This is a genomic window from Balneolaceae bacterium, assembly GCA_034521495.1.
In the GTDB taxonomy this organism is placed as follows: domain Bacteria; phylum Bacteroidota; class Rhodothermia; order Balneolales; family Balneolaceae; genus Rhodohalobacter.
Genome location: JAXHMK010000009.1, coordinates 1 through 115,343 on the forward strand (window position 1 = coordinate 1; position 115,343 = coordinate 115,343).

Annotated in this window: 102 protein-coding genes and 1 pseudogene; 52 read left to right on the forward strand and 51 right to left on the reverse strand. The window is 43.5% G+C overall.

Going from position 1 to position 115,343, the window contains the following annotated elements:
* Positions 1-1,902 (reverse strand): family 10 glycosylhydrolase (locus tag U5K72_04935; GenBank protein ID MDZ7718148.1); only part of this gene is annotated, 1,902 nt, incomplete at its 3' end.
* Between the two features lie 405 nt (positions 1,903-2,307).
* Here U5K72_04935 and U5K72_04940 point away from each other — a divergent pair.
* On the forward strand, positions 2,308-2,763 hold the full coding sequence (locus tag U5K72_04940; protein MDZ7718149.1) for a hypothetical protein: 456 nt from the start codon (positions 2,308-2,310) through the stop codon (positions 2,761-2,763).
* A 264-nt stretch (positions 2,764-3,027) separates the two neighbouring features.
* Here the strand turns inward: U5K72_04940 and U5K72_04945 are convergent, their stop codons facing one another.
* Positions 3,028-5,259, reverse strand: a complete 2,232-nt coding sequence (locus U5K72_04945; GenBank protein MDZ7718150.1) for a T9SS type A sorting domain-containing protein — start codon at positions 5,257-5,259, stop codon at positions 3,028-3,030.
* Positions 5,183-6,070, reverse strand: a complete 888-nt coding sequence (locus tag U5K72_04950; GenBank protein MDZ7718151.1) for a hypothetical protein — start codon at positions 6,068-6,070, stop codon at positions 5,183-5,185. The genes U5K72_04945 and U5K72_04950 overlap by 77 nt, the downstream gene beginning before the upstream one ends.
* A gap of 411 nt (positions 6,071-6,481) precedes the next feature.
* On the opposite strand from U5K72_04950, the pseudogene U5K72_04955 reads away from it, so the two are divergent.
* Positions 6,482-6,673, forward strand: a pseudogene (locus tag U5K72_04955) (flavodoxin reductase).
* 24 nt (positions 6,674-6,697) lie between these two features.
* Positions 6,698-7,057 (forward strand): hypothetical protein, encoded by a 360-nt coding sequence (locus tag U5K72_04960; protein ID MDZ7718152.1) that lies wholly within the window; start codon positions 6,698-6,700, stop codon positions 7,055-7,057.
* A 327-nt stretch (positions 7,058-7,384) separates the two neighbouring features.
* On the opposite strand, the gene U5K72_04965 is transcribed toward U5K72_04960, so the two are convergent.
* The 4 genes from U5K72_04965 to U5K72_04980 form a co-directional block, all read right to left on the reverse strand.
* Positions 7,385-7,801 (reverse strand): TonB-dependent receptor plug domain-containing protein, encoded by a 417-nt coding sequence (locus U5K72_04965; GenBank protein ID MDZ7718153.1) that lies wholly within the window; start codon positions 7,799-7,801, stop codon positions 7,385-7,387.
* 118 nt (positions 7,802-7,919) lie between these two features.
* The gene (locus U5K72_04970) at positions 7,920-8,156 is read right to left on the reverse strand and encodes a hypothetical protein (GenBank protein ID MDZ7718154.1); all 237 of its coding nucleotides are present in this window, start codon (positions 8,154-8,156) and stop codon (positions 7,920-7,922) included.
* 68 nt (positions 8,157-8,224) lie between these two features.
* A complete protein-coding gene (locus U5K72_04975; GenBank protein MDZ7718155.1) occupies positions 8,225-9,625 on the reverse strand; it encodes a S8 family serine peptidase in 1,401 nt (466 codons plus the stop codon).
* A gap of 337 nt (positions 9,626-9,962) precedes the next feature.
* A complete protein-coding gene (locus U5K72_04980; protein MDZ7718156.1) occupies positions 9,963-10,700 on the reverse strand; it encodes an NYN domain-containing protein in 738 nt (245 codons plus the stop codon).
* Positions 10,701-10,862: 162 nt separating this feature from the next.
* Between U5K72_04980 and U5K72_04985 the strand changes: the two genes are divergently transcribed.
* Positions 10,863-11,033 (forward strand): hypothetical protein, encoded by a 171-nt coding sequence (locus U5K72_04985; GenBank protein ID MDZ7718157.1) that lies wholly within the window; start codon positions 10,863-10,865, stop codon positions 11,031-11,033.
* 1 nt (position 11,034) lies between these two features.
* Here the strand turns inward: U5K72_04985 and U5K72_04990 are convergent, their stop codons facing one another.
* On the reverse strand, positions 11,035-11,838 hold the full coding sequence (locus U5K72_04990; protein ID MDZ7718158.1) for an alpha/beta hydrolase: 804 nt from the start codon (positions 11,836-11,838) through the stop codon (positions 11,035-11,037).
* Positions 11,839-11,969: 131 nt separating this feature from the next.
* Between U5K72_04990 and U5K72_04995 the strand changes: the two genes are divergently transcribed.
* The 5 genes from U5K72_04995 (at position 11,970) to U5K72_05015 (ending at position 15,585) form a co-directional block, all read left to right on the forward strand.
* Complete coding sequence (locus U5K72_04995) at positions 11,970-12,494, forward strand: helix-hairpin-helix domain-containing protein (GenBank protein ID MDZ7718159.1); 525 nt, start codon at positions 11,970-11,972, stop codon at positions 12,492-12,494.
* 104 nt (positions 12,495-12,598) lie between these two features.
* Positions 12,599-14,146: a response regulator gene (locus U5K72_05000; GenBank protein ID MDZ7718160.1), complete on the forward strand. Its 1,548-nt coding sequence runs from the start codon at positions 12,599-12,601 to the stop codon at positions 14,144-14,146.
* Between the two features lie 4 nt (positions 14,147-14,150).
* Positions 14,151-14,573 (forward strand): tRNA (adenosine(37)-N6)-threonylcarbamoyltransferase complex ATPase subunit type 1 TsaE, encoded by a 423-nt coding sequence (tsaE, locus tag U5K72_05005; GenBank protein MDZ7718161.1) that lies wholly within the window; start codon positions 14,151-14,153, stop codon positions 14,571-14,573.
* Entirely contained in the window at positions 14,573-14,857 is a 285-nt protein-coding gene (locus U5K72_05010; GenBank protein ID MDZ7718162.1) for a hypothetical protein, read from the forward strand. The genes tsaE and U5K72_05010 overlap by 1 nt, the downstream gene beginning before the upstream one ends.
* 305 nt (positions 14,858-15,162) lie before the next feature.
* On the forward strand, positions 15,163-15,585 hold the full coding sequence (locus U5K72_05015; GenBank protein ID MDZ7718163.1) for a PIN domain-containing protein: 423 nt from the start codon (positions 15,163-15,165) through the stop codon (positions 15,583-15,585).
* A 149-nt stretch (positions 15,586-15,734) separates the two neighbouring features.
* On the opposite strand, the gene U5K72_05020 is transcribed toward U5K72_05015, so the two are convergent.
* Together U5K72_05020 and U5K72_05025 are read right to left on the reverse strand one after the other, a co-directional pair.
* A complete protein-coding gene (locus U5K72_05020) occupies positions 15,735-17,135 on the reverse strand; it encodes a sodium:solute symporter family protein (GenBank protein ID MDZ7718164.1) in 1,401 nt (466 codons plus the stop codon).
* Positions 17,136-17,146: 11 nt separating this feature from the next.
* Positions 17,147-17,761, reverse strand: a complete 615-nt coding sequence (locus U5K72_05025) for a thiamine diphosphokinase (GenBank protein MDZ7718165.1) — start codon at positions 17,759-17,761, stop codon at positions 17,147-17,149.
* A gap of 259 nt (positions 17,762-18,020) precedes the next feature.
* On the opposite strand from U5K72_05025, the gene U5K72_05030 reads away from it, so the two are divergent.
* The 12 genes from U5K72_05030 (at position 18,021) to U5K72_05085 (ending at position 28,897) form a co-directional block, all read left to right on the forward strand.
* Entirely contained in the window at positions 18,021-19,013 is a 993-nt protein-coding gene (locus U5K72_05030; GenBank protein ID MDZ7718166.1) for a bifunctional oligoribonuclease/PAP phosphatase NrnA, read from the forward strand.
* The gene (locus U5K72_05035) at positions 18,991-20,199 is read left to right on the forward strand and encodes a trypsin-like peptidase domain-containing protein (GenBank protein MDZ7718167.1); all 1,209 of its coding nucleotides are present in this window, start codon (positions 18,991-18,993) and stop codon (positions 20,197-20,199) included. The genes U5K72_05030 and U5K72_05035 overlap by 23 nt, the downstream gene beginning before the upstream one ends.
* 576 nt (positions 20,200-20,775) lie before the next feature.
* The gene (locus tag U5K72_05040) at positions 20,776-21,834 is read left to right on the forward strand and encodes an RluA family pseudouridine synthase (GenBank protein ID MDZ7718168.1); all 1,059 of its coding nucleotides are present in this window, start codon (positions 20,776-20,778) and stop codon (positions 21,832-21,834) included.
* Entirely contained in the window at positions 21,827-22,162 is a 336-nt protein-coding gene (gldC, locus tag U5K72_05045; GenBank protein ID MDZ7718169.1) for a gliding motility protein GldC, read from the forward strand. The genes U5K72_05040 and gldC overlap by 8 nt, the downstream gene beginning before the upstream one ends.
* Positions 22,163-22,589: 427 nt before the next feature.
* A complete protein-coding gene (locus tag U5K72_05050; protein ID MDZ7718170.1) occupies positions 22,590-23,552 on the forward strand; it encodes an acetyl-CoA carboxylase carboxyltransferase subunit alpha in 963 nt (320 codons plus the stop codon).
* A gap of 9 nt (positions 23,553-23,561) precedes the next feature.
* Positions 23,562-23,996 (forward strand): thioesterase family protein, encoded by a 435-nt coding sequence (locus tag U5K72_05055; protein MDZ7718171.1) that lies wholly within the window; start codon positions 23,562-23,564, stop codon positions 23,994-23,996.
* Between the two features lie 6 nt (positions 23,997-24,002).
* Complete coding sequence (locus U5K72_05060; GenBank protein ID MDZ7718172.1) at positions 24,003-24,455, forward strand: DUF2085 domain-containing protein; 453 nt, start codon at positions 24,003-24,005, stop codon at positions 24,453-24,455.
* Positions 24,452-25,030: a DUF4199 domain-containing protein gene (locus U5K72_05065; protein MDZ7718173.1), complete on the forward strand. Its 579-nt coding sequence runs from the start codon at positions 24,452-24,454 to the stop codon at positions 25,028-25,030. Before U5K72_05060 ends, U5K72_05065 begins: the two co-directional genes overlap by 4 nt.
* Before the next feature lie 9 nt (positions 25,031-25,039).
* A complete protein-coding gene (locus U5K72_05070) occupies positions 25,040-25,966 on the forward strand; it encodes a type II CAAX endopeptidase family protein (protein ID MDZ7718174.1) in 927 nt (308 codons plus the stop codon).
* An 11-nt stretch (positions 25,967-25,977) separates the two neighbouring features.
* Entirely contained in the window at positions 25,978-26,259 is a 282-nt protein-coding gene (locus U5K72_05075) for a hypothetical protein (GenBank protein ID MDZ7718175.1), read from the forward strand.
* Entirely contained in the window at positions 26,256-27,056 is an 801-nt protein-coding gene (locus U5K72_05080) for a phosphatidate cytidylyltransferase (GenBank protein ID MDZ7718176.1), read from the forward strand. Before U5K72_05075 ends, U5K72_05080 begins: the two co-directional genes overlap by 4 nt.
* Before the next feature lie 935 nt (positions 27,057-27,991).
* Positions 27,992-28,897 carry a TIGR01777 family oxidoreductase gene (locus U5K72_05085; GenBank protein ID MDZ7718177.1) on the forward strand — a complete coding sequence of 302 codons (906 nt, stop codon included), beginning with the start codon at positions 27,992-27,994 and terminating at the stop codon, positions 28,895-28,897.
* Between the two features lie 3 nt (positions 28,898-28,900).
* Here the strand turns inward: U5K72_05085 and U5K72_05090 are convergent, their stop codons facing one another.
* Positions 28,901-31,444: a hypothetical protein gene (locus tag U5K72_05090; GenBank protein MDZ7718178.1), complete on the reverse strand. Its 2,544-nt coding sequence runs from the start codon at positions 31,442-31,444 to the stop codon at positions 28,901-28,903.
* Positions 31,445-31,671: 227 nt separating this feature from the next.
* Between U5K72_05090 and U5K72_05095 the strand changes: the two genes are divergently transcribed.
* The 21 genes from U5K72_05095 (at position 31,672) to U5K72_05195 (ending at position 57,823) form a co-directional block, all read left to right on the forward strand.
* Positions 31,672-33,780, forward strand: coding sequence for a VWA domain-containing protein (locus U5K72_05095; GenBank protein MDZ7718179.1), 2,109 nt, complete (start codon positions 31,672-31,674; stop codon positions 33,778-33,780).
* The gene (locus tag U5K72_05100; protein ID MDZ7718180.1) at positions 33,777-34,364 is read left to right on the forward strand and encodes a hypothetical protein; all 588 of its coding nucleotides are present in this window, start codon (positions 33,777-33,779) and stop codon (positions 34,362-34,364) included. Before U5K72_05095 ends, U5K72_05100 begins: the two co-directional genes overlap by 4 nt.
* Positions 34,365-34,391: 27 nt before the next feature.
* Complete coding sequence (hflX, locus tag U5K72_05105; GenBank protein MDZ7718181.1) at positions 34,392-35,663, forward strand: GTPase HflX; 1,272 nt, start codon at positions 34,392-34,394, stop codon at positions 35,661-35,663.
* 11 nt (positions 35,664-35,674) lie between these two features.
* The gene (locus tag U5K72_05110; protein MDZ7718182.1) at positions 35,675-36,343 is read left to right on the forward strand and encodes a CBS domain-containing protein; all 669 of its coding nucleotides are present in this window, start codon (positions 35,675-35,677) and stop codon (positions 36,341-36,343) included.
* A 97-nt stretch (positions 36,344-36,440) separates the two neighbouring features.
* Positions 36,441-39,428, forward strand: a complete 2,988-nt coding sequence (locus U5K72_05115; GenBank protein ID MDZ7718183.1) for a tetratricopeptide repeat protein — start codon at positions 36,441-36,443, stop codon at positions 39,426-39,428.
* A gap of 3 nt (positions 39,429-39,431) precedes the next feature.
* Positions 39,432-40,727 (forward strand): 3-phosphoshikimate 1-carboxyvinyltransferase, encoded by a 1,296-nt coding sequence (aroA, locus tag U5K72_05120; GenBank protein MDZ7718184.1) that lies wholly within the window; start codon positions 39,432-39,434, stop codon positions 40,725-40,727.
* A gap of 112 nt (positions 40,728-40,839) precedes the next feature.
* Positions 40,840-41,271: an Hsp20/alpha crystallin family protein gene (locus U5K72_05125; protein MDZ7718185.1), complete on the forward strand. Its 432-nt coding sequence runs from the start codon at positions 40,840-40,842 to the stop codon at positions 41,269-41,271.
* 45 nt (positions 41,272-41,316) lie between these two features.
* Positions 41,317-43,269, forward strand: coding sequence for a molecular chaperone DnaK (gene dnaK, locus U5K72_05130; protein MDZ7718186.1), 1,953 nt, complete (start codon positions 41,317-41,319; stop codon positions 43,267-43,269).
* A gap of 123 nt (positions 43,270-43,392) precedes the next feature.
* On the forward strand, positions 43,393-44,970 hold the full coding sequence (gene nadB / locus U5K72_05135) for an L-aspartate oxidase (protein MDZ7718187.1): 1,578 nt from the start codon (positions 43,393-43,395) through the stop codon (positions 44,968-44,970).
* Entirely contained in the window at positions 44,967-45,821 is an 855-nt protein-coding gene (gene nadC, locus U5K72_05140; protein ID MDZ7718188.1) for a carboxylating nicotinate-nucleotide diphosphorylase, read from the forward strand. Before nadB ends, nadC begins: the two co-directional genes overlap by 4 nt.
* Before the next feature lie 285 nt (positions 45,822-46,106).
* Positions 46,107-47,066, forward strand: coding sequence for a quinolinate synthase NadA (gene nadA, locus U5K72_05145; protein ID MDZ7718189.1), 960 nt, complete (start codon positions 46,107-46,109; stop codon positions 47,064-47,066).
* Between the two features lie 206 nt (positions 47,067-47,272).
* Positions 47,273-48,259 carry a tRNA (adenosine(37)-N6)-threonylcarbamoyltransferase complex transferase subunit TsaD gene (tsaD, locus tag U5K72_05150; GenBank protein MDZ7718190.1) on the forward strand — a complete coding sequence of 329 codons (987 nt, stop codon included), beginning with the start codon at positions 47,273-47,275 and terminating at the stop codon, positions 48,257-48,259.
* 309 nt (positions 48,260-48,568) lie between these two features.
* Positions 48,569-50,818, forward strand: coding sequence for a bifunctional (p)ppGpp synthetase/guanosine-3',5'-bis(diphosphate) 3'-pyrophosphohydrolase (locus U5K72_05155; GenBank protein MDZ7718191.1), 2,250 nt, complete (start codon positions 48,569-48,571; stop codon positions 50,816-50,818).
* A 148-nt stretch (positions 50,819-50,966) separates the two neighbouring features.
* On the forward strand, positions 50,967-51,290 hold the full coding sequence (locus tag U5K72_05160) for an HU family DNA-binding protein (GenBank protein MDZ7718192.1): 324 nt from the start codon (positions 50,967-50,969) through the stop codon (positions 51,288-51,290).
* Positions 51,291-51,722 (forward strand): Holliday junction resolvase RuvX, encoded by a 432-nt coding sequence (gene ruvX, locus U5K72_05165; protein ID MDZ7718193.1) that lies wholly within the window; start codon positions 51,291-51,293, stop codon positions 51,720-51,722.
* A 2-nt stretch (positions 51,723-51,724) separates the two neighbouring features.
* On the forward strand, positions 51,725-52,285 hold the full coding sequence (gene def / locus U5K72_05170; GenBank protein ID MDZ7718194.1) for a peptide deformylase: 561 nt from the start codon (positions 51,725-51,727) through the stop codon (positions 52,283-52,285).
* Between the two features lie 8 nt (positions 52,286-52,293).
* Complete coding sequence (gene fmt / locus U5K72_05175) at positions 52,294-53,007, forward strand: methionyl-tRNA formyltransferase (GenBank protein ID MDZ7718195.1); 714 nt, start codon at positions 52,294-52,296, stop codon at positions 53,005-53,007.
* A gap of 16 nt (positions 53,008-53,023) precedes the next feature.
* On the forward strand, positions 53,024-53,218 hold the full coding sequence (locus tag U5K72_05180) for a hypothetical protein (protein MDZ7718196.1): 195 nt from the start codon (positions 53,024-53,026) through the stop codon (positions 53,216-53,218).
* 155 nt (positions 53,219-53,373) lie between these two features.
* A complete protein-coding gene (locus tag U5K72_05185) occupies positions 53,374-54,069 on the forward strand; it encodes an ankyrin repeat domain-containing protein (GenBank protein ID MDZ7718197.1) in 696 nt (231 codons plus the stop codon).
* A 167-nt stretch (positions 54,070-54,236) separates the two neighbouring features.
* On the forward strand, positions 54,237-55,235 hold the full coding sequence (gap, locus tag U5K72_05190) for a type I glyceraldehyde-3-phosphate dehydrogenase (GenBank protein ID MDZ7718198.1): 999 nt from the start codon (positions 54,237-54,239) through the stop codon (positions 55,233-55,235).
* Between the two features lie 89 nt (positions 55,236-55,324).
* On the forward strand, positions 55,325-57,823 hold the full coding sequence (locus tag U5K72_05195; protein MDZ7718199.1) for a heavy metal translocating P-type ATPase: 2,499 nt from the start codon (positions 55,325-55,327) through the stop codon (positions 57,821-57,823).
* 101 nt (positions 57,824-57,924) lie between these two features.
* Here U5K72_05195 and U5K72_05200 read toward each other — a convergent pair whose 3' ends face one another.
* The 17 genes from U5K72_05200 to ilvB all read right to left on the reverse strand — a co-directional run bounded on the left by U5K72_05200 (position 57,925) and on the right by ilvB (position 75,110).
* Positions 57,925-58,068: a hypothetical protein gene (locus U5K72_05200; GenBank protein ID MDZ7718200.1), complete on the reverse strand. Its 144-nt coding sequence runs from the start codon at positions 58,066-58,068 to the stop codon at positions 57,925-57,927.
* 481 nt (positions 58,069-58,549) lie between these two features.
* Positions 58,550-58,909: a DUF4260 domain-containing protein gene (locus U5K72_05205; GenBank protein ID MDZ7718201.1), complete on the reverse strand. Its 360-nt coding sequence runs from the start codon at positions 58,907-58,909 to the stop codon at positions 58,550-58,552.
* Between the two features lie 97 nt (positions 58,910-59,006).
* Positions 59,007-60,299, reverse strand: a complete 1,293-nt coding sequence (locus U5K72_05210; protein ID MDZ7718202.1) for a serine hydrolase domain-containing protein — start codon at positions 60,297-60,299, stop codon at positions 59,007-59,009.
* An 85-nt stretch (positions 60,300-60,384) separates the two neighbouring features.
* Positions 60,385-60,558, reverse strand: a complete 174-nt coding sequence (locus U5K72_05215; protein ID MDZ7718203.1) for a hypothetical protein — start codon at positions 60,556-60,558, stop codon at positions 60,385-60,387.
* Positions 60,559-60,849: 291 nt separating this feature from the next.
* On the reverse strand, positions 60,850-61,062 hold the full coding sequence (locus U5K72_05220) for a hypothetical protein (protein MDZ7718204.1): 213 nt from the start codon (positions 61,060-61,062) through the stop codon (positions 60,850-60,852).
* 47 nt (positions 61,063-61,109) lie between these two features.
* Positions 61,110-62,282: an aminotransferase class I/II-fold pyridoxal phosphate-dependent enzyme gene (locus tag U5K72_05225; protein ID MDZ7718205.1), complete on the reverse strand. Its 1,173-nt coding sequence runs from the start codon at positions 62,280-62,282 to the stop codon at positions 61,110-61,112.
* Between the two features lie 124 nt (positions 62,283-62,406).
* Positions 62,407-62,823 carry an OsmC family protein gene (locus U5K72_05230; protein MDZ7718206.1) on the reverse strand — a complete coding sequence of 139 codons (417 nt, stop codon included), beginning with the start codon at positions 62,821-62,823 and terminating at the stop codon, positions 62,407-62,409.
* Positions 62,824-63,158: 335 nt separating this feature from the next.
* Positions 63,159-64,205, reverse strand: coding sequence for an arsenosugar biosynthesis radical SAM (seleno)protein ArsS (gene arsS, locus U5K72_05235; protein ID MDZ7718207.1), 1,047 nt, complete (start codon positions 64,203-64,205; stop codon positions 63,159-63,161).
* A gap of 78 nt (positions 64,206-64,283) precedes the next feature.
* The gene (locus tag U5K72_05240) at positions 64,284-64,619 is read right to left on the reverse strand and encodes an arsenosugar biosynthesis-associated peroxidase-like protein (GenBank protein MDZ7718208.1); all 336 of its coding nucleotides are present in this window, start codon (positions 64,617-64,619) and stop codon (positions 64,284-64,286) included.
* Positions 64,620-65,156: 537 nt separating this feature from the next.
* Positions 65,157-66,251: a 3-isopropylmalate dehydrogenase gene (leuB, locus tag U5K72_05245; protein MDZ7718209.1), complete on the reverse strand. Its 1,095-nt coding sequence runs from the start codon at positions 66,249-66,251 to the stop codon at positions 65,157-65,159.
* Positions 66,248-66,826: a hypothetical protein gene (locus U5K72_05250; protein MDZ7718210.1), complete on the reverse strand. Its 579-nt coding sequence runs from the start codon at positions 66,824-66,826 to the stop codon at positions 66,248-66,250. The genes leuB and U5K72_05250 overlap by 4 nt, the downstream gene beginning before the upstream one ends.
* Positions 66,827-67,015: 189 nt before the next feature.
* Positions 67,016-68,323: a 3-isopropylmalate dehydratase large subunit gene (locus U5K72_05255; GenBank protein ID MDZ7718211.1), complete on the reverse strand. Its 1,308-nt coding sequence runs from the start codon at positions 68,321-68,323 to the stop codon at positions 67,016-67,018.
* 183 nt (positions 68,324-68,506) lie between these two features.
* Entirely contained in the window at positions 68,507-69,700 is a 1,194-nt protein-coding gene (locus U5K72_05260; protein MDZ7718212.1) for a 2-isopropylmalate synthase, read from the reverse strand.
* A gap of 159 nt (positions 69,701-69,859) precedes the next feature.
* A complete protein-coding gene (gene cimA, locus U5K72_05265; protein ID MDZ7718213.1) occupies positions 69,860-71,452 on the reverse strand; it encodes a citramalate synthase in 1,593 nt (530 codons plus the stop codon).
* A 154-nt stretch (positions 71,453-71,606) separates the two neighbouring features.
* Positions 71,607-72,602 (reverse strand): ketol-acid reductoisomerase, encoded by a 996-nt coding sequence (ilvC, locus tag U5K72_05270; protein MDZ7718214.1) that lies wholly within the window; start codon positions 72,600-72,602, stop codon positions 71,607-71,609.
* A gap of 193 nt (positions 72,603-72,795) precedes the next feature.
* Positions 72,796-73,323 carry an acetolactate synthase small subunit gene (gene ilvN / locus U5K72_05275; GenBank protein MDZ7718215.1) on the reverse strand — a complete coding sequence of 176 codons (528 nt, stop codon included), beginning with the start codon at positions 73,321-73,323 and terminating at the stop codon, positions 72,796-72,798.
* On the reverse strand, positions 73,323-75,110 hold the full coding sequence (gene ilvB, locus U5K72_05280) for a biosynthetic-type acetolactate synthase large subunit (GenBank protein ID MDZ7718216.1): 1,788 nt from the start codon (positions 75,108-75,110) through the stop codon (positions 73,323-73,325). The genes ilvN and ilvB overlap by 1 nt, the downstream gene beginning before the upstream one ends.
* Positions 75,111-75,623: 513 nt before the next feature.
* Here ilvB and ilvD point away from each other — a divergent pair.
* The 5 genes from ilvD to U5K72_05305 all read left to right on the forward strand — a co-directional run bounded on the left by ilvD (position 75,624) and on the right by U5K72_05305 (position 82,469).
* A complete protein-coding gene (gene ilvD, locus U5K72_05285; GenBank protein ID MDZ7718217.1) occupies positions 75,624-77,300 on the forward strand; it encodes a dihydroxy-acid dehydratase in 1,677 nt (558 codons plus the stop codon).
* Positions 77,301-77,786: 486 nt separating this feature from the next.
* Complete coding sequence (locus U5K72_05290) at positions 77,787-78,230, forward strand: DoxX family protein (GenBank protein ID MDZ7718218.1); 444 nt, start codon at positions 77,787-77,789, stop codon at positions 78,228-78,230.
* Between the two features lie 489 nt (positions 78,231-78,719).
* Positions 78,720-79,772: a hypothetical protein gene (locus U5K72_05295; GenBank protein ID MDZ7718219.1), complete on the forward strand. Its 1,053-nt coding sequence runs from the start codon at positions 78,720-78,722 to the stop codon at positions 79,770-79,772.
* Between the two features lie 430 nt (positions 79,773-80,202).
* Entirely contained in the window at positions 80,203-81,252 is a 1,050-nt protein-coding gene (locus tag U5K72_05300; protein ID MDZ7718220.1) for a cobalamin-dependent protein, read from the forward strand.
* Entirely contained in the window at positions 81,249-82,469 is a 1,221-nt protein-coding gene (locus tag U5K72_05305) for a HAMP domain-containing sensor histidine kinase (protein ID MDZ7718221.1), read from the forward strand. The genes U5K72_05300 and U5K72_05305 overlap by 4 nt, the downstream gene beginning before the upstream one ends.
* Positions 82,470-82,918: 449 nt before the next feature.
* Here U5K72_05305 and U5K72_05310 read toward each other — a convergent pair whose 3' ends face one another.
* From U5K72_05310 to U5K72_05320, 3 genes are all read right to left on the reverse strand, one after another.
* Positions 82,919-83,305: a hypothetical protein gene (locus tag U5K72_05310; protein ID MDZ7718222.1), complete on the reverse strand. Its 387-nt coding sequence runs from the start codon at positions 83,303-83,305 to the stop codon at positions 82,919-82,921.
* A 46-nt stretch (positions 83,306-83,351) separates the two neighbouring features.
* Positions 83,352-84,071, reverse strand: a complete 720-nt coding sequence (locus U5K72_05315; GenBank protein MDZ7718223.1) for a hypothetical protein — start codon at positions 84,069-84,071, stop codon at positions 83,352-83,354.
* A gap of 973 nt (positions 84,072-85,044) precedes the next feature.
* Entirely contained in the window at positions 85,045-86,082 is a 1,038-nt protein-coding gene (locus U5K72_05320; GenBank protein ID MDZ7718224.1) for a hypothetical protein, read from the reverse strand.
* Between the two features lie 293 nt (positions 86,083-86,375).
* On the opposite strand from U5K72_05320, the gene U5K72_05325 reads away from it, so the two are divergent.
* Positions 86,376-88,532 (forward strand): tetratricopeptide repeat protein, encoded by a 2,157-nt coding sequence (locus U5K72_05325; GenBank protein MDZ7718225.1) that lies wholly within the window; start codon positions 86,376-86,378, stop codon positions 88,530-88,532.
* A 561-nt stretch (positions 88,533-89,093) separates the two neighbouring features.
* Here the strand turns inward: U5K72_05325 and U5K72_05330 are convergent.
* Both U5K72_05330 and U5K72_05335 read right to left on the reverse strand, forming a co-directional pair.
* Positions 89,094-90,485 (reverse strand): FAD-binding oxidoreductase, encoded by a 1,392-nt coding sequence (locus tag U5K72_05330; GenBank protein ID MDZ7718226.1) that lies wholly within the window; start codon positions 90,483-90,485, stop codon positions 89,094-89,096.
* 94 nt (positions 90,486-90,579) lie between these two features.
* Positions 90,580-90,762 (reverse strand): hypothetical protein, encoded by a 183-nt coding sequence (locus tag U5K72_05335; GenBank protein ID MDZ7718227.1) that lies wholly within the window; start codon positions 90,760-90,762, stop codon positions 90,580-90,582.
* Between the two features lie 397 nt (positions 90,763-91,159).
* Between U5K72_05335 and U5K72_05340 the strand changes: the two genes are divergently transcribed.
* Together U5K72_05340 and U5K72_05345 are read left to right on the forward strand one after the other, a co-directional pair.
* Positions 91,160-92,989: a glycoside hydrolase family 2 TIM barrel-domain containing protein gene (locus U5K72_05340; protein MDZ7718228.1), complete on the forward strand. Its 1,830-nt coding sequence runs from the start codon at positions 91,160-91,162 to the stop codon at positions 92,987-92,989.
* Between the two features lie 654 nt (positions 92,990-93,643).
* Complete coding sequence (locus tag U5K72_05345) at positions 93,644-95,242, forward strand: AbgT family transporter (protein MDZ7718229.1); 1,599 nt, start codon at positions 93,644-93,646, stop codon at positions 95,240-95,242.
* A 228-nt stretch (positions 95,243-95,470) separates the two neighbouring features.
* On the opposite strand, the gene U5K72_05350 is transcribed toward U5K72_05345, so the two are convergent.
* Together U5K72_05350 and U5K72_05355 are read right to left on the reverse strand one after the other, a co-directional pair.
* The gene (locus U5K72_05350; GenBank protein ID MDZ7718230.1) at positions 95,471-96,025 is read right to left on the reverse strand and encodes a transposase; all 555 of its coding nucleotides are present in this window, start codon (positions 96,023-96,025) and stop codon (positions 95,471-95,473) included.
* Between the two features lie 311 nt (positions 96,026-96,336).
* The gene (locus U5K72_05355; protein ID MDZ7718231.1) at positions 96,337-96,735 is read right to left on the reverse strand and encodes a hypothetical protein; all 399 of its coding nucleotides are present in this window, start codon (positions 96,733-96,735) and stop codon (positions 96,337-96,339) included.
* A 172-nt stretch (positions 96,736-96,907) separates the two neighbouring features.
* Between U5K72_05355 and U5K72_05360 the strand changes: the two genes are divergently transcribed.
* Positions 96,908-97,078: a hypothetical protein gene (locus U5K72_05360; GenBank protein MDZ7718232.1), complete on the forward strand. Its 171-nt coding sequence runs from the start codon at positions 96,908-96,910 to the stop codon at positions 97,076-97,078.
* A 100-nt stretch (positions 97,079-97,178) separates the two neighbouring features.
* Here the strand turns inward: U5K72_05360 and U5K72_05365 are convergent, their stop codons facing one another.
* The 8 genes from U5K72_05365 to hisF all read right to left on the reverse strand — a co-directional run bounded on the left by U5K72_05365 (position 97,179) and on the right by hisF (position 104,724).
* Positions 97,179-97,385 carry a hypothetical protein gene (locus tag U5K72_05365; protein MDZ7718233.1) on the reverse strand — a complete coding sequence of 69 codons (207 nt, stop codon included), beginning with the start codon at positions 97,383-97,385 and terminating at the stop codon, positions 97,179-97,181.
* Positions 97,372-97,827, reverse strand: coding sequence for a hypothetical protein (locus tag U5K72_05370; GenBank protein MDZ7718234.1), 456 nt, complete (start codon positions 97,825-97,827; stop codon positions 97,372-97,374). The genes U5K72_05365 and U5K72_05370 overlap by 14 nt, the downstream gene beginning before the upstream one ends.
* Positions 97,828-98,070: 243 nt before the next feature.
* Positions 98,071-98,901, reverse strand: a complete 831-nt coding sequence (locus tag U5K72_05375; GenBank protein ID MDZ7718235.1) for a hypothetical protein — start codon at positions 98,899-98,901, stop codon at positions 98,071-98,073.
* A complete protein-coding gene (locus U5K72_05380; protein ID MDZ7718236.1) occupies positions 98,885-99,529 on the reverse strand; it encodes a hypothetical protein in 645 nt (214 codons plus the stop codon). The genes U5K72_05375 and U5K72_05380 overlap by 17 nt, the downstream gene beginning before the upstream one ends.
* Positions 99,530-99,685: 156 nt before the next feature.
* Positions 99,686-100,165 carry a hypothetical protein gene (locus U5K72_05385; protein ID MDZ7718237.1) on the reverse strand — a complete coding sequence of 160 codons (480 nt, stop codon included), beginning with the start codon at positions 100,163-100,165 and terminating at the stop codon, positions 99,686-99,688.
* A 223-nt stretch (positions 100,166-100,388) separates the two neighbouring features.
* The gene (locus U5K72_05390) at positions 100,389-103,466 is read right to left on the reverse strand and encodes a basic secretory protein-like protein (GenBank protein ID MDZ7718238.1); all 3,078 of its coding nucleotides are present in this window, start codon (positions 103,464-103,466) and stop codon (positions 100,389-100,391) included.
* Positions 103,467-103,647: 181 nt separating this feature from the next.
* Positions 103,648-103,947: a phosphoribosyl-ATP diphosphatase gene (gene hisE / locus U5K72_05395; GenBank protein ID MDZ7718239.1), complete on the reverse strand. Its 300-nt coding sequence runs from the start codon at positions 103,945-103,947 to the stop codon at positions 103,648-103,650.
* Positions 103,948-103,956: 9 nt separating this feature from the next.
* Positions 103,957-104,724, reverse strand: a complete 768-nt coding sequence (hisF, locus tag U5K72_05400; protein MDZ7718240.1) for an imidazole glycerol phosphate synthase subunit HisF — start codon at positions 104,722-104,724, stop codon at positions 103,957-103,959.
* Positions 104,725-105,114: 390 nt separating this feature from the next.
* Here hisF and U5K72_05405 point away from each other — a divergent pair, with 390 nt between their 5' ends.
* Positions 105,115-106,374 (forward strand): serpin family protein, encoded by a 1,260-nt coding sequence (locus tag U5K72_05405; GenBank protein MDZ7718241.1) that lies wholly within the window; start codon positions 105,115-105,117, stop codon positions 106,372-106,374.
* Positions 106,375-106,668: 294 nt separating this feature from the next.
* On the opposite strand, the gene hisA is transcribed toward U5K72_05405, so the two are convergent.
* The 8 genes from hisA to U5K72_05445 all read right to left on the reverse strand — a co-directional run bounded on the left by hisA (position 106,669) and on the right by U5K72_05445 (position 115,189).
* Positions 106,669-107,379 (reverse strand): 1-(5-phosphoribosyl)-5-[(5-phosphoribosylamino)methylideneamino]imidazole-4-carboxamide isomerase, encoded by a 711-nt coding sequence (gene hisA / locus U5K72_05410; protein MDZ7718242.1) that lies wholly within the window; start codon positions 107,377-107,379, stop codon positions 106,669-106,671.
* Positions 107,380-107,501: 122 nt separating this feature from the next.
* The gene (hisH, locus tag U5K72_05415) at positions 107,502-108,092 is read right to left on the reverse strand and encodes an imidazole glycerol phosphate synthase subunit HisH (protein MDZ7718243.1); all 591 of its coding nucleotides are present in this window, start codon (positions 108,090-108,092) and stop codon (positions 107,502-107,504) included.
* Positions 108,093-108,419: 327 nt separating this feature from the next.
* A complete protein-coding gene (gene hisB / locus U5K72_05420; protein ID MDZ7718244.1) occupies positions 108,420-109,307 on the reverse strand; it encodes an imidazoleglycerol-phosphate dehydratase HisB in 888 nt (295 codons plus the stop codon).
* Positions 109,304-110,377 carry a histidinol-phosphate transaminase gene (hisC, locus tag U5K72_05425; GenBank protein ID MDZ7718245.1) on the reverse strand — a complete coding sequence of 358 codons (1,074 nt, stop codon included), beginning with the start codon at positions 110,375-110,377 and terminating at the stop codon, positions 109,304-109,306. The genes hisB and hisC overlap by 4 nt, the downstream gene beginning before the upstream one ends.
* A 122-nt stretch (positions 110,378-110,499) precedes the next feature.
* Positions 110,500-111,792, reverse strand: a complete 1,293-nt coding sequence (hisD, locus tag U5K72_05430) for a histidinol dehydrogenase (protein ID MDZ7718246.1) — start codon at positions 111,790-111,792, stop codon at positions 110,500-110,502.
* Positions 111,793-111,865: 73 nt separating this feature from the next.
* Positions 111,866-112,744: an ATP phosphoribosyltransferase gene (gene hisG / locus U5K72_05435; GenBank protein ID MDZ7718247.1), complete on the reverse strand. Its 879-nt coding sequence runs from the start codon at positions 112,742-112,744 to the stop codon at positions 111,866-111,868.
* Positions 112,745-113,069: 325 nt separating this feature from the next.
* Complete coding sequence (locus U5K72_05440) at positions 113,070-113,885, reverse strand: DUF4382 domain-containing protein (GenBank protein MDZ7718248.1); 816 nt, start codon at positions 113,883-113,885, stop codon at positions 113,070-113,072.
* Between the two features lie 95 nt (positions 113,886-113,980).
* Positions 113,981-115,189, reverse strand: coding sequence for a hypothetical protein (locus U5K72_05445; GenBank protein MDZ7718249.1), 1,209 nt, complete (start codon positions 115,187-115,189; stop codon positions 113,981-113,983).
* Positions 115,190-115,343 lie beyond the last annotated feature (154 nt).

The following is a 115,343-nucleotide window of genomic DNA, read 5'->3' on the forward strand; positions in this document are numbered from 1 at the left end:
CATGCCGCTGTCGAAATTTGTATCGATCAGACCAACATGATAACCGTACCAGTTCATCGCTTCGCCAGGCTGAAGAAAAAACTGCTCAGATACACCATTTCGATAGAGCTGAACGGTAACCCTTTCGTTGATCTCCGTACTATCTTTCTTCTCAGAAGAGATACCCATGAAGTGCCCGGGATATGGAGTTGATTTCAACATTCGTGAAAAGACAAGGCTGAAGTCACGGAATTGAAGTGTATCTCCGTGCATCAGGTTTCTGCGCACGGCATTGGCATCATACCCTAACGGTTCATGCTCAGCCCAATCCTCTCGTTTTATTACATTTTCAGGAAGCCTGGCAGAATCCCTTATGGCTGATTCAATAACTTCTGTTTTGATCGGCTCAGAAAGCTCACCCTCTACTCCCGCACGATTTACCCCGGAAACGACAATATCGGACGGACGCTTCATCCCTTCTCCTCCAAAAAAATCGATCTCACGATGAAAAGCGGGATAGTATTCCACTTCCCATTGCCCATTTAATTTTGTTCTCACAAGCCACCATTGAATATCATCTCCATTTTGTGGTTGAAGAGTTAGCGACCAGTAAGAGTTAAAATCGTGAAATGTAACCGCCGGTGCATCCGGAACAGTTGTTGAGATCCAGGGGGATGCAGGAATCAGTGATGGATATGCATTCGGCCCGGCGGCAAGAATTTGGTTGAAATCATCGGGGTTTTCCATGAACGTTTTCATGCTGAAGTGAACGGCACCGGTTACATTCGGAAATGCCCGTGATGTATATAATTGGCCGGTGATTTCATTCGCCGGCCATGATGATAAAATTCGGCTAGTAAACAGTCCCGGCCAGATATGCCGGTTGTAATCGTTCTGCTCCACCCACCAATCCAGCATGATGGGAAACGGCTGCCCAACCTGATCCAGACGATAATAGATCTGAGGTGTAAAATAATCCACCCAGCCCTCCTTCAGCCAGAGCCGGGCATCGGCATAGAGTTCATTGTAAGCATCGAATCCGGTAGTATACTCAGGATAACCCGGCCGCCAGATTCCAAACGGACTGATCCCAAATTTTACGTGAGGTTTTACTTGTTTGATCTCTTCAGACAGTTCTCTCATCAATGTATCCACATTACTTCGCCGCCAGTCTTTCCGGGAGAGTGTGGTACCCTTTTCAACGGCTCTTTGCCAGCTTTCGGTATCCGGAAAATCGGCTCCATCAGCGTAGGAGGGATAGGGATAGAAATAATCGTCAAAATGCACGCCGTCGATATCATAGCGCTCAACCACATCTAAAATGACATCGATTGTATGCTGACGAACCTCAGGAATGCCGGGATCGAGCCAAAGATAATCGCCATATTCATGAACCCAATCGGGTTGAATTTTGCTGATATGATCGGGCGAAATTTCTGATTTATCTGAAGGATGGCCGGCACGATAGGGATTGAACCAGGCGTGTAATTCCATTCCCCGTTTATGAGCTTCTGTTACAGCAAACTCAAGCGGATCATATGCAGGCAATGGCGGTTGTCCCATTTTCCCGGTCAGGTAGTACGACCAGGGTTCATGGGGTGAGGGGTAGAGAGCATCAGCCGCAGGACGAACCTGGAAAATGATGGCGTTGAAATTCAATGCAGCAGCACGATCCAGGATGTCAATCATCTCTTCTTTCTGTCTGTCCACGGGCAGGCCGGGCTCAGAAGGCCAGTCGATATTTGCAACAGTAGCCACCCAAATGGCCCGAAATTCACGGTTTGGTTTGAGACCGTCAACCTGCTGAACCGATGGTTTTTCAATCTCTGGTGGTTGTTGTTCCTCAACGATAGATTCGGTGGACCGACAACTTAGTATAGTCAGCCATAGAATTGGTAACAGAAGAAATAAACGAATCTTCAAAAGCCCTGATATCATTTGATGAAGTTTTTATTGGGTTGAAATATCAAAAATTATTGACCAAATGATAAGGTTTTTTTGCGAACGGAGTAACCACGGGGATAAATATTCATAATCAAAAATATCTCTGCGCCATTTCAGATGATTCTATCAGAAAAGGGAAGGTTCAAGAATTAGCGGGGGCAGCAGGATTGTTCTCTCAATATTCGTGGATCAAATAGAAACGTATTGCATAAAGATCCAATCATTTTAAAAATGAAGTTTCCAACAAATATGTGTGACAGAACTGATAATAATATTTCGCATTAGTTATTAGAGATAGGATGGAGATGATTGATTTAGATATTCAAAAACTTTTCTACTCCAACCTTTTTAATGCCAGAGAGACTTAGAAAAAGGAATTAAATTATGAGATCTAATTATTTGCGAATTCTTACCATAACAATTTTTCTGCTAACACTAATAGTGACATCATGCAAGGATTCAACCAGTTCTGAAAGTTCATTCATCGAAATTACTGACAGTTCATATTCTGTTGTTCAATTAAATGGATGCGACATTGATTCGGGTGCTTCAGCCACACGGTTTCAATTTGTATTGAACTTTGATTCAAGTTCAGGAGTAGATATTAGTGGAATTGAGTTCGACATTTTATTTGAAAGCGGTACGGAAGGTGAAAATATTTTTGAAGATGACTTTGAAGTCGTTGGACAATCACTTGAATTTGACTTCTGCTTTAGATTTGGAAGTTCTTCATCATGGATTGAAATCTATCCATCTATTCTGGCTAATAATGAGGAGTTAGTAAGTAATGAAATTACGATCAGGATAGAGAGGCCGGAGGATGCCAATAAAAATTCATAATAGATTGATTTTGATTATTCATCAAGATGATCAAATAACTGATTTTTAAATCACATTCGGGATTCTCGGCCTATCTTTTGACTTAAATGTGGTTAAACCAATTACTTTTTCCTTATTTCCAAGTCAGCTGTAGCAGACGGTAATAGATACCTTTTCCATTATCTAAGGCCTTTTTGTAATCTTACTTTCCGAAATCTATCAGATGTAATCTAAAGTGCCACAAACCGCTAAACAGTTACAATAAATTCCAATAAGGAGAGTCCATTATTTGATCACACTTACCCTGACACTTTTTTGATAGGCAGACCCAGCTTCAGGCGTGACAGTTAACCGCAGAATGTATATTCCCGACGATAAACCACCAGAATTCCATTCTTTAGTAAAGGTACCAGCAGACTGCGAATCGCTAAGGATCAATTTAATTTTACGACCCAGGAGATCAAAAAGTTGAAGGGTTACATCGGCCTCTTCTGCAAGTTGATATCGTACATTCCCGGCCTCCCGCATAGGGTTTGGAAAGGGGTTATACAGCTTGAACTCGTCTGGTGTAGCCGATTGGTCGAAGTAGATCCATTCGGTGTAATTAGATGGTGCTGAAGTCAACGAGTCAGAGTTCACGGCTTTTACAAACCAGCGCTGGTCAAATTCACCGGACGGCAGATTGGTAATCGAGGCGTCCGCGTAGCTGTTGGTTTCTGATGTGCCAATTAATTCAACGGGTTGTTCGGATTGATCGGAGCGGGCCCTCAACTGTTTCCAGATTTCATAAAAAGCGATATCCCCCCCGGGCTCATTCCAGCTTAAAACAGCTGCGGGTCCTGCAGCTCGTTCTTCTATAGAAACGGAGAGATTTTTGGGCGCATCAGGTGCGGTACTGGATTGCAGATGTACCGTATAATCAGAATCCTGCATCCAGCTATCACCATCCATTCTGAATCTTGAAAACCCGATGGTTTGATTTGCCAGGAGGGCAATTTCAATTTCACTTAGTGGTCCGGATTGAATGTTTAGTGAGCGATTATTTTCAGTTGTATCAGCCGCAAAAACGAACAGGTCGATCGTTTCCGGGTCAACTCGGTATGTGATATAACTCAAATCTCCTGAATTTGATACAAATTCAGGCTCAGAAGATGGTGTGTCTTCAAGAATATTCAGAATACTTGCCGTTGTAAATCGGTTGGATTCCTGGTCGCTGAGATATGATTTTCTTATTACTGGATATGGCATTTTTTCTCCATCAACCCGATTTTGAGCTTCCTGTATCTGAACTGTTTCAATCTCCTCATCATAATTTCCGAAAAGAGGAACTGTATACAAAAAAAGTCGATGGGAAGGACTTGTAAATGGCTGAGCTGAAAAATCCCAAAGGAACCAACCGTTTTCAGTATCAGATTGATCGCTGTTGCCGTAGTATCGCATCACAAAGTCATTACGACCCGAAACGGCTGCAATATCATTGATGTCGATCAGGTAGGGGTTCTCTCCCTTCACAAATATAATGGAACGGTTGTAGGTAGAAGAAGAACCCGAAGGAGAGTCAAAATTCAATTCAACCTGACCAGATATCAGTTCCACATTTTGAGCCGGATTTTGATAATCAATGTCCGCTTCATTGTGAACGCTTACTTTCCTTGTCTCGGTAATGGAAGCAAATGGACTTTCAAGCCCGCCCTCATTCTGGTAGGTTACAAAATCGAACGTAGTTTCGATATCGGATGCATCATACTGCATGGTATTCGTGTAGAGGTATCCGTTCCAAGTGCTGTTGGTTTGAGGATTCCCACTGTCGTAACCTCCATCCGTGAGAAATGAAAATTCATCCAAATAGTAGAGCAATTGCAGTTGATCGGGTTGTTCGTGACCTTCGCCGCTGGTGATTGATTTCCCTTTTTCGCCCACCAGCGCAAGATAGTGCTGTTGGTTTGATGTATCCGTATGCCGAATGATGAATTGCTGATCTTCGGGGTTTGTAAGAGATTCAATGTCAGAACTACTGCTATTGTTGATTGGAATTGCCGCTTCAACCAGGTAAAACTGGTCTTCATTTTCTGTTTCACTATGGTGTTCGGAGAGATTATCAAAAATTGTTGTAAACATTCTGCCAACTTGTTCGTCTCCATACTCGCCGCTCCAACGTAGTAAATTGGCGGCTTGGATGGGCCGCTTGTTGCTGTCATCAAGTGCTGGCAGGGAACCATCAGGGGTTGAAAGATCGGCCAGCCATCGGACGGGATTCAGAAACCAATCATTAAAAAAGGGATCGAACGACTCATCAAGATCTTCATTAATACGAATAGCGTGCCAGAAGATGATGGCGTCCTTCAATACAAAATCCAAATAGAACGGGCCTTCCGCCCAAAACCGGCTGCCGTTTGCGGTTTGATACATCCAATATCGTCCCCTCTGGTCATCTGATGGCTCACTGGCTTTTCTTCGGGCAGTTGAAATATAATCGTCCAGGGTGTCCCAGCTCTTCCTGTGTTGCAGTTTGGGCACTCATGGATGCATAAGCGAGGGCAAAATATCCCTTCATAGGGCGATTCCCGGCTTCAAGATGATCCTCCGTTACTGTAAAAAGGCCGCCCACACCATACTCTCTTTTTAAACCATTATTAAAAAGAATATCAATATCAGCCCTGAAGCGATTCATCAAATCTGTTTTTTCCTGTTCTGTAAGGAGCGAAGAATCATCCAGTCCATAATGTTGGTACGCATTTTCTGTGGCCAAGTAGAGATCCAGCGCTCGTGCCATATTATTAAAGGAGCGGATAGCATTCAGGTAGTCATCAAACGGTTGATCTCCCGGTAATTTTCGAACCAATTTATCATTTGATGTTAGAGAATTAATGGCATTCGTCAATTTATCAATCACCATTGAGTGCTCGCCTATAGTAAGGCCGTAAGTATTCTTAGACTGCTCAGAATCGATCCCGTTTTGTTCTAATACGAGAGATGCCAGCGTTTCGAAAGCCAGGTATTGCAATATATTGGTGGTGTATTCAATCTGGCCCACATCAGGATTCAAAGAGATTGGGTCTTTCGCCTTCTCCAGAATCTGCGATACTGACAGATAAGCTGAACTATTTTTTGAATCCATCGCCTCGTTTAAAATCTGCTGTAGTCCCAGTCCGCGTTCCCCCTCATTCGAAAAGCCTGAAATAGAAAGCCCCGGGCGCATCGAAATAACTGATGCGTCATTCAGAAATCGATTGTTGGACTTATTTTCCGGAACATCAGTAATAATTTGTCCCATAGCTGTTGGAGTAAAATAAAGTAGAAGCAAACAGCCTAAATAGATCTTTTTCATCCGATAAATTTTTTAGTGATGTTCATTCAGAATATATGAATTCAACAGAATGATGATAGAAGGCTTTGCAAAACTCTGACCGTCATCCTGAACTTGATTCAGGATCTCCAGATACTGGCTATAAAGGCGAATGGAGAATCTGAATTGAGTTCAGATTGACCAATAACCACGGTTTTGCAAAGCCCTCTGATAGATAATTCTAATTAATGATTGATTCTAAATTTATTTTAAGAAACAGGTTCTATCAGATGTGGAACGATTTATCAATGCTGTGGTTTTTTAAATGCGAACAATGAGTTTAAATAATAGACAAAAATGAGTTATACAGTAGAAATAACATCCATCGAGCAAGTAACACACGACGTTAAATAATTCACATTTGAAAAACCGGATGGCTACTCCTTTACACCCGGCCAGGCAACGGAGGTTTCCATCAATAAAGAGGGATGGAAAGATGAAAAACGACCGTTTACATTTACCTCATTGAATGAAGATCCAGAGCTGGAGTTTGTTATCAAGATCTATGAAGATCACGATGGTGTAACTAATCAAATCGGTAAACTGGAAGTTGGTGACGAATTTATTATTGATGACCCGTGGGGAACCATCCAGTATAATGGCCCCGGTGTGTTTTTGGCTGGCGGAGCCGGTGTAACACCGTTTATTGCCATATTCAGAGATCTGCACAAAAAAGGGAAGTTGAAAGGAAACCGTTTGATTTTTTCCAACAAGAGCTCCAATGATGTAATCCTCCAGGAGGAGTTCGAAGAGATGCTCGGTAATGATTTTATATCCGTTCTGACTGATAAAGATGCAGAGGACCATACATTCCTGGATGGTTTTATTGACAAAGATTTCTTGGCCGAACAGATTGATGATTTTGACCAGCCGTTTTACGTTTGTGGTCCTATGGCTTTCAATGAAAATATGATGAAATATCTGAAAGAGTTAGGCGCCAATCCGGATAGTCTCGTATTTGAAGAGTAATTGTTTGATCATCGTATTCCACTGGATTTGAAATAAGTGCATTATTTCCAAAAACAGATCTCAATGTAGATTTGTCCATCGGCAAAGATCCGAATAGATCGGCATCATCTGTCGGTTTTATGATCTGCAACTATTGCCGATAGAGCAGAAACAACATCCCCATCCAAAAGAGCCGGGATCTCTGAAGTAGATTTAGGAAAGCAATCAATAAGCTCACTCGCGGTGTGATTGTAGCGTACTGCACTGCCAAAAAGGGTACTTTGTATGACAAAATTCCTGGATGAATCATCCTGACACTGTAGTTAATTGGCGCAAACCAGATAGTTATCAGCCTCTGCTGGTGATCTCTATAACTCCGTTCCTTCCCTCATGCCCATACAACATAGTGGCTTTCGATAATTTGATCACACGAACAGCCTTGACATTTTGCATATTTAGCATCGTATAAATATTTGAAAAACTTCTGCCGGCTCGAACACCATCAATTACAAATAAAGGACGCGTATCTGATTGCAGGAAAGTAGATGATGAGCCGCGAATGGAGATCGTTGCCGCACGCCCCGATCCCTGAACTCTCACGCCACTCAGCCGGCGCAGGTAGATATCGAGTCCAAGATTAGGATTGTCAACCATAATTTCGGTTCCGGCTTGCTGAGAGTTGTTGGAAGAATATGAACCAGTACTGGCACAGCCTGTAAAGAGAAGCAAAACTGTAATGGAAAGGAGAGGGATGAAGTATTTCATGATCTTAATATTAATATCTCATATATATGTATAGTAATACTGTATTTGCCTTCTCGCAAGTGATGCTACAATTGAGGTACGTCTTAATGAAAAGTATTTTAATTTTGTTCAAATATTATCAAGTAATTCTCACCTCTTCGTCCAATTCAATAGATTGAACTGATTTGTGCTCTGCAAGTGAGAGAATTTTTGAGCCTTTCAACTCAGCCGAAAGAATATTGTCCATCAACTTATTGGCTTGTTCAAGTTTTAGATCATCTGCATTCGTTCCCTCTTTAGTTACGATAAGTACTCTGTACGATTTTTCAGGATACTTGCGAATAGCATTTTCAAGATCGGTTTGAATATTTTTCATATCAATTTGGATTACAGAAAAGTAAGGTGCCCATAGGTAACGGGCACCTTACCGATTTATGTTTATAGCTACGCTGTTGCCAGGTCACAGTTTATCAAACCATAACCGTGTGGTTCATCGAATCCGGCAGCACCAAGATCTGATGCTGATGCCGTAATTCTGCGTTCAACATTTATGGGGCTGATACCCGGATACTTCTCATAAAGAAGTGCAGCAAGACCGGCTACGTGAGGACATGCCATACTGGTTCCGGTTTTTTCGTCATAACCATTATTCAACACAGTGGAATTGACGTCAACTCCGGGAGCTACTACGGTAACCCGATTCCACTCGGAATGATCTCCGTCACGTGATGAAAAGCTGGCTATGTTACTGCTTTGATTAACAGCACCAACTGCAATCGGACTTGCATTAGAGTTCGATCTCTGGTAAGCATTAGCCGGTGAACCTACCCAGGGGAAGGAACTGCTGTTTCCTGAGTTTCCGGCAGATGTAACAACAGTTACACCAGCTTCCTGGCACTTTCTAACCGCATTGGCATAGGCCGTACTTGGGGCTGTTGAACTACCCAGACTCATACTCGCAACCTGTATATCATTTTGAATACACCAGTCCATGCCTGCAATAACCCATGATGAGTACCCGCTGCCAGAGTCTGAAAGCACTTTTACGGCATAGAGACTGCACAAAGGGGCAACTCCAACCACGCCGATAAAATTGTTCCTGGCACCGATGATTCCTGCACAGTGCGTACCGTGGCTGTGCCCGTCGTCGTAACTGGATACACCACTTACAAAAGATGCACCGCCCGATATGGTAAGGTCGTTATGATTCGCGATTCCCGTATCAAGAACGGCAACTTTCACGCCACTTCCCTTGTAGCCCCTGTTCCACGCTGCGGGTGCATTGATCATGCTGATATTCCAGGGTACCGGTTGCTTTCGCAATACGGGTGGTCTCCAGGGGAATGGTTTTCTTGGAATGGGTCTTAGAATTGGGTTTCGGGGTACTGGTAAAACCGGTCCATATCCTCCACTTCCAGAAGTTTGTTCTCTTGTTCCCATTTGAAGCATCGATGAGAAAAGGTCCATCATGGCATTTCGGTAACCTTCGTCGTACGAACCATTTGTGTCGTAACCGGCTTCGCTGATGGAGCTGTTGAATCGTTCCAGTTGCTCTTCTTCTGCCGAGAGCTCAAGAATATGAACTTCTGTATCCTCCTCAACAGCTAATACTTCTTTCTTTTTTGCCAGTTTGGAATGTTCCTCATCGTCCAGTTCAATAGAACTGATTCCAAGTTTTGAAAAGTGAAGGACATCATCTTTTTTAGGGGTGGAGTCGGTCTCCATAAACGAGACGCCCTCTTTGGTTTTGCTTTTTGTTACACCAAGTATACTGCTTGCTTTAGACGAATCTATGTCCTGATCCGCATATGTAACCAAGTATCTCTTTCTTTTTTTCTGATTCATTGGTTTATCTCCTGTTTATTTTTTTCCTACTCTGTCGGCTTTTCGGATTCCGCCCTCTGGATAATTGAGCGATCAATTACACAGAATTATCCCAAGTTTTTGTGAGTTGTATCCCGTTTGAAAAGCCTTAGTAGAATTAAAACAGTCCGGTACTATTTAAAAATCGCGTAAACCTAAATACCGAATTGATCTGAATAAAATCAAATCAAATATTAATAAATTTTAATCTGTTTATATGTATGAACCGGATAAACCGAAAACCTTACAATTTTTTTAAAAATTTATTTTGCGAAGAGGTATGAATAGAAAAAAACCGGTATGCTCTGAATAAATAAAATTACTTTCGTTTGTCTTTTACATAGATCACTTTGGAATGTCCATCCCCAACTTTTCTCTCTTCCATTTCAAAAAGTCCGATGGCATCTATCAATTCTCCAAGTTTTTTATACCCGTAATTTCGGGGATCAAAACCCGGAGACTGTTTTGCAATATAACTGCCTACCGGTGCCAGGTGCGCCCATCCGCTCTCATCGGAAGATGCTTCGATGGCATTTCTTACCAGGTTAACAAGCTTTGTATCTTGTTTTAAATCTTTTGCGGGACGTTTTTTTCTCTGCTGTTTATCATCATCCTCTTCTGCTAATACCTCCGTGTAAATAAATTTATCGCAGGCAGCAACGAATGGATCGGGTGTTTTCTTTTCACCGAATCCATAGACTACAAGGCCGGCCTCCCGAATACGAGCTGCAAGTTTGGTAAAATCGCTGTCGCTGGAAACAAGGCAAAATCCATCGAATTTGTCTGTATAAAGCAAGTCCATTGCATCAATGATCAGGGCACTGTCTGTTGCATTTTTACCCCGGGTATATCCAAATTGCTGTATGGGCTGAATAGAGTGTTCAAGTAAAACCTCTTTCCATCCCCGAAGCTGGGGCTGCGTCCAGTCTCCATAAATTCGTTTTACATTTGCAGTTCCGTATTTGGCAACTTCTGCAAGTAAATTTTCTGTGATAGATGGCTGGGCGTTATCGGCATCGATCAGAATGGCAAGTTTTTGTGTAGAACCTGTATCCATTGGAATGATTTGATTCTTTCTCGGCTTATTTTATTAAATTATACTGAATCACAAGATAATATTTTTCATCGGTTTTACAGTGAATAAGTAATAAATTGTTGATTCTGGATGAAAAAATGAAGTCCTTTTAAGTACGTAAGTTTTTAATTAAATCAATATAGTATGCCTAAGTGTGAAATTTATCAGGACGTGAAAGGAGAATGGAGATGGCGGCGAACCAATAAAAAAGGTGACATTCTCGCTCATGCCACTGAAGGCTTTGAGAAAAGAGAAGATTGCGAAAAAAACGGCAAAGAAGAAGGCCCATGTACCAGTTATAAACTGAAGGTCTAAATCAGCTGTTCTCACCTGGTTCAAAATAAGCACGCAATATAGAGGCGAACTGTTTTGGTTTGTCCAAAAAAGCGTAATGACCGGCCCCGTCTATTTCAACGAGAGCACTCCGTTTCAACAACGCTTCAAATTGCTTTCCCTGATATAGGGGTGTTGCTGTATCATTCTCTCCCCAAATTAAGAGTATCTCATGTTTAACTTGCGGAACCAGTTGATCCAGGTGCTCATTTACGCATGCAACAAACGTCTCTCTCATCACCCCGGATAATTTTTGATAGTCGGAAGAGCCAAGACTTTTCCAGAGAGAAGTTTGTCGTAACTTAGTAAGTCCTTTCTCCCGGTACTGTTTAGGCAACAGGGTAAACGGAAGTTTCAATGTTTTTGCAGTGTATTTTTTCAGATAATAATTAGTGGTCCGCTTAGGTTTCAATCCGGCCGCACCTGTAAAAACCACTTTATCTATTTTTGAAGAGACCGTTGGCCGGGTTAACAATTTCAGGGCAACACGAGCTCCGAAAGAGTGCACAATTAGGTCAATCGACTCATCTGGAAGAATGTTTTTGATAAACTCTTCTATAAGATCAACAAAATCATCAACACGCCAGGGTGAATTTGGTTCAGGTGAGTTTCCAAATCCGGGAAAGTCAACAAGATAACTTGCTCTGATATCCTGCAGCTGTTTTGCCATCGGCATCATTACTTTTGAGTCGCTCCCCCAGCCATGCAAAAGCAGAACTGATTTACCGTTTCCAGTTGAGTACCATGCCAGTCTTCCTTTCTCAGAATCAAAAAAATTTGGGTCCATTCGCACTAATCTTGTAAGGGATTTAAAAAATCAGGTTCATAAATATAAAGAACCTCTATTGGTTTGGACAGTTAGAACAAGTTATTAAAAACAAATATAGAACCGCTGGATTTTAAAAAAAGGGAAGATTTATGAAGAGAAGAATATTTTTCTTACTCGAAAAACTCGAGATCAAAAGAAGCGAAAGAATTGCAATTTCTGCACTACTGATTTTATTAGTGATACTGAGTGGAGCGCTCACTTTTAGCAAACCATATGCTAATTACAGCGAAAAAGAGTATGCCAAACTTGAAAAAGTTTTTAAAGAGAAAAGTGAGCAGATCGAACAGGAAGAGGAACGAATTCTGGCCCGATATCAGCCAGGTCGTGATCTGCCCGTTTCGATCTCCGTCAGAAATGAGGAGAGTCCATCAATAAATTTGTCGGATACAACTCAACAAACAGATGAGAAAAATGAAGTTGCTGAAATTATTAATATCAATACGGCTACCAATGAACGCCTCCAGGAACTACCGGGTGTGGGGCCGGCCTATGCAGAGCGGATTATCAATTGGAGAAAAGAAAATGGATCGTTCACATCCAAAGATCAATTGCTTGAAATTAAAGGAATTGGTGATAAAAGATTGGCCCGAATCAAGCCGTTAATCACTCTTTAAACAGATGATAAAAAAGTATTAAAAACATGTGGATCTTATTTTTAAACCGACCCTGTTTCCCTATTTTTTAAATCAAACAAATAAAAGAAGTAATCAGGGTTCAGATGTCTAATAAAATTTTATGGGCTGATGATGAGATTGACCAGCTAAAATCTCACATCATCTTTCTCCAAAATAAAGGGTTTGAGGTTACCCCTGTCACCAACGGCAGGGATGCTATCTCTTTGATTAAGTCTCGTACGTTCGACATTGTTTTCCTTGATGAACAGATGCCCGGAATGGACGGCCTTGCCACTCTTGAACAGATCCAGCAGCTACAACCTTCACTGCCTGTTGTAATGATTACCAAGAGCGAAGAGGAATCGATTATGGAGGATGCGATCGGGAATAAAATCTCCGATTACCTGATTAAACCCGTAAATCCAAACCAGATTCTTCTCACTATTAAACGAATTCTTGATAAACGAAGAATTCAAAATGAGAAGGCTGCTCAAACGTATCTGAAAAGTTTTAAAAAACTATCTGCTAAATTTAGTGAGGATACAAGCTGGCAGGAGTGGATCGATATTTATAAACAACTTACACATTGGGAGTTGAATCTTGAAGCGGGTGATGAAGGACTGCAACAGGTTCTGCAGGATCAGTTTCAGCAGGCAAACCAGGCATTTGGTAAATTTATAAAAATGGAATACCGTGGTTGGCTGAAAACACAGGATAATGAGCACCCGGTCTTAAGCCCAAACCTGCTTGAATGGAAAGTCTTTCCCCTGTTGAAGGAGAATAAAACCGTAGTTTTTTTCCTGATTGACTGTATGCGCTACGATCAGTGGCTGCTATTTCAGAGTATGCTGAATGAATATTTTACTATCAATACAGATTTTTATTATTCGATTCTTCCAACGGCAACGCCATTTTCACGGAATGCAATTTTTTCCGGTTTATACCCGCTGGAAATTCAACGCCGATATCCCGATCTGTGGGAGATGGGGCAGGAAGAGAGTTCACTCAACCGACATGAGGAGGTCTTGCTGAAAAGATACTTAAATCGAAACGGGCTGCCTGAACAGGTGAAATACGAGAAGATCATCAACCCGGAAGATGGAAATAGAATTGTGGATAAGATTTCGAATTATACACAGACACAGTTTTCAACGATTATTTATAATTTTGTGGATACACTGGTTCACAGCCGGTCCGATTCTGAAGTTTTAAAACAGCTTGCCCCCGATGTTTCTGCGTTCAGATCGCTTACTGAAACCTGGTTTCAACACTCATCTCTCCTCAGAATGTTTAAAGAACTGGCCAGGGAAGATGTAACTGTTGTGGTTTCCACAGACCATGGATCCATTCGGGCTATGCGTGATACAAAAGTATTTGGAGATCGTGATGCTGCGACGAACTTACGTTACAAATATGGCCGAAATCTCCGGGCGCAGGACAGTGCCGCTATTTATATCGATAAACCCCACACCTACCAGTTGCCCGTGGAGCCTCCCGCAAATTCTTATATCATCGCTAAAGAGGATTACTACTTTGTGTATCCCACCAATTACAACAAATTTCAAAATCGCTATCGGGATACATTTCAGCACGGAGGTGCATCGATGGAGGAGATGATTTTGCCCGTTGCAACGATGAAACCCCGCGAATGATAAAATGAAAACGGTTCAAAGCTGCAGTCCTGAAGAGACGATTCGTATTGCGAAGAAATTTGCTCAAACTGTGGAACGGGGGGATGTCATCTGCCTGGAGGGAAATCTTGGAGCCGGAAAAACTCATTTTGTACGAGGTTTTGTACAGGGGTTGGGACTTTCGGGTGATGTTGTCTCTTCGCCTACGTTTACCCTCATTAATGAGTACGATGGAGAACTACCGGTTTACCATTTTGATTGTTACCGTCTTGAGCATGTTGAGGAAGCTCTTGAAATTGGAGCAGAAGAATATTTATATGGCGACGGCGTTTGCGTAATCGAGTGGCCGAATCGGATTACAGAGATATTGCCACCTACCTCAAAGCATGTTACCTTTAGCATCACTGGAAAGAATAAACGCGAGATTAGTTTCAACAATAATTTATAATGGCAACACAAAACCGGCGACTCTCTTACCGATTAGATCTTCTTCCGGTTATCTATCCCTACCACCGGCGGGCAACGAATATTGTACAGTTGGGTGACCTGGTGTATTACGGCCCATCGCCGGAGTATTACGGTATAGGTGAAGTAGTGAGTGCCGAGGGAAATTTTTGTGTTGTAGATTTTCGCGGAACCGGATTACTTGGAATCCAAAAAGATGTTTTTTCCAACAAATATATTATTCCCATCCATAAGTTGAATTTGGGGCATTTGCTCAAATCGACATAAATTCTCTGCACCCTTCAAGGAGTAATCTTTAATGATTTTTTTGCTGATAAAGTATTATTTATGTAAAATACACGAAAATCGTGTACACTAAATTATTATGAAGAATATTACATTTTCAGCGGACGAATCTTTGATTCAAAAAGCTCGGGATAAAGCCCGAAAGGAAAACACATCTTTGAATAAAAGGTTTAGAGAGTGGTTGGAAAGGTATGCATCTCGGGGTGAAAGAGAGGAAGAGATTGAAGCTATCCTTTCAAAGTTTAGTTATGCAAAGCCAGGCCGGTCATTTACTCGGGATGAATTGAATGAGCGATAGATATTTTCTTGATACTAATATCATAGTTTATTCCTTTGATGTAAGTGATCCCCAGAAACAGAAGACTGCAAAGAAGTTAATTACAGATGGGCTCATTCAGAATCAAGGTGTTATCAGTTATCAAGTTGTTCAGGAATTTATAAATGTATCAACTCGAAAATTTGAGACTCCATTATCCATAAAAGATTGCCGACAGTATGTTGATTCAGTTCTTGATCAGATGTGGGAAGTGTATTCAAGCAAAGATTTGGTGTATTCAGCTTTTGATATACATGAAAGATGGCAATACTCTTTTTATGATTCTCTGATTATTGCCGCCGCTATCGAAGCATCATGTAATATTCTCTACTCAGAAGACCTACAGCACAAACAAAAAATATACTCGCTCCAAATTCTCAATCCATTTGTTTAAGTCATGAAGGTTCTACTTTGAAAGGGAAGAGCAAGCAAGGATTGATCAAGGAGGGGATGGCATATGAATTCTTCATTTAGCTCCCATCTAACATCCCTCTGAATTTCTCAAGAACAATTGAGAAATTCTGTCTCCCTTCGAAGGGAGATTTAATCACTCATCCTAAATCGCCCATAAACCCAAAGCAGAATCGCTAAAAAGAGTCCGGGATAGAAAGGCTCAAGACCATAAAATGCATACCCGCTTTGCGGCTGTGGAATAACGGTTCCTAAAATCAGCCAGGTCAGAGAGACCAATGTACAACCAATGATTGACGCATAAACGATTCTGGCTGGAAACTGGAATGGTTTTAGATAGATTCCCAGAACCGGGATCAACAATCCGGGAATAAATACCGACCCGATGACATACCACAGATCAATCACACTTGGATAGATAATAATCAGGATGATACCAATAATTGCCGAAACCAAAATTCCAATCCGGGTTAACAGATTCGGCCGAATATTTGGGAAATATTTAACAAGATAGTCTCGCCCAAGGGTTTGTCCTGAGATGAAAAGATAGCTATCCAACGTAGACATGATCGTTGCTAAAAGAGAGAGAAAGAAGATCCCCTTCAAACCAACGGGCAGAATTTGATCGGCTAAAAGAGGATAAGCTAAAACGGGTTGATCAAGCCCTTCACCCAAAATGGCAAACGCATACATGCCGGCAAAACAGGTCAGGAAATCAAAGGCAACCCAAAACGCAATGGACCAAAAAATTCCTCTCTTAGCCGTTTCAGGAGATTCCGCTGCTGCCGCCCGCTGATGAAAACTGGGATCCACAAAGGTCCACAGTGCGATAAAAAACCACACAAGAATATATTGCAGCGAATGGCCGCCGGTGATATCCATATGCCCACTTGGCAGTTCATTTATAAGAATACCAAATCCGCCAAATTCGGAAATGGCAAAAATCAGCAGAATGATAAAACCGGCAAACATGAGGACGACCTGCAAAATATCCGTTCGGATAACCGCGCCGAATCCCCCGATAATGATATAAAGAACCGAGAACAGGGCAACCAGCGAGGCATAGAGTAGAAAAGGGGCATCTCCGCCAATGAGAAACTGGAAAATCAGGCCAAGCATTAGAATATAAGGGGCAGGGCTGACCAGGATAAAAATGGGCAGGGCACTAATGCGCCCCGCACGTTCACTATACTGGTTGGCAACAGCTTCAGGGATTGTCAGGGCTTTGTTCAGCCGAATTTTTCCGGCGAGGAATACGGCAAAAATGGCTGAGAAAATATAAAATGGTGCTCCCAGGATAAGCCATTGTGAAATACCAAATTGGTAACTCCATTCCCCAACTCCCAGGATTCCTCCATACCAAGTAGAAACAAGTGTAGCTACAAAAGCTGGAAGTGTAACCTTTCGTCCGCTAAGCAGAAACTGTTCTTCTGTCTCTTCCGAATTCCATTCCTTTTTCCAACTAATCCAGATAAGAAACAGGAAGTAAAAAGCAATAAGAGACCAATCGAAAATTGTAAAACCTGAAGACACGAAATTGGAATTTAATGATGCGTAAGGAGAAGAAGGTCTCCTTTTTTGAATTTAATTTCGACCGTTTCTTCCACCGCTTCATTGGAACTGCCGTCACGGATGCCGTTTTCGAGCGCTTCATCCTTTAAAGGATATTTTAATCCCCTGGTTGTTATCCCTTCCACTTTTCCGGAGAGAGGGAAGAGAGAGATCATGGTGCCGATTTTAAAAGTTTCCCGAAAAGGAGATTGGATAATTTTTATCGTAGTGTAATTATCGATCAGCTCAATCGACTTAAAATGTGAATCGTACTGAAGAAGAACAGAGAGATTTTTCAAGGTATGATCGAGACGTTTTCCCGTAGCGCCGAAAACAGTGACCTCACTCACAGATTTTCGTAATACATGGGAGAGAGCTTTTTCAAGATCGTTGGTTTCCTGATCTTCGTCTTTAATAACAAGCGCCTCTTCATTACCGGAAACGTTGTAGCTATCCAGGTCACCGATGATGACATCCGGCTGAATACCCAATTCAATGGCCCGGTTAGCCCCGCCATCTGCAGCAATTAGAAGATTTCCATCAAATAATTCTCGCTCGATTATTGTTTTTTTTGGAATATCGCCATCGCAAAGTATAACTGCCTTCATGTAAATGATAATAGATGAATAACTGTTAAGAATCCATTGATTAAAAATGTTTGCTATCTATGCAAAGAAACTTCATTTTTGAACGTTCTAAAAAATTTGGTTTAATGCGTTGAAAAACAACGTGCCGATGTGACCGGAGGAATTTCCAGGTTTAAAATCTTACACCAGGTAGCTAATAATCCAAAAAAGGTTCAAACATCTGTGAATGTACATGTCAACATCACCAAAAATAGTGATTAAGGATTAAGTTTGAGAAATTATGTTTTCTGAGTTTATCAAAAAAATCAAGAATTACAGCCACATTGGGGTCTTCTCGCATATTCGTCCTGATGGAGATTGCATTGGTTCGCAAGTTGCACTTAGTTTGTGGTTGCAAAAAAACGGGTTTGAAGTAACTGCATTTAATGAAGATGAAATTCCAATGAATATGCAGTGGCTGACAAGAGCTGTTGATATTGAGAACCCAACGGAGGAAAAGCTTGCTGAGTGTGATCTGCTTGTGATGGTAGATGGAAATGCACTTCACCGGTTCGGACAAGTTGCGGAGTGGCTTGAAGGTAAATCGTTGCCAATTTTTATGATTGACCATCACCCGAATCCCTCTGATGAGTTTGATATAACAATATCGGTTGATAGTGCCTCTTCGACCTGCGAATTGATCTACGGATTGTATGAAGAGAACGATCCTGCCCAGTTAGATGAAGCCTCTGCTAAATCTCTTTACACCGGAATAATTACAGATACCGGCTCTCTGCAGTTTGAAAGTGTTACCCCGCGAACAGTAGCTATTGTTTCAGAACTTCTTGACAGAGGCCAGTTCCGGCCAAACGAGGTGATTGAAGTGATCTATTCGAATAAAACACTTCCTCAAATGAAGCTTCTCAGTATGGCACTGGAAACCATTCAGCTTTTTGAGGATAATCAAATTGCAGTGATGAGCGTTACAAAAGAGATGCTTGAAGAAACCGGCACATCCAATGCCGATTGTGAAGGGTTTGTTAAATATCCTTTGAGCATCGCAAATATTAAAGCGGCTATCCTTGTCAAAGATTTTCATGATGAGGGCATACGTATCAGTCTTCGCTCAAGAAGTAATGTGGATGTAAATATTTGGGCCAAAGAACTGGGAGGTGGCGGTCATAAAAAGGCGGCAGGTGCCTGGCACGAAGGGCCGCGAAAAAAAGCTATTGAAGACCTTGTTAAAATCGGAGCCAAACAGCTTAAAGATCTTGAAACGACCACTGTTTTATAGCAGCCTTATTTTCTTATTGATTTTCCTGGGTTGCTCAAACCCGGATGAAACGGCAGAAAGCAGCGGCAATTCAGAAGAACAACCGTTTTCTGCTGCTTACCTTGAGCAAAATTCACCGGAAGAGATCATCAGTGAACCTGAAAATGATACTCCGGAAATTTCTGAATCCGTAGATGTGAACCGCTCCAATGCCATCACAAATGCGGTAGAAAAGGCCAGCCCTGCAGTTGTGAGTATTGCAGTAACCTCTCCGAGAAATTATCAATCGGCCCAGGAGGAATTTTTCCGCTTCTTTTTTGGCAATCCACCACGGGATAACAGCAGTATGGGATCAGGATTTTTAATTAGTGAGGATGGTTTGGTAGTTACAAATCAGCATGTGGTGGGAAGAAATCCTAATGAAATTACCATTTCCACAACGGAGGGAGAGTCGTACGATGCTGAGTTGATCGGCAGCGATGAGCTGACAGATATCGCCCTGCTTCGTATTCAATCCGACCATGTTTTCCCTTTTGTGGAGTTTAGTGATTCTGATGAGATCATGGTTGGTGAATGGTCTATTGCGCTGGGAAATCCATTTGGTTTGTTTGATGATGGAAAGCCAACGGTAACGGTTGGAGTTGTCAGTGCAAAAAATCGTGATTTTCGTCCCGACCCCAACAACCCGCGTACGTATATAGATATGATTCAGACGGATGCAGCAATTAACCGGGGGAATTCGGGCGGACCGTTGTTAAACAGTAATGGTGAAGTGATCGGTATCAATACATTTATCTATACCGGGGGTACCAGCTCCGGTTTTGTAGGCCTGGGATTTGCCATTCCAAGCAACCGGGTTGAAAAAATTATTTCCCAACTGCTTACAAGCGGCAGTGTAGTTTTGGATTACGATCCCGGAATGGAGTTTACCTCCATGACCGAACAACTTGTCTATCGTTACAGGCTTCCGTACGTAAGCGGACTGCTTGTTACAAGTGTAAATAGAAATGGGCCCGCCTACGAATGTGGTATTATGCCGGGCGATGTCATCGTTCGAATAGGGGAAGAACGCGTTTCGAGTAAAATGCATGCAATGGCACTACTGCGAGAATATGAGGAGGGCGACCACATGCATGTGGAGTTGTTGCGTGATGGGGAACTCTACAAAACCGAAATGGTACTTCGCCAAAAGGTTGCCGCTGAGTAGTTCCGTTTCGGATCCCTTGCTCAGTAGATTTGCTAAAAAAATAAAAAAAGCCGCGGAATCGGGTTCATTACCATTCCGCGACTTTTACAGCTCTTGATCTCTTATGCCCTCTATTGATGAAGGGAAATAACCTCCTTCTTAATCAATAGTCACTTGTATGAACCGAATTTTCCGAAAACCTTACAGAAAAATTTAAATTTTTGGAAAAAAAGCTTTCTTCGTAGTTAATCCGGATTATTCACTAAGAAATTTGGTTGTGAACAAGGCGAAGTGGAAATGGTGACGGAAGGGTACTGGAGTACCCTGAGCAAGCCCTTTTCACTTAAACGCAGTACACGATAAAATTTCGCAGTCCCAAACTGTCACTACTCAAATTTGAGAGGGCTTTGCAAAACCGTGGGTATGCGTCAATCTGAACTCGATTCAGATTCTCCATTCGTCTTTATAGATAGTATCAGGAGATCCTGAATCAAGTTCAGGATGACGGTCATAGTTTTGCAAAGCCTTCTTTGAGTTACCTGTAATTTTCGATATATGAAATAGTATCATTGACTTAATTCTATTTTATACTATTTCGTGAATAATCCGGATTATATTTTTGTTATTTTTGCAGATATGCTCATAGAAAAAGAACATTCCCAAAAAACAGAGTATTTACTGGAAGTTCCGGATGGTCAGCACACCGATATTCGGCTTGATAAATACATCACCTCTTTTATACAAAATGCCAGCCGGACCAAAGTTCAGAAAGCGATCAAAGATGGATATGTTTTGGTGAATGGAATACAGCAGAAATCGTCTTATATCATGCAGCCGGGCGATAAAATTGAAATTTCGCTGCCAAAACCGCCTCCCCAGGAAGCTAAACCCGAGGAGATGGATCTGAATATTGTGTATGAAGATGAGCACCTGTTGCTGGTAAATAAAACAGCTGATATGGTTGTTCATCCCGCTTATGGAAACTGGACGGGAACTCTTGTGAACGGACTACTATACTACACAAATGAAAATTTATCGCAAACGGATAAGGATACTGTTCGTCCCGGAATTGTGCACCGGCTGGATAAAGATACCAGTGGATTACTTGTAGTTGCCAAGGAGGATGAAACCCACAAAAAGTTATCCAGGCAGTTTGCTAAAAAGAAGCCGGAACGTAAATACTGGGCCATTGTCTGGGGAGATCCGCCGGATGAGGGAACTATTGAAGGAAATATCGGGCGCTCGCCGCGAGACCGAAAAATTATGACGGTTCTGGAGGAGGGCGGAAAATCTGCTGTTACACATTTCAAAAAGCTGGAAAGTTTTGATCATCTTGCACTGCTCGAAATACAGCTTGAAACAGGGCGGACCCATCAAATTAGAGTACATATGAAGCATGCCGGCTATTATGTTTTTGGAGATCCAACCTATGGGGGCGATTCTGTTCGATACGGCCCGAATACCGGTTCAAGAAAAAAAATGTTTCAAAATATGTTTGCCACACTGGAACGGCAGGCACTTCATGCCAAAACACTTGGTTTTAACCATCCTGCTACGGATGAATATGTAGAATTTAACTCTCCGCTCCCCGCCGATTTCCAGGAAGTTCTGGACAAACTGCGGGAAAATTGTAAACCTACTTCAAACTATGTCTGAGAAATCAAAAAAAATTAATATCGAAGTACTTCTTGATGAACAAAATGTGCCCGAAGAGATCAAATGGTCGGCTACCGACTTGCAGGGGCATGAAGAAACAATCTGCCGGGCGATGCTTCTTTCTTTGTGGGATCATCGAAATAAGGATACCCTGCGGCTCGATCTGTGGACCAAGGAAATGACCGTTGATGAGATGAAAATCTTTTTCCACCAAACACTGGTAACCATGGCAGATACGCTCGAAAACTCCACAAACGACTCCCGAATCAGCGGCGATATGCGTGATTTTTGTGCGTATTTCGCCGAAAAAATGGAAATTGCGGAATAAGATTTGGTCAAAAGTTTAAAGTTTAGTTCTTCAAAATTTCCTTTGAGAATTGTTTTTATATTGACTGGTGGTTACTGGAAGCAGAGCTTCCGGGCTTGCGTTCCGAAGGAAGACCTTCGAATTGAGTAAAGCAATGAGAAACCTTAAACCCCTGACTAGTGTAGCAACCAGTAAATTAATATAGTGTCAGGATCAATAAATCAATTCAATAGTCAACTTGAAAAGAGGCCACAAAAACACAAATAATTTTGTGATTTCGTGTTTTTGTGGCTACCCGATTGGCTATACTTTTTTAAAGATTGTAACACCAGCGCAAGTTTGTAACTTGTGCGGGGATGGTCCAAGTTTCAAACTTGAATCAGTTAGGTGTGAAGACATTCTGAACGAGCCTTAGACCTTGAACCTTAAACTTTAAACAGTACTACGAATGCAGTATCTCGATTTTGAACAACCTATCGCGGAACTGGAGAAAAAAATTGATGAATTGAATGATCTTTCCGTGAGTGATGAAGTATTGACGCCGGAGATTAATCGGTTGCGTAAAAAGGCCGACCAGCTGCGAAAGTCGATTTTTTCAAACCTTACCCGGTGGCAGAGAGTTCAGTTAGCGCGTCACCCCGACCGCCCCTACACCCTCGATTACATCGACTTAATGACGGATGAGTTCATTGAACTCCACGGGGATCGATATCACTCAGATGATAAAGCGATGATCGGAGGGCTGGCTACAATTGACGGCCAATCAGTGATGATTATCGGCCAGCAAAAAGGAAGAGATACAAAACAGCGTCAGTATCGAAATTTTGGCATGGCCAATCCCGAAGGATACAGGAAGGCCCATCGATTGATGAAAACGGCCGAGAAGTTTGGTATTCCGGTGGTAACCTTATTAGACACACCCGGCGCTTATCCCGGTCTTGAGGCTGAGGAGAGAGGACAGGCCGAAGCTATTGCAAAAAATTTAAAAATGATGTCCGTACTGGAAGTTCCGGTCATATCCATTGTAATTGGTGAAGGAGCCAGCGGCGGAGCCATTGGAATTGGAGTGGGCAATGAACTGTACATGATGGAAAATACATGGTATTCGGTGATTTCGCCTGAATCCTGTTCATCTATTTTATGGAAAACGTGGGAGTATAAAGAACAGGCGGCATCGGCATTAAAGCTCACGGCTAAAGATCTTCTTGAAATGAACATTATAGACGGCATTATTGAAGAACCTCTTGGCGGTGCTCACCGGGATTTTGAAAAATCAGCAGAGGCCGTGAAAGAACAGATTCTTAAAAGCCTGAAGAGATTAAAAAAAATGAAACCTGCTAAACTGATCGACCAGCGTATTGAGAAATATTCGGCTATGGGTGTCTGGGTTGAAGCCGATCAAAAAGGTTGACTATAACATATGATCCGGTTTCCTGAGAAAAATCCCGTTGTTCGGTACAATTACGAGTTGAGAAGCCGGTACGGAGAGACAGATCAGATGGGATATGTCTACTACGGGCGATATCTCGAATATTTTGAAGTAGCCCGAACAGAGATGATTCGATCTCTGGGCATACCCTATTCCCGGCTCGAAGAGGATGGCTTCATGCTTCCGGTTGTGTACGCACAGTTAGCTTACAAAGCACCCGTTCATTACGATGAGTTAATGACGATTGAGGTTTCAGTTTTTGAGAAACCGATGGTTCGCCTGGATACATACTACCGGGTGTTAACCTCCAGGCTCCAAAAACCTCATGTATTGGGTCAGGTTACGCTCTGTTTTACAGATACCGAAGATCGAAAACCTTGCAGAGCTCCCGAATATTTTAAGAATCTTATGGATCAACAGGCATGATCTTCTATGAAGAACGCAGCAAGTTACTGGTTGCTATTTCTTGGGTTGTCTATCCTGTTGATTTTATCACTCGGCGGCGGACTTTGGGGGGCAGAACAGAGTATCGGCCATTGGACGGGGAAGCTGTTTGAAAATGTTTGTCATCAGGACCCGGCACGTTCATTCTCATTTAACGGAACGCCAATGGCGGTAAACAGCCGCTGCTTTGGTGTTTTTACCGGTCTTTGGATTGGCTGGCTTATGATTCCGGTTCTTATTCTCTTCACTTTGAAAAAAATCTGGACAAACTGGTTGCTTTTGCTTGCAGTGATGCTTCAAATCATCGATTATATGGGCAACCATATTTTATGGGAAAACAGCAATATCTCAAGAGTTGTTTTGGGTTTACTGCTGGGGATAGCAGTAGCCGTATTTCTATCGGATTTATTTAAACGTAAAAGAAAAATCAGTAAATCATGAACGAAGACGAAAGCACACAGGAGTTATCATTTCAAGATTATTTACCATCTATTGGAATTGTTGGGCTCATCTTTAGTTTGGTCAGTTTTGTTGTTGGATTGTTTTTCGGGTATCAACAGATCAATGCAGAGCCAACCGGTTCAATCATGTCTCCAATGATGTTTAGCGGAGTTGTGATCTGCCTGGTATCGGCCCTGGCGGGATTACTTGCTGTTTGGCATTTCACGCGGGAAGTCACTCCATTTTTAACGCTCGGGCAGGGGGCACTTATTGGGTTTATGACGGGTGCTGTAATTGTTTTATTCAGCGTTGTTTTTAACGAGCTGTGGATTATGTTATTCGATCCCGAGTATACCACAAAAATTATGGATGCCACCATTGCCAATATCGAAGCGATGGAGATGCCCGAAGCAAACAAACAGCAGATGATAGATGCAATGGCAGATTCAGTGGCCGGCGGACAATCTATCTGGCAGCAAATCTTTTGGGGTATACCTGTTACCGGGCTTTTAAATCTTGTAACCGGCCTGATTGGTGTGAAGATATTTGGCGAGAAGAAAGAAGAGACATTTTAACAAACAGGTATGAATCAATCATCTGAAGAATACTCATTTACTCCAACGGTCGTTCATTCCTGGGCAGAACGGAATGGCTTTGCGCATTGGGTTATTGCACTTATCTGGCTCGTTGTTGTATTAATCCTGTTCCAGCTTGTAGCCGCAATTGTGTTTGTAGGTTTGCTTATGGCAACCGGCGGAGAGATTGACCCGGCCAATGCTATGGCATCTATGACCGAGAATATTGATCTGCTTTTCATAGGAAATTCAGTGGGACAGATTCTATTTCTGGGTTTGGCTACATTTGTTATTGTTCGGTTAAACACCGGAAGCGAAAGCAAGCGGTCTTTTTTAAGAATTCAATGGAATAACCAGGTGCTAAAATACCTGTTGATGGGCGGCCTGCTGATTATCGTTATTCAGCCGGTTATCATCTATCTTGGATACTTAAATTCCCTGATACCAATACCGGAGATGTTTAGCGATCTGCAGGTTTCTCAATACGAAATGATCGAAGATTTTTTGAGTACGGATGGAATCATCTGGTTTGGTTTGTTAAATATCGCCCTTGTCCCCGCTATTTGTGAAGAAGTTCTGTTCCGTGGATATATTTTACGTGCCTTCGAGAAAAGCTGGGGCCCTGTGATTGCCGTTTTAATTTCAGGGTTGGTATTCGGCATGTTTCACATCCAGCTTGGAAATATTTTACCGCTTGCAACACTTGGAGTCATTCTTGCTCTTATGACCTGGCTGAGCGGAACCCTCTGGCCCGCTGTTGTTGCTCATTTTATAAATAACGGTGCAGCAGTTTTGGTCGGTTCGCAATACCCGGAACTTCTTTTCCAGGAGATATCAGCCGATACGTTACCGCCGCTTTGGGTACTTGTGGCAAGTATAATTTTCTCCATATTAATCGTGTACTGGATGATTAATAAATCTAAGCAGTTGAAATAGATCAGAGGTTCATGTTACGAGGATCAGAACCGAATAAAATTAAAAATTGGGTTTGTATACTGGAGAGAGGTACGGAGTACGAAGTTGAGCTTGCCAAGAACTATCTGTCTAATCTAAAAATTCCATCGAACATCCTGTCTAAAAGAGATTCTTCGTACAGCCTCAATTTTGGTGAGATGTCGATGGTGTACCTCTATGTTCCCAAAGAGTTCGAAAAGAAAGCCCGAAAAGCGCTGGCTGAGCTGAACGAGCAGGAAGATGATTTCGACTTGAATGAAAACAGGGAAGATTGAAAGAACTAACGAAAAGAGTTCTCTTTGCTGTACCGGCTGCTGCTATCATGTTGTATATAACATGGATTGGCGGACTCGCCTTTGAACTATTTTTTGGAGCCATTGCTCTTTTAACTATTTGGGAAATTCATTCTGTTTGGAAACAAACAGATGTCAAAGATCTTTTTTTTATCTCAATGTTGATTGCCGGATCTGTCTGGTTTTTTGAGAAACTGCCCTTCTGGAGTGTGATGGCAATTTCCTTAACTGTTTTGGTCTTTTTTATAATCTCTTTTTTTGTCAGCCGGAAACAATTTTCAAAACGATTATTTGCTACTCTTTTTACAGGAATATACGCTCCGGTGGGTTTTTTGATGATTGTAAATATCCGGAATATGGGAGATACTCTGGATGGATTTTGGCTGGTTTTGTCTTTCTTTTTGATGATTTGGGGGAATGACGTATTCGCATATTTTGGAGGAAAAACATGGGGAAAAACACCGCTTGCACCTACTATCAGTCCCAATAAAACACTGGAGGGATTTTGGTTTGGATTTTTAGGGACAGCAGTTGGTTTTTTGATAGCTTTTGGAATTGCAAATCCCTATCCATTCCCCCTTTGGACGATCTTACCGGCAGTAATCCTCATTGGATTTTTGGGGCCTGTGGGAGATATCACTGAAAGCCGCCTGAAACGGATGGCAAATGTCAAAGATTCCTCATCAATTCTGCCCGGCCATGGTGGTTTTTTTGACCGGTTTGATTCCATGATTCTTACCGCACCTTTTATCTATTTTCTTTTCTATTTGTTGATTTGAAGAGGGTTTTGAAATACCGTGTGTATTTCGACTTCGCTGCGCTCTTTTAGGACGTCAGTTTGAGCGCAATGAGGAGGTACGACGAATGAAGTCGAAAACAAATGATTGCTTCTGCAAAGCCCTCTTGAAATTTTGTGTGATTCATAAATGTGGACTGAAAAGTGAGATTGGCCAAAAAGAATGTGGAAAAACGATAAACTAAATTTTTGTCATACCAGACCAGAAAGAGATCCTTTTTGGACAGCTTCAAAAAGGGGTGTTAGTTTCGTTTTATTCTCGTCTCGGTGCTCTGCTCCGAGATGATGGTCAGGGCTGCTCTGCTGCCCGTATGTAGCCAATATACGGCGGAGCAGAGCAACGACTGCATTCTGTTTCACAGCAGAGCGGTGAAACAAGGGAATAAGGTTTTTTACTTATTCTTAAAGCGTTGTCTATAAATTTTCACGTCACTTATTTCAAATAAATAATTTTCGGGATAACTTCTCAAAAGCAATCGGATGATTATTTTGCAAAAAAACAATGGTGGTTATTATTGTGAGTGGCAATTACGCTAAGAGGGCTTTGCAAAACCGTGGTTATTAGTCAATCTGAACTCGATTCAGATTCTCCATTCGCCTTTATAGCCAATATCTGGAGATCCTGAATCAAGTTCAGGATGACGGTCAGAGTTTTGCAAAGCCTTCGCTAAAAGATTATATCAAATTTGTACATGTTTAGCGCTAAAAACATCCGGTTCCAGGCCATTTATCGTATCGCCCTCACCCCCAACCCCTCTCCCACGCGGGAGAGGGGCGAAGGGGAGAGGGAGAAACAACGGTCTGTGCCAAGAGATTGATTTTTTTGTTTGTCAGACCGCTAAACAGGTACTCAAATTCATTTGATATAGCTTATCATTCAACGTGGATTGATTTGAAAGAAAGAGATGTTATAAAAATATGGATACAAAAAAGATAATAATTACCGGCGGAACAGGATTTATTGGTTCGTACTTATGTACAGAACTTCTCAAACAGGGGCATTTCATTTCGATTATTACGCGCTCACCTGAGAAATATTCAGAAGAACAGTCAAAAAATCTTCGATATATTGGCTGGGATGATAATTTATCCAAGTCGATGGCCGAAACGGATGTTGTTATCAATCTGGTGGGGGAAAGCTTATTTGGAAAACGGTGGACAGAAAGTGTAAAGAAATCGATCTACAATAGCCGTATTGAATCCACTAAAAAGCTTGTAGAGGCCATGGAAAAATCCGATTCCCAACCCGATCTGTTTATATCGGCCTCGGCGGTTGGTATTTACGGAGACAGCGGAGATAAGCTGTTAGATGAGTCATCGCCAACCGGGAATGATTTTCTGGCAAATGTTTGCAAAGATTGGGAAAAGGAATCGAAGAAAGCGGAAAAACTGGGTGTTCGGGTTGTAAATCCCCGGCTTGGAATAGTAATGGAGAAAAACGGTGGATTTTTGCAAATCATGAAACTGCCTTTTCTTTTCTTTGTGGGAGGCCCCATTGGTGATGGCAATCAATATTTTCCATGGATTCATATGGACGACCTGGTTCGTGCATTAATCTACCCAATCGAAAAGAAAGATCTGACCGGCCCTTATAATGTTTGCTCGCCGCAACCGGAGCCTATGAATCGTATGGCTGATGCTTTGGGGAATGTATTAAACCGTCCGTCATTTTTCAGAGTGCCTGAATTTGTGATGAAAACCATTCTCGGTGAAGCTGCTCAACCGGCACTTGCAAGTCTGAATGTGCAGCCAAAAGTTCTTCAAATCTCTGGTTTTGAATTTAAATTTGAAGATGTTGAAGAAGCACTGGCGGATATTTTTTAACCTTTATTCTGAACTTCTTCTCTCTGTAAAATTGATCGTCCAGCACTGCAATCCATTCCTGGTTCGGGCGATAATCTCTTGTCGTCCATTTCCTAAAAAATCACTAATTACAGGATTACTCATTCCGGTAGTTGGAAGTTCGCCATGACGTTCACCACTTAAAATGTCCCACGCGTATAATCTGCCAAAATCAGCCAGGGCAATCAGGTCATCACGCTGGTCGCTGTTGATGTCCTGGATAATTGGCGGAGTAGTTGCAGATGAGGGTTGTCCCATCGATTGTGTGAACTGAAGCTGGCCAGAATCGTCATACAGAAATACAGAACCATTTGTAGCCTGAACTAATATCAGGTTTCTTCGTTCAAGCTCCTCTGTCTCTGTAGAAATAAGTGTTTCATAGTGAGAAGGTGTTACATTTAAGCTGCTGTTGGCAACCTGTATAGATTGAACAGTTAAGGGATCAGATGAAACCAGGTTTGCCAGCGGATCAGAAAACAGCGGAGAAGGCCCAACACTGTAAAGGTTTCCATTAAGGCCTGAACCGAGGATGGTATCATTATAGGAGAGAGGAGAACCCTGAACCTGAGAAGTTAAAAATACCGGGAAATTTTCTCTCAGATCTCCGTTCACATTCCATGCATGAAGAGTATTCTCGGAATAAGCAAACAGCGAACGTTGATTGTTGATTTCTGCGATTAATGGTTTTGATTCAACAACAGAATTCGTTGACCGGGGCCAGCCGTTGATCTCCTGTCCGCGTGCATTCAGAATATGTATATAGCGATCGGCCGTAGCTACAACAATCTCTGCTACTCCATTTCCTGTAATATCTGTGATCGTTAAGGGTGTTGAAATATCTTCCTCCAGCCGGATGGGGAAATTTGGTAAAATAGTACCGGATTGATTCCATGCATACACTTTATTTCCCGCTGCCTGCATAATGATGTTTTGATTGTTGCCATACCAATCGTAAACAACAGGTGGTCCAACCGGGGAGTCATTTTCGGTAGTAGCTTGCAGAATAACTGTTCCGTCTGTTGCCAGAGCATAAACGTACCCGTTTTCAGTTGTAAAGATTACCTCATTTCGGGGACTCCCGGTAATATTAGCCAAAACCGGCGGACCACTGATTTCAGCCCCGTTTAGAGGAAATACCCACTGCTCGGTGTAAGGGGAATTTTCAGCCTCCTGTTCGAAAGATGTAAGACGAACATCCACAGTGTTTGTGCCCGGTTCAAGTCGAGTTGATATCACAAACTCATCGAGAGTACTTAGGAGGTTGCTGATATAATTTTGAGGAAAAAGCCACGGTTGGATATAGGTGCCAAAATCTGCTGCTTTAATATAATGAAGGGAGCTCAGTGGATTTGGCAGTGAATTTCGAATGGTTGAATAGCCATCTTCATAATAGACCACCCGTCGCCGGGCAGCATCTCCGCCAATACTTTCAGCAAGACCTTTTCGCTGGGCCAGAGCTACGGTATTCTCATAAACTGTGATATAAAAATCTTCAATCGGAAAAATATCAGACCCGATAAGTTTACCAATCAGGGTGCTGTTTACGAAGTAGGTGGTTTCATCTTTAATTACGTACTCTTGCTCGGTCAGCCGGTCAAGCACAGATCGAACTGCGCTGGAATCCTGAATGCTGCGCAGGAACAAATATTCACTGGAACTGGACGGGCCTGAGTTGGCAAAAGCCACAAAAGCTGCTTCATTTCCAAGATTTTGTTGAATAGTGTGCCAGTCACTTGGTGTGGATTGAATATACTGGTCGAGTTCATGTTCAGGTTCAAAATCTTCAGATGTTTGCAATACCTGCTGGTCGACTCGAAAAATACTAAACCCGGCGGCGTTTACAGGGATATAACGGTCGAGAGAAAAACCGTTTGCTGGTTGTGTCATGTAACGAACCAATGAGGAAGTACTGTCTTGAATTTCCATGGTACCTTGCAATTGCCACTGGAAATCCTCTTCAACAGATTGAGTTTTCTGAAACGATATCGGCGAAGATCCGGCGAAAATATCGTTGAGAAAAGGCCGGTTGATTACCTGTGAAACCTGCTGAACCCATTCATCCATATTTTCTGTATTCATTATTACAGAGCCGGGTGAAAGGTGATCGCTGTGTAGCTCTAAAACCTCTTCAGTACCGATCAAGGTGCGTAAAATACTTTCAAGGCCAATACTTGATTGCGAAAAAAGAGTCCATTTTTCAAAACGAACCATAAACAGAATTCGCTCTCCCAAAAAGAGCTTTTCAATAGTGTACCCCTTGAACTCATATTGGTTCTGTTGATATTGTTCCTGGTATATCTCTGTGAGTGTTTCAGGAAGTCCGTTTACGGTTTGAGTAATCCAGACAGGGTGCCAATCGTTTGAACTGCTTGGGTGTAGTAAGAGTGCCTCAACAGGAATCTGTTGATCGGTATGTTCCTGTAAATTTGTAATGAGTTGCATAGCTGATGGCGTAATATCATCCAGAAGAGGTGCATAAGGCAGAGATAGCAATTGATCAACAGAGCTATCTGTGCCTGGAACAACCACAAAAAAAGTTGATTTCGGTACGAACTCAGACCAATGTTCTGTGGTTGGTTGAGTACATGAAGAGATGAGCAAAACAGTAATCAGCGAAAAAAATGTCAGTCGGTTTTTGAGATTCACCGTCAATCGAATAATAAGTTTGTTAGGGATGGGTTATTACCATAGCTTAATTATGCTCTGGTAGATTTGTTCCAATTTTGCGAGTATTAAGGTAAAAAACTTTTCGCTAAATGAGCTTTCTTAATCCTTTTTTTCTATTTGCGCTACTTACGGTTGCCGTTCCGTTATTGATCTACCTTCTTAATATAAGAAAACCGAAAAAAGTGAGATTTTCGACCCTCGCTTTTTTCGATTCTCTTAAGTCTACTGCTCTCAAAAAAATTCGTATTAAACGGTGGCTGCTTTTAGCGATCCGTTGTTTGGCGATTTTGGCTCTTGTGTTAGCTGCTTCACGACCTTTTTTACCCCCCGAATACGGTTGGTCGAGCAACAATCAACCAAAAGCGATTGGTATTCTGATTGACAACAGCCCGACTATGAACCGTGTTGACCGTAATGGCCCCTACAGCGAGCAGGCAAAAAACACCGCCCGGGAAATTTTATCGATTGCCGGAGACGATGACCGCATCTTAATGGATGTAACCAATGGTGGTTCTCTGAATGTACCCCTGATTTCAAAACGAGCCGCGATGAACCGGCTGGAAGATGTAGAAACTGTAAATGCGGGAAACTATCTGGTGGACAGGCTTCAATCGGTAGCCGGGCGGCTGATGGAAGCAGATCAACCCAATAAAATTCTCTACCTGATTACAGACGGCCAGGAATCGCAGTTTTCGGAATTTGAAGAGAGTGAATCTGTTATTGACGATATTAATGTTCAGGTGCTAACAGTTGGAAGCGGCGAAGCACTGAATCTTGGGTTTGAGAATGTTGAGATTGAATATGGCGGGATGTCACAAGCGGGAAATGTACAATTACGTGCCAACGTAATGAATGAGGGAAACCAGCCTGCTGCAAACCAATTTATCAATCTCTATCAGAGTGGCGAACTTATCACGCAGCAAGCGTTTAATCTTGAGGCGGGATCAAGCCGGGAGTTTTTGTTTGATCTGCCGGTGGGCGGTCAGGATTCACTACATGTTGAACTGCTACTTGAAGGAGATGAACTCTCCTTTGATAATCGATATTATGCTGCCATTGAGCTGCCGGATGAGAAAAATATTCTGGTCTTTAATCAACAGCCCGAAACAGCCAATTTTCAATCGTACCTGTTGCCGATGCTTGAGATTGCATCAGATGAATCCGGACGGATGAACATTCAGTTTGCAAACATCAATAATTTCCAGATTTCAGAATTAAGTCAATACAATGCTGTCATTTTAGATGGAATACGCCAGATTCCTGATTATCTATCTGAACCACTGATTGATCATGTACAGGCAGGGGCCGGGTTGCTTTTTATGCCGGCTGCGAATGGAGATCTGAGCAGTTATAATCGCCTGTTGAATTTTAGTAATGCCGGGCGGTATTCTGATGTGATTGGCAGCTATGGATCTTTCGAACCGGTGGACAGGATGGCTGAGCCGACGGAAGGACACCCGATTATGGATCAAATATTTGAAAAACCCGAGGATGAAGAGATTCGCCTGAATGTTCCCGAACTGTTCTTCTATTACGAAATTGAGATGGGAAATCAGTCATCAGGATTTTCCATTCTGCAAACGCGAACCGGAAATCCGCTTTTGGTAGAAAATAGAGTGGGGAGCGGGAAAATGATCTATTCGGCAATTGGAAGTGATCCCGGGTGGTCGAACTTTCCCGTCAAACCATTTTTTGCTCCATTATTCTACAGAACCGCAGATTATTTGGTACAAGGTGAGGAAGCAACGTTGCAAGTTCATGAGTTAGGTAAGCCGTTTCAAATTGAGTTGAATGAAAATTCCGAAAGTATTCAACTGGTTAAAGATGGAGAAACAATTTTGCCGGAAGTGCAGCAGACATTCCGGGGTGCGCGTGTAACGTATCATGCAACCGAATGGGAACCCGGTTGGCTGAGGTTGCAAACAAACAATCAGGCAAAACTATTTTCGGTAAATCAAAATGCAATGGAATCCATTTTGAGTTCGTTAAATGAGGAGCAACTGGCAAACAATCTCAGTGCACTTTTTAGCAGTGTTTCTATTGTTAAAGGCGGTGCTGAGAATGCTCAACTGGAAAGCGAACTTGAATTAGCATCATTTGGCCGCGAAATTTGGTATTGGTTTGTTTTAATTGCAATCATTTTATTACTATTAGAGTTATTGGTATCCCGTTATTATAAAGCAGAAACCTTCGAATGAATATCTCAACTGACATACACAGTCTCTTTGTACTACTTCTTGCTATGTTTACATTGGGAGCCACATTTTTGGCTGCTTACACTACGGCAAATGCTTTCCGATTGAGAAATATCCGGCTTAGCTGGCGATCCGGTAAGTTAAAAGGGTATCCGCTGTTCTCTACACTGTTTTTAGGATTTACCGGTTTTGTGGGTTCTATTGTAACCTACTTCGAAATCAGCCAGGTTTATACCGTACTGGGTTGCTATAGCTGGATGGGCGTATGCTGGTTTATGTCGAGCTATTTTACCAGTAAGTCGTACATTACAGACCATGGAATTGTAAAAAATATCAACGACCCGTCTCAAACTATCGCGTGGCATCAAATTAATGATTATGTAGAAAAGCCGGCCTCGAGAGGCTCAGAATATGTTTTTATATATCGTGATCAATCAGAGAGAATTAACGAAATGAAGCTTATTCGCCTTGAACTCTTTGTACCCGACAGGAATATCCATAAATTTAATAAGATCATCGATCTGAAGATTGGCAAGACAATGACACCCGTTGCCGACTCCTCTTTCGATTTCAAGGCATTTGAATAAAAAAAGATCAATTAAGGAGTTTAGAATTTGTTAGAAGAGATAAGAAAACCCTCACTGGAGAAAGAAAAGGCGGTATTGGTAGGCCTTTTCGGTCCTGATACTCCCCGCTGGCTGGCAGAAGAGTATCTTGATGAGCTGATGTTACTGGCTGATACAGCGGGTGCAGATACCGTTCATAAAGAACTGCAAAATCGTCCGCATCCGGATCCTACTACCTATATCGGAAAAGGAAAGGTTAAACAACTGAAACAGATCTGTGCTGATAAAAACGCCGATCTTATCATTTTTGATGATGATCTGACCGCGACCCAGATTCGAAATGTCGAAAAAATAGCCAAAGTTAAAGTACTGGACCGAAGCGGGCTGATTCTGGATATTTTTGCATCGCGGGCCAAAACAGCAGCGGCCAAAACACAGGTTGAGTTGGCTCAGCTGCAATATCTGCTTCCCCGGCTGACGAGGTTCTGGACTCACTTGTCTCGTCAGAAAGGTGGTATTGGTACGAAAGGCCCCGGTGAAACTCAGATTGAGACAGACCGCCGTTTGATAGGTAAGAGAATAACAACACTTAAAGAAAAGCTTGAAAAGTTAGACCGGCAGCGGACGACTCAACGAAAAGGCCGCGAAAATAATACGAGAGTCTCTCTGGTGGGATACACGAATGCCGGCAAGTCCACCCTGATGAATGCCTTGACAGAAACCAATGTGCTGGCAGAAGACAGGCTTTTTGCCACCCTGGATTCAACTGTACGGCGCTTGGATCTGGAAAATCATGAAGTACTTCTTTCCGACACTGTTGGATTTATTCGAAAACTGCCGCATGATTTGATTGAAAGTTTTAAATCTACCCTGGATGAAGTTCGCGAGGCAGATGTTTTGCTTCATGTGGTTGATGCTTCCAGCAGACTGGTGGATGATTATATTGAGGTTGTTGAAGATACCCTGGAGGAGATGGGAATTCATCAACCCAATAAAATGCTTGTGTTCAACAAGATAGACCTATTAGAACCCGAAAAATTGATCGGGCTAAAGAAAGAGTTCCCTGATGCCACATTTGTATCCGCCATCCGCGGAATTGGTCTTGGAAAACTGGAGGATGAACTCGAAAATCTGATTGAAGAAGATTACGTCGATTTTTCTTACAATGTACCGATGTCTCATTATAAAGCTGTGGCGTATTTACACGAGGTTGCTGTGGTGAATAAAGAACAATACGAAGGAAATAACGTTTCAATTGCAGGAAGTACCTCGAAAGCTGATCGTGATCGGTTTGAATCGATGCTTGCTGATATCAACTAATTTTAAATATTGTGTTAGCTAAAAATCTTATAAATACAGATTTCAAACCGCTGGAGCCATCCAGTACCATCTCTACTGCATTGGCAAAGATGGATGCATGGCACTCCTCAAGCATTCCCATTGTGGAACCGACAACCAGAAAGAATGTTGGACATATTTTATTTGATGATATCTCCGACATTACGGATGAAAAGCAAACCATCTCGTCGATCGATTTTCGAGAACCGGTTTCAATATTTGAAGATCAACACGTTTTTGAGATTGTGCGGCAGATGTTACAGCACGAAGTTCGTTTGTTGCCTGTTGTTGATTCCTCTGAAACTTATCTTGGAATTATCGAGAAAAGACAGGTGCTTGAGGCACTCTCAACCATGTTAAATATTGCTACTTCCGGCTCAACCATAACGGTGAAACTTCCGCAATCCGATTTTACGATCTCGGAGTTGGTTCACCTGATTGAAACGGAAGGTGCTAAAATTCTTGGATTAACGGTTGAACGACCTACGGGCCTTGAGGAATCATTGAAGGTGTCGCTCAAAATCAGCCACGAAGATACATCAGCTGTAACATCCTCGCTGCAACGGCACGGATATGTAACAACTACAGAGAATCGCAATGACCTGTTGCAGGTTGATCTCTCCACCCGTGCCGATGAGCTGTTGCGTTACCTCGATGTGTAAGACAAAAATGGCCAAATTATTATATGTGGGAACAAATTAGGTTGAGTGCTATATTTCAGAATACAACAATCAATTTCTGAGCTATTTAGATGTTTTCATGAGTAGAAACCTAATTTCAATCTCCATTTTCGTTTTTCTGCTGATCTGTGCCGGTACAGGTGCTGCCCAAAATCAACAGAACTCTCCCGATGAAACATTTCAAACCGGCCTTACACTGTTCGAGAAAGGTCTGTTTACTGAGTCCATTCCCTACTTTGAAAGAGTAACCGAGCAGGGTTCGAATTCGCTTATCAAGGAAACAGCTGCGTACTACCGGGCGCGTGCGCTTATCAGGATCGACTCTACCGGCACGAACCGGTATGTAGATGATTTTCTCCAGGCTCATCCCGGCAGCAACCAGACAGCAGTTCTGCTGAGAGATGTAGCAGAAAAACATCTGAAAGCAAAAAATTACGAAGAGGCGATCCGCCGAATGGATGAAGCTCTGAATTTTCCACAGACGTATGATGATAAAGCTGAGTTATATTACACGCTTGGGGAAACGGCTGCTGAAGCGGGTAATTTTGACCTGGCCCGAGATTATTTCCTGGAACTGGATGATACGCACAGCAGAAGTGTTTGGGCGCCGAGGGCACTCTATGCACGTGGACGGCTCTTTCTCGAAGAGGAAAATTATCCGCAAGCGTCACAGGCATTTGAATTGTTGAGAGAACGGCATCCCCGGAATGCTATGACCCGGAGGATTGGTACGGCTTTAGGAGAATCCTATTATCAGCAGAGGAAATTTGAAGAAGCGATTGAAGCTTTCCTCGATGCTCTGCCTTACCTGGATGATGAAAACCGGGCCAAAGCTGTATATCTGACTGCAGAAAGTTACAACGCTTTGAATAACTACGAAGATGCCACAAGATTTTACCGGCGATATCTGAATTCAATTGATGACCCGGAACAATCCCGCATTGCTCACTATGGACTCGGTTGGGTGTTCCATAAACAAGATATTTACCACTGGGCGGCTCGGTCGTTTGGGGAAGCTTCTTCGGGAGACGATGAGATTGCGATCAAAGCTCAATATTACGAAGCTGTCAACCAAAAACTGGCGGGCCGTTATGAGGAAGCATTGGAATCATTCCGGGAGTTTGGTGAACGGTTTCAAGAAGGTTTATTCCAGGAACAGGCAAGGTTTGAGTGGGCGATAACAGCGTTTGAAATGGGGTTGTACAATGAGGCGATTGAAGTTCTTCTGCCGCTTGCACGTGAATATGAAACACTGGAAAACCCGGGACAGATTCTAACATTTTTAGGAGAAGTGTACTACGCCAATAACGAATACACGCGTTCGATGGAAACCTTTCAGCTTGCCGAAGAGATGACAGATTTAGATCCGGCATTGAAGCGGCAGGCAAGATTTCAGCTGGCATGGGTACTTTACTATAACCAAGCCTATGCGCAGGCCCAGCCAGACTTTGAACGGGTTCATAATGAGGCACCGGATTCTGAATTGGGCAGTGAAGCCCTGTTCTGGAGTGCTGATGCCAATTTTCAGATTCAAGAATATGGTCGGGCTGCACAACAGTTCGATGCATTCATTCGGCAATATCCGGATCATGAATTGGTTGGAGCAGCCAAATACAGTTTGGGTTGGACCTATTTTAAAATGGGTGATTTTGCCAATGCCACCGCTCCGTTAATCGATTTTTTGAATAATTACGAACCACCGCCAATTGTGCTTTTTCCGTATGAAACGGATACCAGGCTTCGGATTGGGGATGCTTTCTTTGCACAAGGAGAGTATCAACAAGCACTTGAATATTACCGGGCCACTATTGGTGCCGAACCGGGAGGCGATTATGCGATGTACCAGGTTGCGAACAGTTTTTATCGGATGAACCGGAATTTTGAGGCAGTCACTGAATTTCGGCGGTTACTCAGAATCTATCCCTTTAGTAGCTTGCGGGAACAAGCGGCTTATAATATTGCGTATGTATACCTGAATACGGGGAATTATGATCAGGCGATCGAAGAGTTTCAGTCGGTAATCTCCAGGTACCCTGATACTGAATGGGCAGCCCGGGCACAGTACAATATTGGTGATTCTTATTACAATGCGGGTCAATACCAGGAGGCCATTGAAGCTTACCGAACCGTTCTGGAAGAATATCCCAGGAGTGATTATATCATCGAAGCAATAGACGGAATTGAGTATGCGCAACTATCCGCTGGAAATGAAGATACCAGCACAGATGTACTTGAAGACTTTTTAGGTGATAATCCAACATCTACGACGGCAGACCGATTAAGATTTCGCCAGGCTGAAAATGTATTTCGGACTGGAAATTATGAAGCAGCCGTACGCGAATTTCGTCAATATTTAAGAGTTACCAACAATCGCGAGTTGATGCCTGATGCTTATTATAATCTGGCAGATGCCTATACCCGAACGGATAGCCTGGCACAAGCATCGGATGTTCTTCAAACACTGGTGAATGAATTTCCCAATTCTGAGCAAACTGCGCCGGCGCTTGCCGAACTTGGCCGGATTCAAAACGAGATGGGCAACTACAATCAATCACTGCAATACTTTCAACAGTTGCTGGAGAAAGATGAACGATACCAGCAGGAAGCGTACCTCGGCATTGCAAACGCTCAATTAGAACTTGGAAATATAAATGAGGCCCGACAGAATTTTGAACGTGTGCTGTCTATCAATTCAGAAAACGGTGCAGCCAGAGTTGGGCTTGGTAAAGTTCTTATGCAAGACGGCAGACACGATGAAGCCCGGCGATTCTTCCAGTTGGTTGTAGAAAATAATACAACAGAAATCGGTGCAGAAGCTCAATATTTGTTGGGCGAGTCGTATCTGGCAGAGGGTGACAGGGAATCTGCATTAGAGGCTTTTTCTCGAGTAAGTGTACTCTTTGAAGCATTTTCTGTATGGGTAGCCGAAGCTCAATACAAAACGGCAGAAATTTATATTCGCCAGGGAGATCGCGGGCAAGCCCTGAACCTGCTCAATTCTATCGTAGAAACATATCCTGATACTCCCGGGGCTCAAAAAGCAAGACGTTTACTGCAATCCAATTAAATCATGAAAAAAGCTGTTCACCCGGTAGCCAGGCTATCCGGAAACATTGTACCACCCCCCGACAAATCTATTTCTCACCGATCCGCCATGTTCGCGGCGCTGTCATCCGAGGATAGCCTCATCCAAAACTACTCTTCTGCGGCAGATCCGCAAAGTACCCTTGAGTGTTTAAGACAGTTGGGCGTGAAGGTGCATCAAAATGGCTCAACTGTAAAAGTTTCGGGTGTTGGAAGAGATGGTTTTCAAGAACCAGACAAACCGCTGGATTGCGGAAATTCCGGTACAACGATGCGTTTGCTGAGCGGAATTGTAGCCGGAGCCGGAGTGAAGTGCAGTATGATTGGTGATGAATCTCTCTCCGCACGAACCATGAAACGAATTATCGATCCGCTGCAAAAAATGGGTTGCAAGATTGATGGAAAAGAGGGGGTTTATGCACCGCTTGAAATCGATCCGCATGACGGAGTAAAAGGAATGAGATATCCCTTGCCGATTGCCAGTGCTCAACTTAAATCATGCGTCTTGCTGGCGGGATTGTTCGGCGAAGAGCCGACCGAAGTGATTGAAGATGTATTGAGCCGAGATCACACCGAACGGCTTCTTCAACTGGAAACAGAACCGTATGGATCGGGCAAAATTATTCGAAGCAGCTGGGATCATGTTATCCCACCGCAAAATTATAGTGTGCCCGGTGATTTTTCCGCAGCCGCTTTTTGGCTGGTAGCCGGTTCCATCCATAAAAATGCAGAGATCAATCTGAATGGAGTTGGTGTTAACCCAAGCCGTGATGCAGTTTACCATATCCTTGAGGAGATGGGTGCTTCATTCAAAAAGACAAACAATCGGCTGGCTGGAAAAGAACCTGTGTCCGATCTCTATGTAGAATCTTCAGATCTTCAACCGATCAATCTGAATCCGGCGCTTATACCCAACTGTATCGACGAACTTCCAATCCTGATGGTAGCCATGTGCTTTGCTGAAGGAACATCTGTTATAACCGGGGCTGAAGAACTTCGGCATAAGGAAACCGACAGACTCTCGGCTATGGCTGAGATTTTGAATTTAGCCGGGGCAGATGTAGAGCTTCAAAAAGATGGAATGATCATTCACGGAAAGAGAGATTTTAAGCCGGCATCAGCTACCTATCCTACCTATCACGATCACCGCATGGCCATGGCAGCAGCCGTGCTTGCTACCAAGGGAACTGACACCTCTGCAATTACTCATGCAGATTGTACTGCCATCTCTTATCCAAATTTTTGGAATCATCTGCAGACTTTAAGTGATTCTGCGATCTAAACTGGCATGAGGTCACATTTCTAAGGTTTTCTATGTCAATACGTCAGTGAAGTATCGGCCCGGGATACGTTGGCATTGAGGTTGCTAAACATATAGTAAAAATGGTGAAAAAATGAGCAATCTGAATATTGACATAGAAAAACAACTTTCAAGACTCGGCAAAGATATCCAGGGTTTTGTTGAACGAATGGTTCCGCTGAATGTGGAAGCAGGAGATTTTAAACCCGATTGTGATATCGTTGAAAGTGAAAACTTGTATTCACTTTATATGGATCTGCCGGGTATGAAAAAGAAAGAGATTAGCATCACCTTGAAAGACAGAATTCTCACTGTAAGTGGCGAGCGAGAACTGTTTCTTGAAGATGATGAAATATTGAAACGTTCAGAAAGAACTCAGGGATCTTTTTCACGATCATTTGCACTCCCTGAAAATGCAGATGTATCATCTGTAACCGCCACATTTAAGGATGGGGTGCTCCATGTGAAAATTTCAAAAACAGGGTTGGAAAGCGATGACGATTCGCAATCCATTCCCATTAAGTAAGAATTTTAAAACGAATAAAAATTAAGACAAGATAGGTAGATTATTATGGGTAAGATTATTGGAATTGACTTAGGTACTACAAACTCGTGCGTTGCCGTAATGGAAGGGAACGAGCCAGTAGTTATCCAGAATTCGGAGGGTGGAAGAACAACTCCTTCAGTCGTCGCTTTTTCTAAAGATGGCGAGCGATTGGTTGGTGCTCCCGCCAAAAGACAGGCTATTACAAATCCTGATAAAACCGTTTCCTCTATTAAGAGATTTATGGGGCGGATGTATAATGAGGTCAAAGAAGAAATTGACCAGGTATCATACAAGGTGGTAAAGTCTGATGATGACAACACCGCCCGGGTTCAAATTGAAGACAGAAAATATGCCCCGCAGGAGATCTCTGCGATGGTACTTCAAAAAATGAAGCAAACCGCAGAGGAGTATCTCGGTGAGAAAGTAACGGAAGCTGTTATTACAGTGCCGGCTTACTTTAACGATGCACAGCGTAAGGCAACTCAGGAAGCCGGGAAAATTGCCGGACTTGAAGTAAAACGAATTATTAACGAGCCAACAGCTGCATCACTTGCATACGGTCTCGATAAAAAAGAAAAAGATCAAACCATCATTGTGTATGACTTTGGTGGCGGAACGTTTGACGTATCTGTTCTGGATCTCGGTGAAGGTGTTTTTGAAGTAAAATCATCTGCCGGTGATACCCACCTTGGTGGTGACGACTTCGACCAGAGAATTATTAAATATCTGGCTTCTGAATTTAAAAAAGATGAAGGCATTGATCTGAAAGAAGATCCAATGGCGATGCAGCGATTGAAAGATGCCGCTGAGAAAGCCAAAATTGAGCTTTCCAGTTCTCAGAAAACAAATGTAAACCTGCCGTTTATTACTGCAACGGATTCAGGACCGAAGCACCTGAACATCGACCTTACTCGAGCCAAGTTTGAGCAATTGGTTGATGATCTTGTGAAGAAAACCATTCAACCGTGTGAGAAAGCACTGAAGGATGCAGGTATTTCCAAAAACGATATTCATGAAGTTATCCTGGTTGGTGGTTCAACCCGAATCCCGAAAATTCAGGAAGTTGTGAAAGAGTTCTTCGGGAAAGATCCAAGCAAAGGTGTAAATCCCGATGAGGTTGTAGCTGTAGGTGCTGCTATACAGGGTGGAGTTATGACAGGAGATGTTGACGATGTAGTTCTCCTCGACGTAACACCGCTTACACTTGGTATTGAAACACTGGGTGGCGTAATGACGAACCTGATTGAATCCAACACAACGATACCGACCAGCAAGAAAGAAACATTCTCTACAGCTGCGGACAATCAAACCAGTGTTGAGATTCACGTACTGCAGGGTGAACGTGCCAAAGCTCAGGATAACAGAACGCTTGGCCGATTCCACCTTGACGGAATTCCACCGGCACCACGCGGTGTACCACAGATTGAAGTTACATTCGATATGGATGCAAACGGTGTGCTGAACGTAAGTGCAAAAGATAAAGGCACCGGAAAAGAGCAAAGTATTCGAATTGAATCTTCTTCAGGATTGAGCGAAGATGAGATAGAGAAAATGAAAAAAGCTGCCGAGGAGCATGCCGAGGAAGACAAGAAAGTCAAAGAGAGAATCGAAACTCTCAACAAGGCAGACTCCCTTATCTTTTCAACAAGAAAGCAGCTTGAAGAGCACGAAGATAAGATCTCAGAAGACAGTAAACAGAAGATCGAAGATGCCCTGACGAAACTTGAGGAAGCTCATGAGCAGGAAAATATCGACGAACTTGAACCTGCAATGGAAGAGTTGAACCAGGTTTGGGCAGCTGCTTCTCAAGAGATCTATCAGGCTTCTGAAGCTCAGCAACAACCTGGTGCAGGTGCCGGAGCAGAAGGCGGTCCGTCACAAAACGGATCAGGTGAAAGCGAAGGATCTGCTGAAGGGGATGATGCTGTAGATGCCGACTTCGAAGTTGTGGATGAAGACGAAGACGATAAGAAGTAAGCATTATTGATTCCCTGAATATAATTGAAAGCCCTCTGTTATATCTACAGGGGGCTTTTTCTTTTTTATAAGCTCATCATAAAAATTGTATTTTATGGCTTATCAAATTACTGATTGTGCATTGTGAGTTTTACAGTTAAAAATACTGATTTTTTGATTGTCGGTAGTGGAGCTGCCGGTTTAAATGCCGCTCTTGAGGCAGCCAAATATGGCGAGGTATTTCTTGTTACTAAGTCTACCCTGGATGAAAGCAGCAGTTACTGGGCTCAGGGAGGTGTGGCAGCCGTTCTTGAAGAGTCCGATTCGTATGAAAATCATATTTCTGATACGCTGGAAGCAGGCCGGGGATATTGCAACCGGGAAGCAGTGGAAATTTTGGTAAAAGAGGGATCTGAAAGAGTTAAAGAGCTGATTGATAAAGGAATGCCTTTTGAAAGAACAGGCGGCCATTTAAACCTTGGGATGGAAGGCGGCCACTCAAATCGACGAATTTTACATGCGAACGGTGCCGCAACCGGGAAAGCTCTGGTGGATTTTTTAATCTCTAATATCCAGGAAAACGATCGGATTACTGTTGCAGAAAATGTATTTGTGTATGATTTAATCAGTGAAGAGAACCGATGCTTTGGAGCTCTTGCTTATCTTTATGAAGAGAATAAAGTTCTGCAGATCCAGAGTAAGGCAACAGTTCTGGCCACGGGCGGCTATTCAGGTTTATACACCAGAACAACCAATCCACATACGTCGACCGGAGATGGTTTATGGCTTGCTCTCAATCATGGAGCGATTTTAAAAGACCTGGAGTTTATCCAGTTTCATCCAACTGTATTTTATAGCTCAAATGGAGAGGGATTTCTGATTAGTGAAGCCGTTCGCGGGGAAGGTGCCAGGCTTTACAATACTTCCGGCGAGCGATTTATGGAGAAATATCCGAATGGTGAATTATCGCCCCGCGATGTAGTATCGAGAGAAATATTTAATCAAATTTCGGAGCAGGATAAAGACTTTGTGTTTCTTGATTTGACCCATCTGGACGATTCAAAAATCAGAGATCGATTTCCGGGATTGATCAAAAGGATTGAAGATCGTGGAATTGATATCACGAAAGAGGGGATTCCGGTGGCTCCTGCAGCACACTATTGTATCGGCGGAATTGAAACCGATTTGGATGGACAAACAAATATTGAGGGTCTTTACGCTGCCGGGGAAGTTGCGGCAACAGGCGTGCATGGTGCCAATCGCCTGGCGAGCAATTCTCTGCTTGAATGCCTTGTATTTAGCAAACGTGCAATCGAGCATGCAAGTAGTTTAAGTGAGAGCAACCGGATGATTGGTATTACAATGAAACCGTTTACGCTTTCTCCGGATTTAGAAGAGCCATTTATGGTTCAGAAGAAAACCGTTACATCTCTGTTGAATCGTTTTGCGGGGATTGAGCGCGATGACTCCGGCTTGCACCAGGCGTTTGATCAGATCAGCCACGAACTTAAATCACCTCTTTATCATCAGGGAAATGAATATTTCTTTTTGCGGATGAAGGAGATGGTAAATATTGCTGAGTTGATTGTTGTAGGGGCCTTGAACAGGAAAGAGAGCCGGGGTGTGCATTTTAGAAAAGATTTTCCCGAACCGGACGATTCTTACAAAGAACCAATGCGATTTTATAAAAACCGTTACAACAAAGTTCAGGCTGTTTCATGATTTTTACTGAAGTTTCAAACAAGGATTGGCTTGATGATCTTATCGACGTAGCACTGGCAGAAGATATTGGTGGCGGCGATGTGACTACAGATGCAATTATAGATGATCAGAAGAAAGCCAAAGCAGTATGGGTGGCTAAACAGGATGGAGTTGTTACGGGATTAAATGTTGCAAAATTTGTCTTCCAAAAACTGGATGAAAAGATGAACTGGAAACCGCTTATTAAGGATCCTGCTCCAGTTAAAAATGGTGATTTGATTGTTGAAATTACCGGAAATTGCAGATCTATTTTAACAGCAGAACGAACGGCATTAAATCTTGCTCAGCGTATGTCCGGTATTGCCACAAAAACGGCTGAGATTGTGAAGGAACTGGATGGATTTTCAACAAAAATTTTAGACACCAGAAAGACAGTCCCCGGATTGCGAAGACTTGATAAAATGGCCGTTGAAGCGGGTGGCGGTACAAATCACCGCATGGGACTGTACGATTTGGCAATGATTAAAGACAATCATATAGAAGCTGCTGGCAGCATTGCGGCGGCTGTTAAGCGGGTACGGTCAGATAATCCCGATATCAGAATTGAAGTGGAAACCACGAATATTGATCAGGTTGGGGAAGCTTTGGATGCAGGGGCAGATATTATTATGCTTGACAACATGAGTTTAGTTGATATGCGTAAAGCTGTTGATGTTATCGGGAATCGTGCACAAACAGAAGCTTCCGGCAACATTACAAAAGGCAATATTCGTGAAGTTGCTGATACCGGAGTCAATTTTATCTCGGTTGGTGCGTTAACTCATTCCGTCAAGGCATTTGATATCAGCCAGCGAATCACAGAAATTTTTTAATTAAGTGACCTTGAAGAGTGCAAAGGAGACTTTCAAAAAAAAGGATGTTTTAATAATCTCAGAACTCAATTTTGTCATGCCGGACCCCGATCCGGTATCTCCATATTTGATTGAAGATTGGAGATTCTGTCCCAAGGACTCCTTTGGAGAATCGAGTTCAGAATGACATCCTTTTTTGGACAGTCTCACAAGGTACTTCAAGAGTTACGCTTTTAGCATAAATGCGAACGCTTCAGGGATCCCGGAAAAGTTCTGGGAACGCTTGAAGGTTTTTACAATATCACAATTACAAATATGGAAACCGTAGTAAACGAAGATTTAACCACCGAAATTCTTGAGCTTAAGGAGCAGCGAAATGCTGTAATCCTGGCTCATAACTATCAAATTCCCGAAATTCAGGATATAGCAGATTATGTTGGCGATTCGCTGGGATTATCTCATCAGGCCGCTGAAGCAGAGGAAGATGTAATTGTCTTTTGTGGCGTTCACTTTATGGCCGAAACCGCATCGATCATCTCACCGGATAAAACCGTTTTAATTCCGGATCTCGAGGCAGGTTGCTCGCTGGCTGACAGTATCACAGTTGATCAGCTCAGGGAGTGGAAAGCTCAACATCCCGGAGCCGTTGTGGTTTCGTATGTGAATACTACAGCAGCAGTGAAATCCGAAAGTGATTACTGCTGCACGTCATCGAATGCGGTGGGTATTGTGGAGTCAATTCCCGAAGATAAAGAGATTCTGTTTTTACCGGATAAATTCTTGGGAGCCTATGTGGAGATGATCACCGGCCGCGAGCTAAATATCTGGGAAGGAGCCTGCCATGTGCATGAGAGAATTGGTGAATTAAACCTTGCCGAGAAACAGAAGGAATATCCCGATGCAGAAATATTGATTCATCCGGAATGTGGTTGTTCAACATCCTGTATGATGAAATCTGCTATGTATTTTGATTGTAAAGACGGTCATGTGCACTCCACGAGTGGTATGTTGAATCGTGCGAAGGAATCGGAAGCAGAAGAATTTGTAGTGGCAACAGAGACCGGAATTCTTCACCGAATGGAGAAGGAAAATCCCGGGAAGAAATTCTATGCAGCCAACGAAGAATCCGTTTGTGATTACATGAAGATGATTACGCTCGATAATCTTCGCGATGCGCTCAAATACAAACAGTTTGAAGTGAAGGTTCCGAAAGAGCTGGCCGAAAAAGCCAAAGTACCGATCGATCGGATGCTGCAGGTAGGGTAATATGCAAACATCTGAGTTGACTCAGGATACCTGACAATACGATGTGAGATTCTGAATCAAGTATACTCGTTCCGAAGCTCCTGCTTCGGAATGACATATAGAAGCTCTGCTTCTCTGAAATTTTTAACTATTGAAAAGAAGCGGAGCTTCTTCAGGTAATACGATCCGAAGGAGACCTTCGGATCGAGAAAAGTACATTAAATTATATGACCATCTTAGGTATCGAATCATCCTGTGATGAGACAGCTGCTGCAGTGTGGGCAGACGGAGAGATTTTATCGAATGTGATAGCTTCTCAAACAATTCACGAAAAATTTGGCGGAGTTGTACCGGAACTCGCATCGAGAGCTCATCATAAAACGATCTGGAAAACAGTAGACCAGGCTCTCAGGGAAGCGGAAATTTCTCTGGATCAGGTTGATGCCATTGCCGTTGCACAGGGACCGGGGTTAATTGGTTCGTTATTGGTAGGGCTCAGCTTTGCGAAAGGATTATCAATCTCTCAGGATTGTCCGATTATTGGTGTGAACCATATTGATGCACACATGTATGCCAATTTTATTGAGCATGAGGAGGTGTATCCGTTTGTGGCCTTAATTGTCTCAGGAGGACATACCCGGCTGGTTCATGTGGATGAAATTTTTTCGCACAAGGTACTCGGTAAAACCAGGGATGACGCCGCAGGAGAAGCATTCGATAAAATTGGAAAGCTGCTGAATCTTGACTATCCGGCCGGGCCGGTTATCGATAAACTTTCAAAAGAAGGTGATCCATCTTTCCACGATTTTCCGCGTTCTATGATTAATAAAGGATTGGATTTTAGTTTTTCCGGGTTGAAAACAAGTGTTCTCTATTACACACAGGATAAAGGAGAAGAATTTATTCAAGCGCATTTGAATGATATCTGCGCGAGTGTTTCGGCGGCGATTACAGAGGTACTTCAAACCAAATTAAAAAGAGCTGTAAAAAAGACAGCAGTTGAGAATGTAATGGTAGCAGGAGGTGTTTCAGCAAATTCAATGCTGAGAGAAAAAGTTGAATCAATAGCTCAAAAAATGGGATTGAATCTCATGATCCCCTCCATTCAATATTGTACTGATAATGCGGCAATGATTGCCATTACAGGTGCGTTAAAAGCAAGAGAGGGAAAGTATGATGATTTACAAATCAAACCATTTGCAAGATTGGCTTAGACTGAAGAATTGTAGTGACTGGTTCAAGTGTGCTCCGTAAGAGGTCTCTTAGGCAATCTTGTGGGAGTTAATGGGTTATTCGAGACTTCGTCAGAGATACGGTTCTCGATTATAGATTCATCATCAGTTCTTATCAAAAACAACGAGAGAATTCATTCAAAAAGGGAATTAAAACGTTTATTATACACACATAGCTTTATTTGCAAAAAAGTTCGAAATTGAGGGCTTGCGTTTTTATCATATTTAAACAAGCAGAACTTCGTTTAAATAGATGTAGTTTAGTAACATATGAGGTAGATTTTCGATTGTATGGCAAATGTGGATACAGATATCCGTGAACAGGTAGATCAATTTGAGCTCGACAAGAAACAGGCGAGCGGCTTACGGGGATTGTTGCGTCAATGTCACAAGCACCTGGAAGAGACGGATGATGAGTTTATTACCAGGGCTTTCAAACTTTGTTGTAAATCGCATGAAAACGTAAAGCGTGCATCCGGCGAGCCGTATTATCAGCATCCGCTTGAGGTTGCAAAAATTATGGCGGAGGAGTTCAACCTGGATGATCTCTCTGTAGCCGCCGCGCTTTTGCATGATACCGTAGAAGACACCAGCGTTACACTTGAAGATATTGAAGAGCTGTTTGGATCTACTGTAAAACATATCATCGACGGTCTTACCAAAATTACGGGTGTATTTGAAAATCGTGATACAAAACAGGCAGAAACGTTTATGAAGCTTCTGCTGTCGATGGCGGAAGATATTCGGGTGGTATTGATTAAATTTGCGGACCGTCTTCATAACATGCGTACGATCCAGCATCTGCCAAAACAGAGGCAGTTGAATAAGGCAACAGAGACAATAGAATTGTATGCGCCGTTGGCTCACCGGTTCGGGCTGTTTAAGATCAAGAATGAATTTGAGGATCTCTGTTTTAAGGTGATTGATCCGAATTCGTATAAATTCCTGGTTCGAAAACTGAGGGAGAAGCGTGAAGCGAGAGAGGCGTTTATTGAAGAGTTCATGAAACCCATCAAAGAGGAGCTCGAAAACCAGAATTTCTCATTTGAAATTAAGGGTCGCCCGAAGCACATCTATTCCATCTACCGGAAGATGCAGACGCAGCAAAAGCCGTTTGAAGAGATTTACGACCTGTTTGCCATTCGAATTATTCTTGAAGATCCACACACGAAAGAGGATTGCTGGAGAGTCTATTCCGTAATAACCGATTGGTACACGCCGATTCCGAAACGGTTTCGCGATTTTATTTCAGTTCCCAAAGCCAATGGATATCAATCCCTTCACACCACGGTAATTACCAAACAAGGGCGGAAAGTGGAGGTTCAGATTCGAACCCGAAAGATGGATTATATTGCTGAACAGGGACTGGCTGCACACTGGAAGTATAAAGAAGGCAGCAGTGGAGACAGTGGTGAGCTTGATAAATTTGTGAACTGGGTACGGGATGTTCTGGACACACCGCGACCGGATGCTGCCACCGAATTTGTGAAGGACTTTCAACTAAACCTTTACCAGGATGAGATCTACGTATTTACTCCCCAGGGAGAATTGAGGACTCTTCCTAACGGTGCTTCCGTAATAGACTTTGCTTTTGATATTCACAGTGAGATTGGTGAACGGGCCGTATCAGCCAAAGTAAATGGGAAAATGGCTCCCTTGCGCCAAAAATTAAATATTGGAGACCAGGTAGAAATTATCACGGGTAACAAGATCAACCTGAATGCCGACTGGATGGAGGTCGTGGTTACGCACAAAGCGAAAGCCCGGATCCGCCAGTATATTAAACAGAAAGAGAGACGCGTAGCCAATGAGGGTAGAGAAGCGTGGGAGAAACGGGCATCAAGAGGTAAAGTGGAAATTTCTGATCAGGAGCTTACCAAAATTGCCAAACGATTTAAGTTTAACGATGCACAGGAGATGTTCTACGAAATTGGCTCTGGTGCATTCGATGTAAATGAACTCTACCGGATCGTTAAACAGTTGAAGAGTAAAGGCAGGTTTGATGATGAAGAGGAGGATGATCAAACTAAAAAACTATCTACAGAAGAGATTACCAAGGAGTATTATACAACTGCACGATCTGTTGGCGACGGGAAAGCACTTCTTGTAGAAGGCCAATTAAGCGATGTAAAGTATTCGTATGCAAATTGTTGTAATCCAATTCCGGGCGATAATGTAATTGGATTTATCAGCCGAAACGGAGATGTAAAAATTCACCGGTCGAACTGTAAAAATGCCCATCACCTGATACGAACAGAGAGCGAACGAATTGTGGATGTCTCCTGGGCAAAAAATATTGAAGAACAATTCCTTGGGGCCATAAAAGTGATTGGAGAAGACAGGGTGGGACTTGTGAATGACCTTACAGAAGTTCTCTCCAAATCGATGCAAACAAATATGAAGAGCATAAATGTAAGCAGTGAAGGGGGGATGTTTGAAGGAATTATTACAGCTCATGTAAACGATCTGAAACACCTCGAAAAAATTATACAAAAGATCGAAAAAGTTGATGGTATTAAGACGGTGATGCGCTATGAGTGATTTCTCCTATGTTCCATAGGTACAAACACTTATATCGATTATTTGGCAAGAAAATTCTATGTTCTTACTGCAAATCTTGTTATTTTTGTTGATGTTATAGTGTTCGATATTAATTAGACAGAGCGACTAAAAAAAAGAATAAAATAGGATGGTTACTTACACAAAACGTGATATTGTACGCGCAGTTGCTGATAAAATGGATGTGCCCCTAAACCAGGCAGAACCATGGGTAGAATCTGTTATCGAATCTTTAAGAGACAAGATGATGGCTGCCGATCCTACCTGTAGAATTGAGCTCAGAAATTTTGGGGTGTTCGAGGTAAAAGAAACAAAAGCGAAACCAAAAGCACGTAACCCCAAAACCAACGAAGTGATCTACGTACCGGCTCACAGAAAGACACATTTTAAGCCGAGCAAAAAGCTGAAGAAGTTCTTGAAAAAACCTCTGAGCGAGGTGAAAGGAGACGATTGATTGTCTGAATTCGGTAGAATTTTAGGTGTGGATGTGGGCAGTAAACGAGTGGGTTTAGCCCGAACCGATCTGCTCAGAACAAATGCAAATCCATTTGGCACCTTTCCGCCGGATCAATCCATCAGGGAGATAGAAAAGCAGGTACAAACAGAAGGTCCTGTGAAGGCCATCGTTGTAGGGTGGCCTTTAACCCCTCAGGGAGATCCCACTGATGCTACTGAGTTAGTAAAGAATTATATTCAATCTCTGAAAAAAAAATTCAGAGATATTAAAATCTACAAAATGGACGAACGTTACACCTCGCGCCAGGCTTTAAAGTTATTGGTTGATGCAGGTGTACCTAAAAAGAAACGTAGCGAAAAGGGAAGGGTAGATCAGGCTGCAGCAGCCTTGATTTTACAGCAGTTCCTGGAAGCACATCCCGAAATTTAGAAATGTCAGTTTTACCTATAGTTACATACAACGACCCAATTCTAAAACAGAAAACCGAACCGGTCTCAGAAAATAGTGAAAAGCTTCAGACCCTGATTGATAACATGTTTGAAACCATGTATCAAGCCAGCGGAGTTGGACTTGCAGCTCCTCAGATTGGAAAATCCATACAGCTTTTTGTGATGGATGCGGATTCCATAACCGAAGAGGTAGATGATGAGCCGAACATCGGGCCTGTCACATTGATCAATCCGGAAATCATAAAAGAGGATGAAGAAAAAGTAAAACTTGAAGAGGGGTGCCTGAGTATTCCGGAGGTGAGAGATGATGTTTCAAGGCCCAAATCCATAACGGTGAGGTATAAAGACCGGGATTTCAACGAGCAAACCATGGAGACATCAGGCTGGATAGCAAGAGTGATTCAGCATGAGTACGATCATCTGCAGGGTGTACTTTTCCTGGATTATCTGAGTGCATTTAAACGGAGACTTCACAAATCTACTCTCAAAAAAATTGACAAGGGCAAACTGGAAACAGATTATCCACTGGTTTCTAAATCGTAGGTACAATCATGCGGTCACTCAATATTGTTTTTATGGGATCGCCCGATTTTGCGATTCCCAGCCTTGAAAAAATTCATGAATCGAAGCATAATATCCTCGCTGTTGTCAGCAATCCTGATAAACGAAGGGGAAGAGGCCGAAAACCAGCACCTACGCCGGTTAAAAAGAGGGCAATTGAACTGGATCTCCAAACGATTGATGTTGATGATTTGAACTCAGATTCGTTTCATAATCAACTCAAAGAGTTAAAACCGGACCTTTTTGTTGTTGTAGCATTTCGAATTTTACCGGCCTCTGTTTTAGAGATTCCCTCTATTGGTTCTGTGAATCTGCATGCATCACTATTACCAAAATACCGGGGAGCTGCACCCATCCACTGGGCGATTATCAAAGGAGAAAAAGAGACTGGCTGTACTGTATTTTTTCTGGATAAAAAAGTGGATACAGGAAAAATTATCGCACAGAACCGAACAGTTATCGATCTGTTTGAAACAACCGGAGATGTTTACAATCGTCTTAAAAAATCGGGTGCAGATCTGTTGGTTCAATCGATCAATCGAATAGCAGATGGAACTGTTGAACCAACACCTCAAAATCACGAACTGGCAACACCGGCGCCAAAACTCTACAATGAAAATACACACATTGATTTTAGTAAGCCCGCGAAAGAAGTTCACAATTTTATTCGTGGGACTGAGTCCCTTTCCTACAGCATGGTGTAGCTATGATGAAAAAAAAATGAATATTTATAGATCAAAACCAGCTGATGATGTGAAACTAAAACCGGGTAAACTTCATTTTAAAGATGGAAAGTTATTTGTTGGCTGCGGAGATGGTGCCATTGAAATTGTAACACTGCAACTACCCGGCACAAAAAGAATGGCCGGTAAGGAATTTGCGAATGGATATGATCTTGATATTCAATTACAATAGGGTATAAAAACCGTTTTTGTTGCGGTTGAATCGATGATTAAAAAAAAGATGTTTTTGACAGTGGGAAGTTGACTAAAACAACTTTTTTTGAGATATACCCATCAAGTATTTTAACGAGATAAAAAAAATATAATAAAGATTAAATATAGGTAAACATGGAGCTTTCACCTTTATTACAAGCTGCCCGGGATGGAAATTTAAAACAAGCTAATGAGCTTATTGAAGAGGGAGCAGATATTAATGAAACCAGTAAAAATGGATCTTCGGCTTTAATTTATGCTGCTGAAGGGGAACACATGGAGGTTGTAAAGTATCTGATTGAACATGGCGCGGATCCCGCCATTCAAACCAAGATGGGAGGAACAGCTCTCAACAGGGCCGCTGAGAACGGAAACATCGAGATGATGAAGTATTTGTTGGATAACGGTACACCAATTGGAGATTTAGCCTTGATTGTAGCTGCCCGCGAAGGTAATCCGGAGGCGGTAAAAGTATTAATTGAATCCGGTGCAGATGTTAATGCAAAACAGAGATGGGGGCAAACAGCATTAATGCTTGCCGCAAGAGAAGGGCATTCTGCTGTGGTAAAACTTCTGCTCGATTCAGGAGCAAACGTTCGGAAAAAAGATAAAAATGGCGATACTGCACTCAACATTGCGATAGATAACGATAATTCTGATATAGCCATACAGTTACGCCGGGCAGGTGCAAAAGCTCAAATTAAACAGAGCAGCCCTGTACAGGAGGAAGAAGATGAAGAGGATGATGTGGGAGACGATACTCCGGATGTAGATGAGCTAATCTCGGACGATGAGATGCCGGATGATGTAGATCTTGACGAAGATATTTAAAAAAGTATTCTCACATCTTAATATATTGTAAAACTAAGTTTTAACTGTAATTAGAAGCGCTTTCAATTTCCATAAAAATGGAAAGGGAACAAATAAACAGTTATTTTGAGATGATTAAAAGAATACAATCAAATCAACTAATTTGAATTGAAACGGAGTAATAATTTATGGCTAAAGTAAAAGTAGGTATTAACGGATTTGGACGTATTGGACGGCTTGTTATGCGGGCGATCCTAAAAAATGAAAGTGATAAAGTTGAAGTTGTAGGTATTAACGACCTGACCGATGCCAAAACACTGGCTCACCTGTTTAAAAACGATTCTGTACATGGAAAGTTTGATGGTGAGGTTTATGCAGATGGCAGTAATCTTGTGATAAATGGCAATAAAATTGGTGTGACCGCAGAAAGAGATCCTGCAAACTTAAAATGGGGAGATCGCGGTGCAGAAGTAATTATAGAGTCAACTGGATTTTTCCGTGACTCAGAAAGTGCAAGCAAACATATTGAAGCAGGTGCTAAAAAAGTAATTATTTCAGCTCCCGGATCTGCTGATATCCCAATGATTGTGCTTGGAGTAAATGATGATGCCATTGATAAAGATGGAAAACTTTATTCCAATGCCAGTTGTACTACAAATTGTCTGGCACCGATGGCTAAAGTACTGGATGAAGCATTTGGTATTGAAAAAGGATTTATGTCAACCATTCATGCATATACAGGAGACCAGCAATTGGTTGACGGCCCTCACAAGGATCTTCGACGAGCCAGGGCAGCAGCGCACAATATTGTACCAACTACTACAGGCGCAGCCGTTGCCGTAGGGAAAGTACTTCCACATCTGGATGGTAAATTAGATGGTGGTGCAATTCGTGTTCCGGTACCCGATGGATCTCTGACTGACTTTACAGCTGTTGTAAAACAAGATACAACTGAAGAAGAAGTATTGGCTGCGTTTAAAAAAGCAGCGGAAGGTTCTATGAAAGGAATCCTGGAATACAGTGAAGAAGAGCTGGTTTCAACTGATATCATTGGAAACCCACACTCCTGTATTTTCGACAGCGGAACCATTAAAGTAGATGGTAACCTTGTGAAAGTAATTGGCTGGTACGACAACGAAGCTGGTTACTCCGCACGAACTGCTGAACTGATTACACGAATTGTATAAACAAACTCGTTCGTAATTATTGAAACCCGTTTCGGAGTCATTCGAAACGGGTTTTTTTATCTGCAAAAATTTTTCTCTTTATTGAATCTATGGAGACACTCAAAAAAGATCCGGACACCTCTAAAAACAAATCCTTTATGATAGATGTGGAGGGGATGCATTGTGCTTCTTGCGTATCGAGAGTTGAAGATGCTATTAAAGAAGTTCCGGGTGTGACCGATACATCGGTGAATTTGGCTACTGAAAAAGCAAAGGTGTCCTATCAAAAAAAATTGGATACCCAAAAGATTGTGGAAGCCATTGAAAATGCGGGTTATAATCCCAGGCTGGAAACTCTTCAGATTGATGTAAAGGGGATGAGTTGTGCATCTTGTGTTGGAAATGTAGAAAGTGCCATTAAAAATACGCCGGGTGTAAAAGAGGTTTCTGTGAATCTGGCTACTGAAAAAGCAACAGTGCAATTTTATTCAGGAGCAACGAATGCCTCAAAGATTATAGAATCTATTCAGGATACAGGTTACCAGGCAGAACTGATCACTCCCGAAGATGACCGGCTTGATAGAAAAAAAGAGGAGAAAGACCGGGAATTAAAAGATATAAAACGTTCTCTTATCATTGCTGCGGCTTTTAGTATTCCTATCTTTTTGATTGAGATGGCATCTCATTTTATAACGCCGGTAGGGAACTGGCTGGAAAGCACGGTCAGCTCACAAAACCTGTACTACCTGTTTTTTGTATTGGCAAGTGTAGTTCAGTTTGGCCCCGGTTTGAGATTTTACAAAAAAGGCTGGCCGTCTTTGGTGAAAGGAACTCCGGACATGAACTCTCTTGTGATGCTGGGTACCACTGCCGCCTATGGATATTCAGTTGTCGCTACTTTTCTGCCACAACTACTGCCAAGCGGAACGGTGAATGTCTATTATGAGGCCTCGGCCGTTATTGTGACGCTTATTTTGGCCGGCCGATATATGGAAGCCATCGCTAAAGGGCGGACCAGTGAAGCGATTAAGCGGCTCCTGAATCTTCAGGCCAAAAATGCACGGATTGTACGAAACGGACAGGAGATGGATCTGCCGGTTGAAAATGTACAGATTGGCGATACTGTTATTGTTCGACCCGGTGAGAAAATTCCGGTAGATGGTGAAGTGGTAGATGGCGAATCTTATATTGACGAGTCGATGATTTCCGGTGAGCCGATTCCGGTTCAGAAGACAAAGGGTGATGAAGTCATAGGAGGAACCATCAACAAAAATGGAAGCCTTTGGTTTAAAGCGACAAAAATAGGGGCGGATACGGTTCTGGCTCAAATCGTGCAGATGGTTGAGGAAGCTCAGGGATCCAAACTGCCCATTCAGTCGATGGTGAATAAAGTGACCCACTACTTTGTTCCGACGGTGATTACACTGGCAATCATTACATTTGGAATATGGTTAATCTGGGGCCCCGACCCTGCGCTTACGTTTGCATTGGTAAATGCGGTAGCTGTTTTGATTATCGCTTGTCCATGTGCAATGGGTTTGGCTACACCTACGTCTATCATGGTGGGAACCGGGAAAGCGGCTGAAATGGGAGTGCTGTTCCGTCAGGGTGATGCACTTCAGGCCCTTCGAAATACAGATACGATTATTCTCGATAAAACCGGTACCCTCACAAAAGGTCAGCCCGAATTGACCGATCTGCAAACAGTGAATGGCTTCGATTCCAGTCAAATACTACAATGGGTGGCTTCGGTGGAGAAAAGCTCTGAACATCCCATCGGGGAAGCGATTGTTCAGGCAGCAAAAGAGAAAGAGTTAGACTTGGTTGAGGTTTCTGATTTTAACTCAAGAACCGGTTTTGGTATTGAAGCTGTCGTTGACGGAAAACAGATTTTAATTGGGGCAGACCGATTGATAAGAGACGCCGGCTTACACCTGAGCCAGTTTGAAGAGAAAGCAAACGGGTTGTCTGATGAAGGGAAAACACCCGTTTATGTTGCAGTTGATAATAAGGTGGCTGCGATATTAGCTGTGGCCGATTCCATCAAAGAAACCACGCCAGCGGCTATCCGGGCATTGCATGATCTGGATCTTGAAGTGGTGATGCTGACAGGCGATAAAGAGCAAACTGCACGGGCAATTGCCAATGAACTTGGTATTGATGATGTGATTGCAGAAGTGTTACCGGATGGCAAATCGAATGCGGTGAAACAGCTCCAGGAACGAGGCAAGAAAGTGGCGTTTGTGGGAGACGGCATCAACGACGCACCCGCACTTGCCCAGGCTGATGTGGGAATTGCCATTGGAACCGGAACGGATATTGCCATTGAAAGTGCCGAAGTGGTCCTCATGTCAGGCGATCTTCGAAACGTACCGAATGCCATTGCGCTTTCTCAATCCACCATTCGAAACATCAAAGAGAACCTGTTCTGGGCGTTTATCTACAACATTATTCTAATTCCCCTGGCTGCCGGCGCACTCTATCCGGCGTTCGGAATTCTTCTCTCTCCAATCTTTGCTGCCGGAGCGATGGCCGTTTCAAGCGTGTTTGTGCTGGGAAATGCGTTACGGTTGAAGCGGTTTCGTCCGCCGATGATGGCTGTGAGTTGATTCCAAAGTCCTCTTGCCAGTCGCGTTTTTTCTTCGGGGAGAGGGGATTTAGGGGTGGTGTTAAAACAATTTTATAAACTCTGTGACAAACCTATGGAATTTTAAGCCTGAGATTGATCTCTTTTTACCCATTTCTTAACGAGTTGACTGGCTTCACTGCTCGAGTGCAGATTATCGGATTCGGCATCTTGAATTCCTTCGTCAATGGCTATTTTCTCATCGTCAGTTAATTGTTGCTGTAGCATGCTTTTATTTTTTATACACATACCCAAATATCTGAATAACTATAAAGGTTCCCGTTAATCCCGTTATTGAAGCAATCAGATCGAACGTATCATAGACGTTGTTCCCTCCAAGGTTATGAAATTTTAGTTCCTGGGATAGAACATATATTGCAGCTATAACAACTGCACAAATATGGATCTGTATATCCTTAATCGTGCTCGTTTTTTTGATAAATGATTGATGTATCTGTAAGAGAATTCCAGTCAGGAGAAGAGTCCCTATTATTGCTTCTAATAAATTTGGGATGGAGTTGGTAAGTATTAATACAAATCCTGACCATTCATTTTCTAATATCCAGGGCCTTAGTACAGCTTGTTCAGGATAAACAATAGGATAGATACGCCAAATAAGTATCTAACATATTTTTTTATCTGTATCTCTTTCATAAGTTATCAACCCGAAAAACTAAGTTCCAAATTTCACCTGATTTCATCTCTGATATTAGTCAGATCCAGAATCAATCCACCCCAAATGTGTATGCTTAAAACTGTCCACAAATTTTAGTCCATATCCGATAATCCTGTCCAGGCTTGAATGGCCAAACAGGATAATGCCTGCCAGTTCGAGCCATGCATTCCCAAGATACCATCCGAGGCATAAAACAAGAATCGCCACAGCTTTGTGGTGGAACAGGTTGTACGTCCATGCTCCAACTTGGTTTCCTGCAAGGTAGCCAAGCATTCCAATATCAGGAGCGAGAATCAGCAGGGCGTACCACCACCATGCAAAGTCAGTCATGCTAAAAAGAACAATAGAAAAGCCGAACATGGCAATTTCTTCGAGTTTAATGAGGTTTTTCATAGTGCGCATTTGTTAAATACTAAGCTCCGCGTTTCACCGCGCCCTCAGCGGTTTAATTAATAACCGCAGTGAACGCTGAGGAACGCTGAGAAATGAATTAATCATCAATCGCCTGGAACACCAACTGCCGGAACTTCCAGCCGGTTTGGTCTCCGGTTGGGCCTTGGGTTTGTTTGAAGATCAGGCCAATTAGATTTTCATTTGGATCCGCAAAATACTGGGTATTGAAGTATCCTCCCCAATCAAATGTGCCGAGGCTTCCGCGGCCGCCCATCGCTTCGCCTTTTTCGTCAATCAAACCGAACGCCAGTCCGTAATCGGTACCGCCGTCGCCCAAAAGATCACCGACTTGGTTTTGCATCATAAAGTTGACCGTGGTTCTGCTGAGGAGTCGTGTTCCGTCGTACTCACCGTTATTCAAATACATCTGCAGGAATTTGGCGTAATCTTCAACGGTACTGGAGAGGCCGGCCCCGCCTGAGAAGAATGTCATTTCGCCCGTTCTTGGGTAATCGGGATCGTAAAACGTAACAGGGTAGGGTTCCCAATCACCATTCTCATCTTTGCGCTGCACGGTAACCAATCTGTCATGCTTAGATTCGGGAAGGTAGAACCAGGTATCATCCATGCCAAGCGGATCAAAAATGTGTGTTCTCAAATACTCATCAAACGGCATGCCGGAGATCTCCTCAATAAAATATCCCAGTACATCCAGGCCTTCGCTGTAGGTAAATTTTGATCCCGGCTCATGATGAAGCGGAAGTTTGGCGAGTTTGGTTATGCTCTCTTCAATGGTGATATCTTCTGTGGTAAACAGATCCGTTACACCGGCTTTTTCATAGATCATCCGCATGCGTTCATCACCGTCAATCACGCCATAACCAATTCCGGACGTGTGAGTGAGAAGATGACGAATGGTAATCTGATTTTCAGCAGGAACTGTTGTATAGGTAGTATCTTCGGAATTAAACGTATCCAGGATTTGAGCATCGCCGAAAATTGGGAGGTATTCAGAAATGGGGTCATCCAACCTGAACAATCCCTTTTCCCATAACATCATCACAGCCGTCGAGGTGATCGCCTTGGTTTGGGATGCAATTCGGAAAATGGTATCTGTTTGTAACTCACGACCGGCTTGGTTATCCGCCATTCCAAACGCTTTTTTGTAAACGATTTCTCCATCTCTGGCTACAAGCGCTACGGCACCGGGAATTTGGTTTTGGTCGATGGCATTTTGGATCATATCATCGATTCGGGAAAGGCGCTCGTCAGACATCCCCGCATCTTCAGCAACTCCCTCAGCAAGAGGCGGCGAGTAGAGGATCGATTCGGTTTGGGCGTAGCTATTAAATGAAGAGAAGACAAAGATTATGGCAATCAGGTATCGCATATTAGTGGGTTTTTGTTAGACAGTTATTCTCCACTAATATAGCAGAAAAAATGAATCAGTTAAGATCAAATGCAAATTCTGAAGCTTAACTGCCCAACGCCTGCTCCACATCTCCAAGAATATTCTCGGCACTTTCCAGGATCACAGCAATCCGTATCAAATCCGGAGTATTTACATCTGCCTGGTGCTCGTCTTCAGTCAGTTTGGAATGTGTGGTGGATTTACGATCTGTAACTTGCATTTTACTGACGTAAAGCATCAGTTAATTTTTCAAATAGTTGAGATGGGTCTTGTCTGTTATCCCAGACCAATAAGATTTTGATGTATTTGGAATTGCTCCTGTAAAACAGAGAAACTGATTTATGGATTAGTAGTTGTCGAAACTCACTGTTTTTAAAGGGTGGGGCTATTTCCGGATTGTGTTGTATTTGCTCAATCCGATAATCCAGTTGATTTAAAAATTTATCTGCTACCTGGCTATCCCAAAGTTCTGTAATGAAATTTACAGTCTCTCCCAGTGATTTTATCCCGACTGGCGTCCAAACGACTTTCATCGTTGCCTGTTTAGAAGGTCTCTTGAACTCGTATGTTCAATGCAATCTTCTTCTTTGGTTGCATCTGAAATCTCAAGAAGTTCCACGATTTCTTTGGGTAATTCACTGAGAGTTGAGCTTCGAAAATCTTCTATTTGGTCAATTACAGATTCATCTTCCAAATTTGTGATCCAGTTGATAAGCGATATTTTCTTTTGTTCAATCGTCATAACGGAAATATAAATAATATTTATTCTGACAACAATTGGCGAAAATATCAGTTTTCCAACGCCTGCTCCACATCTCCAATAATATCCTCACTATTCTCAAGCCCCACCGCAATCCGAATCAAGCCGGGAGTAATTCCCACGGCCTGGCGCTCCTCTTCGGTCAGTTTGGAATGGGTGGTTGATGCGGGATGAGTCACAATCGTTCGGGTATCGCCCAAATTGGCAGAACGCGACATCATGTTAATTTTATCGATGAATGATTTGGCTCTGTCGAATCCGCCATCGATTTCAAAGCATACCACTCCGCCGCCGCGTTTCATCTGTTTTTTGGCAAGCTCCAACTGCGGATGATCCTTATGATGCGGATACTTCACAAAATTCACATCGTTGTGATCGCCCAAAAAATTGGCCAAAGCTTCGGCATTGTCGCAGTGACGTTCCATGCGAACCGGGAGGGTTTCCAGGCTTTTGCTGAACAACCAGGCATTAAACGGGGATAGAGCCGGACCAGTATTCCGCGTAAAGAACTCGATCTCTTCCATATATTTTTCACTCCCCAAAATCACTCCGCCGATGGCACGTCCCTGTCCGTCGATAAATTTTGTGGCGGAATGCTGAACCAGGTCGGCTCCAAACTCAATCGGGCGTTGCAGGTATGGTGTTGCAAAACAGTTGTCCACAACAAAAATTAAGTTATGAGCCTTGGCTAATTTTCCAGCCCATTCAAGGTCAATCAAATCCAATCCCGGGTTGGACGGCGTTTCCAGGAAAAGCATTTTTGTATTTTCCTGAATGAGAGATTCCCACTTTTCAGGTTTGTTGACATCTCCATAGGTGTGCGTAATTCCCCACTTCGGGAGAATCTGGCTGAGAATTTGATGAGATGATCCAAACAGCGATCGCGAGGCCAGCACATGATCGCCTTGCTCCAGCAGCGCAGCCAAACAACCGAAGATCGCCGCCATTCCCGAACCCGTGGCCACACCTGCTTCTGCTCCTTCCAGCTTGCACATTTTCCTGATAAATTCATCCGTATTGGGATTGGAGTAACGGCTGTACACATTTCCCTCAACCTCTTTGGCAAACAGTGCACGGGCATGCTCGGCAGATTCGAAGGTGAAACTGGAGGTCATGTATAACGGAGTGGAATGCTCACGTTCACCGGTTGTTTCGGTTTGTGTTCGAATCGCTTCAGTTTCGAAATTTTTCTTTTTTGACATCTTTCAGGACGCAGGGTTCAGATTTTGTACAACGGGCAGCCTGCCCGTTACTGATAGATTAAAATGAGATTAATATCTAAAACAAAGATTTGGAGCCGGTCAAGCTGACCGGCGTACTAATTCCTTAGTTATTAACAACCTCAAAGCTGGTCGTAATTTTCGCAGTCTTTTCCAGTGTTTTAGAGACAGAACAGTACTTATTGACTGACAAATCTATCGCTCGTTCGGCTTTCTTTTCATCCACATTGCCTGTAAAAATATAGTGCATGTGAATCGCTTTAAATTCCGAGTAGGTACCAACTTTTTGGCGATCACCGGTCACTTCAACGGTTATATCATCCGGGTTTTGTTTCTGTTTTTTTAGAATTCCAACAATGTCGATGGTTGAGCATCCGGCAGCCGCGGCGAGTAACATCTGCATGGGGCGAAATCCGCCGTTGATCCCTCCGATATTGGCCGATCCATCCATTTGAAGGGTAGCACCGTCCTCGTTTGTTGCCTCCATGTGGACGGCATCGTTAAGTCGTTTTACTTTAATCATTTTAGAAATTTGATTGCTTAATTAATACAAGTAAGAAGATAGGGATTCTTGACTTGATGATGAAAGGAGGGGATGGATTGATTTGATTCCGAGTAAACGAAGTATCAGGTTAGTTATCCGTTTTACGGGAAGCAGAGCTTCCAACTGGCTGTGCCGAAGGGGACCTTCGGCACAAGTAACCCCGGAAAGTTTAGACTTCCCCTTCCTTGTTCCGTTCTTCTGCGGAATAGGGAAGGGGATTGAGGGGATGGGTCAGAAAAACGGGAAGCGGAGCTTTTAACTGGGCGATCCGAAGGAGGATCTTCGGATCGAGTATTAAACGAGTAGCTCAAGTGTTAAGTAGTTGTCCCACCACAGCTGCTGCCGGCTCCGGCTGTGCATCCAAAGCAATGCTGATTGGTTTTGATTTCACGATCATTGAGGCTTTCCAAATCCCAATCTTTGATGTGCTGTGGAGAACCATCCTCGGTTTTCATCTTCAGCATCTGGTTGAAATCGCAATCGTAGAGAGTTCCGTCCCAGCCGATGGAGATCGTATTTCTGCACATTACACCTTCGGCTGCAGCAGGATTGAATGATGTGACAAGTTTCTCCATATATTCATCCAAATTCCCGCTTGTGACGAGGAAATTCAGATACCGGCTGATCGGCAGGTTCGTAATTGTAAACAGATCATTAAATACTATTCCATGATCTTTCCATAAACGATCTTTGTATTGCTGTTTGAGTGATTTCTGGTCACCCGGGAGAAATGCCCCCACGGGATTGTAGACAAGATTTAATTCTAAACCGGTATCCTCTTTCCCGTATCCTATCTCATTCAGAATTTTCAGCACCTTCATCGATTTATCGTAGGTGCCTTCACCGCGCTGGGCATCGGTTCTTCTTTTGTTATAAAATGGAAGAGAGCAGGTAATCTCCACACCACGATCTGCCATAAACTGCGGCAGATCCTCAAACTTTCGTGTATCCAAAATGGTGAGATTCGAGCGGACAATAATATGTTTATCCAGTTTCGATGCCTCATCCACAAACCACCGGAAGTGGGGATTCATCTCGGGAGCTCCACCGGTCAAATCAACTGTTTCGATATCAGAATGTTTGAGAGCTTCGAGGCAGTATTCAAGCGTCTCTTTGGTCATGATCTCCTCCCGATCCGGCCCGGCATCCACATGGCAGTGTTTGCAGGTCATATTACACATGTACCCAACATTTATCTGGAAGATCTCAATACCGGTCGGTTTCAGAGGATATAACCCGATATCATTCAATTTCGATTCAAACTTTTCCAGCCGTTTTACCTTTTCAGTTTGATTGTTGATGATGTCAAGCTGGACTTCCGGATCAGCAAGAGAATGGCTTTGTGCAATAAGAGACTTCATATATTGGACTGTGCAGATTACTATTTTGGATTATAATACATGCTCAATTATGTATAGATGCGTACAGATCTTAATATCTTACATCGATAACTTTTTAACTTTGTTCATCATCTGTACGCCGTGAACGAGAGATGCACCTCCCCGGATTGCAGTGGCAACATGAACAGCTTCCATCATCTGTTCTTCCGAGCAGCCCTCTTGGAGTGTCTCATCTGTGTAGGCATCGATACAGTAGGGGCATTGGATAACGTGAGCAACAGCAAGTGCAATTAATGCTTTTTCGCGCTTCGTAAGAGCGCCTTCCTCAAAAACAGAACCATAGTACTCGAAGAATTTATCGCCTAACTCTTTTTGAAATTCAGTGACATCGCCAAATTTTTTAAGATCTTCGGGGTCGTAGTATTTCTTATCCATGTTGCTTTCTTTTTGATTTGAGTTCTGTAAATGAATACGAAATATTCACTGAATCAGATGGTAAAAATTGCCCATCAGATTCAGAATCATTCGCAGTGATGCTTAAAAGTATAAGGTAAAAATCGTTTGATTCATTCTTTGTAAAAATGAATCATAGCAAAGGCGGGCTGGAATTATATCACAAAAGGATAAAAAGAGGAGAAAATCAGGTCAGATATTTATTGATAGTTTTCTGAAGATCCCTCCACTGCAACCCAAAAAGCACGGATTTCCGGTCGGGATGACAGGGTAAGTGGTGGGTATCGGCGGCGGGCAATACGCGATGTTTTTTTCAAATACAATCTTTTATGCCCGCCGCTTCCTCAACTTTGCCGTGTCATCCCGACCAAGAGAGCGGAGCGAACGCATGGAGGGATCTCATTGATCAAAGAGATCATCTCTGCCTGCATACTACATGGATCTTGGTATTTACTCGAATGATTTAGAACATTAAAACCAATTGGGAAAGTTGAAATGTGTTCAGTATTTCAAAATCCACTATGCTTTTTCTGTCTCTTCGAGAGAGGCAATCAGTTGATCTGAAACTTCCTGGGTATTAACGAGTGTGGTTCCCGGTTCTTCATTGTAAAGATCAGCGGGTCGATACCCATCATCTAATAGTTTCAGAATGGCAGCTTCAATTCTCTTTGCAGCTGTTTCGAGCTCAAGTGAATGCCTGCACAACAGTGCCGCAGATGCAACAGCTGCCAATGGATTAGCAACACCCTGGCCGGCAATATCAGGAGCAGACCCGTGAACCGGCTCATATAATCCGTTTTCGCCCCCTAAACTTGCAGACGGCAGCATCCCAATAGATCCTGTAAGCATGGAAGCTTCATCACTTAAAATATCTCCGAAAAGATTTCCGGTTACAATTACATCAAACTGTTTTGGATTTCGGATGAGCTGCATGGCGGCATTATCCACCAGCATATGGCTTAGTTCTACATCCGGATAGTCTTCAGCAACCTCAAGCACTGCTTTTCTCCACAATCGTGAGCTTTCCAACACATTCATTTTATCTACAGAGCAGACTCTTTTACCACGAAGTTTCGCTGCTTCAAATGCAATCCTGGCTACCCGCCGAACTTCGGAACGGCTGTATTTCATGGTATCAACAGAGGTGAGGTCGCCATCAATCTCTTTCGTGAATCGAGGCTGACCAAAATAGACGCCGCCGGTCAATTCACGAACGATGAGAATATCCGTTCCTTCAATCACCTCTTTTTTGAGAGTTGATGAATTAGCCAGCGCAGAGTGGACAAAAATGGGCCGCAAATTTGCATAAACTCCCAGTTCTTTCCGGAGTTTCAATAAAGCAGCTTCCGGGCGCATGCTGGCGCTGAGGTCATCCCATTTCGGGCCGCCAACAGCACCCAGAAGCACAACTTTATGCTTTTTACAGGTTTCTAAAATTTCATCCGTTACCGGCTCACCGTGTTCATCATAGCAGGTTCCGCCAAACGGGTGTTTTGTAACATTCAGTTTGATATCGTGTTGTTCGCAAACGGTGTTTAAAACTCGCAGCGCAACTTCTGTAACTTCTGGTCCGATTCCATCTCCGGGAAGTGCAACAATACTTACTTCTTTCATGCTTTTTCTATCATTCCGTTTTGTCGGGCATACTCAAAGATTCCGCCGGCGTGAACAATGTCGGCCACGCTGCCCAAAGGTTTGATTTTATATGTCTTGTTTTGGGTATGATTGATCAGTTCATGATTCTCTTGATCAATCTCCAATTCATCTCCTGTGTGAACTTCTTTGCTGAGGTCCTTTAAGCTCTCGAAGGGGATCAAGAAGCCACCGTCAACAGAGTTTCGATAAAATATGCGTGCAAAAGATGGAGAAATGATCGCTTCAATTCCTGCAATTTCAAGAGATGCCGGTGCGTGTTCACGTGATGAACCACATCCAAAATTATCACTTGCTACAATTATTTTGAATTCACTTTCCGTTTCTTCTCCTTTGGTAAGCGGAATATTTCCCTCTGGCAATCCTGATTCTTCAAGGGGAACACCGGAGAGTGCATATTTTCCGTATAATTTTCGTTCTTCCGGATCATCCAAACTGTACACAAGATGTGCAGCCGGTATAATCTGGTCGGTATCTATATTCTTTCCCAAAACAAAGGCTTTTCCTTTGATCGGTTGCTGTGATTCGTTGCTCATTTTATTGAGTAAATATTTTTTCTGTTTATAATTAATCCCCCTTCGAAGGGGGGATGGGCAAACGCGTTGAGCGTTTGCTCTGGGGGGATGTTCAAACGTCATACAGTGAACACCCCTCCCCGCCTAAAGGCGATACTCCCCTCAAGGGGAGATTTTAGAATCTCATGTCTCAAATCTCAAGACTCACATCTATATAACTGTTTCCTGGATAAATACCCGAGGATCAGTAATCACACCTGTAACTGCTGATGCAGCAACGGTATATGGCGATGCGAGATAGACAGATGACTGTTTGGATCCCATTCGGCCGGGGTAATTCCGGTTGGTGGATGAGATACAAACTTCTGTGTCTTGAAGTCGGCCGAATGTATCAGATGGCCCGCCCAAACATGCTGCACATGAGGCGTTTCCGATCTTACAACCCGCTTCTTTGAAGATTTCAATGAGCGGAGTTCCAAACAGCGTTTCAGTTTCCAGGCCTTTAGCAATTTCTGTTGTGGCTGGAACAATGTAAGTATCAATTTTCAATTCGTTGCCGCGAATAATCTCTGCAGCAGCTTTAAAGTCAGATAATTTTCCACCGGTACAAGAACCAATATAGGCCCTGTCGAGTGGAGTGCCTTCAACCTCTTCAGCCGTTGCTTTGTTATCCGGACTGTGTGGTTTTGCAACCATCGGAACAATCTCTTCCAGGTTGTAAAAATGTTCGCTGAAATACTCCGCATCCGGATCACTGTACACACATTCGTATGGTTGATCCGTTCTGGATTTCACATACTCTTCTGTGATTTCATCCGGTTCAACAACACCATTTTTTCCACCGGCTTCAATCGCCATGTTGGTCAGGGTCATTCGGTCTTCCATGGTGAGAGCTTTGATACCCGGTCCGGCAAATTCCATCGCCCGGTAGGTGGCTCCATCTGTTCCAATATCACCGATAATTTTCAGGATAACATCTTTGGCCATCAAATAGGGCGGAAGAGATGTTCCTTCAAATACAAAACGCATCGTTTCGGGCACTTTTACCCAAAGCTTTCCGGTTCCCATAATAAATGCTGCATCCGTATTTCCGATACCGGTTGCAAACTGGCCAAAAGCTCCGGCCGTACAGGTATGAGAATCAGTTCCAAAAAGAACTTCTCCAGGCCGCGTAAAACCTTCTTCGGGAAGAGCTACGTGGCAAACACCCTTGTACCGTTCAGATCCTACATCATAGAAATAGGGCAGATCCTGGTCCGCAGCAAAAGCGCGAAGAATGTCCACATTTCGGTTAGCATATTTATCACTGGTAAAAATGTAATGGTCGGGGAGTATTACGAGTTTCTCTTTATCCCAGACCCGGGCATTTTCACCAAATTCTTTATTAAAAATTCCAATTGCCGGCGGTCCGCAGACGTCGTGGGTCATCAGGACATCAACGTCCACCCATACACTTTCGCCCGGAGAGACATGATCTCTTCCACTGTGATTGGCGATGATTTTTTCTGTAAGCGTCATTCCCATAATTCAGGAGTTGTTCTTTAGTGTTAATAATTAAAAAGTTAGAATTCCCCTTCGAAGGGGGAAGAATCAACAAAGTTGATTAGGGGGATGACTCGTAGCGTAACAGCTATGAGAACACACCCCTGATAGCTTCGCTAAACGCTACGCTATCTGTCCCCTCTCAAGAGGGGAGATTTATTACCCTTCAGCCGCTACCGACTGATCGGGTGTTTGTTTTGTATATTTTGTGTTTGCCATCAATTCAATCAGATCTTCATCACTCACCACTTTCTGTTCATCCGCCAGTTTAGTGACCATGATGTACACTTTATTCAGATCTTCTTTGCTGAGGTGATACCCAAGTTCTTCCAGTTTTTTGCCGAGGGCAAAACGGCCGGAGTGCTTTCCGATTACAATTTTATTTGAGGTTAACCCAACAGAATCAGGCGTCATAATTTCATACGTCAAGGGATTCTTCAGGACACCATGCTGATGTATTCCTGCTTCGTGCGCAAACGCATTATCACCTACAATTGCCTTGTTGGGCTGAACACCTTTGCCGGTGATCTGTGAAAGCAACTGGCTGGACGGATAGATTTCCCGCGTGTTGATTCCTGTTGTATAGTTCATGTTATTTTTACGGGTTTCAATCGCCATTACAACTTCTTCTAAAGATGCGTTACCGGCCCGCTCACCAATTCCATTGACGGTACATTCAATCTGTCGGGCTCCGTTTCGAACAGCCATCAGTGAATTTGCAACAGCTAATCCCAAATCGTTGTGGCAATGCACGCTGATGGTAGCCTGGTCGATATTCGGAATGTTATCATGCAATGTTTTGATCAGATCGGCATATTCCCAGGGAAGGCCATATCCAACTGTATCGGGTATATTAATGGTGGTGGCACCGGCTTCAATGACGGCCGTGAAAATTTCAATCAGGAATTCAGGATCGCTTCTTGATGCATCCTCTGCCGAGAATTCAATATCATCATAATATGATTTCGAAAACTTCACGGCATTAACGGCAGACTCCAGAACCTCCTCGCGGCTCAAATGAAGCTTATGCTGCAGGTGAATGTCGCTTGTTGCGATAAATGTGTGAATCCGTGGTTTTGCTGCGTGTTCGAGAGAGGAAACCGCCCGTTCTAAATCTACCTGTCGGGTTCTGCAAAGAGCAGCCACCGTACTTTTTTTGATGGTCTTTCCAATCTCTTTCACGGTTTCGTAATCACCGTCTGATGCGATTGGGAAGCCGGCCTCAATCACATCAACACCCAGCTTTTCGAGCTGTAGAGCAAGACGAAGCTTTTCGGGCTTGTTCATGCTATATCCCGGCGACTGTTCGCCGTCTCGAAGGGTTGTATCAAAGATGGTAATGTGATTGTCCATGATTTTGACTGTTCTTATGATTGTTGTTAAAACTCCCCCTTTGAAGGGGGGATGACTAAGCGCGTTTAGCGGTTAGTCTGGGGGGATGTAAATTTGGCGATCTCTGCCATCGAATCGAACACCCCTCCCGGCTATGCCGTACTCCCCTCAAGGGGAGATTCAATACTCTGTTTTCTGTTTTGGTTTACTGTTTCTGTTCATCAAAAAGTAGATAATTCCTTCTGAGAGTGCCTTCCAGCTTGCATCAATAATATTTTCGGATACCCCAACAGTACCCCAGCTTGAACCATCCTGTGCTGAATCAATGAGTACACGAACTTTAGCACCCGTTCCATCTTTTTCATTCAGTACACGAACTTTATAGTCTTGAAGCTGAACCGTGGAAATTTCGGGATAAAATTCGCAAAGTGCTTTTCGAAGAGCCGCATCCAGTGCATTCACAGGACCGTTTCCTTCGGCTGCACAAAGTTCAATCTGATCATTTACGCGAACTTTTATCGTTGCTTCAGCTCGTGATTCGCCCCGGGCATTGCGCTCCATAATCACACGGAATCCTTCCAGGTGGAAAAATTCAGGAGTTTTGTTGGTTTTTTGCTTCACTAATAATTCGAACGATGCCTCGGCTGCTTCAAACTGGTACCCCTCATTTTCAAGTCGTTTCAACTCGCTGATAATTTCGGCGCCTTCTTTTGAGGTCTTGTCAAAATCGAACCCGAGTTCATCAGATTTGTATGATATATTGCTTTTACCAGAGAGCTCAGACAACAAAACCCGACGACTGTTTCCAATCAATTCGGGTTTTACATGTTCATAGGTCTGTTCGTTTTTCATGACGGCACTGACATGGATTCCGCCTTTGTGGGCAAATGCACTCTTCCCGACGTATGGCTGTTTATTGTCGGGGATCAGGTTGGCCAACTCACTCACATATTTCGAGAGGGTTGACAAGTGTTTCATCTGTTCTTCAGGAATGCATGAGTATCCTAATTTCAACTGCAAGTTTGGAATGACGGAACAGAGGTTTGCATTTCCGCATCGTTCGCCATATCCGTTGATGGTTCCCTGTACATGCATCGCACCGGCTTCAACCGCTGCAACTGCATTGGCAACACCAAGTTCACAATCGTTGTGAGAATGAATACCGATAGGTGCGCCGATAGAATTTCGAACGTCTTCTACAATTTTGGTGATTTCGTGAGTCAGGGTTCCGCCGTTTGTATCGCACAGAACAATAACATCCGCACCGGCAGCTTCCGCCGTGCGCAACGTTTTTATTGCATACTCGCGGCTGTCTTTATATCCATCAAAAAAGTGCTCAGCATCATAAATCAACTCTTTGCCGTTGCCTTTTAAAAACTCGATGGAACCAGAGATCAACTCGAGATTTTCTTCCGGGGTGATTTTCAACGCTTCTCTTACATGAAGCAACCACGATTTTCCAAACAGAGAAACAGCGGGAGTTTCGGCCGCAATCAATGCTTTTAAGTTCGGATCTTCCTCAGGCTTGTTTCCAGCACGGCAGGTACTTCCAAAAGCCACAATTTTTGAATGTGAAAACTCGTGGGTTTTCGCCTTATCAAAGAAAGCCATGTCTTTCGGGTTGGAGCCGGGCCAGCCGCCTTCAATATAGTCGATACCAAATTCGTCGAGCCGAATGGCAATTCGAAGCTTATCCTCGGCCGAAAATGAGACTTTCTCACCCTGGGTACCGTCCCGGAGAGTTGTATCAAATATTTGGATTGACTTTGACATATATGTTTCTGTTTGAAATTTACTGCTTTAAATTCCCCCTTTGAAGGGGGAAGAATCAACAAGGTTGATTCAGGGGGATGACTCGTAGTATTGAGCTACAAACACCCCTCCCCCCGAAGTGTCGGGGGACTCCCCTCAAGGGGAGATTTTCTTTTTACTCCTCTATCCAGTCCATCATGGAGCGGAGTTCTTTTCCTACTTTTTCAATTTGATGTTCGCTGAGGTCTTTTCTCATCTTCTTGAGATTTGGAAGACCTTCTTTGTTTTCGTCGATCCATTCCTGGGCAAAATCGCCATTTTGGACTTCTTCAAGAATATTCTTCATTCGCTTTTTGGTGTCTTTATCAATTACGCGGGTTCCGCGTGAAAATCCACCATACTCAGCTGTATCACTTACTGAGTAGTACATCCCGGCGATACCGCCTTCGTACATCAGGTCTACAATCAGTTTCAATTCGTGCAGACATTCAAAATAAGCAATTTCGGGCTGATATCCGGCTTCAACCAATACTTCAAATCCGGTTGCTACCAGTTCGGATGCGCCACCGCAAAGTACAGCTTGTTCACCAAACAGGTCGGTTTCTGTTTCCTCTTTGAAGGTGGTTTCGAGAACACCGGCCCGTGTTCCGCCAATTCCTTTTGCATAAGCAAGTGCGGTATCTTTTGCAGTTCCGCTGGCATCCTGGAAAATGGCAAACAAGCACGGTACGCCTGATCCTTCAGTAAAGACTCGTCGAACGAGGTGCCCGGGTCCTTTTGGAGCCACCATAAATACATCTACATTCTCTGGAGGAACGATCTGATCAAAGTGAATATTGAATCCGTGCGCAAATAAAAGTGCATTTCCCTCTTCAAGATTGGGTTCGATGCTCTCTTCATATACTGATTTCTGAAACTGGTCAGGGATCAATATCATCACAAGATCGCCTTTGGCGGCTGCTTCTGAGGTTTCGTACACTTTTAGTCCCGCTTCCTCGGCATCATTCCAGGAAGAGCTGTCTTCACGGAGGCCCACAATTACATTTACCCCGCTTTCGTGCAGGTTCAGCGCGTGAGCATGCCCCTGGCTTCCGTAACCAATAACCGCTACGGTTTTATCATTAAGGACATCGAGGTCGGCATCTCCGTTATAATATGTTTTCACTTTCATTGAATCGATTCTTGTTTGGTTCGTTATGTTTATTTAAAAATTTGTTTGAAACCTCCCCTCTTGAGAGGGGAAAAGTCAGACTGCGTTTAGCAGTATGACGAGGGGTGTGTTCACTCGGTATTGAGCATCTGACCCACCCCCAACCCCTCCCTATCCCGACCAAAAAGCGGTCGGCACAAGGAGGGGAGGATCATTAATTAAAACTCACAGTTCCCTGGAATTCTCGTTTCAGGGCTACGCTTCCGGTTCGCGACATTTCAGTGATTCCATATGGTTTCAATACCTGGATAATCGCATCTACTTTGTCGGTATTTCCGGTCACTTCAAGTGCCAGCTTATCATTCGTGATATCGATCACTTTGGCCTCGAAAGCCTGGGCAATCAGCATGATTTCAGATCGTCCGGCTTTTGCGGTTGACACTTTTATAATTGCCAGTTCGCGTTCGATACATTTTTTATGTGTTAAATCGGTCACCTTCCGTACATCAATCACATTGTGAAGATGTTTGTTGATCTGTTCTACGGTCTTTTCATCGCCATATGTGGTGATGGTAATTCGTGCCATTCCGGGTTCAGCCTCCGATGCAAATGTAACACTGTCCAGTTCAAACCCTTTTCCGCTGAAAATCCCGATTATACGGGAGAATGTATTCAAATTGTGCTTTACCAATACGGTAAGCGTGTGCCTGGAATCTTTTTTCAAAACTGTAGTTGTTGCCATTATTTTTTCACGTCTTCATCACGTTCAACCATTTCATCGAGAGCTGCACCGGAGGGTACCATCGGGTAGCAGTTTTCCGTTTTTACGACTCGAAAGTCCATAAGTACCGGGCCGTCTTTAATTTGCATCGCTTTCTCAAGTACTTCATTCATTTCCTTCGGATTGGATGCACGCATTGCTGTTGCTCCGTAGGCTTCAGCCAGTTTCACAAAATCAGGATTATTACTTCCAAATACAGAATAACTGGTTCGGTTATCATAAAAGAGTTGCTGCCACTGGCGAACCATGCCGAGACATTCATTATTCATCAGGGCAATCTTTACCGGAATCTTGTATTCCACAGCGGTTGCCAATTCACAAGAGAGCATCTGGAATCCGCCATCGCCCGTAATACATACCACATCGCGATCGGGACAAGCCATTGCGGCTCCCATTGCTGCGGGAAATCCGTATCCCATTGTTCCGAGTCCGCCGGATGAGATCCACGACCGAGGATTGTTAAACGTATAATGCTGAGCTGCCCACATCTGGTGCTGACCCACATCGGTCACCACAATCGCATCTCCATTCGTTGCATCAGAGATCGCTTTAATCATATGCTGCGGGTAGATCGCATCGTCAGATTTCGGCACCTTCAACGGATGCTCTTTTTTCCAATCGTTAATGGTATCCCACCAGGCATCTATTTTTGGCTTTTTAGCCAGTTTACCGATAGCGGGAAGTACATTCTTCACATCTCCCACAATCGGAACTTCACATTCCACATTTTTGCCGATGCAGGAGGGATCGATATCAATATGTATTTTTCGGGATTTCTGAGAGAATCCGTTTAAACGGCCGGTCACGCGATCATCAAACCGGGCTCCAACGGCAAGCAATACATCACATTCGGTAATTGCCATATTGGCATACCAGGTTCCGTGCATTCCCAGCATTCCCACCGATTGCGGTTTGCTTTCGGGAAATGCACCGAGTCCCATCAAAGTAGTTGTGATCGGGATGTTCAATTTCTCGGCAAATTCGGTTACCTCTTCCCACGCATTGCCCAAAATGGCACCGCCGCCCACATACATCAAGGGCCGTTCCGCTTTACTGATCATCTCGGCCGCTTTTGCAATCTGAGGCTGATGCCCGTGAAGGGTGGGTTTGAAACTCGGTATATCTACTTTCTTCATTCCTGAGTACCGGGCCGCCGTGTTCAGCATATCTTTAGGAAGATCAACCAAAACCGGTCCCGGCCGTCCGTTTGTTGCAATATGAAATGCTTCGCGAACTACATTTTCAAGTTCATTAACATCACGAACCAGGTAATTCTGCTTGGTGATGGGCCGTGTAATTCCCACGATATCCGCTTCCTGGAAAGCATCGTTGCCAATCACACTTGTTGGAACCTGACCTGTTAAAACAACCAGCGGAATGGAATCCATCATGGCTGTGGCGATTCCGGTTACCGTATTGGTTCCGCCCGGTCCTGATGTTACCAGCACAACCCCTGGTTTTCCTGTAGCCCGGGAGTAGCCGTCGGCCGCATGAGCGCCTGCCTGTTCGTGCCGAATCAGAACGTGGTCCAGGTCGTGCTCATCAAAAAGCACATCATAGATTGGAAGGTTGGCCCCGCCGGGATAACCAAAGATGGTATCCACGTCAAGATCTGCTAATGTTTTGATGAGGATCTCGGCTCCGTTGAACTTTGGAGCAGAATCTTCCTCTTCAGAATGCTTAATAGACTGGAGGGGTTTTTTCTGTTGAAGTTTATTTGCCGGTGAACTTGATTCGGATGGTTTCATATTGTCTCGCGGATATATATTGCCCGCCAGAGGTCAAAGTTTTGTAAAATCATATTCGCTTCTAACCTCTGGTAGGTGTGATTAACTAATAATTAGAATTAGGTTTAGAATGCCAGAAATTAGAATAGATAGGACTAACAGCGGAATAAGATTGCTGGTAATTCTATCAAAAGAGAGAGAAAGAGTAGATGCTGAAGCTTGTATATTACTGATAGAGATCGCGATAAATACAGCAATCACGTTCAATAAAGAAGCTGTGCCAATCCCGGTAGCCGGGTAGTGCGGAAAATTTTTAGAAAAAGTATGTGTGATTGCGGTAGACAATTTGTAATCTGTTATTTCAACATCGCATTCAAAAACATAGACAAAGGCATGAATGGAAGCAAGAAATTTTTATAGTTTGTTTAGACAATTTTATTATTCAAAGATTGATTTTATCAAAAGCGCTTCCAGTAAAATTGTTTTGGATGTCTAACATATTGAATTTCAATAACTAAGAACCTTTTTAAATTTATGACGAAACTCAACAAATACAGCTCCAGATTAACCGAAGAACAGTCTCAGGTCGGCTCAAAAGCGATGCTTTATGCCACCGGGTTGAGCGAGGAAGACATGAAAAAGGCTCAGGTCGGAATCGCAAGTACCGGCTGGGACGGCAATCCATGCAACATGCATTTGAACGGTTTGGCCTCTGTGATTAAAGAAAATGTGTGGGAAAACGACCTGGTTGGTTTCGTGTTTCATTCCATTGGAGTGAGTGACGGAATCTCCATGGGAACCCAGGGGATGAAATTTTCATTGCCATCGCGGGATATTATTGCGGATTCCATTGAAACGGTGATGAATGCCCAGTGGTATGATGCCAATATCTCTGTTGTGGGGTGTGATAAAAACATGCCCGGCTCCATCATGGCGATGGCTCGCGTAAATCGTCCCTCTATTATGGTGTACGGCGGAACGATCCGTCCCGGAAATCTGAATGGAGAGAAACTGGATATTGTCTCAGCGTTTGAATCTTACGGACAACTGCTTTCAAATGAGATTGATGAAGATCAGATGCACCAGGTATTGAAGCACGCTTGTCCCGGAGCGGGAGCCTGCGGCGGAATGTACACGGCCAATACGATGGCCTCCGCAATTGAGACAATGGGGATGAGCCTCCCGTTTAGTTCATCCATCCCGGCCACACACCAGGAGAAGATCAACGAATGTAAACGCGCGGGTAAGGCGATCCGAACTCTGCTCGAAAAAGACCTGAAACCGCTCGATATCATCAATACAAAATCGATTGAAAATGCAGTGACCATGATTATTGCACTGGGCGGATCAACCAATGCGGTGATGCATATGCTGGCAATTGCCCGCGCAGCCAAGGTTGATTTTACAATTGACGATTTCCAAAAAGTCAGTGACCGTACTCCTTTCCTGGCTGATCTGAAACCAAGTGGAAAATATGTAATGGAAGACCTCTATAATGTGGGGGGTGTTCCCGCGGTTCAAAAACTTCTGTTTGAGGAGGGATTGTTGCATGAAGGATGCATGACCGTGACCGGCAAAACACTCGAAGAAAATGTAGCCGATCTGCCCGGATTGCTGGAAGAGCAAAACGTGATTCAGCCGGTCTCCGATCCTGTGAAGAAAACGGGCCACCTTCAGATTCTCTACGGAAATCTCTCGCCCGAAGGAAGCGTGGCGAAGATCACCGGGAAGGAGGGAACCACATTTAAAGGAACCGCCCGGGTGTTTGAATCCGAAGAGGATGCCCTCCAGGGAATTCGAGGCGGCGAAGTGAAAAAGGGCGATGTTGTTGTGATTCGATACGAAGGTCCCAAAGGCGGACCCGGCATGCGCGAAATGCTCTCCATCACCGCGGCCATTATGGGAGCCGGCCTTGGCAAAGAGGTGGCCCTGATTACCGACGGGCGCTTCTCCGGCGGAACCCACGGCTTTGTGATTGGGCACATCACACCCGAAGCGCAACTCGGCGGAACGATCGGACTTCTTCAAAACGACGATATCATAGAAATAGATGCCGACGAACGCACGCTGAATGTCAAGCTCTCGGATGAAGAACTTGAACAACGCCGTAAAAACTGGACCGCACCCGAACTGAAAGTACAAAGCGGTTCCCTCTATAAATATGCCAAACTGGTTTCGACCGCGTCTGAGGGATGTGTTACCGATTTGTAGAATTGTTGATTGATGAATGGGGAATGTTGAATAATGAATTGTCATTGCGAACGAATCGAACGGAGTGAGAGTAGTGTGGCAATCCCCAAGCGTTTTTTGGACCCATCCCCTCAGTCCCCTTCCCTATGCTCCGGAAAAACACCGGATCACAAGGAAGGGTAGGTTTTTTACTCGTACCGAAGCTCCTGCTTCGGTACGCATCATGTGAAGCTCCGCTTCCAGTACCCTCTACAACAAAAAGGCATACTTGAGCGGATCTTAAATTCATCCCACGTTCCCTACCCTATACTCGTGACTGCCATCTCCGTATTCTTGGCGAGAATTATTTTCCCGAGCTGGGGTACGAGGTATTCGCATCAGCGATCATCTGCCGGTAATAGCGCGTTTTTTAACCAGTGACAGACAGGAAAGACCGGACTAAAATGCACGATATACCTGATTGCTTTGTTGAAACAGAAACCATCAATAAAACCTGACCGGATCAAGATGACAAAGGAAAGTTTTGAAGACAGAATTGTATCAACCTATTTCGACCGAATTGACCGAAGAATCACCAACTGGATGGCACGTACGGGAATTACAGTTCTTCGGATTGGGCTCGGAATTATATTTATTTGGTTTGGAGTATTGAAATTTTTCCCGGGTCTGAGCCCAGCTGAAGAACTTGTCCGAAATACCGTTTACTTTGTCTCTCCTGACCTTTTTATACCGGTCTTGGCAACGTGGGAAACCCTGATTGGACTCGGCCTGATCTCCGGAAAGTTTATGAGGCTGACATTACTTTTATTGTTTCTCCAGATGACCGGGATACTGCACTGGCCCACATGTGTTAGTGCTGATCCTGATGGTGATGTTGGACGACTTCCGGCTGTTCGGCGGCTGACGATCTCGATAGACGGCGAACGATATGATCAAACAATCTTGTACTGAATCCAGAAGCAACGGATATCGGTACTCGCCGACGGCGAGTGGTTCGTAGCCGGTTAACAGATGATGACCCTTCGATGTAGGGGTTATACTTTTTAACCAAGGCTCCTGCTTCGATACGCACCATGGGAAACTGCTAGCGTCATCACGGACGAATACTCTCTCCAAGACGGAAATCTATTTCCGAGACATAAAGATGAACAACTAAATAGCCACTGGAAATATATACACCTTTTGTATCTCTCTGCGTCCCTTAGCGTTCACTGCGGTTCAATCAAACCGCTGAGTGCGCAGAGAGTCGCAGAGGGATTATTTTTGGACTCATCCCAATTCCGCAAAAAATGGAACAAGGAAGGGGAGCTATTGAAAGTCCCTCCTTGTCCCGACGGGTTTTTGTCGGGATAGGGAGGGATTTAGGGTGGGTCCGACTGGAAATAAGCTCCACATTTTTATACAATCCCATAACCAACTCCAACAAACCCGATGTCTGCCATGAAAAAAACTATTCTTTCTGTTTTATTTGCCACGATGTTCATTTCAACCATTCACGCACAGGAGATGCAGGAATGTTTCCCGGAGGATCTATTGCCGGATCATATTACCCAGCTCACCGATTTTGGACAGCGGAGTGAGTGGTCGCACGACGGGGAGCGGGTCTTTTTTGTGGACAAGGCCGGCGGCGAGGTGTTTATGGTGAATGTGAACACGAAAGAGACCACCCAAATTACCGACGAAAATTCCCGCCCCGAGGGACACGGCTATTACCGAGTATTCGAACTTTGGAACGGCGATCTGCTTCTGGGCCACGGACCGGAACGTCATGTGCTGTATTTCCAGATTTTAGATGAAAGCCTCGAATTCCCCGCCCAAACCATTGAAGGCGAGAACTTTGATGAAGGCCCGGCCGTCTCGCGAACCACCAACAAGATTGCATGGACGCTCCCCGAACAGGAGGAGATCTATTTTGGCGAGATTGTGTATGATGAAAACGGTCAGCCCGATATTGCCAACAAGCAACTGCTGGTGGACAACAGCAAGGTGGTGGATACGGACGGAAACAGGTACGAAGAGATCCTCGAGTCGCAGGATTGGGCGCCGGGCGAGGAGAATGTGTTGGTCTGGAACCAGTATCACCGGAACGAGCACGGTTTTCGCGCCGATATTATGAGCATTGACCTGGAGACCCGTACCATTGTAAACCACACCAAGACAGACCATCTCTACCACGAGGCGGAGGGAATTTTTCCCGACACAGAGACCACCTACACACTGGTAGAATCCGACCAGCACAACCCCACCAGCGGCACCGGCACGATTGACCTCTACAAACTGGAAATTGACCGTGACGCCGCCATAAATACCGACTCTTATGATCTGGATGACTACATGGAACGCCTCACCTTCTTCAGCGACACCGAAGGCTTCCGCTCCAGCAATGGCGTCATCAGCGATAACGGCAATTGGATGGTGTTCCAGGGATCGATTTCAGGAAGTGATGCCGGCGTTGGCTGTGGGCTTTACCTCTATGACTTACGACATGAATAAAGAATAACGATCAAATTAATCTGAATTTTAGCTTTCATAGCGAGGTACTCTGCGACCGCGGCAATTCCCATATTTTTCTCCGCGTCTCTCAGCGTTCACTGCGGTTCAATAAAACCGCTGAGTGCACAGAGAACCGCAGAGGGATTGTTTTAGGATTCTACCTGCAACGGCGTGATCAGTGACGAGGGCAACTGGATGGTTTTTCAAGGCTCGATTTCCGGAAGTGATGCCGGGGTTGGGTGTGGGCTTTATTTATATGATTTGAGGGGTGAATAACGAATATCGAATAAGAAATTGAGAATATTGAAGAGATCCATAATATAACAGGCCGCTGTTGTGAACCACTGTATTTAAGTTAAAAAAGCTTATCTTTATAAAGGTCACTAAAGCTTTGCGACCCATAGTAAAGCTCAGAAAAAATATGACATCTGTGCATTCTGAAAAATCTTTGGAGTACACGCTCGAACGCAATCAACATAGAATCGTTCAAAGCATGGCAGATCAACTGCATCAAAAAACGGATGTGGAAATCGGCAAGCAGAATTTTGACTGGGAAGCCCACCTGAATCTCTACTACCAGCATTTTACCCAGGCTATAGTCAATTCCAATCCACAGTTATTTCACGAATTTCTCTCCTGGGCTCGCTCCGTTCAGAAAAGCCGGAATATGAGCAAGAAGACTTTTAATGAAATATTGAGTCGTTTCGATTCTGAATTGAGCAGTTCTCTGGATATTGCGGCAAGACAGCAGGCTATCGAATTTTTACACTCTGTGATGGATGAGAAATCGATCACAAATGGTGAAACCGAATCTTATATCAAGAAGGAGAATGAACTTGGGAATTTGGCGGTCTCATATTTCAACAGCTTGATGGATGGTGACCGAAGAACAGCCAGCCGCCTTATCCTGGATTCCGTTGAGGAAGGCGTATCCGTCAAAGATATTTACATGTATGTATTTCAACCTACCCAATACGAAGTTGGCAGGCTTTGGCAGGTCAATGAGATCAGTGTTGCACAGGAGCATTTCTGTACGGCCGCTACCCAGCTTATCATGTCTCAGCTCTATCCGCACATCTTCAATACGGAACGGGTTGGTAAGAGTATTGTAGCTACCACAATCGGGGGCGACTTGCATGAAATCGGCATTCGAATGGTCAGTGACTTTTTTGAAATGGAGGGCTGGGATACCTTTTACCTGGGAGCCAATTCTCCTGCAGCAGACGTAATCGACGAAATCATCAACAGGGAAGCAGACATGCTTGCCGTATCGGTTACCATGAGCAATTTTTTAAGCAATGCAAAGGAGTTGATAAAATCCGTGAGGCAAAATCTTGAATGTGGGGATGTCAGGATTTTAATCGGCGGCAGGCCATTTAAGATTTATGATAGATTTTGGGAAAAATTCGGTGCCGACGGATTTGCCGAAAATGCCCATGAAGCCGTTGAAATTGCAAACAGGTTAACCTCAACAGAATGAACTCTGAGAATAAAAAGCTGGGTGTTGCTTTCACATGTAATTTAGAGGGCAAAGTAAAAGATATCGTGAGCGATACCTGCGGTTTCTTCGATGAGAAAGGTGAAGGAAATCTTTTTACCACATTGGTAGACACCGAAAGTATTGAGAAGGCCCTGAACTTCCTGGAATTTATTAAAGAACATGATACAGCTCATAACTGGGAGTTTTTCTTTGAGAATAAACAATATGACATCGACACATTGTTCTTTTCCGGCGCCCAAAAGGATGACGAGATATTTATCATCGGCACAACCCATAAAGATGATGATGAGTTTCTCGACGAGTTGATGAAAATCAATAATGAGCATTTAAATTCACTACGGGCACTCCTGAAAGATTCTTCCCTGAAAGGCCGGGAGAAAGATGGCAGCCCGGATAAGAAATTATTTACGGAACTCAGTAAGTTGAATAACGAGCTGGCAAGTGCTCAGCGGGAACTTGCCAAGAAAACGACAGAGCTTCAAAAGCTGAATGAATTAAAAAATGAGATGCTGGGAATGGCGTCTCACGATCTCAGGAATCCGCTCAGCGCAATTATGTCGCTCAGTGAATTGATGTTGGATGAAGAGGATGCAGATTACCAGAATCTTTCGGAAGAGCAGAAAGAGTTTTTGAAACAGATACACAAATCCAGCCAGTTTATGCTGTCGATCATAGAAGATATGCTGGATATTTCCAGGATAGAGTCCGGTAAAATTAAACTGGATCTGGATCTGATCGATTTGGTGCAGTTGGCGGACCACTCTGTGAGTATGAACCGAAGGCTTGCCGAAAAGAAAGATATCTATCTGGAATTTAAAGAACCTGCTGAAAATATTGAGATTAAAGCTGATGCTCACAAATTGGAGCAGGTATTAAACAACCTGATTACAAATGCCATCAAATTCTCACATGCCTCTACCCATGTTACTGTGCAAATTCGCAGGGATGATGATTCTTCGGTCATCCTGTCTGTGGAGGATGAAGGACAGGGTATTCCGGAGCAAGAGCAGGAGAAACTGTTTAAACCGTTCAGCAAATTGAGTGTAAAAGCCACGGCCGGAGAGACGAGTACCGGCCTGGGGCTTGCCATTTCCCGCCGCATTGTTGAGGCACACGGCGGCGAGATTTGGGTTGAGAGTGAAGTGGGGAAAGGGTCCACGTTTTACGTCAGGCTGCCGGCAGATACAGAGGAGTGATTTTGGTTTTTTCTGTCATTGCGAGGGAGCCTGCGACCGCGGCAATCCCCGAATGTCTTTTTACATCCCCGCTCCGCCAATAGAGCGACGACGGCAACTGGATGGTTTTCCTGGGATCGATTTCAGGGACAGATGCCGGGGTTGGATGTGGGCTTTATCTCTACGACTTAAGTCATGAATAAAGAATATTGAACATAAATTATCAACTTATTACTGGCCGCGAACCTATTTAAACTTAGCCATTGGATCTTTTAAATTATTTACAATCGTATAAAAGGTTACTATTGATAGGAGAAGAATGAAAAAAGAAAGTAGGTTGTGAAACCAATTCTCACTTTCTCTATTAAAGACCATGATTACAGGTGCAACCATTGCCAAACCAAAGTATAAAACGACAATAGAATAAAAGATTTTCTTAAGCAGTATTTGAACAGCCTCTTTTATTCAACTTATTGCGATATGAATAAATGATTGGTTTTCTTTTCAAAGGGAACATATAAATTAACTATGTAGGAGTTATCGGATTTAAAGGCAAAACTTCGGCGGGAGTAATTTTCTGAATCCACAAATGTCTCTTGCCAAGCTCGAGCCCTTCCAAAGAAATCATCCTCCAAAACCATTGAGTTTATTTCACTCATGATCATCATATCCCACTGCTCCTCAACTTCACATTTATAAGTATCACCAACAAAACTTCTTCCTTCAACTTTTTCTATGATTTCACCATTCAATTTATCGCAAATGTATTCACCAGGACTTTGGGCGGCTAACTTCGAAATGGATGCAAGTATCATAAATACTGATGAAATAATAATATAGAATTGTTTATTAAACATGATTTAGTCATTTAAAATGTGAATACCTATGAAAAGTTTTCTTTGATTAAGAAAAGATAAAAAATAAGTATCCAATTGCTGCGCTAAAAAACAAGCCAAAACCCCAAAGAACGAACTTTCTTGAAGAAACTATATCTCGATGCCTTCTTATCCCTTGTCCAATTGCAAAAACTCCAGCAGGAAAAATTTTAGTTCTAATTTTGTTCAATAGTAATCCAATTAAAAAAGTAGCTGCTATTATTCCAATGATCACTAAATTAACTATAGCCTTATTTTGAGTACTTGCCTCGACATTTGAAGTCTGAATAATCCCAGAGGCTGGAAGAATGCTTAGGAGTATAAAAAGAAGACCAATTCCCAAAATTAAATCTAAAATAAAATTCCTTTTAGTCCACTTTGAATACCAAGCTTCTGTTCCTTCAATTAAATCAATTACTCTTTGGAATTTTGGAATTAGATTTTCATCGTCAGCACTGAAAAAATATGAAATGCCATGAGAGTTATTAATTTTAAAGCTAATGTTTAATTGTAAGTAAGGGTCATTAGAATATTTATTTATAGTTATTTTTTGAATAGAATTTTTTGATGAATTTTCATGAGATAAAACTCCTTCAATAGATTCAAAATCTCTTTTAAACCCATCACTTGTTTCAATACTGAAACTGGAGTTACCAGGTAATTCGTTGAGCAATTTATCAATGCTATTCAGATCTGTAGATTCTATGATAAATGCTTCATTAATACTTTCAATTTTGGAGATATTCATATTTAATTCGTCTTAGGTCTATTGTCGAAGTCTCTATGAAAATCAATTCCCAAATCTCTGGCTCAGCAGCCACATAACCCGACAATTCATTGAGATTAAGTCGATTCCATGCCACCCAAATTCAAAGGTATAAAATTCTTGCCTTTTTAATATTTATATGAACCTGATTTTTTTATCCCTTACAAAATTATTTGTGGCAAAAAAATCTGTAAAATTTCTCTCTTTTTGGTTCTTGCTAAAATAACTAAAATGAAATTTTAAATTTTTTGGGTTTAGCGGTCTAATCTTCAGAGGGGCGTCAATATATAGGAATATGCTTGTCGTTATATTAGTAGAAATGGATAAAATGTGTATTGTTAGTGTGATTAGAATTAATTAGTGGCTATGAGCAAAAGCAGTTATTTATATCCGAAGAAGAATGGATCAGATTCAAGATTTGCCCCTCAAAACAATGATCCAAAAACCCTTCGCACAATCGGCAGAAAAAGTGCACAATCTTCTGTTAGGAGAACCGGGTTTTGGGATTGCCTGTAACCTATATCAACAGAAACCAGGTTATTCAGGAAGAAGCCGACGGGCGAAAATTTTTCTGAATATTACCGGGTAAATTCAGGACAGGCTTAAAGATTTACCTACCACTGCGATGGTTTTTGCAGGCGAGGAAGCTCTCGTTCAGTGAAGTACTGATGCAGCAGGATGAATACCAGGAGGAAAAAAATGAGCGCTCCCCGCTGTCAACAGAGGAGCGCCTTCATCATAAATCACACTGCGGTGATGTATGTTGAAGTTTACGAGAACGCGTTTACCGGTTGAGATTGTTTTGAAGAGTGTCCCCCTTCGAAGGGGGCAATGGGGGATGATCATTACTCATCTGGTCATCCCCCTGCTCACTCCGTTCGTTTTCCCCCTTCAAAGGGGGACTGTTTCGAATTTTTTAATCCTACTGGTAAACACGTTACGAAAATAATTTTGACTATTCCGATATTGTAAATGTTTTCAGCATGTTGGCGCTGACCGGGTCGGGAATTTCGGCAATCCATGCGTAATCGCCCGGTTCAAAATCGGCATGAATATACGCGGTTGATCCTCCCGTCATTTCCATGGTGCCACCCATAAACTCTGCACCCTGTGGCGCCGTGTTTACGAGGCTGCCCGGCTTCGACCAATTCATCCACTCTATCACAGATTCGATCAGTTCCTGATCGCTGTTGTCACTCAGTTTTACAAGCTGAACGTTGTGTCCGAGCAGGTGACCATAACTTGTCTGATCTTCAAAAAAGACCTCAACGACTTGTGATCCATTTTCAGGATTTCCATTCACCACAATTCCCTGTGTGGATGAAATGGTAATATTCATATCCGGTTCCGGCTCTTCTGCACCCGACTGTTCTTCAGTTACGGTCAGTTGTTCCAGCATACCCAGGTAAGAGTGGAACTGCTCGTTTTCGTCTTTCACATAGCATTCCACAATGTACTCTCCAGGCTCAAGGTGTACCGTGGTTTCGGACGTTTTGTTGGCGGCGGTTAATCCAGGGCCACCCATCGGGGGCGCACCGGGATCTAAAAACCAGGGCCCTTTTTCAGATATGTGTGCCACAAGATTGTCCACAAACTCCCCATACTCTATTTCGCCCGCAGCATAGGGATTGAACTCCACCTGGAACGGTTCCGTAACTCCCTGGAACCAGTGATCGAGCAGCGGTTCGTCGGCTGCGTTTGCGGCTTCGATGGCTGCCTCAGGAACTTTATAGATCACAAAAAAGTGATCCACATGCGATGCGTTATTAAACTCAAACGTAGTCCAGCCGGATGAGATCGATTGGGTATCCATCTCAAAAAGATGCAAATTTTCATCGTGATTGTGAGTAGCTGTAACTTCCACAAGGTTCTCAATAGGTTGCTCGCTTGATGTTACATTTTCATCGTCGCAGCCTAAGAAAAGCTGGGAGGTTGAAAAAAATAACATCATCATACTGGTGTACAGAATTGTATTCTTGATAACGTAAAACATAATGATAAGAGATTTGTTTAAATTGACGTTAGCTTTGAAGATTTGATTTATTCTTTATAACTGTAGCGATAAAAATTGTGGGTTGGCTTTTACCGAGCCATTATTAACGGTTTGCAGTGTGTTTGATATGAATGAGTGCATCGTTTTTTGGTTTTATGATGATGAGTTGGATTGTTGAACTAACCAGCAGCCAGTTGACTGCCTTTCCAATTTGATTCCATAATAACCCCCGGCTCTTTCCTTCCTCTCGTTTAGTTCTTAGATTGTCATCTAAGACCTGATCCCGTATCCCTATGAATCAACTCAACATCCTTGGCCCTGCAGAACTTCGAACGCATGATGGCAAGCTGGAACACTCGTTTCTTGCGGGTCCCAAGCGATTGTTTTTGCTCTCCTTTCTATTGATTAATAAAACGACCGGCTTTCAGCGAAGAGACAGAATTCTCCCCCTGCTTTGGCCGGAGAAAGGACAAAAGAGCGCACGGAATGCTCTCAGCAATATGCTCTACCATTTGAGAAAAACGCTTGGCAAAAATTGTATCGAAACCAGGGGTACAGAAGAACTGAGAGTCAATAATGAACTTTTTGAATGCGATGTTTTTGCTTTTGAAAACGCAATTGAGAATCATGACTGGCAAAAAGCATTGAAACTATACCGGGGCAAGCTGCTGGAAGGTCTTCATATTCCGAAAGCCTCCGCCGAACTCGATCAGTGGCTTGATACTCATCGTAATCACTACCATAATGAGTACCTGAAAGCCGCAGAAAAAGCAGCGCAACAATTTGAGAGCAGTCAGCAGTATAGAGAGGCTGTAACGTACCGGAGGATCCTCTACCGCGAAGATCCGTTCAGCATAAAAAAAGTTAAAGACTTGTTGCGCTCACTCATGTATGAGGATAAGCAATCTGAAATTTCTGAGATTATAAACAGCCACGCCAAGCAAATGGCCGATGAGTTTGGAGAGAATCCATCTGCAATCAAAAAAGAGCTCTCTGATTTTATTGAGAAGAGTAAACCTGAAATTGAAAAGAAGAAAAAGTATCTGAAAGCCACACATGAAAACTCTTTGGCTGTGCTTCCGTTTGATGTTCTGGGAAACCACGAACCTACCCTGCATTTTGCCAGAGGTCTGCACAACGACTTGTTGACCCGCCTCTCCGCCAACAGGCAGCTATCGGTGATATCCAGAACATCTGTTCTTCGGTATGAAGAGAGCAATCAGCCGATTCCCGAAATTGCTCGTGAACTGGGTGTACGAATTATTGTTGAAGGGTCGGTTCAGCAGATCGAAAACAGAATTCGGCTTAATATTCAGATGATTGAAGCTGAGACAGACGACCATCTCTGGGCAGAGACGTTCGACCGGGAACTGACGGTAAAAAATATATTTGATATTCAAAGCGAACTGGCCGGGCGAATTACCGAGAGTTTGAAAGGGCAATTTACCAATACAAATACGGATCAGCGCGAAACGGAACCGACCCAGAACCTCGATGCCTACCTGCTGTACACCAAAGGACGGTTTCATCTGAGTCAGCGCTCAGAAGCCGGTATTACGAAAGCGATCAGCTATTTCAGGCAGGCTATTGACGAAGATAAAAACTATGCGCAGGCATGGACCGGCCTGGCTGAGGCGCAAATTCTGGCCGAGTGGTACAACTATCCTCAGAAGTCTTCTCATACGGATGCTATGGAATCGGCTGTAAAGGCGCTTTCGCTGAATCCAACACTTGGTGAAGCTCACACTGCACTTGGAATCATCTATGTGCGCAGGCAAAACGGACCGGACGCACTTCGTGAATTCAAAACCTCTGTGGAACTGCAACCCGGATATGCGGAAGGACACAACTGGCTTGGATGGATGAATATGGTTCTGGGACGGCTTGATGAGTCGATTGAACCCGCAGAAAAAGCAGTGACACTTGATCCCCATTCACCCTACACACGGGTTTACCTGGGACAAATTTACCTGGCCAATGGCCAGCCGGAAAAAGCACTCAAGGAAGTTCAAACTGCAAAAAAGATTGAACCGGAATATGGTGTTATCCACTTCATAGAGGGATTGATCCTCTACCACCTGGGCAAATACGAAGAAGCTGAACAGGCCCAAAAAGAAGCATTAACGCTTTTAACTCCACACAGCTCTCCATCTTCATCAGAGGGGGTCGCTTCTCTGGCAATTATTTACAATAAGACAGAGCGAAGAAACAGAGCTGAAGAGCTTTTCAAAAAAGTTCTGCAGGCAGACGATTACGCCTCTGCCGGTTTCGTTTATGCTGCAGTGGGAGATTATAATAAAGCATTTGAAGCATTTGATCAGGAAGAGCATTGGGGTGCCTTCACAACACCAACCATCCGGTATCTCTATCCCGATTTTTTATCAGGAATACGAAAAGACAACCGTTTTGAGAAAGTACTAAGCAGTGTAAATTCAAGCTGGGAAATGTAAATCGAAGCACCCGCTGCGATTATACTGATATAAGCAAGTAATCAGTTTTGAATAAATCCATGATTCAAACCGAATCCCTATGGATTAACTGTCAATCCCAACTCGTTGAGGAGTTACCCCATTTTTTTAAGCAAATAATTAGCAATGACGATGAAATTTGTCTCGGTTTTTGAAACGTCCCGAACCGTCGGGACCAAGGAGTTTTTGCGATCAAAAGCCCCGAAGGGGCGTCATCAATAGCATAGGACGGAGTCCTATGTATTGGGAATCATAGGAATTGTGTAGCCCTGAAAGGGCGCAAGCTTTCCTCTGACAATCTCTTGGGCTTACGCCCTTTCAGGGCTGATCGAATGAAATGCGTTATTTTTCATAGGGTTTCACCCCATGCTATTGATGACGCCCCTTCGGGGCTTATTATGTAGTCTTCTTTCAAACAAAGAGCATTTCCACTTGTTTAAAAAAGAATCCTTCTGATTTTATTAAACTTACAGTTCAAGAAGTAAAAATTTCGGGGTAACTTCTCCAACTCGTTTCCAAGCCTCTCGAACCTGGAAGTTCGAGTTACGCCGGTTCAATATTCTGATTGCTCCGAAACAGGTTATGCGGGTCCCACTCTTTCTTGATCTTTTTCAGCCTTTCATAATTAGAACCATAGGCGTCAGGTATCCGGCGTTCTTCATCCTGGCCCATTAAGTTGACGTATACACCGCCGCTGGAGTAAGGCGACATGGCAGTATGGAACTCTTTTACCCAGTTCATTGGCTCCTCATCCGGAGCCGATTCGGGCCAACCGGCAAATATGTGGAGTGAATATGCAGCATCACGATGTGGAAATGCCGTTAGTTCCGGTTCAACCCTGTTGATCTTGCCGCCCATTGGTTCAAAATAGGCGACCGATAAAGCCCCCGCGATCTGTTCCGTATGTTCCAGAACTGTGTTGATCGCAGCATCTGAAATCTCATTCATGTAGTGCGCTTTCGAATACCACCGGTTTCCGCTTGCCATGCCCTCATCAAACATTTTTTGTGCCGTTGTATATGGCATAGGCTCTACGGCATTCAACATCGGATCGCCAAAATTGAGAAGCGGACTGAGCTCTTTAGTTGCAGTTTTAATATCTCCCGTGTGACCAATAACCAGTGAAAGAACCGGTTTGCCGTGAAATTTTTCCGGGAATGCATCGATAGGAGGCGCATTCAGAAAAAATGCGTAGCAGGTCAGTTCATCAGGTGCATCCTCCATAAATTCACGATAAAACCGCAGCACATCCCCGGCCTGCTTGATCGGGAAAACTACCTGGCCGGCCATAATCTCAGGACCTGTTTCGTGGAGCTGGAATTCGAATGAAGTTACAATCCCGAAATTCCCGCCGCCACCGCGAATGGCCCAGAACAGATCTTGATTGTGATGTTCGTTTGCCAGCACTGCTTCCCCGGATGCCGTCACAATCCTCGCTGACAACAGGTTATCCAGCGCCAGGCCATGTTTCCGGGCAAGATAGCCGGTCCCGCCGCCGAGTGTATAGCCGGCAATACCAACGGTTGATACCGTTGCCCCGGTCGTTGCCAGGCCGTGCTCTTGTGCGGCTTCATCAAATTCACCCCATCGAACTCCCGGCCCAACAATTGCCACTTCTTCAGCCGTATCAATTTCGATCGATTTCATAAGGGAGAGATCAACCACGAGTCCGCCGTCGCAAATGGATTTTCCGGCATAATCATGACCTCCGCTTCTGACCGAAAATGGAAGGTCATGTTTTTTCACAAATTCGACAGATTGAACAACGTCTTCTTCAGTTTCACAGCGCACGATAGCTGCGGGAAATTTGTCGAAAAAACCGTTCCAGCCCTTTCTAAACTCTTCATAGTTAGATTCGCCTTTTAAAATAACCGGTCCGCTAACATCTTTAGCAAGTGTATCAAAAAATGAACTGTCCATCTTTGATGAGCTCATAGCAACTGTATTGGATTAAACAAAACGAATAGGATAAGGTGTAACTGACAATTTATAATAAGAATTCAGATCTGCAAAAAAAGTGGCAAGAACATTATGATTCGGGATGACAGAATTCTCTGTGTGTATTCGCGGCGTGATCGTTCATTCCCTCAGTAACAATTCTGATTGCACCGCTGTTTGGTTTAAGCTGATATGAACGTTTGAAATTCGGCAGGTGTGCCAAAGGCATCCTGTCGGGAAAAAAATTCCTGTCCACCGAAGCTTTGGTAATCATAAGCTTCATCTTAAAAATGAGCTTGCGCAGGTGGAAATCGCCAGCCGAAGGAGCCAATATCAAGATTCTGCCACTAACCCTCGAATTCCCTGTCTGGTGCAAGTGTTAAGCGAAGCGTCACTTGTGCCCCTTTTCCTTAGTAAAAGTCACAAGTGACATCCTTGGCTTACTGATAGTAAAGTGATTCTTCCTGCAAGACAAATCCTACATTATTTGAATATATGCTTTCAAATGCCGGATTTAACACTTGCGCCAGTTTGAGTAAAATTACATGGGTAATGTCAGGGGGTTGGGGTGGATCCAGTCAGCCGATAGATAAATTTATGAAATATTGCTCTTTTCCTGCGATATTAATGAATACGATGTCTAACAAATCAAGCTAACAAACCTGTTTTCTATGCGAGCTCAAAAACTCTGTCTACTGTTAATAACTTTCCTCTTCACATTCACATCATTAAATCTTCACGCCCAATCCTGGCAACCGGCGGGAGATAAAATCAAAACCACGTGGGGTGAGAATCTGAATCCCGAAAATGTGTGGGATGCCTATCCGCGGCCGATGATGGAGCGGGAGGAGTGGATGAACCTGAACGGGTTGTGGGACTATGCCATTCGTCCGGTCAACAGCCCGGCGCCGAATTCCTATGACGGCGAGATTTTGGTACCGTTTGCGGTGGAGTCGAGCCTCTCCGGGGTGATGCAGCGGCTGGGCACGGAGAACGAACTTTGGTACGAGCGGGAGATCGAGATTCCGTCGGACTGGAACGGCAAGGATATTATTCTGCACTTTGGAGCGGTGGACTGGAAAGCGGAGGTGTGGCTGAACGACATTAAAATTGGTACGCACACCGGCGGGTATGCACCGTTTTCGTTTGATATCACGCCGTACCTGGCGGACGGTTCGCAGACATTGGTGGTGAAAGTGTGGGATCCCACGGATGAGGAGGGTCAGCCGCGCGGCAAGCAGGTGAATGAGCCGGGCGGAATTTACTACACGCCGGTCTCCGGAATCTGGCAAACAGTGTGGCTGGAACCGGTCGGCGAAGCATCGATCCAGGATTTCAGGCAGACACCGGACATCGACAAGGGAATTGTCACCTTCAGTGTAGACACCCGAAACGCTCAACCCGGCGATCTGTATGAAGTGATTGTCCGCGATGAGGGAGAGGTTGTGGCCCGGCAAAAATCAGCTGTGGATCAATCGCTCGATATTCCTATTCCGGATGCGAAATTATGGTCGCCGGAATCGCCGTTTTTGTATCGAACGGAAATTGTGTTGCATCGCGACGGGGAAGAGGTGGATCGCTTCGACAGCTATTTTGCGATGCGGAAAATCAGCATGGAGCGGGATGACGAAGGAAAATTCCGGCTGCATCTGAACAATGAAAAATATTTCCAGTTCGGCACGCTGGACCAGGGCTGGTGGCCGGACGGGCTCTACACCGCACCGAGTGATGAGGCGCTGAAGTACGACATCGAAAAGACGAAAGAGCTTGGATTTAACATGATCCGCAAGCACGTGAAAGTGGAGCCGGCGCGCTGGTACATGCATGCCGACGAGCTCGGGATGCTGGTGTGGCAGGATATGCCGAACGGTGGCGGCCAGCCCAACTGGCAGCGAACGCAGTTTTTTGATGATGGAGTGCTGACGCGTCCCCCGAAAGAGGAGGCGATCTACAAGAAGGAGTGGAAAGAGGTGATCGACTACCTGTACAACCAGCCAAGTATCGTGGTGTGGGTGCCGTTCAACGAGGGCTGGGGTCAGTTTCGAACCAAAGAGATTACGGAGTGGACGAAAGAGCTGGATCCCTCGCGGCTGGTGAATTCGGCATCGGGCGGAAACCATTTTCCCGGCGTGGGCGATATCCTGGACCTGCACAACTACCCACCGCCGGAGATGCACCTGTACGACGGCATGAAAGCCAACGTGATGGGCGAGTACGGCGGCATCGGCCTGGTGATGGACAATCATCTTTGGGACACTGAAAAAGAGAACTGGGGCTATGTGTCGTATCAATCCGTTGATGAAGTGACAGACGAATACGTGAATTTCGCCGAAATGCTGATCGACTTTGTGAGCGGCGGATTTACAGGTGCCATTTATACGCAAACCACGGATGTTGAAGGAGAAGTGAACGGTCTGATGACCTACGACCGCAAGCGCATGAAGGTGGATGCGGAACGGGTGAGAGAGATTAATCGGAAGGTGATTGAGGCGCTTGAATAGATTTGAGACATGAGATTTGAGAGGTGAGACGGGCAGAAGGCAAAACGAAAAAGTGAAAAGGCAGACGAAGGAAGAGGCGGTGTACGTTTATGAGTCATTCTGAGCTTGACTCAGAATCTCCGGGTCGTGGTTAATTATGGAGATCCTGAATCAAGTTCAGGATGACATTTGTATTATTTTTCCCCTTGGCACGGCACCCTGGAAGCTCCGGCTTCCTATTAAAAACGAGAACTATTGGAATGATCCTTTTATCCATTACCGTTGGCTTCAGCCAACGGCTGGAGGTCCTAAGCAAGAAATGGGCTTTAGCCCCATCCTCTATGCGGCTAAAGCCCCTCCTGAAGATTGCAGGCTCTCGGATCCGTCAGTTAAAACTGACGGTAATAGATATCCAGAACCCGGCCTTCGGGGCGACGAGGAAAAAACCATCAGCTCATTGCGAGGGAGCTCGAAATGGCGCAAGCGTCCCGCTTGTGCCCCCTATTTAGTTCCATTTCCCAATTGTGCCTTAAGTTCAACATGAAAAGCATGAATTGAATCCATAGAGATCGTTCTACTCCTTTCGCGATAACGCATTCATTTTTTGCTTGCAAACAATCCCATTTCTCGTATTTTCTGCAAATAATATTCATTTCTTAACCAAATACAACCGTTGTGACCGAAGAGAAAACGAAATCACAAACAAAGCCTCCATCGTCCGAAGGCCGGGGAACACTATTTGATAAATTTCTAAACGGTATTGAAACCCTGGGCAATAAGCTTCCCGATCCGGCTATGTTGTTCTTCATCCTGCTGGTGATTGTGTGGGTGCTTTCGGCAATCCTGGCACCGATCGATTTTGGAGAGGTGCATCCGCGTACCGGTGAGGAACTGCTGGTACAAAATCAGCTTACAGGCGAAAATATGGCTGATTTCCTTGCGAATATGGTGAACACCTTTGTGCTTTTTGCACCCCTGGGAATTGTGCTTGTAGCTATGCTCGGTGTTGGCGTTGCAGAACACTCGGGTTGGATTGATGCCGGCCTCAAAAAACTGCTCAACTTTACACCTCCGTCACTCCTAACGCCCATGCTGATATTGATAGCGATTGTCAGCCACACCGCCGCCGATGCCGGGTATGTCCTTGTAATTCCGCTGGGAGGAGTGATTTTCTATGCCGCTGGACGACATCCGCTGGCGGGAATTGCAGCTGCATTTGCGGGGGTAAGTGGTGGGTTTTCCGCAAATTTTATTCCCTCGGCTATCGACCCGCTGTTGATGAGTTTTACCCTGGAAGCCGCCCAGATTTTGAACCCGGAGATGGCTCTGAACCCCATCAACAACTGGTATTTCACGAGTGCGTCGAGTGTTTTGATTGTAACGGTTGGTTGGTACATCACCGATAAAATTGTAGAACCGCGCCTCGAGGGAATTGAGATTGACGGTGACGAAGATGAGATGCCCCAGATGGAGACCGTAACCGATAAAGAAAGCCGCGCTTTCTGGTGGGGTTTTGCTGCGATGATGTTGGGAATTATTGGGTTAATTGCATGGGCTTACCCGGCTGATTCTGCCCTTCGCGGTCCGGATATGGTGAATCCTGACGAAATGTCTTTGGTCTCATTCGAGGCTCCGCTGATGCAGGCGATTGTCCCGCTCATATTCATTCTTTTGCTGATTCCCGGTGTGGTGTATGGTTTTGTATCCGGTAAATACAGCAGCTCCAAGGATATGATCGACAATATGACCAAGTCGATGGAGAGCATGGGGTATTACATCGTGATGGCCTTTTTCTGTGCACTGTTTATTGATGCATTTAGCAAATCGAATATCGGGCTGTTGGTGGCTCTGAAGGGTGCTAATTTCCTGGAGGCACTGGCTCTTCCGGGGCAAGTGACGGTTGTAGGAATCATTTTTTTGAGCGGAATTGTGAATCTGCTGGTTGGATCGGCTTCTGCCAAGTGGGCACTCATCGCTCCCATCTTTGTCCCCATGCTGATGCAGCTCGGCATCTCACCTGATCTGACCCAGGCAGCCTATCGTGTCGGTGATTCGGTTTCAAATATTATCACTCCGCTGCTACCGTACTTCCCGCTCGTGGTTGTCTTTTGTCAGCGCTATGTGAAGAATACGGGAATCGGGACACTTATTTCAATGATGCTGCCGTATGCTATTATTTTTATGATCACCTGGACCATCTTTCTGCTGGTCTACTGGGCGATTGGAATTCCACTGAGTTTTGAGGCGTATTACACCTATCCGGCTGGTGGGTAGGTCAGATATGAGATGTGAGTTAAGTTGAAAGCACGAGCGAGACGCTCGCGCTATTACAAATGTGAGTTAGGTTGAAAGTAAGAGCGAGGACGCTTGCGCTATTCTAAATTAAGAATCGAAATGGCGCAAGCAGCCTGCCCCGAAACGAAATGGCGCAAGCGTCTCGCTTGTGCCTATTACCTATTGCTTGTGCCTATTGCCTATTTCAATATCCCGCATGTGCCTGTTTCACTCGAATATATTTCTAACATTTATCAACCCTTGCTTTCCAGAATAATCTGAAGCACTACTAAATACATAATCAGTTGCTTTAAACACAAAACCTGCTTTTACAGGATTTTGATGAATGTATTCAATTTTTTCTTTGATCAAATAATGGTTATCCAATTCAAGTGGATGAAAGTTTCTTTTCCACAGTTGATAAGTTGTATTCGATTTTCTTTTATTCCCTTCAAATCTAAAAGACTTCAAAAGCCATTTCTTTCGACTTTCTCTTGGGTTGCTTTTGATGACATCTAAGAGTGTTTTTGATGTGAATCCACGGAAGTCTCGAATCGTGTTACTTAGATTTGATTCATCACTTGAGCTCAAAATTAAATGAATATGATTTGTCATGATGCAATACGCATAAATGATCAATCCTTTATTCTTTTGGCAATATTGAAGATTGTTAATTATAACCTTCCGGTATTCATTCCTGGTAAATAAATCAATCCATTTCACAACTGTAAATGTGACGAAATAGGGAAGATTATCATCAAAAATTTTAAACTTTTCACTCATCGATCTGAAAACGTTTTTTATAAGTATGAATCGAAAAAGTGAAAAACCTTACAGAATATTCTTATCGTACTGATTATTCTTGTAAACAAAAGATCAGCAGAAGTGATACGCTGACACTAAAAAGATTCCTGAGATTTGAATTTAGTGCATAGCACGAGTGGGATACTCATTTCAGTTTTGAGCAGGTTGTCTACGCAAAGCACGAGCGAGACGCTCGCGCTATATCTAAATTAAGAATCGAAATGGCGCAAGCGTCCCGCTTGTGCCTGTTTCAGTCCGATTCTTAGATTTGCGACAGTAACCTCACTTCATTACTCATTTGTAGCATACAGCCACTCATTCTCCCGTTTCACATTGATACCGGAATCCTTGTATGGATTTACAGTAAGCCTCATCTGAATGTGGCCGGTAGTACCGTCGGCATTTTGAAAATCCGGGTTATTACCTTCAAGGTCCGAAATACCGATAATGGTAATTGTTGAGTCGGTGATGTTCTCAGAAATCACAAAATTGAACTTGCTGTCCGGGTTGTACCGGTCCAAATCACTCAATTGGATAGGTCGGGTGGAGCCGTCGTCTGCGACAAATGTTGTGAAATGTCCACCGCCACCTCCTTTCTCTTGTGGCAGTATGGCTTTGGCAGATGCATCGAAATGAAGATCAAACATCTCAAACTGAAGCTGATCTAGACGCCTGCTGCCGATCTGCATGAGGCAACATAGCTCACTTTATTGAAGTAGACCCAAGCTTACTGAGGAATAAACTCCGATACCAAGTCGCGATGCAGTCACAATCCCCGTACCCAGATGCCATGCAGTATGGGCGAAGTTCGCCATTCAGACTGTTTCCGACTTTTCTATATCCGAAAATCGATCAATGTTGGTGCCAGATTACAAAGATGACAGCGATACCCATCAACCCATACGTATCAGATGCAGAATTGAATCCTTCCATGCTCATATCGCCTCCAAACTGATTGATGGCGTTTCGAGTGGCATACCCAATGTAGCATCATCAGAGGGATCAGTCAGCATAAATGGCCAATCCTTCTGAGCAGCAGGGCTAGAATGGCTCAAAGGCTTTCGGTACCAGAATCAAAAGCAGCACGATTCCCGGCGATAAATGATTGGCTATCACCCAGTTCAAAATTGGTTTAGTTCTCTCTTTCATAGTCGATACCGTTTGGAGTTAATGTTGCATAAGCCTGATATTTTCCGGTTTGAGAATTCACATTCACAAATTCAGGGTTTTGCCCCTGGCCGATCTTCGCACTTGCAGTGATTGCCACCTCATCAGGAGAGACGATTTCGTATTCGAAATACGATTTATCTGTTTGTACACCGGGTTCACGACAAATCAATGGAACCATCGTCATTTAACTTGTCTCCCATTACTTCTCTGAATGAAGATGCGATTGTGGTGCTGTCCTGATCTGACTGGCTGTAATAGTGTTTAAAGGTATCTAAAAGTATTTCCTGAGTATGAATTTTTGAGCTTCCTTCATCGATGCTGGATCGTGTTTCAGCTAAATTATTTTCCATAAATTGACTGCGGTCATAAACCACGTAAGCAGCAAACGATTGAGCCAATACCAACAAAACGATGAGAACGCGAAGGGCAACTTTTTGACTCGAGCTCTCTAACGGTTGAATGAGCTTTCGATTCATTATAATTAGATAAAGTACGCCAATTAAAACAGCGGTTAGAAATCCGGACCAGATATTTCCCGTTACGTACGAGACCCCGGCAGATGCTGCTACGCCCAAGATCCCTGCTATGATATATCCCAACTCTTTTGTCATACACTCTTGGTTAGATTGAATTTACAATACAAATCACGCTCTTTTTGGTGAAAAAAGCAAAAAAGGAGATAGGTCAGATATGAGATGTGAGTTAAGTTGAAAGCACGAGCGAGACGCTCGCGCTATTCTAAATTAAGAAACGAAATGGCGCAAGCGTCTCGCTTGTGCCTATTGCCTATTTCAATATCCCGTTTGTGCCTGTTTCAGTACGATTCTTAGATTTACGACAGCAACCTCACTTCATTACTCATTTGTAGCATACAGCCACTCATTCTCCCGTTTCACATTGATACCGGAATCCTTGTATGGATTTACAGTAAGCCTCATCTCAATGTGGCCGGTAGTTCCATCAGCATTTTGAAAATCCGGGTTATTACCTTCAAGGTTAGAAATACCGATAATGGTAATTGTTGAGTCGGTGATGTTCTCAGAAATCACAAAATTGAACTTGCTGTCTGGGTTGTACCGGTCCAAATCACTCAATTGGATAGGTCGGGTGGAGCCGTCGTCTGCGACAAATGTTGTGAATTGTCCACCGCCACCTCCTTTCTCTTGTGGCAGTATGGCTTTGGCAGATGCATCGAAATAGAGATCAAACATCTCAAACTGAAGCTGGTCAGATGCCTGCTGCCGATCAGCATACTCAGATATTGCTTCATTAGAATTGACCCAACTTACAGATGAATAAACTCCGATACTAAGTGCTGCAATCACAATCCCCGTACCAAGATGCCAGGTTATGGGGTAAAGGACCCCATCAGAATGGTTACTTTTCTTATATCCAAAAATCATCAGGGATGGAGCCAGAACAAAGATCACAGCGATTCCCATCAACCCATACAATAATGCAGAATTGAATCCTTCCATGCTCATATCGCCTCCAAACTGATTGATGGCGTTTCGAGCGGCATACCCATGTAGCATCGCAGAGGGATCAGTCAATAAATGGCCAATCCATTGAGCGGCATTAGAAAATGGCTCAAAAGCATTCGGTACCAGAATCAAAAGCAGCACGATTCCCGCGATAATGATTGGAATAACCCAGTTTACAATAATTTTAGTTCTCTCGTTCATAGCTGATCCCGTTTGGAGTTAAGGTTGCAACAGCCTGGTATTTGCCGGTTTGAGAATTCACATTCACAAATTCAGGGTTTTGCCCCTGGCCGATCTTCGCACTTGCAGTGATTGCCACCTCATCAGGAGAGACGATTTCGTATTCAAAATAGATATCTGTTTGTACACCGGGTTCCGACAAATCAATGGAACCATCGTCATTTAACTTGTCTCCCATTACTTCTCTGAATGAAGATGCGATTGTGGTGCTGGCATCCTCAGGCTGAGACGTGTAGTGTTTCAGCGTTTCCAAAAGCACTTCCTGTGTTCTTACTTTTGAAATGCCTTCATCGATAGTGGCTCTTATTTTAACCAGGTTGCTTTCGGTGAATTGACTGCGGTCATAAACCACGTAAGCAGCAAACGATTGAGCCAATACCAACAAAACGATGAGAACGCGAAGGGCAACTTTTTGACTCGAGTTCTCTAACGGTTGAATGAGCTTTCGATCCATTATGATTAGATAAAGTACGCCAATTAAAATAGCGGTTAGAAATCCGGACCAGATATTTCCCGTTACGAACGAGACCCCGGCTGATGCTGCTACGCCCAAGATCCCTGCTATGATATATCCCAGCTCTTTTGTCATACACTCTTGGTTTGATTGAATTTATAAAGGGAATCAAGTTCTTTTTGGTGAAAAAAGCAAAAAGGAGAGAAATTTTCCATCTTGCAATGGCAACCACGGTTTGCGACACTGCCCGGCCGCTAAACAGATACTCTCGCTTGTGGGAGGTTCAATTCCCTAATCTTCCCGAAGCATATTCTCAAGACCGTCGGTATTACTTCTTTGAGTGGTTTTCCGCGAACCTGTTTGTTTTTTGTTTTGGCGGCTGAACTCCTTCTTTTCATCCTCATCGAGACTCTCAAGCTTTCGTTCAAGAATTTCATACATCAGTTTTGACCGAAATGACCGGGCTTTCTCAAGATCATTCTTTTTTACGGATAGTTTCAGATGATTTCCCTCCAACTGAAATGGATTGTCGAGGTTGGGTATTCGGTTTAAGGTTATATCAAAAAACCCTGAAAACCACTTTTTCTCAACCTCAATCGAATCAATAATTCCTAACGGAATGCGGCACGATTTTACGTCCGAATCCAGAAAACCCAGTGTCGTATCTTTTACTTTGTACTCCAGTTCCAACGATTGATCAGCAATACGCAGCAATCCATGGATCTCCGCCAGGCCGAGATAAATATCTTTTTGTTTGAATGGAAGAGTCATGGTATTTGAGTTGATCTCTTTTTGAAAGCTGTACCAAATTAAAAGAAATGGAGATGATTGCAAAGGGAAATGGCAAAAGTGAAAAGGCAGATAGCTCCGGGGGATCGGTACTACGGAAACATGCAGCAAATATAAAATAGCAGTCGGAGGCCGTGGATCATCAAGATAGATTGCTTAACCTATAGGCCACAAATTTGGTATGTCTGAGATTTTACGTTTGTGTTTACCAACCCGGCGAGATTTGAAAGCCAAAGTATCCGCTTTTATCCGGCCGCTGGAAAGGAATTGCGTAGTATAGTTCTGCAACCAGGTAGCCCAGGATATTTACCCTGGCACTCAACCCTGTACTGAAGACGGGAACATTATCAGAGGTTTCATCTGTAGTCCATCGAAAGTCCGGGCTTCGTGAGTTCGACCAAGCCAATCCGCCGTCAAAAAATGCAGAAAGAGTGGTTGGAATGGTTCTGGATCGAAACAGCGCAAGATCTTCAACTCCAAGTATCGGCATCCGTAGCTCAGCATTGGCAATGGCAAGCCGGCTTCCGAAGAGTCTGTCGAATTCGGGACAACTGTTCCCGGCTGAGTCTCGGCACTCCCGGGCGGAAAATGATCCGATGTTATATCCGCGAACAAACCGTTCATTTCCAAGAAATATCGGGTTTAAACGGCCATCTTCTGCATCGGAGGCATATCGTCCGTAGTGAAGAGCACGAAATCCGAGTGTGAGCGGTTCAAAGTAGAAATATTTCCTGTAGTCGGCAGTTGCAGTTAGGTAACTGAGTGAACCAAAGGTCTGTTCAGCTTCCAGCCGCATCCGGTGGCCCTGGATCGGGCCGGTAAATGCAAAAATTGAATTGTCACTTACATAGGCAGCCGAGCTGGTAAAGAGGTTTAAAGGATCTGGTTCGTCGATTGCGGATTCGGTGGTTTCCCGTTTGAAAGGAATTCCGCGACCCGAAAAATAGATCTGTTCTTGTTCAAACTGGTACCAGAGATGAGTCCAGCCGCCGGAAAATTCAAACCGTTGCGTTTGCGAAAGCGGATACTTACCCAGGGCATTTACCCGTTCACGAAAAATTCGCTGATTCAAACGGATGACTGACTCAGGAGCAACAACAGGTTCTCCGTCTACCCTGGTAGTATCGTTTCTGGAAATTCCGGTTCGGGTACTTCTATAGGTTTGATGGGTGATAGATCCACCCCAGATAAATCGATTATCCTGATTGAGATATGCAACCTGTCCTGCGATATCTTTTAACCGCCCCTGTACTCGTAATGAGGTTACAAGCTGATGCTGATTTAACATATCGCTAAAGCTCGCTGTAACACCACCGGCAACTCCAACCCCGAATTGATTGGAAACTCCTGCCCCGGCACCACCGCTGATTCCATCTAAACGAAGAGTAGGCGTATAATCGGAAACACCAAAAGAGGTATCATCCGGGAGATCAGTCATGGGATTATTCAGATACATCTGTACGATCTGGTTGCCCTGTTGGCCCGAGCCTGGAAGCTGGCCAGATTCAACAATGGCAGATTCACCAGATAGTGGAACGTCTTGTTGCTTCTCCTCACTAATTCGGTGAATTTTGTAATTGGAATCATTAAATACGGTAGCCATCATCTCCCCGGTATTTGATGCCACAGTGAGAACAGGAGAAAGTTTACTGATCCCGGAAATGCCGGTACTAACATTTGTAACCCGGTATCGCTGACCAGTTTCAAAATCAAACCGAAAAATATCGCTGAATCCCTGGTAATCAGAGATATAATACAGAGAAGACCCATCTTTACTGTATTTCGGATTGATATGCTTGGCGTTTTCAAAAGATGGAATCATTCGAATTTGTTGAGTACGGAGGTTTAGTTCAGCGATTTTCATGTTGCCAAAAATCATGTTCTCCAAATCCGTCTTACTTCCCCGGTCCGTCACAAAAGCTATTCGTTCACTATCGGGTGACCAGGTAGGCTGCAAGTCTGAATGACGATCCTGTGTAACATTTCGGAGTGAATCGGTTTCAAGATTGTAGATATAAAGATCGGTATAACCACCATCCGAACCTGAGAAGGCTATTTTGCTTCCATCGGGCGACCAAGCCGGATTGGTAATGGCATCTACATCACCAAAACTGAGTTGCCGTTCTACTTTCCCGTTATGAATATTGATCAGAGTGATCTGGTTATCGCCTTTAGAAAATACAACTGCGGCAAATGTATTGTTATCCGGAGACCAGCTGCCAGAAGATTCGATAAATCGAAGAGCACTCAGGTGCGGATCTGTAATTGTAGAGGTTAATTTTCGAATAATCTCACCGGTTTTGGCATCAGCAAGAAAGAGTTCAATCGAAAATAAATTTCTTTCTGAAATAAATACCACATATTCGCCATTCGGACTGAGTGAGGGAGAAACATTGATACTACCGGTATCTTCCTTTTTACCAAGAATCGGTTCCCCAACTTCTTCCGGGTGGGTACGATTTTTGATATCATCAGAATACTTTTCCCGAATAGAATTTTGCCACAGTGTTGAAACCGAATCCCGTGAGATTCCCAGCACTTGTTTAAAACCTTTTTCAAGCCCTTTTTGTGCCGACCTTACATATAATTTCGAAACAGCCTGGTCTCCCCACTGGCCGGCGATATAGGTCCAAACGGAGTGTCCATATCGGTAGGGGAAATACTCTTGCGGATTGGAAAGATCTTTAATGGAGGGCAGATCATCATTCAAAAGAGCACTTCGCATCCACATAGCAGTATGGGTGTCTTCGGCTCCAACTGATAAGTACTCTGCCATTCCCTCAATGAACCACAAAGGCATTTGGCTGGTTGCACGGATTCCGCCAATCTTATCCTGGCGTGCAATATCGTACTGAAATGCATGCACAAGTTCATGGCCAAGAACATGATTGGTACTGCTGTTCGCCTCAGCAAATGGCATAACAACCCGGTTCCGAAGGCCTTCCGTTACACCGCCGGTGCCGACACCTACTTGAGGTACAATATTATTTTGCTGAAAATCGGCATGATTGGCATAGATAATTAACGGATTTTTGGATTTCAGGGAGTGATCAAGTGTTACCGAATGGCGTTTATACCAGCGTTCAGCCAGAATGCCGATATCTGCTGTTGCCTCAGCTTCTTTGGGATAATGATAGATATCGAAATGTTCGGTATGAAGTATTTTATAATTAAAATTTTCATACTGAACATTATTTCGGCCAAAATACTGGGCCTCCGCAGAGAAGGGAACTAAGATGAAAATTATTGCTAAACTTGCCAGGAATAACTTTCGAGAAATCATTTGTAATGATCGAATGAATTTTAAAAATTCAAGTTTTATATCATATTACATAATGATTTCACCTTCAATTAAGTTCCTGTAAAATAACCACTTAAATACAGATAGATACGTATAAGAGAGAAGGATTTTTAAAAAAATTGAGATGCATGGGTTTTACAACCTGCCATCCCGGATTAAAAATCTATTTTTTACTTCTGAGCATCATCTCCTGGATCACTCTGTCAAGTGGAATCTCTTTTTCAACGAGAAGAACAAGCATGTGATAAATTAAGTCTGCTGTTTCGCCAATCAGTTCAGCATCCTTTTTGTTTTTCGCAGCGATGATGGTTTCAACAGCTTCCTCACCTAATTTTTGAGCAATTTTGTCGATCCCCTTTTTGAATAGTTTTGTGGAGTACGATCCTTTAGGCTTTTCAATTCGCCTGCTGACAAGTAATCGTTCGAGGTCGTATAGAAATTCAACTTCTTCTTTGGTAGCCATATCTGTGTTTTAATTAATAATTCGTACGTTAATTCCTTCTTCTGCCATTTTAGCCTTAAGATCTGAAATTTCAATCTCCCTGAAATGAAAAATGCTGGCGGCTAACACTGCATCTGCGTTGCCAATTAGAACAGCATCGCAACAGTGCTGAATGGTACCGGCGCCGCCACTTGCAATCACGGGAATGGAAAGGCGTTTATTCGCTTCTTTAAGTAATTCAAGGTCAAATCCGGATTTTGTTCCGTCGCGATCCATGCTGGTTAACAAGATTTCGCCGGCTCCAAGCTGTTCGGCTTTTTCCATCCAGTCAAGTGCATTCAGGCCGGTTGGTTCAGATCCACCTTTCACAAAAACTTCCCACGAATCGTCATCTGGTCGTTTTTTGGCATCTACTGCGGCAACAATCGCCTGGAAGCCAAATTCGTCGGATGCGCGGGTAATCAAATCCGGATCACGAACAATTGCGCTGTTTAACGACACTTTATCTGCACCCGCTTTTAAAATTTCTTCGATCTCTTCGACTGATTTGATTCCACCCCCTACGGTAAACGGAATATTGATATGCAATGCGATATCTTTTACCAACTTAACAAGCGTTTTCCGTTTCTCTTTGGTGGCAGTAATATCAAGAAAAACAAGTTCGTCTGCACCCTCTTCGGTATATCGCTGGGCCAGTTCTACAGGATCACCGGCATCCCGAAGGCCGACGAAATTCACCCCTTTCACGGTCCGGCCGTTTTTAATATCAAGGCATGGTATGATTCTTCTTGTTAGCATAATTTAGAAGGTGTGAAGATAACAGATATTTTGATTGAAAAGAATGTTTTCTGTGGATTCTGTGGTGTAGGTTATGATTATTTCATTCAAATAAAAAATCGTTGTGGGTGAGCTTCCGGCGGTGGCAATCCCCAAACTATTGATAGGGGATTTCAAAAATCTATGTGAGAATTTAAAAAAGAAGATCATTTGGTTATGAGATTGCATGCTGCTAACAATGGTCGTTAGAGGCGTCGTAGCGATGTCAGAAACATCACTTGATAACAAAAGTACATAGGTACATCATCAGAAGCGGGTGTATAGATAACAGAGGTCATCAAAAAAAATAAAATATAAAATATCATTCTGCAGGTAATGACGTTCTATCAATAAATCAAATCAACCATGAACATGAAGATTAAAAAACTGCTGATTTTGACTTTTTCAACCATTCTCATCGCGATATTTTTTCTCACCTGCCAATCGGATGTAACAGGTCCGGGCGACAGTAGTGGTGAACTGCCAAGAGAGCTTACCGCTTCAGAAAAACAACTTGTAAAAGCGGATCAGTCGTTCAGCTATGATATTTTTCGCCAAACCGTTTCGTACGATAATGAGGAGGAGAACCTGTTTATCTCTCCGTTAAGTATTTCTACCGCCCTGGCAATGACGTTAAACGGAGCAGAGGGAGAAACACTTGCCCAGATAAAAGAAGCCCTTCATTTGAGCGGAATGGAAATCGAAGAGGTAAACCAGGCGTTTCAATCACTTATTGAGTTGTTGGTTTCTGTTGATCCTAAAGTGACCATGAAAATTGCAAACTCAGTCTGGCATGAGCAGTCTTTGCCGGTAAAAGATGATTTCCTGCAACGTTTAGAAGAATTTTATAATGCCGAGGTTGCCGGGCTGGATTTTCAGGATCCGGGATCTGTGGATACGATCAACCGTTGGGTGGATGATAAAACCGAAGGAAAAATTGAGAAAATTCTCGATGAAATTCCTGCCGAGATGGTGATGTACCTGATAAATGCGATCTATTTTAAAGGAGACTGGCTCAGTAAGTTTGATAAGGATGATACCCGTAAAGCGGATTTTCATCTCGAAAATGGGGAAACCGCGGAGGTTGATATGATGAGCCAAAAAGAGAGATTTGCAGCTTATTTTTCTGAGGACGTTCGGATGATTGAGCTGCCATATGGAGACAGTTTGTTTACCATGAGTGTGCTGATGCCGGGTGATCCGGAAATGCCTCTCGATCAATTTATTGAAGAAAAAGTAACATATAAAAACCTGTCCCAATGGAGATCAAATTTGCACGTTTCAGAGGTTCCACTGGAACTTCCAAAGTTTGAGATGGACTATGAGATTACCTATAACGACATTCTGAAATCGATGGGCATGGAGCAGGCTTTTAATGAGAATTTAGCTGATTTCTCAGGCATCGCAGACGTCTCACCACAGAATCTCTATATCAGTGAGGTGAAGCATAAAACGTTTGTCAGCGTTGATGAAGAGGGCACCGAAGCTGCTGCTGTAACTTCAGTTGGTGTTGGAGTTACGTCTTTGCCACCATCCATGGTTGTAAATCGGCCGTTTGTGTTTATTATCCATGAGAGAGAAAGTGGCACGAATCTTTTTATGGGTAAAGTGAAAGATCCGTCCGTGTTGTAAATCAATTTAAAGACCCGAAGGTATGTTTTATTTAAACCAAGTATAAACTATGGTTTAGTTGAACATTTTCCGGGAAAGTTGACGTTATTAAAATGAACGTCAATCATAAAAGGAGGATCAGATATGGATAAACCGTCAACATGTCCGCAATGCGGAGCAACAGCAGTTGATACTTGCCAGATGGAAGAGCAAAAGCAAGATGACTGCATTCGAGAATAACGGATAAATTATTTAATTAAAAGCCGTCCTGATTAGTGGGATGGCTTTTTCTTTTTGAAATTGAGTTGTGGATAATCAAATCTCCGATAGTTCTTCAAGGCCAATCTTTCCTTCGTAATATGCTTTCCCCACAACTACGCCGTATATATCCAGTTCTTTAAGTTCGTTTAGATCTTCTATTTTTGATACCCCTCCTGATGCTATCCAATTCAGTTCAGGAAATTCGTCTTGAAGATCTCTGTACATTTCAATATTGGGCCCGCTCAGCATTCCATCCCGCGCAATATCGGTGCTTAGAACGGTTTGCAGCCCGGCATCAAGCATTGGTTTTATAAACTCGCCGATGGATTGATCCGATGTTTCCAGCCAACCCCCGTAAGCCATTTTTCCATCCTTCAGGTCTAAGCCAAGAATCATTTTTTCAGGATAATTTTTGATCGCCTGAAGCCACTCTTTTGGTTTTTTTACCGTCATGGAGGAGCAGATTATACCACTTAATCCGGCATCTAAAAGCAGTTCTATATCTCCTTGAGATCTGACTCCACCCCCGGTTTGAACGGACAATTCCAGTTCATTAATGATCCGTTTGATGATCAGCAGGTTCTCAAACTTCCCACTTTTAGCCCCGTTCAAATCCACCACATGGATGTGAGAAAAACCAGCTTCCTTAAATTTTGAAGCTTCTTCTATAGGGTTGTCGTTATAAACTGTTTTCTTCTGATAATCTCCTTTCTGAAGGCGTACAACCTGACCGTTAAGCAGGTCAATAGCGGGAATAACTTTCATAGATAATTTTAAATTTTTACTTAACGAAAGATCCGCGAAGTCTTAGAAGACTTCGCGGATCTGACTAAATTTTACAGGCAATTAGCCGTCAGACCGCTCAAAGCGGTCAGACGGCTCTGTGATTAACCCACCATATCCAAAAAATTCTGTAGTAACAGCGAACCCACCTGGCCCGATTTTTCCGGATGGAACTGAACACCAATAAAATTATCTTTTGCTGCAACAGCTGTAAAATTTTGAATATAGTTGCATGTAGCCAGTGTGCATTCACTTAGTGGAGCATAATAGCCATGCACGTAGTAGAGAAAATGTTTCTCCTCAATTCCTGAGAGAAGATCGTGTTTTTTAATCGATTCGAATCGATTCCACCCCATATGCGGAACTTTAGCTTTTGTAGAATCAAACCGTTTAAGCCGGCCGGGAATAATGCCAAGAGCTTCGCAATTGCCCTCTTCGGATGATTCATAGAAAAGCTGCATTCCCAGGCATATTCCTAAAACAGGCTTTTTTGTATTTTTCAGCCAGACGTCCAGATCTTTGGATCGCAAGTCGTCCATTGCTGCAGCGGCATGGCCTACTCCGGGGAAAATGATTGCATCTGTATTGTCAAGTTTATCCGTATTGTCCGAAATAATGTAATCAGCCTGAAGCCTGTCCAAGGCATTCGAAACGGATGCCAAATTTCCCGCTTGGTATTTTATAATTCCTATCATTTCTCTGAGTGAAAAGGCAAAAGTGAAAAGTGAGAAGTTTTATACAGCGATGGCGCAAACGTCTCGTTTGTGCCCGATAAGATGTGGCACAAGTAAGATGCTTGCGCCATCCAGAATAACCAAGATGTTTGCACAATCCACAGTAAATGTACCACAGCAGAGCGGTGGAACGAGTTAAGGTCACAAGCGGGACGCTTGCGCCATCCAAGAGAAAAGTCATTCTGAGCTTGACTCAGAATCCCCTTTTGCGTTAAAGCCAGGAGATCCTGAATCAAGTTCAGGATGACACTAAATAAATCATTCATCTTTTGCCGTCTCACTATAAACCTAAATTGTTCCTTTTGTAGTTGGTAAAATTCCTTTGATTCGTTCATTGCGGCTCACAGAAAATCGCAGTGCTTTCGCGAACCCCTTAAAAATGGCTTCAATTATGTGATGCTCATTTTTTCCATCTGCTGAAACATGGAGGGTGGCGCGTGCGTTCATTGCCAGCGAATAAAAAAAGTGCTCCAGCATCTCCGTTGGAAAATCGCCAACATACTCCCGTTTCAGATCAACATCCCATTGCAGGTAGGGTCTGTCTGACAAATCAATAGCAACAGTGGCCAGGGTTTCGTCCATCGGCAGAGCAAACCCGTAACGCTGAATTCCGGCTTTATTATCAGAAATTGCTTTTCGAATGGCCTGACCCAGGGCGATAGCGGTGTCTTCAATTGAGTGGTGCTCATCCACTTCCAGGTCTCCATCACACCTGATTTCCAGATCTACTAATCCATGTCGCGCAATCTGTTCCAGCATATGATCGAAAAACTTCAGGCCGGTATTGATCTCACTCTGACCCGTTCCATCGAGGTTTATAGAAACAGAAATGTCGGTCTCTTTCGTATTTCTTTTGACGACCGCCTTACGGCTTGGAAATAAAATACTATGGCTCAATGTAGCCCAGTCGGCAGCTTCTTCAACAAGCAATTCACCTTCGATAAATTGGAAAGATTGCTTTCGCTGAATTGATCCGTCAGCACTTTCAGCACTAAAATCACCCACATAGATCTCTTCATTTTCGATCAGTTTCTTCTGTTGATCCGATAAGAAACCGGTATCAAATGAAAACTCGACATCATGTTCCTGCAGATATTTTATCGAGAAAAGCGCACCGGGCGGGAGTAAAGAGTCGGAACTGTTGGTTAGAGCAGACTTATCAATCCATATTTTCACGAGAGTACCTCCTTCAGGGTTTTAAGGAAACGAATATTTTCATCCGGCATTCCAATTGTCACGCGCAGACAATTTTCGCACAGGGGTTCATTTCCCCGATAGCGAACAATCACACCTCTGGCGGCAAGTTCCCGATAGATTTCTTCCGCATTCTGAATTTTAAAAAGCAGGAAATTTGCATCAGACGGATACACTTTCTCAACCTCTTCTGCGTGTCCCAACTGCTCAGCTACATACTCTTTCTCCTCAATAATTTTTTGAATATTGAACTTCATCAACTCCATATTATCAAAAGCATCAAGGGCGGTTTTAGCCGTCAGTTTGTTGATGTTGTACGGGGCCTTCACCTTCATCATGTAGTTGATGATTTGCGGATTTGAGATCGCAATTCCTAACCGAATTCCTGCCAGCCCATAAGACTTTGAAAATGTTTGCAGCACCACCAAGTTTGGATACTGCTGAACCAAGCTCGCCATCGACTCTTGCCCGCTGAAATCAATGTAGGCTTCGTCAATAACCACAATGCCAGGAAACTGGGTAACAATTTTGAGCAGGTCTGTCTGCTTCATACTGTTAGCTGTGGGGTTGTTGGGCGAGCACAAAAAGAGAACTTTGGTTTGTTCATCAGCCGCTTCAATAATTTTTTCCGGCTTCAACTGAAACGATTCCGTTAAAAGAACCTCCTTTACATTCAGATCATTGATATTGGCCGATACCTTGTACATGCCATATGTAGGCGGAGTTGTAATGATCGAATCTTTTCCGGGTTCACAAAAAATCCGCATGATCAGGTCCACCGCTTCGTCACTTCCCACACCTAAAAAAATATTTTCAAAATCGACCTGGCGCCATTCCGCAATCTTCTTTCGCAGTGCATCTTGAGTTGGAGTAGGGTACCGGTGCAGTTCAAGATCATTTCGAACCGGTGAGCCAAGACTATTTTCGTTGGCATCCAAAAGGAGGCCCTCTTCAAAGTCATCGCGGGCACTTCGGTACGGCTTCAAATTTCTGATGTTTGGGCGAACAAGGCTATCTATGTCGATTATTTCGGGCTTTTTATTTTTTGTTATTTCGGTTTAAAACTCTCCTCTTGAGAGGAGACAGATGGAGGAGCGTTCAGCGTAACCATCAGAGGTGTGTCGACCGTGCCGAACACACCCCTAAATCCCCTCTCGAGAGGGGACTTCTATTTCTACTCCTTCGATAATTTCTTCAATCTTAAACTCACTGCTTGTTTATGTGCATCCAGGCCTTCCAATTCTGCCAATGTTTCAACAGTGGGGCCAAGATCCTTTAATCCTTTCTCAGAGATTTTCTGAATGGTAATAAATTTCTGGAAACTGTTTAGTGAAACTCCGCTGTACATCCGGGCATATCCGTATGTTGGTAACGTGTGATTTGTTCCGGAGGCGTAATCTCCCATGCTTTCCGGTGTCCACGGGCCTATAAAAACGGATCCCGCGTTGGTCACATTTCCAGCAAGTCGGTCGGCATCTTTTGTGTTGATGATCAGATGCTCAGGAGCGTATCGATTGGAAAAATGGATCGCTTCATCTGAATTATCAACCTCTAAAATAAAACTGCTTTCAATGGCTTTGGATGCAAATTCTTTACGTGGAAGATCCTCAAGCAGACGATCCAGGTTATCAGAAATTGCTGAAATATTAGTCTCTTTTGTGGCAACCAAAACGGCTTGACTGTCAGGGCCATGTTCCGCCTGTGATAAAAGATCGATGGCTGCAAATTCAGGATCGGCTGTTTCATCAGCAATGAGTAACACCTCTGAGGGACCGGCGGGCATATCAATAGAAACCATCGCTTCACTGTTTTGAAGGATCATCTTCGCAGCGGTTACATACTGGTTGCCCGGACCGAAAATTTTATCCACTTTCGGTATCGATTCCGTACCAAATGCCATCCCCGCAATGGCCTGAGCACCCCCCGCTTTCACAATTACTGATACGCCGGTTTTTTGGGCTACGTAGGCAACTGAATCGGGAATCTTTCCTTCTTTATCCGGGGGAGTGGCAAGCACAATTTTTTCACAGCCGGCAATCATCGCCGGTATACAGAGCATCATAGCAGTAGATGGAAGCGGAGCTGTTCCGCCCGGAATATACACACCCACCCGCTCAATTGGTTTTGCAACACGCCGGCAGATAACACCTTGCTGTGTTTCCACTTCAATATCATTCGAAATCTGTTTTTGATGAAACTTCGAAATATTGTGCATCGCCCGGTCTAAAGCGGCTTTTACATCGTCAGACAGATTGATTGGAATGTCACTCGGATTGATGGCTAACAGATCGAATTCAACACCATCAAATTTTTTGGTGTATTTCCGAATTGCCGAGTCTCCTTTGGTCTCAATATCATTCAGAATTGGCTGTACCTGTCCAAAGACCGACTTGAAATCCATTTTCGGCCGCCGGCAGAGAGATTCAATTTCAGATTCAGAAAGTTGGTTGTAGGTATATATTTTCATTGCATTAGTCTTGAGTTCCGAGTCTTGAGTCCTGAGAATCTAATGACTCAGGACTCAAGACTCATATCTAAAATCAAGCGATCATACTTTCAATTGGCAGCATTACAATTCCTGTGGCGCCAGCTTCTTTGAGCCGTTCCATTACATCCCAAAATGTAGATAACGGAACAACAGTATGGATAGCCACCATTCCATTATCGGCCAGTGGCATCACCGTTGGGCTTTTTAGTGAAGGTATAATTTCTTTGATTCTTTCCACCGATTCCTGTGGTGCATTCATCATAATATACCGGCTTTTAGCCGCTTTTTGATATCCTTCAATTCGCTGGAGGATTTTTTCAATAAGTTGTTGTTTGCCTTCGGAAAGAGGCTTATTCGTTTTAATAAGCTGAGTTTCAGAATCAAAAATATTAATGATCTCCTCAAGGCCGTTTGCTTTTAATGTGTTTCCGGTGGAAACGAGATCGCAGATAGCATCGGCAATTTCCAGCCGGGGTGCAATTTCAACCGATCCGGAGAGTGTAATTACTTTTACATTCACGCCCTTCTTTTCAAAAAATCGTTTGGTGATTCCGGGATAACTTGTTGCAATTTTTTTTCCGGCAAAATCTTCCGGTTTTTTGATGGCGCTGTCTTTAGGAACTGCCAGAGATAACCGGCAAACGCCGTAATTCAATCCGCGGAGGATCTCAACATCCACCTGGTCTTCCTCAACAACGTTAGCCCCGACAAAGCCAAGATCGCAAATGCCGTCTTGTACATATTCGGGAATATCGTCATCACGGATCAAGAGGAGTTCAACATCGAAATTGAGACATTTAACGAGCAGGCTTCGTTTATAATCGTCGAATTTTAAGCCAATGCCCTCCAAAAGGTTCAATGTTTTATCGGTCAGCCGTCCGCTTTTTTGAACGGCAATTCGTAGTGATGTAGTAGAATCGAGAGTTCTCATAGGTCAAAAAATGGTCTATTAATACAGAAAATTAAATTTAAAAAGATGAAGTAAAGCTGTTGCGCGAAGAAAGGGAAGTTTAATGCACAGCATGTTCGTGGCTACCATGATGGTGGCCGAAATGATAAGAGGTATGTAATTTGTTTGTCAACACGATTGTAAATTATGGATTTCAAAAATGGAATTCCAATACAATGCAAGAATAGCAGACGGTTAGTAGATTGATGAGTTAAATTCAGGCATAAAAAAAGCAGAGTATCACTTCAAAACAGCCTTTTGCTTTGATGAACACCCTGCTTATTAACTAAAAGTAAAATTTTCGGATCTACTCCTCGTCTTCGTCGAGATTAATTACGCCAAGATCGGTTGTGTCTGGCGCTGTAACATCTACATCGCTAATAATCTCATCGGAATAGCCTTCTTCTGATGGATTGATGGCGACATTATAAGAACCGGATAACAATCCAACCAATCTGAATTCGCCTTCAGCATCAGCACGGGTACCTGCAACGGTATCAGTACCGGCAATGGCATAGACCCAGGGGAGGGATTCAGCGGGTTCAATACTTCCTTCAATGGCACCGGTTTCAGCAAATGCAACTGCACGAATAACCGGTTTTAAAAGAAACTTCCCGGAATTTCCGGCTTCAATAATAGAACGGGAGGCATCGAAATCCAGCAGAAGTGTGTACACCTGTCCACCCTCTATCTCTGCATTTACATTCAGTTTTAAACCAGATTGTTGAGCACTTGGAGTATCAAGAGAATGTGTGACCCCATTTTTGACGACCTCATTATCGTCACCCAGAATAAGCCTGATCTGGCTGTACATTCCTTCATCAAGATCGGTTTCGCCAAGTACTTCAAGCTTACCATTGGTGAGATCAAGAAGGTTGACTTTTTTAGGTTCTTCGCTGATAGTAATCCAACCGTCATCGTCGTCCTCAATCTCCTCATTTTCACTGCGATGAATTCGTACCTCCTGAATATCAATCCAAACGGCTTCATAATTTCCGGGGGCATCTGTCAGATAGACTTGTAGTGTACCTCTGGTGGAATTTGAGTTTCCGTTATCGGCAACATCACATGAGGTGAGCAGAAACAGAGTAAAAAGTAGTAGTGTAGCAATTCGTGATATCATATTTCTCAGGTTTTTCATAAAATAAATTCAATTAATGAAATCAAAAAAACTTTTAAATGTTCCTGAGTTTTTTTAACTGAAAGTTTGGCATCAACTTAATCAGGCATATTGATGTGAAAGTGCCGATCCGCAAAATTCAGAAACTGTATCCAGTCATATAATTTCAGATCATGTTCTCCATTTCGAATATGGTACGCGGCATAGGGATTGTCCGTCGGGTTATTTATCGCCGGCATTCGTTCATTCAGCGGAACGGAAATCCCATAGATCTTCTCATATACCTCGGATGCATGGAGGAGCGACTCATACATTCCCTTTGGATCAGCCCACTGGTCATCCTCGGCAGCGGTGATATACAATCCTCTTGGGGCGATTGTACCCAGAAGCATATGCTGATCAAACGGCAACTCCGATTCATTTTGATTGAATGCTTCAAAATTGGGGGTAAACCAGTACGGGAACCCATTATTTATGATATCTATTGTCTCTCCGAATTTACGTTTTGAAAGTGCCGCGCCCACTGCACCGGATTCATTTGCTACAATAATACTCCATCTCTCGTCATTCGCCCCGGTCCAAAGAGCCGCTTTACCGCCTCTGGAATGTCCCACAAGCATCGACTTTTTGTGATCAATATCATCATCCGTTTCCAGGTAATCCATTACGCGCATTGCACCCCAGCCCCAGGCGGAGAGCCCCATCATTCCATCTTCCTGGCCGATTTGTTCGGGATAAAGTGTTTCGAGAAGATCTTCGGCATATGTATCAGGATCATCATCAGCCACATCTTCCACATTAAAAACCGCGGCGGCATATCCACGCTCAAGAATCGTTTCAGCCGGCCAGAAATCTTCCTTTGCTTCCCGGGTGATATCCATATTTTCAGCTCCCCGATGATTCATCAGTAATGTAACCGGTACAGGATAATCTGCATGATTCGGAATGAGAAGATTGAGCCGAATCGGTAAAGAGTTCCCATTTCTGGAGACGATAATATCCACCTCTTTTGCAGTGGCTGTGCCGTCAATCGCCGAGCTGTTTTTGCTGACCACATTGAATTCGATGGAATCAAAATGATTCGGCATTTGGCCGTATACATGCTCGGCAAACATGTTGACAATTTCTGCTCGTCGTTGATACTTCCACTCATTGATGGTTTTGACAGGTTCACCCGAGGTAGTTTCGAGAATTTTTGGCAGAGTAAAATTTGGGACGTTGGACTCATCGTAATTAGCTTCTTCCTGCGCATTAATTTGATGAGCGAATAGAAATAAAATAAAAAGTGTTAAGACGGTAATTTTCATTTATGATGGCTTATTTTTGGATTATAATTGGGTTGTTCCAGAAGTTGATCTTACTCTTTCAATTTAATACTCATGAACTTATCTGCAAATATTAAAAATATCGAAAGGTTCATGAAAAGTTATGTATTGTTTTTTGAAGGCATTATTTTCGGTG

Coding starts and splice junctions, on each gene's coding strand:
- hisF (MDZ7718240.1), bottom strand. CDS start 104,724: ATGCTAACAAGAAGAATCATACCATGCCTTGATATTAAAAACGGCCGG.
- U5K72_05315 (MDZ7718223.1), bottom strand. CDS start 84,071: ATGAATATCTCCAAAATTGAAAGTATTAATGAAGCATTTATCATAGAA.
- ilvB (MDZ7718216.1), bottom strand. CDS start 75,110: ATGAAACCATCCGAATCAAGTTCACCGGCAAATAAACTTCAACAGAAA.
- ilvC (MDZ7718214.1), bottom strand. CDS start 72,602: ATGAAAGTGAAAACATATTATAACGGAGATGCCGACCTCGATGTCCTT.
- U5K72_04940 (MDZ7718149.1), top strand. CDS start 2,308: ATGAGATCTAATTATTTGCGAATTCTTACCATAACAATTTTTCTGCTA.
- hisA (MDZ7718242.1), bottom strand. CDS start 107,379: ATGAAAGTTATTCCCGCTATTGACCTGCTTAACGGTCAGGTTGTACGC.
- tsaE (MDZ7718161.1), top strand. CDS start 14,151: ATGAAAACGGTTCAAAGCTGCAGTCCTGAAGAGACGATTCGTATTGCG.
- U5K72_05200 (MDZ7718200.1), bottom strand. CDS start 58,068: ATGCTACAGCAACAATTAACTGACGATGAGAAAATAGCCATTGACGAA.
- U5K72_05405 (MDZ7718241.1), top strand. CDS start 105,115: ATGAAGATTAAAAAACTGCTGATTTTGACTTTTTCAACCATTCTCATC.
- def (MDZ7718194.1), top strand. CDS start 51,725: ATGTCAGTTTTACCTATAGTTACATACAACGACCCAATTCTAAAACAG.
- hisD (MDZ7718246.1), bottom strand. CDS start 111,792: ATGAAAATATATACCTACAACCAACTTTCTGAATCTGAAATTGAATCT.
- U5K72_05255 (MDZ7718211.1), bottom strand. CDS start 68,323: ATGACGCTTACAGAAAAAATCATCGCCAATCACAGTGGAAGAGATCAT.
- U5K72_05195 (MDZ7718199.1), top strand. CDS start 55,325: ATGGAGACACTCAAAAAAGATCCGGACACCTCTAAAAACAAATCCTTT.
- fmt (MDZ7718195.1), top strand. CDS start 52,294: ATGCGGTCACTCAATATTGTTTTTATGGGATCGCCCGATTTTGCGATT.
- U5K72_05295 (MDZ7718219.1), top strand. CDS start 78,720: ATGAAAAAAACTATTCTTTCTGTTTTATTTGCCACGATGTTCATTTCA.
- U5K72_05215 (MDZ7718203.1), bottom strand. CDS start 60,558: ATGCTTTACGTCAGTAAAATGCAAGTTACAGATCGTAAATCCACCACA.
- U5K72_05055 (MDZ7718171.1), top strand. CDS start 23,562: ATGATCCGGTTTCCTGAGAAAAATCCCGTTGTTCGGTACAATTACGAG.
- U5K72_05390 (MDZ7718238.1), bottom strand. CDS start 103,466: ATGATTTCTCGAAAGTTATTCCTGGCAAGTTTAGCAATAATTTTCATC.
- U5K72_05125 (MDZ7718185.1), top strand. CDS start 40,840: ATGAGCAATCTGAATATTGACATAGAAAAACAACTTTCAAGACTCGGC.
- U5K72_05225 (MDZ7718205.1), bottom strand. CDS start 62,282: ATGTCAAAAAAGAAAAATTTCGAAACTGAAGCGATTCGAACACAAACC.
- U5K72_05375 (MDZ7718235.1), bottom strand. CDS start 98,901: ATGAACGAGAGAACTAAAATTATTGTAAACTGGGTTATTCCAATCATT.
- U5K72_04995 (MDZ7718159.1), top strand. CDS start 11,970: ATGAAGAGAAGAATATTTTTCTTACTCGAAAAACTCGAGATCAAAAGA.
- tsaD (MDZ7718190.1), top strand. CDS start 47,273: ATGACCATCTTAGGTATCGAATCATCCTGTGATGAGACAGCTGCTGCA.
- ilvD (MDZ7718217.1), top strand. CDS start 75,624: ATGACGAAACTCAACAAATACAGCTCCAGATTAACCGAAGAACAGTCT.
- U5K72_05240 (MDZ7718208.1), bottom strand. CDS start 64,619: ATGGATAAGAAATACTACGACCCCGAAGATCTTAAAAAATTTGGCGAT.
- cimA (MDZ7718213.1), bottom strand. CDS start 71,452: ATGTCAAAGTCAATCCAAATATTTGATACAACTCTCCGGGACGGTACC.
- U5K72_05050 (MDZ7718170.1), top strand. CDS start 22,590: ATGCAGTATCTCGATTTTGAACAACCTATCGCGGAACTGGAGAAAAAA.
- U5K72_05325 (MDZ7718225.1), top strand. CDS start 86,376: ATGAATCAACTCAACATCCTTGGCCCTGCAGAACTTCGAACGCATGAT.
- U5K72_05385 (MDZ7718237.1), bottom strand. CDS start 100,165: ATGACTCTTCCATTCAAACAAAAAGATATTTATCTCGGCCTGGCGGAG.
- U5K72_05070 (MDZ7718174.1), top strand. CDS start 25,040: ATGAATCAATCATCTGAAGAATACTCATTTACTCCAACGGTCGTTCAT.
- dnaK (MDZ7718186.1), top strand. CDS start 41,317: ATGGGTAAGATTATTGGAATTGACTTAGGTACTACAAACTCGTGCGTT.
- U5K72_05015 (MDZ7718163.1), top strand. CDS start 15,163: ATGAGCGATAGATATTTTCTTGATACTAATATCATAGTTTATTCCTTT.
- U5K72_05310 (MDZ7718222.1), bottom strand. CDS start 83,305: ATGTTTAATAAACAATTCTATATTATTATTTCATCAGTATTTATGATA.
- U5K72_05205 (MDZ7718201.1), bottom strand. CDS start 58,909: ATGAAAAACCTCATTAAACTCGAAGAAATTGCCATGTTCGGCTTTTCT.
- U5K72_05445 (MDZ7718249.1), bottom strand. CDS start 115,189: ATGAAAATTACCGTCTTAACACTTTTTATTTTATTTCTATTCGCTCAT.
- U5K72_05065 (MDZ7718173.1), top strand. CDS start 24,452: ATGAACGAAGACGAAAGCACACAGGAGTTATCATTTCAAGATTATTTA.
- U5K72_05335 (MDZ7718227.1), bottom strand. CDS start 90,762: ATGATTACCAAAGCTTCGGTGGACAGGAATTTTTTTCCCGACAGGATG.
- ilvN (MDZ7718215.1), bottom strand. CDS start 73,323: ATGGCAACAACTACAGTTTTGAAAAAAGATTCCAGGCACACGCTTACC.
- gap (MDZ7718198.1), top strand. CDS start 54,237: ATGGCTAAAGTAAAAGTAGGTATTAACGGATTTGGACGTATTGGACGG.
- U5K72_05340 (MDZ7718228.1), top strand. CDS start 91,160: ATGCGAGCTCAAAAACTCTGTCTACTGTTAATAACTTTCCTCTTCACA.
- U5K72_05350 (MDZ7718230.1), bottom strand. CDS start 96,025: ATGAGTGAAAAGTTTAAAATTTTTGATGATAATCTTCCCTATTTCGTC.
- U5K72_05010 (MDZ7718162.1), top strand. CDS start 14,573: ATGGCAACACAAAACCGGCGACTCTCTTACCGATTAGATCTTCTTCCG.
- hisE (MDZ7718239.1), bottom strand. CDS start 103,947: ATGGCTACCAAAGAAGAAGTTGAATTTCTATACGACCTCGAACGATTA.
- U5K72_04970 (MDZ7718154.1), bottom strand. CDS start 8,156: ATGAAAAATATTCAAACCGATCTTGAAAATGCTATTCGCAAGTATCCT.
- U5K72_05210 (MDZ7718202.1), bottom strand. CDS start 60,299: ATGCGATACCTGATTGCCATAATCTTTGTCTTCTCTTCATTTAATAGC.
- U5K72_05230 (MDZ7718206.1), bottom strand. CDS start 62,823: ATGATTAAAGTAAAACGACTTAACGATGCCGTCCACATGGAGGCAACA.
- U5K72_05060 (MDZ7718172.1), top strand. CDS start 24,003: ATGAAGAACGCAGCAAGTTACTGGTTGCTATTTCTTGGGTTGTCTATC.
- U5K72_05440 (MDZ7718248.1), bottom strand. CDS start 113,885: ATGATATCACGAATTGCTACACTACTACTTTTTACTCTGTTTCTGCTC.
- U5K72_05220 (MDZ7718204.1), bottom strand. CDS start 61,062: ATGACGATTGAACAAAAGAAAATATCGCTTATCAACTGGATCACAAAT.
- U5K72_05370 (MDZ7718234.1), bottom strand. CDS start 97,827: ATGACAAAAGAGTTGGGATATATCATAGCAGGGATCTTGGGCGTAGCA.
- hisG (MDZ7718247.1), bottom strand. CDS start 112,744: ATGAGAACTCTCGATTCTACTACATCACTACGAATTGCCGTTCAAAAA.
- U5K72_04990 (MDZ7718158.1), bottom strand. CDS start 11,838: ATGGACCCAAATTTTTTTGATTCTGAGAAAGGAAGACTGGCATGGTAC.
- aroA (MDZ7718184.1), top strand. CDS start 39,432: ATGAAAAAAGCTGTTCACCCGGTAGCCAGGCTATCCGGAAACATTGTA.
- U5K72_05100 (MDZ7718180.1), top strand. CDS start 33,777: ATGAATATCTCAACTGACATACACAGTCTCTTTGTACTACTTCTTGCT.
- U5K72_05155 (MDZ7718191.1), top strand. CDS start 48,569: ATGGCAAATGTGGATACAGATATCCGTGAACAGGTAGATCAATTTGAG.
- U5K72_05305 (MDZ7718221.1), top strand. CDS start 81,249: ATGAACTCTGAGAATAAAAAGCTGGGTGTTGCTTTCACATGTAATTTA.
- U5K72_05160 (MDZ7718192.1), top strand. CDS start 50,967: ATGGTTACTTACACAAAACGTGATATTGTACGCGCAGTTGCTGATAAA.
- nadC (MDZ7718188.1), top strand. CDS start 44,967: ATGATTTTTACTGAAGTTTCAAACAAGGATTGGCTTGATGATCTTATC.
- U5K72_04965 (MDZ7718153.1), bottom strand. CDS start 7,801: ATGAAATACTTCATCCCTCTCCTTTCCATTACAGTTTTGCTTCTCTTT.
- U5K72_05085 (MDZ7718177.1), top strand. CDS start 27,992: ATGGATACAAAAAAGATAATAATTACCGGCGGAACAGGATTTATTGGT.
- U5K72_05185 (MDZ7718197.1), top strand. CDS start 53,374: ATGGAGCTTTCACCTTTATTACAAGCTGCCCGGGATGGAAATTTAAAA.
- leuB (MDZ7718209.1), bottom strand. CDS start 66,251: ATGAAAGAAGTAAGTATTGTTGCACTTCCCGGAGATGGAATCGGACCA.
- U5K72_05075 (MDZ7718175.1), top strand. CDS start 25,978: ATGTTACGAGGATCAGAACCGAATAAAATTAAAAATTGGGTTTGTATA.
- U5K72_05025 (MDZ7718165.1), bottom strand. CDS start 17,761: ATGAAGGCAGTTATACTTTGCGATGGCGATATTCCAAAAAAAACAATA.
- U5K72_05260 (MDZ7718212.1), bottom strand. CDS start 69,700: ATGGACAATCACATTACCATCTTTGATACAACCCTTCGAGACGGCGAA.
- U5K72_05095 (MDZ7718179.1), top strand. CDS start 31,672: ATGAGCTTTCTTAATCCTTTTTTTCTATTTGCGCTACTTACGGTTGCC.
- U5K72_05115 (MDZ7718183.1), top strand. CDS start 36,441: ATGAGTAGAAACCTAATTTCAATCTCCATTTTCGTTTTTCTGCTGATC.
- U5K72_05330 (MDZ7718226.1), bottom strand. CDS start 90,485: ATGAGCTCATCAAAGATGGACAGTTCATTTTTTGATACACTTGCTAAA.
- hisH (MDZ7718243.1), bottom strand. CDS start 108,092: ATGATAGGAATTATAAAATACCAAGCGGGAAATTTGGCATCCGTTTCG.
- U5K72_05000 (MDZ7718160.1), top strand. CDS start 12,599: ATGTCTAATAAAATTTTATGGGCTGATGATGAGATTGACCAGCTAAAA.
- U5K72_05030 (MDZ7718166.1), top strand. CDS start 18,021: ATGTTTTCTGAGTTTATCAAAAAAATCAAGAATTACAGCCACATTGGG.
- U5K72_05380 (MDZ7718236.1), bottom strand. CDS start 99,529: ATGACAAAAGAGCTGGGATATATCATAGCAGGGATCTTGGGCGTAGCA.
- U5K72_04975 (MDZ7718155.1), bottom strand. CDS start 9,625: ATGAATCAGAAAAAAAGAAAGAGATACTTGGTTACATATGCGGATCAG.
- U5K72_05180 (MDZ7718196.1), top strand. CDS start 53,024: ATGAATATTTATAGATCAAAACCAGCTGATGATGTGAAACTAAAACCG.
- arsS (MDZ7718207.1), bottom strand. CDS start 64,205: ATGAAGTCTCTTATTGCACAAAGCCATTCTCTTGCTGATCCGGAAGTC.
- gldC (MDZ7718169.1), top strand. CDS start 21,827: ATGTCTGAGAAATCAAAAAAAATTAATATCGAAGTACTTCTTGATGAA.
- U5K72_04980 (MDZ7718156.1), bottom strand. CDS start 10,700: ATGGATACAGGTTCTACACAAAAACTTGCCATTCTGATCGATGCCGAT.
- U5K72_05355 (MDZ7718231.1), bottom strand. CDS start 96,735: ATGCAGATCGGCAGCAGGCGTCTAGATCAGCTTCAGTTTGAGATGTTT.
- U5K72_04950 (MDZ7718151.1), bottom strand. CDS start 6,070: ATGAAAAAGATCTATTTAGGCTGTTTGCTTCTACTTTATTTTACTCCA.
- U5K72_05290 (MDZ7718218.1), top strand. CDS start 77,787: ATGACAAAGGAAAGTTTTGAAGACAGAATTGTATCAACCTATTTCGAC.
- U5K72_05320 (MDZ7718224.1), bottom strand. CDS start 86,082: ATGTTTTACGTTATCAAGAATACAATTCTGTACACCAGTATGATGATG.
- U5K72_04985 (MDZ7718157.1), top strand. CDS start 10,863: ATGCCTAAGTGTGAAATTTATCAGGACGTGAAAGGAGAATGGAGATGG.
- U5K72_05250 (MDZ7718210.1), bottom strand. CDS start 66,826: ATGAGCAACGAATCACAGCAACCGATCAAAGGAAAAGCCTTTGTTTTG.